Here is a 115,343-nt window from a genome sequence, read left to right as displayed (position 1 = left end):
CAGACAAATCAAAATTTAAGGTTTACATCATCCAAAGCGTTGATAGAAAAATGGATCTTGAAGACATTGCTGATGCAAAAGGCATGGAATTTTCTGATTTATTAAAAGAAATGGATGCCATTGTCTATTCGGGCACAAAACTCAACATCGATTATTATATCGACGAAACAATTGATGAAGACAGACAAGAAGAAGTAATGGAATACTTCAATGAAGCTGAAACCGACGATATAGAAGAAGCTCTTGAAGAATTGGGAGAAGAAGATTACTCAGAAGAAGACATACGTCTACTACGAATAAAGTTCCATACAGAACATGGACTATAAAAATAACCAAAGCCGTCTCGAAAGAGATGGCTTTTTTTTTAACAAAACCTTAGCTGATTACAACAAAGAATAGTCGATTAATTAATAATTGGAGAACGCTTAAAAACTTTACTATCATCAAAAAGTTTACGATAAGTGATGTGAGTTTTATAAATCGATGCACCAATATGATCCATCATATGCATCATTCGAGGATTAAAATCACCTATCCAATTCATCTCAAGTGTTTCAAAAGGAAATTCCGGATCAAAGCCCTCTTTTGAAAACTGATAAATCATAGCTGCATCAATCCCTTTAGACTGAAAAGCAGGCACAACTCCGAATATCAAACCGATTGCATTCTTATTCTTCTTAATATACTTGTAATGCAAGAATTTCAACCTACCTAACAAACCCAATTTTCCATCTCCCCCAACTAAAACCTCATTCATATCTGGAGTCATGATAAAAAATCCTATCGGTTCACCCTTATAATAAGCAAACCAAAGCAACCTTTCATGCAATATAGAACTTAGCGAACTGAAGGTCTCATTTGCATGCTCCGGTGTCATAAAATCAATCCCTGGAATAGTCGAAACCCAAGCTGCATTATAAATATGAACAAAGTCCCGAATAAACTTATCCTTATTTTTTTTATTAAAATGAACAACAGAATAATCGGAATTACGCTCAATTCGTTTCGCTTTCCATTCAATTATCTCACTTAAACTATCGGTAGAAAAAAGGGTCTTATAAGTATATTGCTTGAAGTAAGTTTTAAAACCATATAATTCAAAAAGGTTTTGATAGTAGGGTAACGAATATGGCATATTGTACAATGGTCTATGAAAGCCATCAACTAACAAGCCCCACCATTGATGACGCTCCCCAAAATTTATAGGTCCATCCATAGCTTCAATACCCTGATTCTTCAGCCAATCAACACAGTGATCGAAAAGAATATAAGCTGCATCTTTATCATCAATACATTCAAAAAAGCCCATCCCTCCTGTAGGCTGATCGCTTAAATTTCGTGTTTTATTATCAATAAAAGCAGCAACGCGACCTACGGTAATTCCATTTGAGTTTTTCAAAATCCAACGACAACAGCTGCCACGTTGAAACATCTTATTTTTCTCAGGATCAAAAACATCCTCAATATCTCTATCCAGAGGTCGAACCCAATTCGGTTCGTTTTTATATAGACGTACAGGTAATTCCAAAAAATTTCGCTTCGATAGCTGATCAACTACCTCTTCTATTTGAAACTGCACGCACATATGAATTTATTTATGAATTTTGATTTAAGCTTTTACTACGATTAACAAAAGGTAAAGCAATTACTGAAAGTGCTCCAACAATAATAATCATAGCCGTTTGAGAACCGTGAACAACTAAAGCAAAACTTCTAGATAGTTTCTCAATATCAGGCGTATTAGGTAAGTAAATTAACAGTGTACCGATAACCATGAAATGCCAAGCTCCAATACCACCCTGAACAGGAGCAACCATACCAAAACTCCCCATCACAAAAACTGTAAGCCCTGCTAATGCAGGCAAATTCGAGGTGAATCCAAAACTAAAGAAACAAATATAAGTCATTAAATAATACATCACCCATATAAAGACAGTATGTAATATAAAGGGGAGTTTATTATCCAGCTTACGAATAGCTTTAAACCCATCCATAAAGTTGCCAAGAGTGAACAATATCTTCTTATAAAATGTGGTGTGCTTAAACTTCTTTCTGAAGATAAATACAAGCAATGCTAAAGCAAGCATAACATACATTGTAATTGAAGAGGCAAAAACAGCAGATAACTTAGAACTCACCTGTGGGTTACGTGTCATGAAATTAGACAATACTTCAAATTGGGTAAACATGGTCAGAAGTAAGAGCAGCAAAAGCATAACAATATCGAGAGCTCTTTCCAAAACCACAGTTCCTATTAGCTTTGAAAACGAAACATCTTCATATTTACTAATGACACCACAACGAGATATCTCTCCCATTCGGGGTAAGGCTAAATTAGCAAAATAGCCAACCATTACAGCCAGGAAAGTATTGGTAAACCGTGGTTTTCTACCCAATGATTCAATCAACATATTCCATCGAATAGTTCGACTAACATGACTCAAAAGTCCAAAGAGAAGAGAAACCAGAATCCATAAATAATTGACCTCATTTTTCAACACCTCAAAGATCTCAGATGTATCTTGACCTCTATAAATTATCCAAAATAAAAAGGCGCTTATAGAAAAGAAAATTAGGAATTTTATGCTTTGACTTAATGTTTTCTTCAATGTGTTCGGTTTTTGTACATGGTTATTTTCCCATAACTCAAGCTTGCTTCATCAGTTTTCGAGCAATAAATTTCCTAATCTGAACAAATTATCAATCAGATTGAATTTTACAACAGGAATCTTGCTGAAACAAACAAATCTAGATTTTCTTGTCAATGAATTTTAAAATTTCAACAAGTAAACCCTGTTCTTATGGTATTTAGTTCTAAATTTGCCGTAATTTACGACAGGTGAATCGCAAAAATAACGAAATGTTTGTAAAATACTTTGGTTTTTTAGCCTAAGAATAAATCTCCTGTTAAAAAAGTATTGAAGACCGGAATATGGGGAACGTTAGAGCAAAGAAAAATTTAGGGCAACATTTCTTGAAAGATTTAAATATTGCCAAGAAAATTGTTGATAGCTTACAGGCTAACCAAATAAATAAAGTATTGGAGATAGGCCCAGGAATGGGTGTTCTAACTCAATATCTTTTACCAAATAAGAGTTTTGAAACTCATGTTGTAGAAATTGATACCGAATCGGTAGCCTATCTAAAAGAGAAATATCCTGAACTAGATGGTCGAATAATAGGAGAAGATTTTCTTCGCTACGATTTATCAAAATTATTCGATGAGCCTTTTGTCATCATTGGAAATTTCCCTTATAATATTTCTTCTCAGATTTTCTTTAGGGTCCTTGATTATCGTGATCAAATTCCCGAAGTTGTTTGTATGATTCAAAAAGAAGTAGCGGAACGCATGAGTGCAAAGCCCAACTGCAAAGCTTATGGTATTTTAAGTGTATTGATGCAGGCCTTCTACAATATTGATTATCTTTTCACGGTTGGACCAGAAGTATTCAATCCACCACCAAAGGTTAACTCCGGCGTCATTCGCATGAGTCGCAACACCACTACGCATTTAGAATGTAATGAACCTTTATTTATCCGAGTTGTTAAAACGGGCTTTAATCAACGACGAAAAACACTCCGAAATTCACTTAAAAGCTTACTCGGCGACCTTAAACTTGACGACGAAGTCATGGGACAAAGACCTGAGCAACTTTCGGTTCAGGAATTTGTAGAGTTAACTAATAAAATTGACGCACTTCTAGCAAAATAGATTTATGACTCTAGCTTCGAAGATGTTTATCAAAGTTTAAGTTTCTATTACTTTATCAACTATTTAATTATATTAGATGCTGAAGTAAATAGTTCTCTGATCTAAATTTTAAATAGAAGCCTATTTTCATATAATCGATACAGACTTTTGCATCACATTTAGAATGCAGAATACTCTTCAATATGTCAATAATAAGATCAATGGCCTAAGGAAATTCGTCACACATTAAAAAAATAAGATGTTATGCAATTTGAATTAACTCGCGAATACATCGATGATCTAAAAAAATTAATAGATCAGAAAAATGAGACTGAAGCAAAAGCTAAAGTCGAACATCTGCACGCAGCAGATATTGCAGATATTTTAGACGAATTAAATACAGAAGAAGCCAAATATATATTTCTACTTCTTGATGCCGATACGGGTGCCGATGTTCTTTCAGAAATTGAAGAGGATGATCGTAAACGTTTCATCAAAGTTCTTCCTATTGAGGTTATTGCTAAAAAATTCATCGATCACATGGATTCGGATGATGCCGCCGACCTTATCGGTGGTCTCTCTGATGAAAAACAAGAAGAACTTCTTTCTCATATAGAAGATGTTGAAACTGCTGGTGACATTGTAGACCTTCTACATTACGACGAAGACACCGCCGGTGGTTTGATGGGAAAGGAATTGGTTATCGTCAATGAGAATTGGACGGTTCTTACCTGCCTACGTGAACTTAGCCGTCAAGCTGAAGATATTGACGAAATTTATTACGTATATGTTGTTAATGATGACGGAAAACTAATAGGAACACTATCTCTTAAAAAGATGATTCTGAGTCCTACATCTGCCAAAATCGGTAACATCTATGAACCTGATGTCATGTCAGTCCATACCGACGAATCTGACGAGGAAGTTGCTCTTATCATGGAGAAATATGACTTGGTAGCCCTCCCTGTAGTCGACAGTATTGGGCGCCTAATGGGACGAATCACTATTGATGATGTGGTAGATGTTATTCGTGATGAAGCTGAGAAAGATTATCAGATGGCATCGGGTATTTACGAAGATATTGAATCGAATGACTCCATTTGGTTACAAACCAGAGCGCGTCTACCTTGGCTACTGATAGGATTAGTTGGGGGGATTTTTGCAGCAATGGTTATTGCGACACATGAAACCGGATTATCAGCAACTCCTGCTCTAGCTTTCTTTATTCCATTAATCACTGCGATGGCAGGTAATGTTGGTGTTCAGTCATCAGCAATCATTGTACAAGGTATCGCAAGTAATTCTTTAGGTATTGAAAGTACATTCAGTCGTTTAATGCGCGAATTGGGAGGAGCACTTATCAACGGCTTAACCTGTTCTTCTTTATTATTCTTATCCAATTATTTCTACAGTGATTCATTCGCATTAACCATATCTGTATCTGTAGCACTATTTGCCGTTATGATTTTTGCTGCTATAGCAGGCACCATTATTCCTTTGATGCTCCATAGAGCAAAGGTGGATCCCGCTTTGGCAACTGGTCCATTTATTACAACATTAAATGATATTGTTGGCTTATTCATCTATCTTTCGATTGGAGCCTATTTCTACAGCATGATTTAGATATCAAACAAATCATCCTAACTCATCAAAATTGACTTTAAACTGTTAGGATGATTTACTTTCAATTCGAACCTCAACTCGTCTTTTTCATATTCAAATTTGAAACAAATAAAACTAAAATCATAAGTAAATTACTACTTATGCTCACCATTTAGTAAAGCAAAACACAAACCCATACCTCAAAGCGATTCCCCTAAAAACAAGAGGAAATATTTTTCTCAAAATTTTGACTAAAAAAGCTCAACTTATAAGTCTTAAATTTTAGGCTTTTTCTTAACTTTGCGTGAAACTAATCGCAATTACGTAAAGCGCTATCCTTTAGTAAATTACATAACTGCTCCAGTTTGAATTTTTTTTTGCTGAAAAGTTAATTTTCGACTCATATAAATTACCCCAAAAAAAGAATCATGAAAAGAGCTCTAATCAGTGTTTTTGATAAGACAAATATTGTTGAATTTGCAAGAGAACTAGACCAACTAGGATGGGAAATAATTTCCACTGGAGGTACTTCAGCTAAATTTAAAGCCGAGGGAATTCCTGTAATGGATATTTCAGATCTGACACAATTCCCAGAATGTTTTGATGGCCGAGTAAAAACACTTCATCCTAATGTTGAGGGGGGAATCTTAGCTATTCGCGATAACGAAATGCATCAGAAGCAGATGAAAGAATTAGGCATAGAGGCAATAGATATTGTCGTTTGTAACCTATACCCTTTCAAACAAACTGTTTTAAATCCTGAAGCTGGGCACGAAGAGATTATCGAAAATATCGATATAGGTGGTCCAACCATGCTTAGAGCTGCAGCAAAAAACTACAAATTCGTTTCAGTTATTACAGATCCGAAGGATTATGATCTTGTTATTGCAGAACTTAAAGAAAATGGTTCAACAAGTTTCGAAACCAAAGAGCTACTTGCAGCTAAAGTGTTTCAACACACTGCACATTACGATGCTTTAATTTCGAACTATTTTAATGCAAAGCTGGATATCCAATCTCCAGATACGATCACTTTAACTTACGAGAAGAAGCAAGATCTTAGATATGGTGAAAATCCTCATCAAAAAGCCAGTTTCTATGCTCAGATTAAAGAGACTGAAGGAACACTTACTGCGGCCAATAAAATTCATGGTAAGGAACTTTCGTATAATAATATTGGTGATACCGATGGGGCTTTAGAAACCTTAAAGGAATATTCAGAACCAACGATTGTTGCAGCAAAACATGCTAATCCTTGTGGAATAGGTAGTGCACCAACAATTGCTGAAGCTTTCAAGAAAGCTTACGAGGCAGATCCAGTTTCTATCTTTGGAGGTATTGTGGCTTCAAACCGTGAAATTGATGCAGCTACAGCTGAAATCATGAACTCAATTTTCCTTGAAGTTATTGTTGCTCCATCCTATAGTGCTGAAGCGCTAGAAATATTAACTAAGAAAAAGAATTTAAGATTGTTGGAACTTCCAGAAATCTTAAAAACCGGATATTCAACCTTTAAAGCACGTACTGTTTTAGGAGGATTATTAATTCAGGAACAAGATCAGAAATTATTTAACGATCAGTTGAAAGTTGTAAGTGAGCGTCAGCCATCTGAAAGTGAAATGGAGGATCTAATTTTCGCATGGAAAGCAGTTAAACACGCCAAATCGAATGGTATTGCTATTGCCAAAGACAAAACGACAACGGGCGTAGGTCCAGGACAAGTTAGTCGTATTTGGGCTTTAGAAAATGCAATCCGTCAGGGTGGTGAAAACATCAAAGGAAGTGCAATGGCATCGGATGCTTTTTTCCCATTCGGCGATTGTGTTGAAGCTGCGAACGAAGCTGGAATTACTGCAATTATCCAACCTGGTGGCTCAATTCGTGATCAAGAATCAATCGATTTAGCTAATAAGTTTGGTATTGCTATGGTATTTACAGGCATGCGTCACTTTAAACATTAAAATTATAATCAGATTCTTTGTTTCGAGCTGTGTATTAATCCTAATAAACTTGCTACCTTAGGATGCTTCTAAACTTAGAGGACAAAGTTCTGAAAATATAAAAAAGATAAAACCGAGATACACACGACTATATGGGATTTTTTTCATTCATGACACAGGAAATTGCCATCGACCTGGGAACGGCAAACACAATCATCATTTGTGATGATAAGATTGTGGTTGACGAACCTTCGATTGTGGCACTTGACCGACGCACCGAGAAAATGGTGGCTATTGGCGAGAAGGCACGCCAAATGCAAGGTAAAACTCACGACAATCTTCGAACAATCCGTCCCTTGCGCGACGGTGTAATTGCAGATTTTAATGCTGCCGAACAAATGATTCGTGGGATGATCAAAATGATCAATAAAAAGCCACGTCTATTTCCTCCATCATTAAGAATGGTTATTTGTATCCCATCGGGTAGTACCGAGGTTGAAATGCGTGCTGTTCGTGATTCCTCTGAGCATGCTGGAGGTAGAGATGTCTACATGATTTATGAACCAATGGCAGCAGCTATCGGTATCGGAATTGATGTTGAAGCTCCTGAAGGAAACATGGTCGTAGATATAGGAGGTGGAACAACTGAAATTGCAGTAATTTCTCTTGGAGGTATTGTTACCAATAAATCAATTCGAATTGCTGGTGACGATTTAACTGCGGATATTCAGGAATACATGCGTCACCAACACAATATCAAAATTGGTGAGCGTACTGCTGAAGACATCAAAATTCATGTTGGATCTGCTCTGTCTGAACTAGAAGAACCACCAGCTGATTTCCGTGTTCAAGGGCCAAATCAAATGACAGCTCTTCCAATTGAAATACCAGTTTCATATCAGGAAATTGCACATTGTCTTGAAAAATCAATCTCTAAAATCGAGATTGCAATCTTAAGTGCATTGGAGCAAACACCTCCTGAATTGTATGCTGATATTGTGAACCGTGGAATTTATCTTGCTGGAGGTGGCGCACTACTTCGTGGTCTTGATAAACGTTTAATGAATAAATTAAACATTCCATTCCATATTGCTGAAGATCCATTGAGAGCTGTAGCAAGAGGGACAGGTGTCGCACTTAAAAATGTCAAAAACTTCTCATTCTTAATGAGATAATCAGATAGCAAATGGTATAATTCGATATCATTTGCGGGTTATAGCTTATTGGTTAGTTCATAAATCAACTAACCAATAAGCATAAAAACATAAATGCTTACCTCTTTATAATTGAATGAAGAATCTACTCCAAGTCATTGTCAGATTTCATTTCACAATTCTATTTTTAATAATAGAGTTGGTTTGTTTTTTACTCATCGTAAACAATAATAACTATCACAAAACGGTTTTCCTAAACTCTAACAATGCCATAAGTGGAGGCATTTACAATAAAGTAAATTCTTTTAGTGATTACGTTAGACTGACTAAAATTAACGATAAGTTAAGTAACGAAAACACCTTACTCCATAATTTACTTTCAGAAAACTACAAGCTTTCTGCAGATTCCTTTTTCTTTTATCAGGACACCCTCTTCAAGCAGCAGTATGTTTATCGCTCGGCAAAAGTGATTAACAACTCAATAAATAAACAACGAAATTACATTACCCTCAATAAAGGGAGAAATCAAGGAATACAAACAGAAATGGGAGTTGTAACCAATAATGGCGTTATTGGTATCGTAAAATCAGTTTCAGACAACTACTCAACGGTTCTTTCCCTGCTGAATAGCAGACTGAAAATATCAGCTAAGATTAAGAAGAACAATCACCATGGCTCATTCTATTGGGACGGTAAAGATTACCGTAAAGCCCGATTAATTGAAATCCCATCTCATGTTGACATCAAAATTGGTGACACAATAACGACAAGTAGTTTTTCTTCTGTTTTCCCAGAAGGCATACTTCTTGGAACCGCTGACGAAGTATTACCGTCTTCTGGTGGTAACTTCCGCGAAATTATTGTCTTACTAAGTAACGATTTTAATCAAATATCATATGTTGATGTGATAGGAGATTTATTGAAAGACGAACGATTAGAATTAGAAAACGAAGTTGAAAAATGAATTTTATAGTTAAAAATATTATCCGATTTATAATACTAATCTTACTTCAGGTTACTATTTTTAATAACATTCAGCTAAGTGGTTTCATCAACCCTTACCTATATGTTTTATTCATTTTATTACTTCCTTTTAACACACCACCTTGGCTATTATTAGTTTTTTCATTCTTTATGGGACTCAGTATAGATGTTTTCTCAAATACTATTGGCATTCACGCTTCGGCTTGTGTTTTCATGGGCTTTCTAAGACCATATATATTAAATTACATTTCTGTTCGAGATAATTATGAATGTAATATTGAACAAGGTCTATATGTATACGGATTTTCGTGGTTTTTTAAATACGCTCTTATTCTAATTCTTGCTCATCATAGCTTCCTGTTTATTGTTGAGGTTTTTTCTTTTAACAACTTTGGCGATACATTAATCAGAATCATATTAAGTAGTATTTTTACTTTAATACTTGTCATCACAAGTCAATTTATCATTTCAAAAAAATAAAATTGCCTGAACAGATATGAATAACTATTCAAACCGAAGATTTACTATTGGAGGCATCTTTGCCTTTGTTATTCTCATATTCCTAATCAGACTCTTCAACCTTCAAATTGTTAACGATGAATATAAGCTATCGGCCGAGAGTAATTCTCAACGCAGAGTAACTCAATATGCCGCACGAGGTTTAATCTACGACAGAAACGGTGACCTTTTAGTTTACAATCAAGCAGCCTACGATTTAATGATTATACCTCGTCAGGTTAAAACATTCGATACTCTAGACTTCTGCAACCTTATTGGTATTAATAAAGAAGATGTTATTCATCGAATTAAAAAAGCAAAAAAACACTCCAGATACCGTTCCTCTATTTTTATCAAACAACTATCATCAGAGTGCTATGCTGTTCTTCAGGAAAAACTATATAAATTTCCTGGTTTTTTTGTTCAAACCCGTACACTTAGAAAATACCCTCATCACAATGCAGCACATACTTTAGGTTATTTGGGTGAAGTAAATGACAGACACATTGAAAAAGATAAATATTACACTCAAGGTGATTATATTGGCAAAAGTGGACTTGAAAGCACATACGAAGAAGTACTGCGAGGCGTAAAAGGACTGAAAGTCTATTGGGTAGATGTTTACAACCGAATCAAAGGATCATTCCACAATGGAGATCTAGATAAAAATGCGATTGAGGGCCAAGATATAACAACTACTTTGGATATTAAACTGCAAGAGTATGCTGAAGAACTCATGCAAAACAAAAAAGGAAGTATTGTTGCTATTGACCCCAAAACAGGTGAAATCTTAGTTAAACTATCAAGCCCCAGTTACGATCCAGAGATGTTTGTGGGTAGAGCTATGTCGAAAAACTACCGTGAACTTGCCAATAATGATTCACTAAGACCCTTATTTGATCGATCTATGATAGCCACCTACCCTCCTGGCTCAATTTTTAAACTTATAAATGCCCTTATTGGCCTTCAGGAAGGAATTATAACACCCAACACACGAATCAAATGCCATGATGGCTATCACGCTGGCCGTTTTACTATGGGGTGTCACCATCATAAATCTCCTCTCGATTTAAAAGAATCAATACAACACTCCTGCAATGCCTACTATGCTCAGACATTCCGAGAGATTCTGGATGCACCTCGCTTTGGATCAACCAGTAATGGATACACAAACTGGAAAAAGCATGTTAATTCTTTCGGTTTTGGGACTAAGCTAGGCACAGATTTACCCAGTGAATTAACAGGATTTATTCCCCAAGCGACTTATCACGCTAAAAGAAACAAAACTAAAAATTGGAAGTCTCTTAATATTGTTTCAATGGCCATTGGTCAAGGCGAACTTTCAATTACACCTTTACAAATGGCAAATATGGTTTCTTGTATTGCCAACCGAGGCTATTATTACACACCTCATATCGTGAAATCAATAGGATCTGATGGGAAAATTGATTCAAAATTTCTAATAAAGAACCAAACAACAATTGAGCCCAAGTATTTCGAACCTGTTATAGAGGGAATGGACTTAGTGGTTCATGGCGGTGAAGGTAGTACAGGTCGATCGTCAGCTATAAAAGACATACGTGTTTGTGGTAAAACAGGAACAGTTCAAAATCCGGGTATTGATCATTCAGTATACGTGGCCTTTGCACCCAAAGACGATCCTAAGATTGCACTTGTTGTTTACGTAGAAAATGGCGTATGGGGTTCAAGATATGCAGCACCAATTTCTGGTTTGATAATCGAAAAATATCTGAAAGGTGAGATTTCTGAAAACAAGAAGTATTTAGAGAAAAGAATGCTTGAAGCAGATTTGATCAACACCAAAGAAGACAAGCAAGACGAATAAAAAAAAAGAAGAGTCGTTATGAATAGAAGAGTAAGCCTAATTAAAAACCTAGATTGGATAACCATTTTGCTTTATGCTATATTGGTATTTTTGGGCTGGATAAATATATATGCTGCTGTCTACAACGAAGATCATCAAAGCATTCTTGATGCCACTCAACGCTACGGGAAACAGCTAATCTGGATTGGCGCTGCAATTTTCATCGCCATTATCATACTTACGATTGAAAGTAAGTTCTATTCTGCATTTGCCTACCCCACACTTATAGTCATGATTCTACTACTCTTAGCCGTTTTAGTATTTGGAGTTAAAGTAAATGGGGCACGGTCATGGTTTCAACTTGGCTCTATTCGTTTTCAGCCCGCTGAATTCGCCAAGTTTGCAACTAATCTAGCAATAGCAAGATATCTCAGCCAGTACAATTTTAAGATTCATAAAATTAAATCCCTGTTTATTACAGGACTTATACTCTTTACTCCAGCAGTTCTCATATTAATGCAAAATGATACAGGTTCTGCCCTAGTCTATTCTGTCTTCATTCTCGTTCTTTATAGAGAAGGCCTATCAGGATTTGTTTTATTACTAGCCTTATTAGCTGCCATTTTCTTTGTCTTTACGCTTATATATTCAAGTTTCACCGTAGCTATACTGATCGTTATTATAGCAGCTATAAGTTTAAAAATGATTGGTATTCAGATAAAACAAATTGCAATAGCATTTGCCTTACTTGCTGGTAGTTTTGGAACTTTGTGGCTAATTAATAAAGGCACAGGCTTACAACTTGGAAATTTCTCTTTGCTTGTAATTTCGATTCTTCTAAATGGGATTCCTTTTCTTGTGTATATTTATCGCAATAAAATTAAAAATGCAGCACTTGTTCTTTTATTAGTCATCGGAAGTTTACTTTATACCTTTTCGGTTAGTTATATTTTTGAACAAGTATTGGAGCCTCACCAACAGCAAAGAATTAATGAATTACTAGGCATTCAATCCGATCCATATGGAGCAGGATACAACGTTAATCAATCGAAAATTGCTATTGGTTCTGGTGGATTCAATGGTAAAGGCTTTTTAAATGGGACTCAAACAAAATTCAACTTTGTTCCTGAACAAAGTACCGATTTTATTTTCTGTACCGTAGGTGAAGAATGGGGATTCTTAGGATCTGCTCTTGTCCTTATATTGCACTTAAGCCTCATCTTACGTCTTATTTTCTTATCAGAAAGACAACGTTCGAGCTTTAGTCGAATATATGGCTATGGTGTTGCGGCCATCCTATTTTTCCATATTGCAGTAAATGTAGGTATGACAATTGGATTGGCACCTGTTATTGGGATACCTCTGCCATTTTTTAGCTATGGAGGCTCATCTCTATGGTCTTTTACTATTCTACTCTTTATCTTCCTTAGATTGGATGCTAATAGACTAGAACTACTAAGATAGACAACGTATACTTGTTCACTTATCTTAAAGTGATGAGAATAGATACAAGACTTACGGCTTTATTCTTTACGCTTCTAATAACTCTATAGACACTTATTTTATATTAGTAAATCAGCGAAAAACTTAAAAGATAATTCCAGAATATAATCAATACTCTTAGACCTAACTTTTGTAACTGCCCCTACCTATAAAGCTGTAGCCTTAAAAACAACACACCTCAGCTAAAACTTGAATAATTATGGATCAATCATCTTAAACAAAAATGTATTTACACACAAAAAGCCTACTAATAAATTAGTAGGCTTCTGTATAAGAGTTTATTGAGTCTTACAACGAGTTAACGTGTAATGCTAATTTTGATTTCAAATTAGCAGCTTTGTTATTATGAATAACGTTGATCTTAGCCAACTTATCTAACATAGCTGTAACCTTAGGTAGCAACTCAGAAGCAGCTTCCTTATCAGTAGTCGCACGTAAATTTCTTACGGCATTCCTGGCAGTCTTAGCGTAGTACTTGTTGTGTACTCTTTTAACCTCAGACTGACGAATTCTTTTAATTGCGGATTGATGATTTGCCATCTCTTTATTGTATCAAATTATTTAAAACTGTAGTCCGTACGGGAATCGAACCCGTGTTACTAGAATGAAAATCTAGCGTCCTAACCCCTAGACGAACGGACCAAAAAAAATCTCCAAAAAGCAATTAAAGAATTGCAAAACTATGTAGTCCGTACGGGAATCGAACCCGTGTTACTAGAATGAAAATCTAGCGTCCTAACCCCTAGACGAACGGACCATCAAATTTGGAGCTGCAAAGATAATTGAAGTTTTGAATAACACAAACACTTTGCAGTTTTTTTTTGCTAGAGAAAGAAGCAGAAAACAAGTCTCTTTTTTCTCTCTTTTGCGATGCAAAGTAAATTATAATTCTTCAATCACACAAGAGGGAAATGCAAAAAAAATCAAGTTTTGTGCAACAAAAAAGCTAACCCCTTATTCCTGAGGAACATTTTTTTTCAATTCCACTCAACAATTGTTCCTCTTTCCTTGTTCAGATAGGCTACAGGCATCATTTCACGTATGTGTTGCCCCAATAAATTCAATAATTTATTCTTTGAATAATGTCGAGAATAAACTAAACTGACCTCTCTAAGGGGGTGTAAATTTGTAAATGACTTCACTTGTTTCAATTTTTCTGCCGACATGTACTGTGTAGCCAACTCCGGAATAAGTGTAAAACCACCTTCACGATCGATAATTTTCATCAGAGTTTCCAAAGAATTACTCTCAAATTCAAAAGGCAGTTCCTGATGTTGCATGCTATGCATCTCACAAAGATTGATAACTTGATTACGGAAACAGTGTCCATCACCCAACATCCAAATTTCAGATGTAGCGATATCCTTGACTTCAACAATTTCTTTTTTTAATATATCATGATCCTTATGAGCATATATCATCATCTCTTCAAAAAACAGAGGCTGTTCTTTTATCTTATCATCTCTCAATGGAGTCACAAAAATACCAACATCTAAAAGGTCTTTTTTCAAAGCTTTTACAATATCATCCGATACCATCTCTTCAACTTCAACCTTTACATCTGGATAATTTCTAATATAATCTCCAATAAACATAGGGAGTAAAAATGGTGCTAAGGTTGGGATAATACCAATCTTTAAACTCCCCTCAACTGTATTTCTATGATTCTTGACAATCTCATTAATCTTTTTTGATTCTCCTAATATAATTCTAGCTTGTTCAATAATAGGAATACCGACATCAGTTGGAATAATAGGTTGCTTACTCCTATCAAATATGGTAACATCTAAAAATTCTTCAAGTTTTTTGATTTGCATGCTTAATGTAGGCTGCGTAATAAAACAGCTATCTGCTGCAGTTGCAAAATGGCGATGCGTATCTACAGCAACAACATATTCTAGTTGAGTTAATGTAACCATATCAGTTTGTTTTTTAGTTTTTTTGATTTTGAATTACAAATATAAACAATATCTATTGCTTTATATACAATATTGATTTGATTGATACTTAGAACTATTCTATATTTGTATTAAACTATTGTTTTAAGCTTAATCAACATATACAACAGTTTGACTTTTAAGCTAATTAATTGACAATACCTATTTCTGTAAAAAATTATATAACTAAACTGTGTTTATGATTTTAGGATCAGAGTAGAGATAAAGTTAGCTGTAATAGCTGCTATACTATTACAACAATTAAAACAATATAATAGTTTGATAGTTTTTTTTGTTATTTAAGTTTTATTAGATGTTTGGGTTAAAACAGTCAGGAGTTGGGTCTTCTGGCTGTTTTTTTATTAAAAAAAATTAAAACACACGCTTTCAATATGTTGTTGAGCAATCATGCTAAAGAGCAGTTTTAAGGCTTAAAAAATATACTACTTTAGCGTGCGAATTTGAAATTTATAAGCTCAATATAAACTGAATAACAATGCAACACGGTATCAAAACAGTATCATTCGAAGAAGCTGCAAAGGTGATTAAGTCAGGTGACAGAGTACACCTTCACTCAGTTGCTCTAGCGCCACACAAGTTCATTAATGCTATGTGTGACCGAGGTCGTAATGGTGAAATTTACGATGTAACTATTCAACACATTCATACTGAAGGACCAGCTCCATATGCAGCAACAGAGTTTGAAGGTATTTTCAACCTAGAATCTTTGTTTGTTGGGGCTAACGTTCGTAAACAAACTCAAGCTGGATATGCTGACTACATTCCTGTTTTCCTTAGTGAAACTCAGCAATTAATTCGCGAAGGCTATCTAAATGTAAATGTAACTGTTGTACAAGTAAGCCCTCCAGACAAACATGGCTATGTATCTCTAGGAACTTCAGTAGATTGTTCTCGTGCAGCTGTTGAAATGGCTGATACAGTTGTGGCAATTATCAATCCAAATGTACCTCGTGCTTTTGGTGATGCTATGATGCCATTAAGCTCTTTCGATGTTTTCTGTGAAGATGATTCTCCACTTATCGAACATCACAATGCGCCATTATCAGAAATTGATATCGCTATTGGTAAAAATGTAGCTAACCTTATCCCTGACGGAGCTTGTCTTCAAATGGGTATTGGTGGTATTCCTAATGCTGTATTAGCTCAGCTTGGTAACCACAAAAATCTAGGTGTTCACACTGAGATGTTTGCTGACGGACTTCTTCCATTAGTTGAGAGCGGTGTTGTTAACGGAATGAATAAGAAACTTGACAAGGGTAAAATCGTTGCTGGTTTCCTTATGGGAACAAAAGAACTTTACGATTTCGTTGATGATAACCCAGGAGTATTAATGATGGATGTTGCTTACACCAATGGTGTACACATTATCAAGCAAAACCCTAAGGTTTGTGCAATCAACTCGGCTCTTTCTATCGACCTTACTGGTCAGGTTTGTGCTGACTCTATCGGAACAACTCACTACTCTGGTGTAGGTGGACAGATTGACTTTACTCGTGGTGCTGCGGCTTCTGAAGGTGGAGTTCCAATTATCGCTATGCCTTCGGTAACTGGTAGAGGTGTTTCTAAGATTACACCAACTCTATTACAAGGATCGGGTGTTGTAACAACTCGTAACAACATGCGTTGGTTTGCAACGGAGCATGGATGTGTCAACCTATTTGGTAAAACACTTCAGCAAAGAGCAAGAGCAATTATCTCTGTGGCTCATCCTGATTTTAGAGAAGAACTTGATAGAGCTGCTTTCGAAAGATTCGGTTCTCACTACCACTTCGTAAACAATTTAGTGAAGTAATCATTCACCGATTTCAAAATACAAAAGCTGCTCAAATTGAGCAGCTTTTTTTATGCATTATATAATACGTAGAATCTATTATCTAGATCTCAATACGTCAACTTTCTCCATAAAGACCGATAATCGCTCATCTGAAATTGGATTCATCCAATAACCTGATTCTTTAAAATGAGAGCCCACAATAAAGGCATTCGCATAATCCCAGTACTCTGAAATATTATCTGCCGTAATACCTGAACCTATCAATATGGGTTTACGAACCGTATCTTTTAAGGCATCCAATTCTCGAATATCTACAGCCTTTCCTGTTGATGAACCGGTAACAATAATCCCATCGCTAAGAAAAAATTCAGCGGCATGTGCAGTCTCTACAATATCCACATCAGATGTAATAGCATGAGAACTGTGTTTCTTTTTAATATCGGTAAAAACCTTCACCTTATCAGCTGAAATCATTTTTCGGTATCGCATTAATCCTGCTGCACAAGAATCGATATACCCCTCATCAGCCACATGACCAAAAACAAATCCTTCAGCACGAATAAAATCAAGATTAGCCGATTTTGCAACCGCCAATGCTTCTTTATTAGCTCCAGCCAGAATTTGAATGCCTAGGGGTAAATTCACCGCATCACGAATCGCCTTAGCCACAAGAGTCATGGCGGCCGTAATTTCTGGACCAACCTGCCCTTTCAGATACGGTACATCGTGCATATTTTCTATAATAAGAGCATCGAGTTTAGCATTTTCATACTGCCTGGCTTCCTTCACTGCCAATTCCGAAATCTCCTCCAAATTCATTTTATGATTTGGTGTCCCGGGCAATGCCTGAACATGAATCATTCCTATAATTAATTTCTTATCTGAAAACTGCATCATCCTTTCTTTATATTTTAATAAGGCCCATAATGTAAAAACCCTTATTAATGAGACCTAATCAATCATATTATGTAACGAAAAATCCCTATCATCTTCGAATTATCACACGAACACTTTATCACATCATAAGATTATCACTGTCCCAATATTTGGAAAAGCTCATCTAGTTTAGGTGTCAATATAATCTCAGTACGACGGTTTTTGCTTCTTCCTTCGACACTAGCATTGGTTACAATTGGTAAATATTTGCTCCTACCTGCTACAGTCATTCTCTGTGGGTCAATTCCCTTATTCATAATTAAGATCCTAACAATTGAAGTCGCTCGCTTCACACTCAAGTCCCAATTATCCTTCAAGTCACCACTCCCTTTATAAGGTACGTTGTCTGTATGTCCCTCAATTACGATATTAATATCTTTATTTGTAGACAATACCTGAGCCAATTGTTTCAAGGCTTGTGCTCCTCTAACATCAACGGTATAACTTCCAGATTTGAAAAGTAATTTTTCATCCATAGACACATAAACCTTTCCATTTCGATTAGAGATACTCAGTCCCTTATTATCGAAACCAGTTAAAGCATTCATCACCTTATTCTTCAAGTCAATAACAGCTTTATCTTTCTTTGCCAGAGCACTTTCTAATTCCAACAAGCGTTTATCACGACGATTGATTTCATTCTGTAAATCATCTAACTTTATTATTCTACGTTTCAAATCCTGTTCTAAACTCATTATCTCATCTTCACGTAAATTCAAATTATCCTGAGTTTTATGAATTAGATCTAATAGAGCCTTCGCTTCCTTCGCACTACCTTTTTGTTGTTTAGCCAACTGTGCAAGCAAATCCTCTTGATTTACTTCGCAGCGTTTTAATTGTTCTTTACTCTTAAACAAACGCTCTGAACTTTCTTTATATTCTTCATCAGCTCGTTTGTATTTATCTTCTAAAACTTCAAGTTGCCCCTCCAATTCAGTATTATTTTCAATCAATAGGCGATTAGCATCCTTTAGCTCTTCATATTTCTTTTGATTTTCATTAGCCCAGGATTCTAAATTCTGATATTGACGAGCTGGTACACAGGAGAAAAGGACACTTCCTGTAGCAAGAACAACCAAAAACTGTTTAATTCTTTTCATATCTTAATTATCAATTAATTACCTAATCCATTTTCTCAAATTACAACTTTAAGAAATTTCAAAACAAATATAAAAAGTCTAAGTTTAGCGCACAATACAAATCGACTTTTCGCTTAAGTATCTTATGTCATATACGTCACTCGTGCATCAAGCAATAACTTGACTATTTATACCCTATCCAGAAATAGCTGTGCTTTGGGATTGCTCAATTTTTCCTATCTTCGTCCCCTAGACCATTTTTAAAAATCGGACAAAATCCGTACAGCAATATACCATAAACTGATTAACAAATGACAAAGTCTGAAAAACCATTATTGGATCAAATCAACTTCCCATCCGACCTAAAAAAGGTATCGGAAGATGATCTAATTCAAGTTTGTACAGAACTGCGTCAGGAAATTATCGAACAAGTTTCCTGTAATCCAGGTCATTTTGGAGCTAGTCTAGGTGTCGTAGAGCTTAGTGTTGCATTACATTACGTTTTGAATACGCCCTACGATAATCTGATCTGGGATGTTGGCCATCAGGCCTATGGACACAAGATTTTGACTGGTCGAAAAGATCTTTTTCACACCAACAGAAAATATAAGGGAATAAGTGGATTCCCTAATCGTGGGGAAAGCGAATACGATGCTTTTACGGTTGGACATTCCTCTACTTCAATTTCTGCAGCATTAGGAATGGCTGTTTCGGCACAATTAAGTGACGAAAAAGACAGAAAAACAGTCGCTGTAATTGGTGATGGATCGATGACTGCAGGATTAGCCTTTGAAGGCTTAAACAATGCAGCAACAAATAATGCTGACATATTAGTTATTTTGAATGATAACAATATGGCTATCGACCCTAATGTGGGTGGGATGAGTGAATATTTGTTAGATATTACCACCTCGCAAACATACAATAAAGTAAAGAATGATGTTTGGCGTTTTCTTGGAAAATTTAACCGAGTGAACCCTAACACTCAAAAATTATTTCAGAAGGTTGAACATGGTATTAAAACCATTCTATTAAAACAAAGTAATTTATTTGAGGCCTTAAATTTCAGATATTTTGGACCTGTAGATGGACACAATGTCAATCATATGGTTAAAGTTCTGAGTGATTTGCAAAAGATTCCAGGACCAAAAATACTACACTGCATCACTAAAAAAGGGAAAGGCTTTGAACCTGCCGAGTTAAATCAAACATACTGGCACGCACCAGCTGAATTTAATGCTCAAACTGGTGAAATTCTTAAAAAGAAATCAGATAGTCCGCAAATCCCTAAATTTCAGGATGTATTTGGTCACACTCTAGTTGAATTGGCCGAAAAAAATGAAAAAATTGTTGGAATTACACCTGCAATGCCTACTGGTTCATCATTAAATATTATGATGGAAAAAATGCCAGATAGAGCTTTTGATGTGGGAATTGCCGAGCAACATGCCGTTACTTTCTCTGGAGGATTGGCTGCTAAAGGTAAAATACCTTTTTGTGCCATCTACTCATCATTTATGCAACGTGCCTTTGATCAGGTTATTCATGATGTTGCTTTGCAAAATGTTGATGTGGTATTTTGTTTAGACAGAGGAGGCTTGGTTGGCGCTGATGGTGCAACACATCATGGCGTATACGATTTAGCTTTCTTCCGTTGTATCCCAAACATGACCATATCATCTCCGTTGAATGAGGAAGAATTACGAAACCTAATGTACACCGCTCAGTTGGGTGGCAAAGGGGCTTTCTCTATTCGATACCCAAGAGGTACAGGTCGTGAGTTGAATTGGAGGACTCCTTTTAAAGAAATAGAGATTGGTAAAGGACAAAAATTGAGAGTTGGAAAAGATTTAGCGATCCTATCTATTGGCCCAGTTGGCATGCAAGCTTCTGATGCAATTGATGAATTAGAAAAAGAAGGGCACTCAATTGCACATTACGATATGCGATTCCTTAAACCTATCGACAAAGATTTACTTCACGAAGTATTCAAAAATCATCAAAATATCATCACAATTGAAGATGGATCTATAATTGGTGGATTAGGTTCTGCTGTTCTGGAATTTATGAGTGATAATGACTATTCTTCCAGGATTAAACGCCTAGGTGTACCTGACAGATGGGTTGAACATGGTACCCAAGAAGAATTGTATCGAGAATGCGGGTTTGACAAAGAAGGAATTAAAGTAGCAAGTCAAGAACTTCTTATCTAAAGTCAAACTCATGGCAAAATATAAAAAGCACCACAAGTATATATGTGGTGCTTTTGTTTTATCTCTTCAAAAGAGGTTTATATTAACGTAAGTATGAGTTCAACATCCAGAGTGTTTTTTCTGTCTGAGAAATGTAATCGCTCATAAGACTAACCGTACCCTCATCCTCTGCATCACCTGCAAGACTTAGAATTTCTCGCTCTTTTAAAATTAGCAAGGAGAAATTTTTAACGACAATCTCAACTCCTTCTACTCCATTCGTAATGCCTTTGGCTTCTTTCAATTCTGACACTTTAAGGTAGTCTGAAAAGGTATGTAAAGGTTCTGCTTCAAGGGTCAAAATTCTTTCAGCAATCTCATCAACTTTAATAACCGCATCATTATATAACTCTTCAAACTTTAGGTGTAATTCAAAAAACTCACGTCCTTTTATATTCCAATGAAATCCTCTCAAATTCTGGTAAAACATTTGATAATTTGCCAATAAGTCGTTTAATTTTGCACTTAATACGCTCGCTTTTTCCTGATCTATTCCTATTAAATTTTTCATCTTATTTCATTTTTATTTGTAACAGGCAAAAGCCCAATTCAATTTATTTTATAAATGTTGATTCAACATTTACAACACATCAAAATCAACACTGCAAATATGCGCACAAAATACATATAGATCAAATCGATTGTTTTTATATCTTAATAGATGGGCATTATATACCTTACTAATTCAGTACAAATAGGACGTTTATTCTATTATTCCAGAAAAAATAAATTTTTACTGTAATTCATTGGTTCACGAAAATCGATCATATATGACTTGCCACGACATCGATTCCGCTCAAAATTTATTCATTTAAGTCAGAGTGGATCACGACGATAGAATTTAATTCACTACTTTTGCGCCCTTGTAAACAAAATTTTTGACGAGATAAAGTATGGTAGAGTTTTTTAAGCGGAAAGCCGCAAATTCAAAAGATGATATTCTTTCAGGTTTTACAGTGGCCTTAGCACTGGTTCCAGAAGCTGTAGCATTTGCCTTTGTGGCAGGTGTTGACCCATTAGTTGGTCTATACGCCGCTTTCATGATTGGTTTAATTACATCTATTTTTGGTGGCCGTCCAGGTATGATTTCAGGAGCAACTGGAGCCTTAGCAGTCGTAATGGTAAGTCTTGTAAAAGATGGTAACCAAATGGGACTCGATATGATCGAGCCTATTCAAAATATGGGTTTAAATTATTTATTCGCAACCGTTGTTCTGGCTGGAGTTTTTCAGTTTTTAGCAGGTGTTTTCAAATTTGGTAAATTCGTTAGACTCATTCCTCATCCAGTAATGATGGGTTTTGTGAATGGTTTGGCTATTGTAATTTTCATGTCACAACTAGGCATGTTTACTCAGAAAATAGATGGAGAATCTGTTTGGTTGATAGGCAGTGCTTTATATACAATGATCGGATTAGTGGTATTAACCATGGGTATCATGTACCTATTACCTAAGATCACAACTAAAGTCCCTGCAGCTCTGGCTGCGATCTTAACTGTTTCAGCACTTGCCATTTTTGGTGGATTAGATGTGAGTACAGTAGGTTCATTTATCCGTGATGGTGGTGGCTCAGGACTAAAAGGTGGTTTACCTACTTTCCAGTCTCAGCTTTTCACAATGGTTCCTCTGAATTTAGAGACCATCAAATTCATCTTACCATATGCATCTATCATTGCTGCTATCGGATTGATTGAATCCCTAATGACTCTTAACCTACTTGATGAGATTACTGAAACTCGTGGAAATGGTAACCGCGAATGTATGGCTCAGGGTGCTGCAAATATCGTCACTGGTTTCTTTGGTGGTATGGGTGGATGTGCCATGATTGGTCAATCACTTATCAACGTTAAGTCTGGTGGTCGTGGTCGTTTGTCTGGTATTATTGCTGCACTAACGCTATTAGCATTTATTCTTTTTGCTTCTCCACTTATCGAGCAGGTACCTATTGCTGCTTTGGTTGGTGTGATGTTTATGGTTGTCATCGGAACATTTGCCTGGGCTACCTTTGGCATCATGAATAAGATTCCTCGTACCGATGCCTTTGTTATTATACTTGTAACAGGATTAACAGTCATGTTCGACCTTGCAATTGCCGTATTGGCTGGTGTTATTGTATCTGCTCTGGTATTCGCATGGCAGGATGCAAAACGTATTCGTGCCCGAAAATCGGTAAGAGAAGATGGCACGAAGGTTTATGAAATTTGGGGACCACTATTCTTCGGATCAATCAGCACATTTAATTCAAAATTCGATGTTCATGGCGATCCTCAGGAGGTTGAAATTGATTTCATCGAATCGAGAGTAGCTGACCATTCAGGAATTGAAGCGATCAGTAATTTAGTAGATAAGTATGAAAATGCTGGGAAAAGTATTAAATTGAAGCATCTAAGTGCTGACTGTATCACATTATTGCAACGTGCTGATTCTCGTTTCAATGCTGTTATTATTCGCGATATTGACGATCCTCGTTACTATGTTGTTACTGATAAAGTAAAGATAGGATAAAGACTTTTTTTTTCTCTGGGGTGAAAGTCGCAGAGTTTTTTTCACCTCTCCAACGCCTGTTGGAGAGGTGTTTTTTTTTGATCTAATCTGATTTAGATCTTAAGCATTTCCTGAACAATTGGGCGTAAGCCACTAAAGAAGAATTCTACTGCGATTACCATCACAATTAATCCCATCAAGCGCATGAGAATTTTATTACCAGTATCTCCTAAGAATTTTATAATTCGGGATGAACTCCAAAGAATAATATAAGTCAAAAGACATGTCAGAAAAATCGCACTAACTAAAATTATCTTCGATTCAAGACTCCCCGCTTCTTCCATTAAAACGATTCCATTCGTAATAGCTCCCGGTCCACAAATCATAGGAATAGCAAGAGGTGTGATAGAAACATCGTTTACATATTCGGTAATTTCACTATCACTTACCTTAATTTTACTCAATCGTGCCTGAAGCATATCTTGCCCCATAATAAAGAAAATAACCCCTCCAACAATCTTCAGGCTGTTAACCGATATTCCAAAGAACTGAAACAAGAGTTGCCCTGAAAAGGCAAATGCAACAAGGGTAAAAAACGAAACAATAGTCGCTTTTCTTGCTGTTTTCTTTCTTTGATCGGCATTCAAATCACCTGTAATCGTCATAAAAATTGGCATCACGCCAAGAGGATTAATCAGTGTAAAAAACGAGGTGACTGCCAAGAGTCCAAAAGTCCAATATTCATTCATTTTTTAAAATTCAATTTATTTTAAGCCTAGTTTCTTCGCTATATCTAAAGGGATAGCATCTTTGTGCATTAATACTGAAACGCTTTTGTATTCTACGAATGCTTTCGATGCATAGAAATAGCCTTCATGTGAATTCAAATCGGTTCCCCATGAATTTTTCACCAAGTAATACTTGCTCCCATTCTGATCTTTCGCTGTTCCAACAATATGCATCATATGGTCCTCTGTAGACTCGTAGTTATCGAATGCTATTTGACGCATCTCTTGAGTAATTTCTTTTTCCTTTACAGGATATTCGGTTCCATAAGACGACTTCTGATCTTTACTTATATTCTGCCACTTTGAAATCTCAGAATCAGCCATATTTTTTAATTCCGTTTCTGGTACAACTGCAACCCCTTTTCTAAATGCGAACCCTTTTTCACTCACATCGCTTCCCCAAGCAATACTGTAGCCCTTCTCAATTGCATAATCAACAACTTGCATCATCTCATTCATTGGGACATTCAAAACTTCACCCAAAGACCAGTTGTCAGCACCTTCGAAAATAAAACTCTCGTAAAATGGGTGATGCGTATATGAAGTAATGGTAACATAGTCATCCATATTTAATCCTAGGTCTGAGGTGAATGATTCTGTCGTGTATTCTTTTCCATCATAATTGAATGATTCTGGAATTTCACCCAAGTAAGCATCGAGAACGCCATCAAAACCTTTCATCCAAATAGGTGTAATTTTTTTATTTTTATTCTTCACAACAGCGTCAACATAGGCACTTAATATAGCATCCATCTCACCATGTACAGGAAGTATTTCATCAAAAGTATTCCCCGTATAGGCCTCCTGAGGAAGTATCCCGAATTGCTTAATCACATTTAAAGCATCCCATCCCTCAGCTCCAGCCGAGAAACTCTTCATCCCATGAAAACGCACATAATCCTTAGCTCTCAGGTGATAATTTCTGTTCACAATAAACATTTCAGAAAGATCGAACTCTCCTTTTCCCATTCGAATTAGTTCTGACTCTAGAAAAGAACTCATGGCATAAGCCCAACAGGTTCCAGATCTATGCTGATCTTTTACTTCCGTGGCTTTCAGCTGCTTTTCAATAGTAAATTGATAGCTTTTCTTTTCTTCTTTTTTCTTGGCAAATGATGATGAGAGAGATCCCAAAATCAAAACTGCAGCAACTATTATTCTTGTGTTCATCTTAAAGAAAAATTTAGGTTGTTTTTATTAGACTTAAGTATTGGTATTACAATTCTTTGCTTGTATTTTTGAAGATCAAAATACAAAACTAATGATTATTGACATCATAGTTTCATATTAAAGCAGAAGGAAAAAAGTAAACATCAATAAACTAATAAGACAAACAAATGAACAAACTAGCATCTCTGGCCTTAATCGCCATTTTTAGTTTAGGATTTACATCTTGCAAAGAGAAGCAATGTTGTAAAAAAGAAACCGTATCTCCTCTTCAGGAAAAAGTAAACCAATATGCCGAAGTTGAATTGAAAACTGACGTTTCTTTGCTTACTGAAAAGGAAAAGCAAATGCTTCCTATTCTGATTGAAGTGTCAGAAATTATGGAAGAAATTTTCTGGAAAGATGCTATTGGTGACAAAACAGAATTCCTTTCAAAATTGAAAGATCCTGCTGCTGTTGCTTATGCAAAAATCAATTATGGCCCTTGGGACAGACTTGATAACCAAGCTTCTTTTATTGACACCTATGGCAAAAAACCGGCTGGAGCCAACTTTTATCCAGCTGATATGACAAAAGAAGAGTTTGATGCTATTCAGGATGATTTAAAGAGCAGTACTTATTCGGTTGTTCGCCGCGACGAAAACGGAAAACTAGTTGTTCTTCCATATCACGTTGCTTATAAGACAGAAACTGAAAAAGCATCTGCTTTATTATTAAAAGCTGCTGAACTAGCTGAAGATGCTGGTTTGAAAAAATATTTAGAATTGCGTGCTGAAGCCTTATTGACTGATGACTATTTAGCTTCGGATATGGCTTGGATGGATATGCAAGACAACACAATTGATTTTGTTGTTGGGCCTATTGAAACATACGAAGATGCACTTTACGGTTACAAGGCTTCCCATTCTGCTCAAATCCTGGTTAAGGATAAAGTTTGGTCTAAGACACTATCTCGTTTTGGAGCTCTTCTTCCTCGTTTACAAGAGAGTCTTCCTGTTCCTGCAGAATATAAAGCTGAAAAAGCGAATGCGAATGCAGATATGAATGCATATGACGTTATTTATTATGGTGGAGACTGTAATGCAGGCAGCAAAAACATTGCGATTAACCTACCAAACGACCCAAGAGTACATCTTGCTAAAGGTAGCCGTAAACTGCAGTTGAAAAATGCAATGCAGGCTAAATTCGATAAGATTCTAGTTCCTATCTCAAACCTTTTGATTGACGAAAGCCAACGTAAGAACGTTAAATTCGACGCTTTCTTCGAGAACACGATGTTTCACGAAGTGGCTCACGGTTTAGGCATCAAATACACACTTGCCGATCAAACATTAACCGTTCGTAAAGCCCTTAAGGATGCTTATACTTCTATCGAAGAAGGAAAAGCTGATATTTTAGGTCTTTATATGGTGACTAAATTATCTGAGTGGGGCGAGATTAAAGACAAAGACCTAATGGATAACTACGTTACCTTTATGGCTAGTACATTCCGCTCAGTTCGTTTTGGTGCTTCGAGTGCTCACGGTAAAGCTAACATGATTCGTTTCTACCACTTTGAAGAGACTGGTGCTTTCACTCGTGACGAGGCAACTGGAACGTACAAAGTAGATTTCGAGAAGATGAAAGCTGCAATGATCTCTATGGGTGAAATGTTGATGGTTCTTCAAGGTGATGCAAACTACGAAGGCGCTAAGAAATTAATCGCCGAAAAAGGAAACATTAGTGAAGGTCTTCAAGCAGACCTAGATCGTGTAAACAATGCTGGTATTCCTAAGGATATCGTTTACAAGCAAGGTATGAAAGTACTGGGATTGTAAAAACTTAAATATTAAGATACAGAAAGCGACTATTTCTTATGAAATAGCCGCTTTTTTTTATCGTCTATATTCAAAACATTAAGCTTTTGTATTCACCATCCAAATTGAAAAAACATTCAAATAGTTCCAGAATGACACCACTAATTCTTCTGGAGCGTCAAGTTTGGGAAGAATTTCTTGATAAGCATTCAACCATACAACTCGTGCTTGAGGTGTAATTTTAAAATGAGCATGACGACTTACCAACATTGGGCTTCCCTGATTTTGATTGAAATAATCAGGACCACCTAAAGCTTGAATAAAAAAATCTGATGAGCGCAGCTTAGCTGCCTCAAATTCCTTATCCCAACGAGGAAACATTTCTCCAATTTCACCATTGCGTAAAATATCATAATGATCGCTCACCATCTTTCTCACGCCTTCTTCTCCAATACAATCTAATAATCGGACATCGGGACGAGTTACTTGAGGCCGTCCTCCACCCTCAGGAACAGGTGTAATTTCTAATTTCATACCTAACATTTTCATCTAACAGCCACAATTAATTCAGAATTTTCTTCTGAAAAGGGTTCATTTAATATTTATTCTCCAAATTCTACACAAATTAAAGACTTTCAAGTCTTAAATTAGCATTTTGAGCGAAGATTTTTAATCTGATATATTTTTTATAGATTTATAAGATCAAAACCTTACAACGTAAACAAGTTTTCTTGTTTTAAAATGACACAATATGGATACAAGCAAAGTTGATTTATTCCTAATGACTAATGCTAAATATTTTGAAAGTTATCAGATTCCTGCAATCAAAAATATGATTCAGGATCTTGATGATGATAAATTTATAGTATTACAAACTTTGAATCTTAAAGATCCAACAGTAGCACTTATTCTATCACTTTTGAATATCGTAGCTCCATTTTCTTTTGATCGTTTTTTTATTGGTGATATAGGTTTAGGTATCATCAAATTACTGACCTGTGGTGGTCTTTTTATTTGGATTATAGTTGATTGGTTTATTATTATGGAACGAACTCGTCAGGTTAACTACGAAAAGCTTCAACAAGCATTAATGTATAATGCCTAAGAAACAATTATACCAGCTCGTTACTCTACTTTCAGTTTTAGCTTACGGCTGGCTTATCTACAATTCCTTCTTTACTAACACAAGTGGAGAAGGAATTACTGTTTGTTGGTTTAAGACCGTAAGTGGTCTGCCCTGCCCTGCCTGTGGTTCCACCTCTGGTATTGTCGAAATTTTTAAGGGGAATTTCTACAAAGCTTTCCAATATAACCCATTCGCCTACAGCTCACTTTTCATCCTAATAGCATCTTCTTTCTGGGTAACATATGATATTTCTACCAAAAAGGATGGCTTCTATAGATTTTACCTGACCGTCAACAACAAGCTAAAAAAAAAGAGAATAATCATACCGATTATCCTCCTGTTTCTTATTATATGGATGTGGAATATCTATAAAGCTATTCACTAGGTTTATTCTCAAATTAATTCATAATATTTCGAGGATTTCCCTCAAGCCAAAGCTTAATATTATCCATCACAATATCGATACGCTTATCGAATGATTCGTGACTGGCAAATGCCAAGTGCGGCAACATGATTAGGTTTGGTGCCGTGAATAAAATATGTTCTTTTTCCAAAGGTGGTTCCTTTTCATAAACATCAATGGCTGCACCTGCAATTTCACCATCTTCTAAAGCTTTACAAAGCGCCTCACTATCGACAACTGGACCTCTAGCCGTATTAATAAGAATAGCCGATTCTTTCATCGCTTTGAATTCATCAGCTCCTATCATCCCCTTTGTTTCTTCAGTCAAAGGTGTATGCAAAGAGATAATATCTGCTTCTTTCAATAGTGTTGATAGGCTTACAAATTCAAGGCCATCAATCTTTTTTTCTGTTCGGCTATAAGCCAATACTCTACAATTAAACACTCTGGCTATTTCTGCAACTCTTAATCCTATAGCACCTGCACCAATAATTCCAATACATTTCCCATTAAGTTCAGTGCCTAAAAAAGTGCCACGATTACCTCCAAAACGTGTAATCGCATCTCCCCCTACAATTTTTCTATACAAAGATAAAATCATTCCAAGAGTCAATTCTGCCACTGATTCTGTTGAAAATCCTGCTGCATTACTTACCAATATATCTCTATCCTTACAAGCCTGCATATCGATATGATCAACACCTGTAAAAGCAACAGAAATCATCGACAAATTAGGGCAGTTAGCTATGAAATTAGCCGAAATTGGAATATTACTCACAACAATAGCATCAGCAGACTCCGCTCGTTTGATCAATTCATTCTCGTTTTCATTTCGATCAGAAAAGAAAATAAGCTCATGTCCTAAGGCTTCAAAATCATGTTTGAGTTGATTGAATTTGCAAGCACTAATTCCAATAGGTTCTAAAATAGAGATCTTCATTTTGTAATAGATATAGGAATGGTAAAAGTCCGTTAGTTGTTATTCATCACATTAAAAGTGATTTATCCTCAATATTTCTTAAATTTAGTATGACTAAAGCAAAGTAACATGTCTTCAAAAATAGAAATTATAAAGGAACTGCTAAACAATTTCGGCAACGAAGTCTTAAAAAGTAAGGAATATGCTGAAATTTGCTTGAAAATATTGAGTAAACTGGAGAAGCATCCTGATAAGCCAATGCTTAGCGGTCAAGAAAATATTTGGGCTGCCAGCATAGTTCATGCTGTTGGGTCTATTAACTTCCTATTTCACTCTAAATCAACCCCCAGCATCAGCAAAACTGAATTCAATCAGCACTTTGGGACAAGCTCAAAGGTCATAGAGGTCAAATCAATACAAATACAAGACTTATTACATTTAAGCTCTTACAACACACAATACTTGATTAAAGCCTCACAACATGATAATCCTATAGATAAAATAAAAGAGGTCATTATTAAGAAATTTGGCGTTTCAGAGGCTGAGGTTGAAGAAATACTAAAGCATGCAGGCCACCCTGATTGCCCGATTATCCCTAAATCTGATTATAGTGCCCTTACGATTATTCCTAAACAAAAGTTCTGGGATTGGGTCGCCACACAAACCAATATAGATGATTTATCCCATGAAATGAAAACAGATTTTAATATTTATCTGATTCCGGATATCGAATTGGAATCATCATTAGAGGAAGAGCTACACGAAAATTTCGAAGAAATATTTAAAATTGAACTGGCTAGATATATCAAGATCGATTCCAAATTCCCTGAGGTAAATTTCATGGAATTTTTACAATGGTTCGACGTAAAAAGTTCGTCTCATGTGATGGATCTTACTGGGGAATTGCTGGATGATTTTGATGATGAGGATTTCTTTGATGATGATCTTGGGCCTAAAGACAAGAACAAGCCACCTGACTTCTCCCAAAATTAACTTTTCTCTTCATATCAAAACACTCTATTTCTTAGTTAATCAAAATCCTAAAGCAATAAAAGAATACACACGCATATATATAATGATGAATTACATGATTAAAATATAGACCCTATATTTAGGAATGAGTATAAAACCTTTCTACTTTTGCAGCCAAATCAAAAAAAACAAATTTTATTATGGCAGATTACACGCAAATGTGGACTGAACTTGGTTTAAACCATGACAATCACAATGCTCTATTGGACAATTTAGGACATGCATATCAGTCTATTTTCATGGCACAAGAGAAACGACCTGAAGGCATGTCGTACTTCGATTTTGTAATGAGCGAGGCTCATGGTCTGAGAATTCAGGAATTGCGTGAAGAGCAAGAAGCTGGTCGCAAAATTATTGGATCTTTTTGCGTTTTTGTTCCTGAAGAGATTGTCTTAGCTGCAGGTTGTACTGCTGTTGGTTTATGTGCTGGAGCTGATTTTGCTCAGGAAGAAGTTGAAAAAGTACTGCCTCGTAACACCTGTTCTCTTATTAAATCCTTTTTTGGATTCAAGCTTGGAAAAGTTTGTCCTTATATGGAAGTATCTGATATGATTGTTGGTGAAAATACTTGTGATGGTAAGAAAAAGTCATTTGAGATTTTCAAGGATATGGTTCCTAACTTCTATCAAATGGACCTACCTCAAACCAAAACACCTATGGCTAGGCATATGCTTAAGCAGGAGTTTAAAAGCTTTATTGAAAAGCTTGAAGAAATGACTGGTAAAAGCATTAGCCTTGAATCTTTAAAGCAAGGTATAGCAACTGTGAATGCAAAACGACAGGCTTTACGTCGTCTATCAATGCTTCGTGCAGCAGATCCTGCACCAATTTCAGGTTTAGATGCCTTATTAATTAATCAAATTGCATTTCTAGATAACCCAATTCGATTCACTGAAAAAGTGAATGCTATCTGTGATGAACTTGAATTGAAAGTCAAAGAAAATGAAGGAGTAAAAACAGCTAAAGCTCCTCGTGTTCTAATATCAGGATGCCCTATGGCAATTCCAAATTGGAAGCTGCCTTCAATTATCGAATCAACTGGAGCTGTTATTGTTGGGGAAGAGTCTTGTATTGGAGAACGCGGTCAACGCAACCTAACAGACGATACTGCTGATAATTTAGATGGTTTAATTGATGCTATTGTCGATCGTTATCTTAAGATAGATTGCGCGGTATTCACTCCTAACCAGGAGCGTGTTAATCATATTAAGGAAATGAGCCAGCAGTACAATGCTGATGGTGTTATTCATTACGGTCTTCAGTTCTGCCAACCTTATATTATGGAATCTTTCTCTGTAGAAAAAGAGTTGGAGAAACAAAACATCTCGGTTTTACGACTTGAAACGGATTACAGTCAAGAAGATATGGGGCAATTATCAACCCGTGTGGAAGCTTTTGTTGAAATCATTAAATAAATAGAGCTTATTAATATTTCAAGAGTGAGAAACAAATTCTGTTTCTCACTCTTCATGTTTCGATCCTAATAAGAAATTAAACTAAAACCATGAAACGTCCATTCATAAAACTTTCTGCACACAGGGAAATGATTATATGGTAAGTTACATATGGCAAAAATTATAAAGTTAAAAACATATGAAACTAGCAGGTATTGATATTGGCTCTAGAAGCATCGAACTCATTGTGTTAAAAGATGGTCATGTTATTCATAGTAAGCAAGCAGATTCGGGCTACAATCCTATAGAGAGAGTTAAAGAGTTAACTTCAGGTATTTCTTTTGACAAGATAATGGCAACCGGTTATGGACGAAGCATTGTAGAGGTCGCTTTTGATTACCCAACCGTTACAGAAATAAAAGCCTATGGAGCTGGGGCAACTGCATTATTTCCCGGAGTTAGAAGTGTTTTGGATATTGGAGGACAAGACACCAAAGTCATTTCCATAAATGAAAATGGTAAAGTGGTTAAATTTGAGATGAATGATAAGTGTGCAGCAGGCACGGGTAAATTTCTTGAAATGATGGCCACAACTTTAGGCTTTGAGCTACCAAGTCTGGGAGCAGCAGCTTTAGAAGGCACTGAAGGTATCGAAATCAATAGCATGTGTGCTGTATTTGCAGAATCGGAAGTCACATCATTATTAGCAAAAGGCTGTCAAAGAAGTGATATTGCTTTGGCTATTCATCAATCAGTGTGTAGACGTGCGGTGGGCATGCTTCGCCGTCAAAATATAAGCACTCCTCTAATGTTTGCTGGTGGTGTTGCTAATAACAGTTGTATGATTCAACTTTTACAAGAAGCTTTGGGTCAAAATATTATTATCCCAACAAACCCCCAATTTGTAGGTGCGCATGGAGCCGCAATTCTGGCTGGGCTATCCTAATGTCCATCATCAGAAAACACCTTTTTAACTGAAAAAAAAAGAAAACTTGAATCAAGATTAACGATGCAAGTTTTCAATTGACTGTGATGTCCTTATTTTTTTGTTCTGATATACACGTGTTTTATTGTGGCCCTATCTGTCTCACGCTCATCGATATCAAAATGCTTTTTAAGAGATTTGATTAATGGGGTTAGTTTTTCAAAACCATAATTTCGAGGATCAAAATCCGGCCTTTTCTTAATCAAGAGATTTCCTACGTCACCAAGAAATGCCCACCCATCCTCATCAGCGATATCATCAATACTGGAAGCGACCAGACTAATAATCTTTTTATCGAGCTTATAGATCGAGGACTTTTTCACCACTTCCTTCCTAGGTGTTTCATCAACGACTGAAGGTTCGGCAGGACTCGAACTTTTTAGAATTTCAAGGTAAATAAACTTATCACAAGCTACAATAAAAGGGTTTGGTGTTTTTTGTTCCCCAAAGCCAAACACCTTCATCCCCGATTCTCTTAACCTGATTGCCAATCTTGTGAAATCACTGTCGCTAGATACAATACAGAATCCATCCACTCTTTCGGTGTATAAAATATCCATAGCATCAATAATCATAGCTGAATCTGTCGCATTTTTTCCCGACGTATAACCATATTGCTGTATGGGTGTAATGGCATTCTCAAGAAGAACTGACTTCCAGCCAGCTAAATTAGGCTTTGTCCAATCTCCATAAATTCGTTTAAAGGTTGGAACGCCATATTTGGCAATTTCTTCCATCATACTTTTCACATTCCACGAAGGCACATTATCTGCATCAATTATAACAGCAAGTTTTAAATCTTCATTTGTTTTCATATAATCTATAATATAGGAATCATATCGCTTTGATAATTAATATTTCGCAAGCGACTACTCCCTTAAAGTTAAGTTTAATGGCTTCGATTTCATTATCTAGCCAACATTTTTTAGCACATCATCTTCTATTTCAAGATAATCATGCATATAGTAAGGATCTTTTATGAATTTATTCCAATCAGCATAAAAAACACTTATCATCTGATCAAGCAATTGAGTATCCACTCTCGCCTGGCTTTTCTTTAAATTCATGCAATATTTCAAAAGATTGTAACAAGCCGTAAATTGTCCACATGAAACCAGATTTTTAAGTCTGGAAACTTCTCTATCCTCTTCGGTAAACCAGAGTGTCGTGTCCATTTCACAAGCAATCTTGGCCGAATTATAAATCAATTCGCTTGGCTCATTTATCAGCTCTACTTTTATATCCATTTCCTTTTCATCAGAATCTCCCAATTGATACTGCTCTTTGGTCAATTCATAAATCAAAGTCGTAATTCGCCTATTTTTCAAACACTCATCCTTATAAAGTAAGTCATAATTCAATCGCCGGATTTGTTTCAAGAAGATATCACTAATCATGAGTAATGATGAAGTCCCTCTTTCTTCAATCATTCTTTGTATCAAGCGAAGTTTGAGATTCTGAAATCGATTTAACTTACCCTTCATGAATTTGGGAACCATACCCATCATCCAGGTCCACAATCGGATCGATTTCTCCTCCATTTTACCGATAAAATACTTAAGAGCAATTGCGAAAAGAGCGAACATAGCCATTGCACCTCCACCTATAAAAAGCCCAACCGATGGTCTATTCATAAAACCTGATAGTAATAAACCAAAACTGATGAGCAGCGGTAACCACAACCACCAACTTAGCTTCAATTTTTCCACGAGAAGACTAAATAACTGCTTAGGACTCTTAGACCAACCCATTCTAACCATTTCAATTTCTGAAGGTTCCCAAGCCTCCATAAAATAGCTCCCCACGTCGCAAACCATAATCAGATCATAAGATTCGCCCTCGTTCACGCGTCTAACCTCAGCATTTATAATACTACCTATTCCTTGATTATCGACAATTCCTCCATCCATAATACCAACCCCATTTTTGAATTCTGGCTGTGCCTTAAGAGCCTTATAGACTGCTGAGTTGTGATCACTCACATAATCATCGGGCATAAGTATGGGTTCAAAACCTATAGGAAAACATGAAGAAGAAGCAATAGCATCGGCAATCTTAATCTCATCGCTAATTTGATTTAAATGATGATTATAAAGACGGTAATTCCCAAAACGACCTGTGGTTTGAAATCGAAAAGCCAAGCCAAAAGAAAAATCAGTCGCATTAAAACAGATATCTTCAAGATGTGATTTATTTTGCTTTAGAAACTTAAAATCCTCATCAGTAAGTAAATCACTATAGGCTAAAGCAAAAGCATTAATTAGTGAACGTCTTTTGTGTGATATCTCCCACGTTTCATCAGAATCAAGCTTTTCGAGCGCAAGTCCCAAAAGCTTATCCTCATTAAGAACTTTGTAAAAATCACGATAAAATGTCTCGAATCTACTCCCTTTTGCCATATAATAAGCATAAGTGCCTCCCATTAGTGTTCCACCACTAACTGTACTTAATCCTTTTACATGCTCCAATAAAGTCTTATCCTTAAACTGAACCAGCTTTAAATAGGACAAAACACCTAATCCAAAAGCTGAAGCTCGATAACCTCCACCGCTAAAGGTAAGCGCTATATTTTCGAAAAGATTAATTTGAGGGCATGAATTCTTCTTTTCTTTTTCCATAGCAGTCTCTTTTATAAAGAATACGACATAAATCCAGGCTACGAGAGATGATAAACCCGCAGAATAAATTTAACAAGAAAAGAGGTGAGATCAATACCCTTTAAAAAAAATCTTAGGATTTATTCTTATCCAAATTGAATCTTAAAAGACAATTAAGAAGGAGAAAGATCTATTTTTTCTTACTGATAAGGTACACGCCAAGAAGAATAAAGAGCATGCAAACCAAATGAAGAAGTGTAATTTTCTCACCATCTACTAGCCCCCACATAATCGCAAAAATAGGAATGATATAGGTTACAGATGAAGCATAAATGGCTGAAGCATGGCGAATCAAGCTATTCATTAATACCAGAGCAATAGCTGTTCCTACTATACCTAAACCTGCCAAAGCCAGTAAATGAATTGGCCATGAAGGGTTCTCAAGAACTGGAGCAAAATTAGTCGTCAAGAGATAAATTAGAGCTGCTGGTCCAGTAAATAAAAAAGCAAGAGACGTAATTTGCATGCCAGAAAGATGAGACAACCTTGCTTTTATCTCGTTGATGTTAATGGCATAAAAACAGGTTGCAAGCACAATAAATAAAGCATATGAGTTAATGTGTCCAAACTCCAATCCATTACCTGAAGCAATTAAACCGATGGCTCCCAATAAGCCCACAAGCAAACCCAAAATATGAAATAATTGGAATTTTGTTCGATGAAAAAATACACCTACAACCAATGTAAACACAGGAGTCATGGAGTTCAACATACCTGCCAAAGCACTATCAATTTGAGTTTGAGCTTTCGTAAATAAAAAAGCTGGAATAAAACTGCCTATAAAACCTGCAATCAATAAACTCTTTACATCCTTCTTCTTTAGATGCTTCAGATTTTTTATTGAATATGGTAAGAGAACCATCGATGCCAACAACATTCTAATTCCTGCAGCCTGATCATTGGTAAAACTCTTCAAACCTATTTTCATCAGAATAAAAGAAGAGCCCCAAACAAAGGCAAGAATTAATAGAATGGTAAACTGAAACCAAGGCTTTTTCCAAATCATAAGGCAGAATTTTTTAGGTTCTGCAATATAGTTGGATTCTCAGTTCGTGATACAAGTCATTAAAAATAAATAGCGAATAAACCAGAATTGATTGCAATCAAACATTCTTTTCACAATATTTTACCAATCAATAAAATCTCTTTTCGATGATAAAACTTAAAACGAAGGTGAAGATTGCCAAATATAACAGTTTACCAGAGTCTCCATTTTCCTCGATACCCAATTGGGTGAGGTGCATTAGGATAACTCCAGCAATAATTCCCAACACCAAACCAGATCCCAGACATATCGTTCGAGGTATTAATCTCAAAACACTTACTATGATTTACATGACACCGACATCAATTTTTAGGTTGATGAAAAATTTGGATTAAAAACTCCCTTTTAGTTTTGTTTCACGCATAAAATTAACAAGAGAATAAGACTGACTTAACCTTTGAAATCCGATTGCTAGCTAGATTTGAATAAAAAACAAATGGAACTATTTATTCTATCATTCGGTGCTTTATTCTCAATTATGAACCCATTGGGTACTGTCCCTATTTTTGTAGGATTAACTCAAAACAACAGCAAAAAGGAAAGAGCCGGCATCGCTTTCTGGACATCATTTAATGTCCTAATTATTCTTCTATTCTCATTCTTTACAGGGAAATATCTACTCAGTTTCTTTGGGATAAGTCTAAACTCACTAAAGATTGCAGGAGGTTTAATTATTGCAACATCAGGTTTTGCCTTACTTACAGGTAAATTTACCGAACACAAGGGAATGAAAAAATCACGTGTGAAAGATGATATTCATACTCGATCGGAGATTTCATTAACTCCTTTAGCTATTCCCATGTTAGCTGGACCAGGAACCATATCTTTGCTAATAGCCTACAATCAAGAGTACACAAGCATGATTGATTGCATAAGCATTTTAGGATCTGTTGTGGTCAGCAGTTTTAGTATTTACCTCAGCCTTAAATCGTCGCACTATATTGTAAAAATGCTGGGAGCTTCAGGTATAAATGCCCTATCGAGAATTATCGGTTTTATTGTGATTGCCATTGGTATTGAGCTAATCGTTGTTGCCGTACTTAGTATTTTAAAATTGGCTGGCTTTTAAACGACCAATAAGCCATTCTCTCTTAAAAACAAAATTGACTTGGAGTACCAGAACAATTCGAAGTTCTCAAACTCCGACTCAAAGCTTACCTTAAGTGTTGCAAAGGTGAATGTTTCTTCTTCATTTATCGAAAGACGATCAAGAATATCAAGAAACCATTCGCCATACTTCTTTTCCATGCTCACATTAACAACCCCCGTTTTATTATGGAAACTCATTTCGAAGATTTCAAGAGTTTGTCCCTTTTTCTTTTTAGTATAGGATGAAACCAAAGGCAAGCCTCCCAACCAAATAATTTTAGCAGAAGCCTTACTCATAAATGGTTCTTCAGCCTGCAAGCAATTTTGAATAAAACCACGCTTGATTGTTGTTCTGGGAATTTTAAAATCAAACCAGTCCTGTAATGGCATATCAAAACCAATATCGTGCATGTAGTTGTACAGAGATTTTTTCAATCCGAAACTGAACTTATCATGCTTAATTCCCGTCTTATCCTTAAACTGAACATCATTATTGGCGAAACTGATTATCTCATATAATGGTTTCAAACCATAGCCTTCCGGATTAAGACCTATAGGACTATGAACTGTAAGGGCAAACTGATGCCAAAAGCCAGACTGGACAATACCAGCTTCAAACAACTGTCGAACCATCTCTAGACTATCAACCGTTTCCTGGACCGTTTCAGTTGGAAAACCATACATCAAATAAGCATGAACCATAATCCCCGATTCAGTCAGGTTATTGGCAACACGAGCAACTTGCTCTACGGTTGTTCCCTTGTTGATTAAAGCCAGCATTCGATCCGAAGCCACTTCCAATCCGCCTGATACGGCAATACAACCCGACGCCTTTAAAAGGGCACACATATCTTTAGTAAAACCTTTCTCAAAACGAATATTGGTCCACCAGGTCAGACTTAGTTTTCTCTTAATAATCTCAATAGCCACTGCCTTCATCAAAGCGGGTGGTGCAGCCTCATCCACAAAATGAAAGCCCGTCTCACCCGTTTGAGCAATCAGTTCTTCCATCCTATCAACCAAACTTATCGCACTTAACGGTTCAAACCGTTTGATATAATCTAAGGAGCCATCGCAGAATGTGCATTTTCCCCAGTAGCAACCATGAGCCATGGTCAATTTATTCCAGCGTCCATCACTCCAAAGGCTGTGCATAGGATTGGTAATCTCAATAACAGAGATGTACTGATCCAGTAATAAATCTGAGTAGTCAGGAGTTCCTATATCCTCTTGTTTATAATCTTTTAAAGGTGAATCGTTCTTGTAAATTACTTCTCCATTTTCACAGATAAAAGTCCGTTTCAGTTCACCCTTTCCTGATGGATTTGATATAGATTGCCAAAGCAGATCCAATGGTAATTCTCCATCATCCAAAGTGATAAAATCGACGAATTCAAAAACACGAACGTCGCTTAAACTTCTCAACTCGGTATTCGGGAAACCACCTCCCATTACAATTTTAATCTCAGGATAGTTTGCCTTAACAAACTTAGCACATCGAAAGGCAGAGTATAAATTTCCTGGAAATGGTACAGACAAACAAAACAGCTTAGGTTGCTCCTCTTTCAATCGTTCATCAAGTAAACTTAGACTAAGCTCATCAATATAAGTTGCCTGCTCTTTTAAACTATCATATATCTCATCGAAACTCGAAGCCGATCGCCCCAAACGTTCAGCATAACGACTGAATCCAAAATTTTCATCGATACATTCGATAATAAAGTCAGATATATCTTCCAGATAGAGAGTCGAAATATGTTTCGCCTTATCCTGAAAGCCCATCATCCCAAAGGCCGTATCCAACTCATTAACTTGTTCGAATCGTGAAGCTTGTGGTAAATAATTATCTGTACAAATCTGACGTGCTAAATTCTGATTCTTGCCTTGAACAAATGTAATAACAGCATCAATCGTTCTCAAATAATCTGCCTTTAGAGCATAAATACGTTGTGCATTTTCCGACTCTACCGTTTCATTAGTGTAGGCAATATCGAACAGTTCCTCTAAGCTATCGCGTGTAAAAAGAGCTAGAATAACTTCTATACCTAAGTCCATCTGATATGATGAAACCCCTTTTGTATTAAAGAACCCTTTTAAATAAGCCGTTGCCGGATAAGGAGTATTTAGTTGAGTAAAGGGGGGAGTAACAAGAAAAATATCTTTCACGATAGAGATAATTAAATAAATGTGTTCTGTGTAAGTATAAATGTCATATCAGACTTTCGCATACAAAATTACTAGGATCTGTATAAAACTTATTGTTTTAAGCTTATTTATTATTTCGAAAAAAGTAATCGGGAATCTCCTTGAGAACTTGACCTCTTAATTTTCAAAACCAGACGACACATTTTCTATATTTACTTCAAAGCTGCAGGTAAGTTGAAAATAAACTGGCTCCCCTTACCAACTTCACTTTCTATCCATATTTCACCACCTTGCTTTTCCACAAACTCTTTACAAAGAATTAAGCCCAAACCTGTCCCTTTTTCTTTCTCTGTTCCGAGCCTCGAAACATTTTTATTCATCATAAATAAATCGGCAATTAAATCTTTAGGGATACCAACACCTGTATCACTTACCGATATTTCAATAAACCCCTCTTTTTCTGATTTTTTAGCTGAAACAATAAGAGACCCTTTATTCTCGGTGAATTTTACACCATTTGAAATTAAGTTTTGTAAAACAGTATGCAACATATTTTTATCTGCTAATACAATCAAACTGTCTTCTACATTCTCAATTAATTGTATGTTTTTGTTAGAGGCTGCTGTTTGGCACAACAAAATGATTTCTGAAATAAATGATTTTATTTGTATTTCTTCTTGCACCAATACAATTATTCCTCTTTGCGAACGAGACCATGTTAGTAAATTCTCTAATAATTGATACGTATTTTTTGAACTCGTATTTAATGTTTCAATAATAGATTTTCGTTCTTCATCATCGAATGTATCGTAATTTTCAACAAGCATATCTGTAAAACCAAGTAAGGAATTGAATGGGCTTTTTAGGTCGTGAGATATAATTGAAAAAAACTTGTCTTTAGTTTCATTGCTGATTTTCAATGACTGCAATGCTATCGATCTATAATACTGAGCCTTAGACAACCTCCAGGATATTATCAACAAGCTCGTTGATAAAAACAACAATATGATGCTTAAATATCTGCGACGCTCGTTACGTTTTGCATATAACACTTCTGAAGATATATATGACACAATTATCCAGTTATACTTTGTTTTGGATTCTGATTCTCCTGATAAAATAGCTTTCCCCGAACCCATGCTCGATTTCTGGCCTTCAAGAAATGGATAAAGCCTTTTAAACGTATATAAGCCTTTTTTTGTTTCAAACTGAGCAGCTTCTTCATTTTTAATTCTAGTCCATGCTTCAGCATATTGATTTGAAAAAGTCAAGTCAATTTTATCTTCATACATAAAGCCCCACTCTTCTGCAGGAGTTGAACCTTTAAGCCAAAAGCCGTCAGAATTTAATAACATCATCTGACTATCAATGGCTGGATTCGAGTGAATTTGGATCTGATCAAGAATAGTTTGTCCAAAATAATTAAACAATAGAATTCCACGCTTCTTACCAAGCCGATCAAAAATAGGTGTTCCAAATCGAATCATAGGCTTAATCGGTTGTTCTATTTCACCATTTTCGATATTCAAATCAATTGGTGATACAAAAACTTCATTTTTACTTAAACTAAAGGTCTTAGTAAAATAATAACGATCCCTTTTGTTTTGAAGATCTTGCAGTGGAACCACCATCGGATAGCCATTATTGAAATTAACTCGTATGACTTCCATACCATCTTCATCAATTAATCGCACTTGATCATAAATTCTGTGGTAAACCACAACATTCAAAAGTTCCTTAGTGAGTACTTCAACAACATCAGAGTTTCTACTCTTATCCCAAATCTGTTCCTCTCCCACATTTAAGCTTAGAATTAACAAATCATCTATAACGTGGTTGATCTCATTTTCAATATTTTCTAACTTGGTATTGACAATGCTTTCCTCAGTACTCTTGTACACTTTCATCTCTAAGTTCTCCTGAGTAATCAGAATTAGAAGACTTGCCGAAAATATCAAGACGAAAATGGGTAGAAAAACGATAAGAGTTCGTATTATAATACTACGATTCGTTTTTTTAATACGGTTAAAAACTTTTTTTTTGTTGGGAATCTTCGTTCTTTGCCTCATTCAAATTGGAATTTGTTCCTTCTTCACATTGCTACCAACAAATGGGGAACCTATTACTCCAAGTTATACCGCCTATTTGTTCATTGGGATTATTCTTCAATATTTTTAAAAAAATAGTTGTCTATAGATCACTTAAAAAAACTACCTTTTTAAAAATTTCGATGGCTAATATATTAAAAGGTTGCCCGTAAACAAAATAAAAACATCAGGTAAACACATGTCAGATAGTAGAATAGAACCTTTCTATTTATGAATCAAACTGTTTCATAACGATCTGTCTTTCTTTCTAAAAGGCCTAGATCCATTGTCGTTTTCGGAATACAATAACCCCTATAATGGATAAAAATAATGAGCTAACGATAATTGATGGCATAGCCCAAGACGAATTTTCGAATGAGTTAGGCACATTCATACCAAATATACTGGCGATTAAGGTCGGAATCATAAGAATGATCGAGATCAGAGTCAATTGTTTCATTACCACATTCAGGTTATTCGATATAACCGAGGCAAAAGCATCCATCATGCCACTCTGTATATCAGAATAAATTTGTGACATCTCTAAGGCCTGCCTGTTTTCGATTATGGCATCGTCAAGTAAATCCTGATTAATCTCACTGTTGATTTTCTTAGAGTTTCGAAGCTTAGCCAATACAATTTCATTAGCCTTAATCGACGTGATAAAGTAAACCAAACACTTCTCCATTTTCAGAAGTTTATTTAGTTCTCTATTCTTAATCGACTTCTCTAAATCTTGCTCTATAAGGGCGGTTTGCTGATTGATTTGTTTTAGATATTTCAAGTAGACATTCCCTGAACGCAAAAAGAGTCTTAGTATAAAATTGTACACATCAGAAACACCGCGATACTGTTCTCTAAAAGGTGAAGATTGCTCAATTGGCAAAACCTCATTATTCTGCAAACACAATGTCAGTGTAAAATTTTCGGATACATAAATACCCAATGGAATGGTTTGAAATGGTGTTCCCTTATTGGAACTTTCAACTGGTACACGCATAATCACCAAAGACCAATCGTCGTCGAATTCCACACGCGATCGTTCGTCGGTATCTAAAATATCTTGAATAATATCTGCAGGTAATTGAAATTCATGGTGAAGTCGCTGAACTTCTTCGGCAGTAGGTTGAGTAACGTTTATCCAACAGCCTTTTTCAGCTTTAGGGATCTCAATATATCCCCCAAATGTCTTAAAAATTTTAATCATCTTATTTCCCTATAATACGAACCATAGGGAAGCAAGACTTGCCCCTTACAGATCAGTTAATACACTTATTCTACTATGATACGGGCCTTCGTCCATGACATTAATTGTTTTAAATCGTGCGCAAAAGTAATCGAATTATTCAATTCATGATTCTTATAAGTCCTCTTTTTATTTATAATCTATTAGATATTGGCAAGTCTCTTACCGAGTATATGCTTAGTAAAATGGCGTATTATTTCAACTTCCATCTCTCCAACTTCGGAATCCCTTTTGTAAAGAAACCAGCAATAAAACCAGGGAATCCCATTTCCTTAAGTTTCACCTTACAAAAAACTTGCATTTTTTCTGCCGTATCAATTTCCGGGCTGGTAAATTCACCTTCCACAAAACAATAGGAACAATACATGGAATTTTGACTTCCATCCTTATTGGTTCCCCCTCCAGAAGGGTCTTTCTTTATTGGCATACCACAACTCTGACAATTTTTATAGGTCTTTTCCATCACACTATAATTTAAAATGAATACAGCTTCAAGTTAAAAAAAATCGAGGAGCTTTTCATTCCTTTCTATTGTATCTAACCATAGCTTAAAAAGGAATTAACTGAAAATTTACCAAAATGACATCATTTCTATAATAGACCTATTCTAAGTCATCATTCTGTGGATTATAAAGATTCTGGAATTATGTGCATTTCCCAATAAAAAAAGTCTAAAAAGCGTAATTTATAATTCACAATTACAAATCATAGCCAATCTTATCCGAAGACGAAATCACAAAGGTGCTATTAAAGCGGGTTAGGTATTCGAATTTCGAAAGTTTCTCTTGAATAAAATGCTGAAAGGCGTTCATATCCTTCACCATGATTTTCACCATCGCATCAAAATTTCCAGAGGTAATATAAAACTCCATCACCTCAGGTAAAGCCAAGACTTCGCTTTCAAATTTCTCTACCACATCACGCGTGTGCTTCGTCAGCGAAATAGAGATAAAAACGACCAGGTTTCTATCGATTTGCTCTGGATCAAGTACCGCCACATAATTTTTAATAATACCACTACGCTCCAACTTTTTCACACGTTCGTAAACAGGAGTATTAGTTAAGTGAAGTTTTTCGGATAACTCCTTGATGGTGATACGACAATCCCGCTGAAGCAGCTGTAAAATTTTTCTATCAATACGATCGAGATTTTCCATAAAAGAATATTTTTCTATTAGATATACTGTTTTGAAGCCCTGTAAAGATATTAATTCTTTACAACTAATAGTTTACTAGAATAGTTTTCTGTATTCAAGCCATATGCTAGTAAATAATTGGCCATTAGAGTAGATTTACAAGAGTTTTTAACCTGAATATCAGGATGAAAATTAAAATCTAAACAACAACAAACAAAATTATAAAACATGAAAGAAATTAGATGGCACGGAAGAGGAGGACAAGGTGGTTTTACTGCTTCTCGTCTTTTAGGTATTGCAGCTAGTGTTCACGGAGGTAAGCATGCGTTAGCATTTCCGTCATTTGGCCCTGAACGAAGAGGTGCACCCGTGTTGGCATTTACCAAAATTGATGACAGCAAAATTCACGATCGTAGCGAAGTTCAGGAAAGTGACTACGTGGTGGTAATGGATGAGACTCTAATTACTCCTGGTTTTGAAAAAGGAGTCAGACCAGGTGCTACAATTCTTGTTAATACCGAGAAGGTTGAGAAATATCAAGACGCATTGAAAGGCTTTCAAGTGATCGGCATAGATGCGACTTCATTAGCCATGGAGGTTTTAGGTCGACCAATAACAAACACCGCTATGTACGGCGCATTAGCTGCTGCATCAGGCTTAGTAAGCTTAGAAGCTGCTCTTGCTAGTATCAGAACTGAGATGAAGCCTAAGTTGGCAGAATTGAATGTTAAGATTGTGGAGAAAGCCTTCGAACTAATTAATAATTAACAATTGGTAATTAATAATTACTAATCATTCATTACTAATTGAATAAAAATGAACAGACCTAAACATACGGAATTTAAATTCCCAACACATATAGACGACTACCCTACTGGCCCACAATACACGGCTGGTTACCTTCCTGAAACCAATGCAGGTTGGAGAACATTCCGCCCAGTTGTCGATCACGATGCCTGTGTCTATTGCCTACGTTGCTACCTGCTTTGTCCGGATGGAACGATCATTAAAGACAATGGTGTGATTAAAATCGACATGGATTATTGCAAAGGCTGTGGCGTATGTGCCCACGAATGCCCTAAGGATGCAATTGAGATGGTGAAGGAGTAAATAAGGTTAAAGGATTAAAGTAGAAAGGTTAAAAGAATAATCACCCCATCGCCTACCGGCACTTCCCCTAGAAGGGGAAGGATTAAAAATAAAACTCTCCCTTTTTAGGGGAGATGTCCGAAAAACAAAGGGGTGTTTTTATAACCAATCTACCAGTGACAAGTCAACTAATGACTAAATAACAAAACAATGAAAACAAATAAAATATTCATATCAGGTGATGAGGCAGTTGCTCAGGGCGTGAGATTATCTCGTCCACATGTGATCGCAGCCTACCCAATCACTCCCCAAACCATCACCGTTGAGCGTTTATCAGAAATGGTAGAAGCTGGCGAAATGGATGGCGAATACATGCACGTAGAGTCAGAGCACTCTGCAATTTCAGCTACAATGGGTGCCAGCGCAGTGGGTGCCAGAACATTTACAGCATCATCTTCTCAAGGCTTATTGTATATGGCCGAAGGTCTACATTATTGCAGTGGTGGTCGTTGGCCAGTGGTGATGATGAATGCCAACCGTTCGGTTGCTTTGCCATGGAGTATCTATGGCGATCATCGCGATTCATTATCCCTATTGGATTGTGGATGGATTCAGGTTTATGTGGAAGATGCACAGGAAGCTTTGGACATGATTATCCAAGCTTATAAAATTGCAGAACACAAGGATGTCTTGACTCCAATGATGGTGAACCTGGATGGTTTCATCCTAACTCACACTTACGAGTTGGTTGATATCCCAGAACAAAAAATGGTAGATGAATTTTTGCCAGCTTTTGAGACACCAAACAAAATGTCATTCGAGGAGCCTAAGAACTTAGGTTTTAGCTCTAAGCCAGATGACAATACTGAATTTAAATATCAGCAAAACGAGGCCATGTTCAATGCTATCGATGTGATTCGTGATGTCGATCAGGAATTTGCCGAGAAGTTTGGTCGCAAGTACCACGACATGGTTGAAGAATACCGTTGCGAAGATGCAGAGGTTGTTCTTGTTGCTTTGGGTAGTGTTTGTGGAACCATTCGTGTGGTGGTTGACAAAATGCGTGCTGAAGGTAAGAAAGTGGGTCTGTTGAAGATTCGTTATATGCGCCCTTTCCCAGAAGCTGAGGTTAAAGATTTGGCGCGCCGTGTAAATGCAATCGGTGTGATTGATAAGGATATTTCTTTCGGATACGAAGGAACCGTTTATACCAATGTGAACTCAGCCATTTCGAAAATTGACAAGTACGTTTACAAGAGCAATTTTGTAGGTGGCTTAGGTGGTCGTGATATCACAAAAGCTGATATCGAAGAAATGTTCAACAAGCTATTCAGCGGTGTTGAGAACAAGAGTGAAGAAAAAGTAGAATTTTTTAGCCTTAACGTAGAAACCAATGACTAATCTAGTAGATATCCCAAAAGTGAATGCGAAAAACATGACCGAAAAGGAATTTTTCTATGGTCATAAAGCTTGTGCCGGATGTGGCGGAAGTGTGGCAGTACGATTGGCACTTAAAGTTTTAGGTGAGCGCACCTATACAGCCTTACCAGCCGGTTGTATGTCGGCAGTTGGATTTATTTATCCACAAATGGCATTCAATACCAATGCTGTTATCACCACTTTCCCAGGATCAGCCAGTATGGCTTCAGGGATTGCTGCCGGAGCCAAGGCTTTGGGGCAGAAAGATGTGAAAACAGTTGTATTTGCTGGTGACGGTGGAACAGCCGATATCGGATTCCAGGCCCTATCAGGCATGATTGATCGTAACGATGATGTGTTGTACATCTGCTACGACAACGAAGCCTATATGAATACAGGTATTCAGAAAAGTGGTTTGACCCCTTACGGAACCAAAACCACCACTACACCTGCAGGTAAGAATATCCCGGGAACTGTAACTCATAAGAAAAACTTGTTCGAGATTATTGCAGCTCACGATATTGCTTATGCAGCAACGGCAAGTATCGGTTATCCTCAGGATTACTTAAACAAGGTGAATAAAGCTAAACATATTAAAGGGGCAACTTTTATTCATGTGTACGCTTCTTGTCCTACTGGATGGGGAACACCAACTGAAACTTCTATCGAGATTGCTAAAGATGCCGTTGACTGTGGTTTGATTTTCTTAGCAGAATTCGAGGATGGCGAGTACAAATTGAACCGTAATCCAAAGGAATTTGCTCCGGTAAAAGACTACTTGAAAAAACAAGGTCGATTCAAACATATGACTGATGAAGACATGGACGTTGTGATCGAAAATCGCGACAGAAAATGGTCTCGTATGCGTAAACAGTGGCTTTAATTAATTAAGAGTTATGAATTCAGAATTATAAATGATTGTTATTACAGTGGATTCTCAGAAATGGCAATTCATCATTCATCATTGATAATTCATAATTATAAAAATATGATCAGCGATTTAAAAGGAACCTTTTCCCAAATCAGCAATAACAACAAACGATCAGCGATTCGTGAAATTCTAAAATTGACACAGAACCCAGAAATTATTTCTTTTGCAGGTGGATTACCAGCTCCAGAATCATTTCCTGTAGATGCATTAGATAAGATTGTTTCGGATATGTTATGCGAAGAAGGTGCGGCCGTATTACAGTACGATGCAACCGAAGGCGTAACCGAGCTAAGAGAATTGCTTTTAAAAAAGTATCAGGATGAAGGCATTCAATGTTCTTTAGACAACATGATTATTACAACCGGATCGCAGCAAGGTTTAGATTTAGTTGGTAAAATATTTGTGAACCAAGGCGATGTAGTTATATGTGGTCTACCTTCTTACCTTGGTGGTATTGGTGCCTTCCAGGCTTATGGTGCAACAATGGCTGGTGTGCCAATGGATGAGCAGGGCATGAGTGCAGAACTTCTTGAAACCAAACTGGAAGAACTAAAGCAGCAAGGCATCAAACCTAAGTTCATTTATGTGATTCCTGATTTCCAAAACCCAACAGGTATTACCATGCCAGAATCTCGTCGTTTGGAGATTATCGCATTGGCACACAAATACGATGTATTGATTGTCGAAGACTGCCCTTACCGAGAAGTTCGATTCGAAGGCAAACCTCAGCGCATGATGTACGAGTTAGACAATAACGATCATGTCATCACATTGGGGACTTTCTCTAAGATATTTGCTCCTGGATTCCGTATTGGATGGGTTTTAGGACCTAAGGATGTGAATGAAAAAATTGTGATTGCCAAGCAATCGGCTGACTTGTGTACTCCAACTTTTGTACAGAAAATAGCCATTGGCTATATGAAATCAGGTTTGTTCGAAACCAACCTGCAAAAAACCATCGATTTGTATCACCAGCGTCGCGATGTGATGTTAGCAGAGATGGATAAACACATGCCTGACTGCGTAAAGTGGACTCGACCTGAAGGTGGTATGTTCTTATTCATCACCCTTCCTGAGCATATGGATGCCCTGGATCTTTTCCATAAAGCCATTGAGAAAAAGGTAGCCTTTGTAACGGGTAATGTTTTCTATTGCGATGGAAGCGGAACAAATACAATTCGATTGAACTTCTCATACGTGAACAACGAAAAAGCCATAGCAGGTATTCAACGTTTAGCTGATATCATTAAGGCGGAAATGCTAGTTGGAGAAACTTGCTAATCATCTTATGATTTAAAAATTTATTTTAAAAGCATATGAGCCCGGGGCTGAGCCTCGGGCTATTTTTTTGTCATATAAAATTAGACGATAGTCTATTTACATGCATCTGACTTAGCATTAATTATATAGTTTTACATTGAATGTATCTTTAAGACTCTTAAAAATATGAATACCATAAAATCACTTAAGGAAATGGTTTCACATCTGGAAAACTTGGGTGTGAACAAAAAAATAGCTGTAGCTGTTGCCGAAGATGACAACACCATAGGTGCACTTATAGCAGCTTCGAAAGCTGGCTTTGCAACACCGATATTAATTGGTAGCCAAGAGAAAATTCAAGACTTATTATCAGCGGAAAATGCCGATCCAAAAACATTCCATATCGTTGATCTTCCAGATCAGCAGGAAGCCGTTACCGAGGCCGTGCGTATGGTTAAGGAGGGTGAAGCAGACGTACTGATGAAAGGCTTGATTGGAACAGATAAATTCCTGAAAGCCGTCCTGAATAAGGAAAAAGGTCTCTTGCCTCCCAAAGCAATCATGTCTTACGTCTGTGCTTTGGATCTTCCAAAATACGATAAGCTCCTTTTTGTTTCGGACACAGCCGTATTGCCTTATCCCGATTTGAATCAGAAGATCGCCATGGTTAATTACAGTGTAGCAATGGCAAAACGATTTGGGATCGAAAAACCTAAAGTAGCCTTAATAAGCGCAACAGAAAAACCAAATCCAGCTTTCCCCTCATCCATCGATGATACACTAATTTGTAAAATGGCTGATCGTGGCCAGATTAAAAATTGTATTGTAGATGGACCTTTGGATGTTTTCCTAGCTTGTGATAAGGCGAGTATTGCCATTAAAGGGGTTGAAACTCCGATTAATGGTGAAGCCGACGCCCTTATTTTTCCATCACTGGAATCTGCCAATAGCTTTTACAAAGGTTTAATGTTATTTGGTGGTGGCGAACTAGCTGGTTTAATTCAAGGTACCATAAAACCTGTTGTTGTGATGTCACGAAGCGAGAGTCAGCAATCAAAATTCTACTGTATTGCACTTTCTTGTTTAATGGCTTAAAATTCTTGTGTAAATTGTCATCGAATATAAGATCCCAATTCCATGAAGCTAATCTCATCAGCATGCCCTCGAAATTGTTACAGCACTTGTAGCATAAAAGTGAGAGTGGAAAACAATATCGTAACGGGTATTGAGCCACATACCGAAAATCTCGCCACCCCCGAAGGTCCATGCATTAAAGGCTTGGCCTATGTGGAACGCGCCAATTCGAAAGATCGAATTTTGTATCCACAAAAGCGAATGGCAGACGGAAAGTATAAGCGTATTTCGTGGGATGAGGCTTTAGATACGATTACAGATCAGTTAAAGAATTGCAAAGATAAGTTCGGGCCTCATTCGGTCTTGTATTTCGCTTCGAGCGGAATGTCAGGATTGTTAAATGGGGTCAGTACCTCTTTCTGGAAAATGTTTGGTGGAGCCACAACAACCTATGGCAACCTATGCTGGCCTGCAGGCTTGGAGGCAGCTCGACTAACTATGGGTGCTAACAAGCATAATGCACCTTGGGATTTGGAACATGCTAAGCTGATTGTTTTGTGGGGAAAAAATCCTGCGGAAACAAACATTCAGGAGATGATGCCTATTGAAAAGGCTCAGGAAAAAGGCGCGCAATTTGTCGTTATCGACCCTAGAAGAACCCCATCAAGTGAACGTGCGAATAGCCTGTTTCAGGTGAAATCGGGAACCGATGCTGCTTTGGCTTTGGGGCTTGCCAGAGAAATCATCAAGAATGATTGGATCGATCATGACTTTATAGCAAAGAACGTTTTAGGATTCGAACAATTTAAGGAACGAGTAAAAGCTTATACAACTGAGAAGGTTTCGCAAATCTGTCGCGTATCCGAAGCATCCATTCGAGATTTAGCCAAGCAAATAGGAACAATAAAACCCATGACGCTTATTCCTGGCTATGGTATGCAACGCTACGAAAATGGAGGACAGACCACACGTTGCTTGCTGGCTCTTTCGGTGATAACAGGGAATATTGGCAAACAAGGTGCTTGCTGGCATTATGCCAATTTGCAAAGCTATGTTTTCGACGATTTGAAAGAACCCGAGTCTTATTTTCCGGGTTGTGAACATCCAAGTTTTCGTAGAAAAATATCGGTCGCCAAGCTGGGAGAAGATCTCCTGAATATTGTCGATCCAGAAATAAAAATGATTTGGGTAGAGCGTGGTAATCCACTTGCTCAAAATCCCGACACACTTGCCATTCGAAAGGCTTTTCGCAAAGCTGATTTTCGCGTGGTGGTGGAACAATTCATGACTGATACGGCTTACGAGGCCGATATTATTCTTCCAGCCAAAAATATGTTCGAGCAATCGGATATTATAGGTTCTTACTGGAACCCCTATGTGCAATTGAAACAAAAGGTGCTGGAACCTGCAGGCGAAGTAAAACCCGAAACAGAGATTTATTACCTACTGGCAAAACGTTTGGGTATGGATGAGGCTGAAATCAGCAAACAGATTCCAGAACCGACGGATCAAGCCATTGAAAAATACTTAGAGGCATTCCTCGATAAATTTCCTGAACTGAGCCTTGCAGACCTAAAAAAAGGACCGCAATTGGCCAATTCATTTGAAGAGATTCCCTTTGCCGATCACAAATTCCCCACAGCATCGGGAAAAATTGAATTGTATAGCGAGCAAGCCAACACACTTTGGGGGATCGATCCCCTGCCCGACTATGTGCCTTTGCCTGAACAAAAGGATTTTCCTTTGCAGCTGATCTCACCCAATTCCAAAAACAGAATTCATTCTCAGTTTGGAAATCTGGAGGTGATCAAACAATTCGAACCAGAGGCCTACCTGTTTGTGCACCCATTGGATGCTGAAGCAAAAGGCATAGCCAATATGGAGCCAGTGGAACTTTACAATCATAAAGGGCGAGCTGAAGTTAAAGTGCAATTCGATTTGGGTTTGCGACAGGGCAATGTGGTTCTCACCAACGGACACTGGGCCATAAATGGTGCGGCACCTAACCTTTTCACCGAAGGAAGAGAAACAGATATTGGGCATGGAACGGCCTTTCACAATACTTGGGTCGATATTAAAAAATTATGAATTAGAAATTATGAATTAAGAATTGATATAAAGTGTTTAAAATATCCCGAAGGGATTAAATATAAATAACCATGGATGAAGACCATGGCGTAAATGAAATAAATCACTCGTCGCAACTACCGCTCTTGATAAATGAGCTATTGCAACATGCGACGAAATATATAAAGTGAAAAAGGTATAACTGAAAGCATTCAAAACTCATAAATACTCTAAGTACTAAAACCTTAATAAAAAAAACAAAGCAATTAAAAAACCATATAATGCCAATAATATAACCATGAAGAAGAACTCATTCATATTTAACACAAACAAATGTGTTGGCTGTATGGCTTGTGTTGCTGGTTGCAGCATAGAAAATAGCACCAGCCTGGGCCTGAATTGGCGCGAGGTAAATTGCCACAACAAAATAAAGCACCCTAGCCTACCCGTCTTTCATTTTTCGCTGGCCTGCAACCATTGTGAGGATGCCCCTTGCATGAAGAATTGCCCAGCCTTGGCTTATACCCGCGATAAAGAAACGGGCGCCATCATTCATCATGCCGAGGCTTGTATTGGCTGTAAGTATTGTACCTGGGCATGCCCTTACGATGCACCGAAATTCAATCCGTCCACAAAAATTATAGAGAAATGTAATTTCTGCGTGGATAGAATATCAGACGGGAAACGCCCCGCTTGTGTTGAGGCTTGTCCGCTTGGGGCTTTGTCATTCGGACAAGAAGAGGTAAATGAAGAAAACCACCTAACACCCGGTTTTGTGAATAGGGGCATCAAACCATCTATTCAGCTGATTCCACTTCGTGAAGAACACGCAAAGCCACAAATTGAAAATACCGATGCGGTAGAAATTGATATCGAGAAACTGGAAAGCTATCTGCCCAAATTAAAATCAAAAATTGCCTTAGATAAGGAATGGACTTTAGTGCTTTTCACGCTTGCAGTGGCTGGATTAGTTAGCTGGCAAACCGCCTTCCTATTCGGGAAAATGGAAATGCCTTTGATTCCTTTTGCAATCATCTCCGTTTTGGCCATTGCCCTCACCTCTCTGCATATTGGTAAAAAGTTGCGTATGTGGCGATTCATTCTTAACCTGAAAGGCTCATGGTTGAGTCGTGAGATTTTTTCATTCTCAGCCTTCCTCGGACTAACAGGTCTGCAAATCATCAGCGAAAATCAGATGATAGGTTATGCCGCTATGGTCTTTGGCATATTCAGTCTGATATCGGTTGATCAGGTTTATAAATTCTTGAAACGAAAAGATCCTTTGCCACTGCATTCAGGAATGGTAAGCCTTACGGCCATTTTACTTTTTGCATGGATTGCCGATAGCACTCTACTTATCGAATTGATCGTTCTGACAAAAGCCAGTCTATATGTCTGGAGAAAACAATCTCTTCGAAAGCAAAAATTAAGCTATTTACCTTGGGTATCAGCACTGCGATTACTCGCTTTATTTGTGCCTTTTGCCCTGCATTATATACACCCTCAATTGGATTTAGGCATCGTAATAGCCATCCTATTTTTAGGGGAAATTATCGATCGATCAGAATTCTATCACGAATCGGATATTATTACCCCGGAAAAAGAATTACGAATTATAAATTGATTGTACAGACGCACGGCCGTGCGTCTCTAATGAAAAAAACAAACCCAATGCACATACAGACGCACATACAGACGCACATACAGACGCACATACAGACGCACATACAGACGCACGGCCGTGCGTCTCTACCAATAAATAAAATGACCATGAAAAAAATCAACGCTTCTCACATGCCGCTTTACCGTGAAGCTGGCTTTAATCTGCAAAACTCAAAGCGAACCAAAGAGGCCTTTGCGGCCGAACTGGATCATGCTCACGAACCCGATGATTACATCTATTCCAGATACCGTAACCCAACGGTTGTGGCAGTCGAAAAACAAATTATGGCTTTGGAAGATTGCAAGTGGGCTTTGCTTGTTGAAACTGGAATGGCAGCTATCGATGTGGCTGTCTCGGTTTTTCAGAAAGGGAAAGATACGCGTCCCTGGCTGTTTTTTCATGAGATTTATGGGGGAACGAATTCCTTTATCGATACCGTATTGATCAAGCGTCGTAATTTAGATGTGCATCGCTTTTATGCCAATGATGGGCTTTACGATTTTGTTGAACTGGAACGTCTGCTAAAGGAAATTCAACCTGAATTCCTCTACTTCGAAGCGGTATCAAACCCGATGCTGATTGTGGCCGATGTACAACGCATTATGGAGCTGGCGAAACAGTATCAAACCAAAATAATTGTAGACAATACCTTTGGAACCCCTTACCTTTGGAAACCCCTCATGGATGGTGCTGATTTGGTCATTCATTCGGCAACCAAATACCTAAGCGGACATGGCAATATTACCGCTGGTGTTATTTGTGGTAACAATGAGGAGCTAATGAAAGAAGCCATTGAGTATCGAAAATGGGCAGGGCATTTCTTAAGTCCAGACGATGCTTACCGATTGGGAACCCAGCTAAAAAGTTTCGAACTGCGATTCGACAAGCATTGCAAAAATGCCATGGAATTAGCAAGCTATTTGGAGAATCATCCTCAAATTGAAGCGGTTTTATATCCGGGATTAGAATCTCACCCAACCCGAAAGGAAGCCCTTGACTTATTTGGTGATAAAGGTTTTGGTGGCATGCTAACTTTCGATATTAAAGGAGATTCAGACGAAGACAAAAGAGAGAAATGCAACCGTTTTATCGCCGCCTTGGAAGACACCATTCCATTGGTGCCAACATTGGGCGAAGTGGATACCATTCTATTGCCTGTTGAGCCAGTTTGGGGAGCAAAATACCCACTACCTGGCGTGATCCGATTATCGGTGGGCATCGAAAAGATCGATAAATTGAAAAACCTAATTGGCGGGGCTTTAAACCAATTACGAATTATGATTTGATGCAATATCGTAAAACGCATAAGGTAGAGACGTGATTTATCACGTCTTTTTTTATATCGATTTGAAGGTATTCGTCATCCTGAACTTGTTTCAGGATCTCAGTATCGATGAGTGAAAGGTTCTGAACCCGATAAGTATTAGGACAGAATGACATTCTATATTTTGCTTATCGATAAGCAAAAAAAAATGAGAGCCTCACAGCAAGTGAAGCTCTCAATGTTTCTATATTAAATACTTACTCTTTTATTTCAACAAAATACCAATCTTAAGACCAGCCGATACCGTTAGTGGTGTATCCGAATTGCCTCCAGTGAAACCGTAATGATACCCCCTGTCTTCATAGTCATCATCTTTACTAAAGCCATAACCCAAGCCGAAGTACATATCTAAAAGAAAGATATCGTTAAAAACATACTGCTTACCCACAATAATATTAAGAGAAGCAGCCCAATTGTTCACTCTATCTTCATTATTAGAAGAAAATCCAGAACCATAAGAATAGTAGTAATAACTAGGCTCATAAGAATAGGTCGAGAAAGCAATCTCAGGTTTCACATAGGTGCCTTTTAAGATATGTGCATATCGCAGACCTTTTAAATAAAAGTCAGGACTCTTTATAAATTTCATCCCGAACTTGGCAAAAGCGCCACGCGGGTTCTCATCACTAACATCATCACCTAAACCAATAATACCCAAACTCACTTCCCAACTTCTCGATGGTCGAATGAGTCTCTCGTAAGAGAACGTCATGTTGCCGGTAAGTGGCGCCAAAAAGTCGACCTTAAGAGCATGCTTCTTCTGATCCTCATAGGTTTTCTCACCATAGAGAGAATGAGAGAAGGACAGCTCCTTGCCATTTTCCAGAATAATTTTAATAATGTCGTTCTTATCTATACCAAACACAATATCCATAGAGGTTTCGGGTAAGATATATTTCACCTCATCGGTCGAAATTTCTTTCACCTTACAGATGATGGTATCACGATCGGTTTTGATAATTCTATCCTGAGCACTAAGCTGAAAAGAAGAAAACAAGAGGATGATCAATAGGTATTTTAAATAGTTCATGCGTGGGTTTATTAATACGTTAAATCTGTTTTTATGCTGGCTTTGCGTTTTTTTAATTCGAATATCGGGATGACAGCTTGCCTCTATCAATCTCAATGCCAAATAAAAAAACAGTTCAACAAAGAAACATAAAAATAATCAAAACAGATATAGCAATGCATGCTTATGATCAAAAATTATTTTATAAACCTCAAAAAAAATCCTCATACTGCCAGAACTAACAATTTAAATAAGTCAGTTTGTAAATTTATAAATTAGCCTGAGTCGGATTAAAAAATTCTAAAATCGTGTATCATTTCTGTTCCTTCTTCCACTCCCTCAGCATCCAAAAAAGAGAAACCGACCCAAAACCCCTAAGAGATAGAGATTACCAAGTAATCATTTAAAGTTTAATATGAAAAGTCAAACAGACAGCATGCATGAACATTCAGCAAATCACTTTTTTTATGATATTTTATCTACTTTTACATAACCCAAAATAAACAATATAATTAATGCGCAACCCAAACTGGACAAGAGAACAATTGATCCTTGCCTTTAACCTCTACTGTAAGATAGACTTTGGAAAGATTTCCAAGACCAATCCACAGATTATTCAGTTGGCTGAATTGATCGGACGAACACCTAGCGCCCTTGGTTTAAAACTATCAAATCTGGCAAGTTTTGATCCTAACCTACAAGCCAGAGGGATAAAAGGAATGCAAAACGCAGGGAAAGGTGACCGTTTGATTTTTGAAGAATTCCAAAACAACAGAGAAGCCCTCGTATTTGAAAGTGAAAACATACTTGCCGACATGCAAGGCCTGAGTCTTGAAAATAAATACCAAGCTGAACTCCCCGACCTAAGCACAATGGCAGGCGAAACCCGCGAACGTTACGTAAAGACAAGAGTCAATCAAAACTTTTTCCGCCAGATGATTCTTTCCAACTACCACAGCAAATGTGCCGTAACGGGTATAGACATGCCAGCCTTGCTTATAGCTAGCCACATTATACCTTGGGCAGAAAACAAAGAAGAACGCCTCAACCCTGCCAATGGCATTTGCCTTTCGGCACTTTACGATAAAGCATTCGATAAACATCTCATCAGTTTCGATGAAGATTACCGCATGATTCTCACAACAAACCTTAAAGAACACTGCACCAAAGACTATTACCAAACTCACTTTGGCAAAATGGAAGGCCAAGAGATAATATTGCCTAGCAGAGGAATACCTAGTATGGAGTTTTTGGGTTACCATAGAGTAAAATGTGACTTATAGTCCGTGGACAAGCACAAATTCGTTTGTTAGTTTAGCATCAAAAACAATATGACTAACATTAAGTTTGAATACCTTTTTCGCGATGAAAACAACTATAAAGAATATGGGGAAGTTATTTTCAGTAATCCTAAGCATCTATCTTTAGAAATAATCAAAAAAAACATAACTGACAATCTCATAGAAGGATCTTGGTTTTATCCTGATTCATGGAGAATCCCAAAATTTAGTTTTCATAGCGTATCAATCTTTGGTTATAATGATTGCTTGTGGTATGAGTTCATTGATGTGTCAAAAACTAAAAAAGAGAAAAATAATATTACTCTAATTGATGAATTCCTTAAACGGATTGATAAAAACAAAACTTTAGGGTTCAGTGTTAAATCACAACTAGGAAGACCTTCTACTCTTCTTAATGCAAGTGGTGCAACTAATTTCACCTATTTAATAAAAGGCAAGCAATTATCTGAAGATCAAATTGAGGAAATACATAATTTAAAGAAGTATTCTGATAAAATTTCACGTATTAAGGAATTTGGATCATCTTTAATATTTGACAAAGTCGAACATCCCATTTTTGAATCAAATTTGCAGACTATCGATTTTAACTTTGATAAAATACTTGCTGAGATTCTATTATTATACTACACAAATGATATCAGTTCTGAAAACACAATACATAAATTCATTGAAAAAATAACCACTACAAACTCAATTGGTTATAACTTGGAAGTTAACTCAAGCATCTATGAGTTAATCATGAAAAAATTCCTCACTGATTACGCTTTAGGAATGAGAGCTGCTGAAGTATGGAAGAGAGATTATCAAGCCACTGGTGGATATCTAGTTGTTAGAAAAGATGGAGAATTAATTTGTTACCATTTTTATTTCGCAAAAAGCTTTGAGGAATATCTTTTCAGAAATACAAAACTCGAAACTCCAGATAGAAAAAAACATAGCTTTGGAAATATATATACAGAAAATGGTATACAGAAGATCAAACTTAACTTACAAATAAGATTTATAAAGTAATTTGTTTCATAATCCTCCCAACAACTCAGGAGGATTTTTCGTTTAGGCTTCTAAGCCCAACTCCCCCCCACGACCATAACAGTCGTGGTACTACGACTACAACAGTCGTGGGTGCACGACCACAACGGTCGTGGTACTACGACCGCAACAGTCGCCGAGGCACGACCGAAAGAGTCGTGGCGCACAAACAAGACAAATCAACAGCAATAGAAAAGCCGACTCTTACGAATCGGCTTAAAATTTATTCAGAATCAGGAATTTACTTTAATTAGCTTACAGGTGTCAAGTCGGTTAAGAATCGACCCACGCGCATGCTCTTGTAGTTTTTAAAAATGGTTCTTACTTCAATCTGGAAAGTACCTGTTGTCAGGCTTTCAGGCACGAAGAAAAGCAGTTCGGAAGGTTTGTTTTTTACCACATTACTAACGCGTGTTTCGGCGCCATCGGCTGCAATAAAAAAGACACCTTGGTTTATGTCTTCCTCATCGAACTTAAGCAAAGCCCCTTTTAGGGAAGCAATTTGCCCCGGGCTAAAGCTCTCGTTAATGGTTTTTGTTTTCAGATCGGTGAATCGCTGAATGACGGGCTGTGGCAAGGTCACCTCAACCTTACGCAACTCGATATTCGAAGCGGCTTCAGCCAATCGTTTACCTGCGTTTAAGTTTAAACGAATAGAGTGGCGTTTTTTATCGAAAACATCGTGCTCATTAACAAAAACACCCGACAAGCTTGGATAAACCTTAAACAGCTCGGTGTTTACATTATTCCCTTTGGCAATGGAATCAACCACGGCATAATTAAACTCTTCGATTACCGAAAGCGCTTCTGCCTTGGTTACTGTTGAACCCTTGCCAATCATTTGTTCAACAATTTGTTCTGTTGTAATGGTCTCGTTATCGGTAACAAGTCCCATATAGTCATCTGGATCATCAGTCAGATGATTTAAAATTAAACCGTATCTTAGGGCCATAATTTCAAATTTTGAAATGAATACTGGCAGGACCCTACGGCTGCATCCTCCGCCGTCCAAAGTAGATGATGTACAGCTGTGGGCCCTGTTTTTTAATTATATATCGATTCTGAATAAATTCGGTTCCAAGCCCCCAATCTCCTGCTTCCTATCCTCTCCTGTTCCATCTTATGAGGTTATTTTTTTTCTAAGGCAATATGAATTTACTAATTTATTGTAAACTACATTCGGTTCAGTTAGGAAATTTTACACATCATAGAATTTTAACAAAATAAATCATATTGAAATTCAAAAAAGAATAAACAGATACTTGCTAATAATTCCCCGGAAATCTATAATCCCTTACGGATAAGGCATAGCGATACCCAATCATATAATTCAAAAAATATATACAATACCTTACGGACACGACATGTCGTGTCCCAACTATAAGGATAGAAAATAAAAAACAATAATACCGTACGGTCACGCCATGGCCCAACACCAATATTTTCACAATACAATTTATTTTCGTAATTTCTTGTTTGTTAAACAGAAGAGAAATGAAAACGCGCAAACACATCCGTCTCCGCAACTTCGATTACAGCTCGCAAGCCTGGTATTTCATCACCATTTGCACAAAAAATAGAGACCATACATTGGGTAAAATTGAAGGTGGCCAAATGCATCTATCAGCAATAGGTAAGCAAGCCAATTTGTATTGGAGCAAAATTCCCCAGCATTTTCCACATATCGAATTAGGCGAATTCATAATTATGCCCAACCATATCCATGGCATCATCGGCATTGTACACCCGCACCATCACTCCGTACGGTCACGCCATGGCGTGACCTCAGAATACCAACCAGAATCTAATCAGAACAATACCAATCAATTTGGGAAAACCATAGCTGGATCAATCTCGGCAATAATAGGCCAATTTAAATCATCATTAACCCGCTGGAGCAGAAAAAATGGGCATGACTATTTCGCCTGGCAAGCACGATTTCACGATCATATTATACGAAACGAAGACGCTTTTAAGCGAATAGCCGATTACATTAAAAACAATCCCGCTAATTGGCAAAAGGATAAATCGAGAACCCAAAAACTATAAATAAACAATTAGTACGGACACGACATGTCGTGTCCCAACAGGAAGAAGAAATAAAAAATAGAACTGGCCTTGGCTTATCCCAACTAGAGAAATCCATCGCTGAATCCCTATCAGCAATAGAAAAAAAAAGCCTATTTATTTGGAACGAAATTGAATCGTACACAAATTCTCATCAAAGGATCTGCTTGGCTAAGTTTCCAATTCAAGCTTGTCTGTCAAAATAATTTTGATTTATTAATAGCAAGGAGGTAACTTCAGTATTCTTTCAAATCATATAAGTGAATAAGCTCTTATTTTCTAACTAAAGATACCACACATATGAAATCAAAGATTGCCTTATTGCTACCCTATTTCTTGCTTACGCTTATTTCTTGCGAAAACAACAGCTCCGACAAGCAAACCCCTATCGAAGCAGAACCCATATTCATGGATCTCTCTTCTTACTACTCTCAATCCAATCTTAAATCGACCAATGGAGAAGGCGTACCAGAAAACCTTCGCGTACTAAAAGCCGAATACTTTACGACAGGCGAATCTGGCAAAATTGGGCGCACAGTTTTCTTCATGAATGTTGGCAATAAGAAACTCGACGCCGATTTCGTTCCACATCTCGATTTCTCACTTGATGGTACCACCGATATTACTTATTATATCGACGAAAACAGACCTAGTTCTGATCTGGCATTAAGCGAAACCACAGCAGCCATCCAAAGAGCTATGGCAACCTGGGATGGGGTGACTTGCTCAAACCTGAATATGACACAACTTCCCTACTCTGGCAAACCAACAGGTTTTATAGCCGCATTGCTGGGCTTTGGCGGTAGCTTCAATTATTTTGGGGATGTGACACATTGTGGTTGGTTACCTACCAGTTTCTTCGATTTAATTGATGTTGATGGAGGTTCCTATATTTTGGGTGTGACCTTCACTATTATTTTTACTAACAGCGATTACGATAACAATAAAAAGGCAGATGTCGCCTGGCGCGAAATCTATTATAACGATGGCTTTAGTTGGAGAATTGGGGATCATTACGATTTAGAAACCATTGCACTACATGAGTCGGGTCATGGCTTAAGTCAGGGGCATTTTGGTAAAGCCTTTTTAGATGCAGGAACTGGAAAAGTCCATTTCAGTCCTCGCTCGGTTATGAATGCGGCCTACTCGGGCATACAAACCCATATCGAAAAAACAGACAATGCTGGTCATTGCAGCATTTGGGCCAACTGGCCAAACTAAATCATATTTTTCAACCGCGATAACAGCTCATCCACTGCCGGATGGCCTCATCAAAAAACAAAAAACCTCCTAAACTGATGTTTAAGAGGTTTTTTATAGTCTGGCACTTCCCAATGGACTTGCGAAACAATCAATTCATATTGAACTTATTCTTAAACACCTGTTGTTTAGCTTTCACCTTCCCCATAAGAGTCTGAATACCGCCCAATAGCCTCTGTGCCCTGCTCGGTTTTGGCGCGGCAATAAACCCATCAAGAATGTTTATAAACTCAGGAGCTTGCAGGTAGCCATAGGATTTATGGGGGTTTCTCACCCCATTCATCTCGTAGGTGTTGTTCACCAAAATATCGATGGGATGAATTCCCGTTTCGTTACAAAGAAAATCATCGGCCAGTTTGTGATGCAAAGCAACATGATCTGTAATGTCAGCCAAGTTATACCAATGACTGCTGATACCCGGAGGGCTCGATAAAACGGGCTTCCCATTTAATCGCACCTTCTGCTCGGCAGCAATTTTGCCAATCACTATAGGCAAGCCCAATGGAGAACCCATCGTAATTAAAGTATCAATCTTTATATCGGGCGTCAGGAAGTTTAAAACATCGTAGCTAATGATGGTGCCCATAGAGTGAGCCAGTATCATGATCTGCCGATCCTTGTATTTGTTGATAACCTGAACCAGCCTCTCCCTAATCTGATCGCGAACATGGCTAGACATCTCTTGCTCTGTCTCGTTTTTATAATAGGCATCCAAATCGGGGAAATGCCTTTTCAGAATATTATCGGTAATAAAGCTGTAATTGAGTGTTTTATCATCGTTAAGAAAAATATCGCTCAGCTTCTCGCTGATAAAACCGTTAAGTTTCTGTCGGATAGTGTGCTCTTCAATCACCTCGTGTTGCGGGGCTTTCTGAAAAGGTTCATTCAAATAGTAGGGGCTGTCTTCATCATCAGACCACCTGTCCAGAGGTTTATCGTACAGGATATCGGCCCAATAAACCATTTCGAATTCAGGCAGGCTCTTGTGGCATTTTGCTTGGAGCATACCCTCCTTCATAGAGTCTTTCCACCATTGTTCGAGAACAAATTTAGGGGCTTTATTACCCAAACCATGAATACCAATAATAACCTGCTGCATATAATTCCTGTTTGCTTTCTTTTATTGTGATGCAAAGCTATGATAAATTGGCTATATGCCTTAATTGAGAGCTGGAATTTTAAAAGTGTTTACTAATCTAACAACTGAAGATGATGTCACTTGATCAGATTATCATTGTGAATCAAAAAAACGCATCAACAAGTTTAGTCAGAGCATGACGAAACAAAGAACAATTAGTCCCTGGGGAAACAATCAATCACGATTATAGTTCATCCACGAACAGTTGCCTCACTAAAAAAAATCTTCTCTAAGGGCAGTTTCGGAGAGTTTATTATGTCTTCTACTCCATTGAAAAGATCTTTTATGAAAATATTAGTCAACAACACGGCTTGGCTACATTTCCAATTAAGGTCAATCTATCAAACATCTCTTGACATCTTATTTACAATTATGTAACTTCTTATCTCACATATGCAAATAGTTAACCTATATATATATCAATAATAATAATGGTCTCCTTTAATAATTGGGGCATTATTGAAAACAGGCCTTATTATTTAATAAATAAAAAATCCCTCTTGGTATAAAACCGATGAAGTGATTTGTAGCCCCATTATATCCAAAGTATAAAACAAGCTCTTTCTAATTCTTACAAAGGTTTAATTTAACGGTAAGAATAAACTCATCTGCGAAAGTCGATTACACTTATCCAACACGATAATGTAAGAAACAAACTGAAAACCAACTTATAATCAAAACAAGTTTAAACCATGAAAAAAATAAATTTCTTTAATCTACGTTTTGCCGCAACTGCAATTCTACTGCTCGTATTTGTTGCATGCGAAAAAACAGATCCAGATCAAATGATCGAGGGAGAAGCCATTTCTCAGGAGCGTTCTGTTAAAACTGGACAAACCGATCCTTGCGAAAAAGAACAATCCTTTCTCGAGCTATACACGAAAGATAATATTGATGTAGGCCATGTGAGTATTATGAATGATGGCACCAATATTTATGTTACCTACTTTGCTGATGAGGGCTGGTTTCTAAAGGAAACCAATCTATTCGTTGGAAAAAAAGAAGATATTCCATTAAAGAAAGATGGTGAGCCTGACAAAGACAAGTTCCCTTTTGTTGATAAATTTATCATGCCTATTACAAGCTACGAGTATGTTATTCCAATTGTCGAAGGTGAAGATTGTTATGTGGTTCTGGCACATGCCAAAGTAAATAATTGTGACGACGATGTGGATTGTGGAGAATGTGATGGTAAAGCAACTAATTTAACCTTAAGATATGATGGTGACACGGATGCCGTAATTACTGTGATACAGAAAAAAGATGCGGTTGTTGTCTTTGACGAAACTGTTGCTGCTGGCGAAGAGTTTTCTTTTGTTGGAACCGATAAAAAAGGCACACTAGGTACCGAAATCACCATTAAAGTCGATGGTGTTGTAAATACAAAAATTCACACCAGCTGTTCACAACCACTTTATATTGGCCTGGTCAAAGGCGACTTTACTATTGTTGACGGATATAGTCGAAATGGTGGTCAGTTTTGTACCTCCACCACTCCTCCTCCCAATAACGATGACGACTGTGATTGCGAGGGTAAAGTAACCAACCTAACAATGACCTATGATGGTGATACAGATGCTCTGATTACAGTAAAACAGAAGAAAGATGATGTGGTTATTTTTAACGAAAATGTTGATGCAGGCGAAGAGTTTTCATTTGTTGGAACTGATAAAGGGACTTTAGGTACTGAGATTTACCTAAGCATAAATGGAGACCAGAACACTGCTATTCATACCAGTTGCTCACAACCAATTTATATTGGCATGACGAGTGGCTCCTTCACCATTGTTGATGGATACAGTAAAAATGGAGGCCAGCTTTGCACAGGCGATAATTCAAATATTAGAGAAGAATATGATGATAGCGAAGAGGAAAAATGCAAAGACAAATCGGCTTGGGCTGATGGTGGTATCATCTTTAAAGAATATTTCGATACTGATAAGTGGGGATTAGTAGGCGAATATTGTCTGGAAGAATGTGAATTAGTAATTGCATTTAAAGCTTTTATGACAACTGATTTTGCGATTACCTCAGGAGGACCAGGAAATATTGATTTCTTAGCCTACTATAATTTTGCTCCTAATTATATGGGTCATAAAATATACCTGAATTCTGATTACCTGAATTCAAACACAGATAATCCAGTAGGAAACATTGTCGTATCTGACCTAGACAATGATGGCCTTTGGGAAGTTAAAGTTGATAATACAGATCGACCTGATTTAAAATTCTTAGGTGGTGCTTATCTATTTGTTGGTACTCTCGACGATTACAGTACATCAATCTTTCAATTCCCTTACATTTATCAACTAAATACCGAGAGGGATTTTATCATATTCCAATTAGATTTCTAGGAGTATTTAATTTTTAGATGAGGAATTTAAAACAAGAAATCCTCGTAAGCCTAAACTTACGAGGATTTTATATGCAGTCCCTACAGAATCTAAGCACAATCATATTGATTATTACTAATTCAAAGATTTGTGAGCCTTTTTAATATTAAGAATTTTCCTGTCCATCGCTTAAGTCTTTTTTGTAAACAATTGTTCTATAAGGAAATGGAATCTCAATACCTTCTCTGTCAAACCTCTCCTTCACCGATTTCAAAAGATCACACTTTAAAATAAAGGCATTATCGTTACCTGCCGTCCAAACATAAGCTTTTAAGTCTACAGAATAGTCTGATAGAGCTATAACTCGGATAATAACGCAAGGTTCGTTGTTCTCAATATCTTGTTGCGTTCGGTTATCAATTAGCAAGGGGTGCTTTTCTGCTTCATCACGCAGAATATCCATAGCTTTATCTATATTGGAATCATAGCTAATTGAGATTTCAATATGCTTTCTTATTTTTTCATCTTGTATATTACTATTGATGATGGTTTCCTCACTAATAACACTATTGGGAATTATAATTCTTCTATTCTCATAATCTTTAATCAAAGTGTGTCTAAGAGTTATCTCTTCAACCGTTCCTTTTTGTCCATCTTTAAATTCAATAATGTCAGATATTTTGAAGGGCTTAAAAATTAAGATGAAAATCCCACTGATGATATTTGCAAAGGCTTTTTGTGATGCAAAACCAATTACAACAGTCAGTATACCTGCACCAGCAAAAAGAGCGGTCCCAATAGATTTTAAATAAGGAATTTTGAGAAAAATAAAAATGACAGCTGTCGTATAAATAATAAAGCCAACTGAATTTTTAATGAATGAGAAATTAGTAGGATCAGTTCTCATCTTCTTCGCATATTTTGTAATAAATACGCTTAATATTTTTCTTAAAATCATTGATATCACAATAGCTATAGCTAATGTAATTGCCACTAATAAAAAATAATTTAACGTTTCTTTATTCATTATTTAATTGTTTAAAAAATAACCTATATAAATGCTTTAAGTAAAGCTATCAATTTTCAATTAAGATTCATATAAAGACCCAAAATTATAGTGTACTTGGGCACTAGGAACAAAAAAAGCTCCCAAACTTTTGTTTGGGAGCTTTTATCATGTAGCCCCAACAGGGCTATAACATATTAAATACTACACATCCTGAAAATCATTAATATTTGCATTTTACACTTACTTTCAATATCTTAGAGATCATCGACTTAACTAAATGAATCAACCAAACTCAATAGGAATCATATAAAAACAAAAATTATCGGGTATATATCGGGTAAATTAAAACTCTACAAGATATTTAAAATCAATAGATATGGCTAAGGTTAAATTATTAATTCGGGCAAATTCAATTAATAAAAATACACCTGTACTAATTTACGCACGTATATGGATTGGAACTGAGTTCGACCAAACAACACGAACCCAATTTCTCATTCATCCTGAACATTGGAGTCAAAACAAGCAATGTGCTAGGCAAAAGTCTGATCTGAAAAATAAGGATCAGTTCAACGCCAACCTCTTAAAGCTCAAACGACATATTGAGGATAGTTTCAATAATATTAGTGATCGAGCTAATTTGGATAAACATTGGTTGAAACGTGTCGTGGAGAACTTTCATAATCCAACGAAATCAGACAACTTACCCGATCTACCTTCATTCATTGAAAAATTCATCATTGATTGCCAAGCTACAAAAAGTATCCTCACCATTAAGAGTTACAAATCCACACTTGTTAGGTTAAATGAATTTTCATCATTTTGGGATCGAAAACTTCAATTTAAGAATATTGATCTGGACTTTCATAGATCGTTTTTGGAGTTCTGCTCAAATGAAAAGAACATGCAGGATACTACCATTGGCAAACACATTAAAAACATTAAATTATTCGTTTCAGAGGCAAAAGAATCGGGAATAGTAGTGAATGAGGCCTATAAGTCAAAACGCTTTTATAAGCCTTTAAACGAAGCTCAAACCATCTACCTTACCGACTATGAAATTGAGAGTATCTTCAAACTTGACCTTGCAAGCAACCCCACAATGGAAAAAACCCGAGATCTATTTATTCTAGGGTGTGCAACAGGTTTAAGGTTCTCAGATCTCTCTGGGATTAACGAAGAGAATATAAAGGACGATATCCTTGAAATAACGCCCGTAAAAACTGAAAAGAAGATATTTGTCCCACTGAGTGCGATGGCAATGCAAATCATCCATAAATACGACCACGTTTTACCAAAACCTATCAGTAATCAAAATTTTAACATCCTGCTTAAAGACATTGGAAAATTAGCCTTGATAAAGACATTAATTCCCGTTTTTAAGAAGGTTGGTAAACTGCGAACCGATTCAGCAATACCAAAATACAAGATGATCACTTCGCACACTGCCAGAAGATCCTTTGCCACGAATTGTTACATGGATAGAATTCCTAGTTATGAAATAATGAAGATGACTGGTCACAAAACTGAGGCTGCCTTCCTAAAATACATCCGCATAACCCAAGAACAAGCAGCAAAAAAATTATCCAAACATCCTCGTTTTTCAGGTAAGAAAAATAATCTTAAAATTATTTAGGCAACACAACTAACTATAAACAAACCTATGAATATACCCTTACAGACTGAAAGTCAAGAATTGAGATGGGAAACGAAACACCAAATGAAGCTTCAAATTATCGATGAAGTAGAAACATTTCTTCATCCTCCAACAATATTTTTAACGGGAATAATTCATAGCATTTTATCTTATAGCGAAAGTGATCTCACGTCCGTTCTGAGAAAAAATTATCTTAATGAAATAATAGCACGATTCTGTCTACTACCATCAAAGGAACGAACCGCTCTAATACCACTCTGTCAACTAACCCTCGAAAAAGATAATGGAGATAAGCTTTTATCAAATTACGACCTTAACAGCAGACAGTACAGTTTCATATCTAGCTTATTTGAGGAGATGCAAACAAACTTTGAAGCTCAAATAAACAGTTCTAGCTCCCCTCATATAGTTCCATTAGCCTTTATCACAGAATTAACTACAAAACAGCTTAAATTCCTTTATAAAGAGCTCCGCAAAGCGGACTATATAGATCATCGAACATCAGAAGAAACTTTTGTAATGGTATTTAGTGGAGTCCCTATTAGTGAGCTAAAAGGAGAAACAATAATTTGGACAAATAAAGGACGTACAACACACAAACCCAACGCAAAAACCTTATACGAACTTCTTTTTCTATTAAAAAAACATATGCCCCATGAAATCTTGACAGTTACAACCTCCAAGAGAATCTATGAAAGATTTGTGACTGAAAAGAAGGCAAACAATCTGTATTCAAAAATCAATAAATGTTTTTCAGGACTAAACGGAGTCAATGAAAAAAATCCCAACATAGAGTTTTCTGAACCACAAGGAGGCTCACCAGATAAAGACAAGCTAAAGGAAATCGTCACTGCAATGGAAAATATTTAAAACAAGAAAAAAGGGCCATTACAGGCCCCCTACTACAACACCAAAAATCAATTATAATTACATTAAAATGTCATAAGTCAGACTTACTATTAGAAGATTACGATTTCAGAGCATCCAGCTCATCCAAAAGTTTTGTACTGAGTTCTATACCTAGGTCTTCACTATCATTTAACGTATTACTCTTAAAAAAAGCGTTTGCTTTTCTGAGAGTATCCCTGCATCGACATGCAATTGTGGAACTAAATATTTTGCGAGTTTGCCATTCCCGAATCATATCGGACAACGTTTTTGATCCTACACTTTCAACACCCTTACACCTAAGTAGATTATTGAAATCTTTTAGGCTTTCTGGCGGTTTAAAACGAGGAAGATGGAGAATTTCTATTTTTTGAAATTCACTAATGGCTTTATCAACAATCAAACAATAGATTTGAGGATCAAATAAATCGTATGCTGTAAGTTTTCTTTTAGCAAGTATTTCAATCTCCTTAGCCGAAAGCATCATTTCATACCTCAACAACTTCGGATTCTTAAAATGAATTTTGGCAACTTTTCTAGCCTCATTTGCTTTGTCATAAAAGCGAAGGAGTTTGTGCTGATTCTTCCTCTTAGCATTAGGGAAATAGTATAATCCAGACGAGGCTTCATATCGAAAAAGTCTGGGATGCTCCCCTAAGACCTTATTGTATACAACAGGCGGATAATTTAATAAAACATTTACCCCTAATTCAAGTTTTAGAACTTCCGCAAGTTGAAACGACACTCCAAATTCCCTCTCAAATATACGGATAGATTGTTCGACTTCTTTAATTCCGATATTCCTAAGATTGTGTCCATTAAGAAATTTATTGAGGCTACCTTTTATCTTTAATCGCGTGCCATTTGTGCCAATGCGAAGGTTTTTCATCTCACCATGAAACCACTCAATCCCGTTAGGATAAATAGACTTTGTTAGTTTAGAACCTTTTTGTTCGACTATGGAATAAAAATCAAACTCATCAATTTGGAGGCTTAATTCGATATAATCCATTATTAATCCTCCTTTTGTGATGAAATAAGACACTTTTCAATATCGCTTCTTCGATATCGAATTTTATTTCCAATACGAATAGGAGTGAGAATTCCTCTCTTCTTCCAATACCAAAGGGTACTCAGCGAAATCTTTAAAATTATAGTAACTTCTTTCCTTGTAAGGTATTCTTCGTAAAAAGGAACAGGAAAATGATTTTTGAACTCTTGATAGGATTGATTAATTAAACTTTTACCAAATTCTAAAAGATCTCTTCCCTTAACTTCAATTTTGATATGATTAGCATCATGCTCATCACTCAAAAGACTCGTAATGTCTATCATTGTGTAATTTTTAAAATTAACAATGATCATAAGCTCATGACCTTAATTTTTCCTAAGGATATTTTAAAGCTTGGTAAAAGATTTTAAAGGTTAATGAGTCACAATCACATTTTGGTTTTAATTGTGATTGTGACTATACTCTGGTATTGGGCACACACAAACAGGCGGATTTTGGCTTTAAGATGAAATAAAAAAGTGGTATTTTTAATGTAACCAAACGAGGAAGGGAGCAATTTTGGATAAAGAAAAAAAGAGATATAAAAACAAACCTAGAAAATGTATTTTTTGTGGCTCAAAAAGAATCGCAACTTATATCTATGGCTATCCTTCATATGAAGCTTTTAAGGAAGAAGAAGCAGGCAAAATTGCGATTGGGGGATGTATTGTAGAAATGGATTCCCCTGTATGGAAATGCGCAGATTGCAATCATGATTTTTATCAAAAAAGCTTATTCCATTGGGATTAAATAATGTGGAAAACTCACACTTAATACTTTAGCCATCAATCAGATAATAGACTAAGATTTAAATACCTTACCTGTTACTATATTTTAATAGAAACAAGGGATGCTAAAACTTACTCCGAAACAAGAAAAAGCCTGCCATAAATATATTGAATTAGGGGATAAAAGTGCAGCTTACAGATCTGCATACAATTGTATGAGTATGAAACCCGAAAGCATCAACAGGAAGGCACACGAACTCTTTGAGAAGGTCAATATTAGGTCAAGAGTCGAAGAGCTTCAAAAGGAAATTGCATGGCGTAACGAGCTTACAATAGACTCCATTATTCAAGAACTAAAACGAATCATACTTTTCAATCCCAAAGATCTTTTTAACGAAGAGGGCAATCTGAAAAAGATATCAGACTTGCCATATGAAGTCTCAGCTGCAATTTCATCAGCAGATGTAAGTGAGGTCTATCAAGGAAGCACTCTTAAACGTTCCAACAAAATAAAGTTTTACAACAAGTTGGATGCCTTAGAAAAGCTAGCCAAGCATCTAGGGTTCTAGGAGAAGGATACAAAACAGCAAGATCAAGGCAGAACGGTAATTATTCTCCCTGATAATGGTCGTGATTAGAAACTTAAAAGCAACTAATCATGCAAATCCTCATAACCATTCGGATCTTCTTTGTATTGATCAAATTTACATTCTGGGTATCGAGGGTTAGCTCCTAATTATATATTTTAATGACAGTTCCTGTCATAAGAAACTTTGGACTTTTAAGTTCTTTAAATCCTTCCCCTAAGTATAGCATTTAAGCTGACTACACATACAACGCCTCTGTATGATCAAAGTCAAACAATTACAAATCTTTTTTTTCAAACCCTTATAATAGTAATTATTTGAATTTTGGATAATACGCTGAATGTGGCTACTTTCGCGTTCAACTAAAAGTGAAATAGATGGATCGTAAATCAACAATAAATACAACAAAAATAAAAGGGCTAAAAGCATTAAGTTTTTTTAGTGGAGCTATGGGGCTCGACATAGGGTTGCATAGGTCTGGTATAAATACTCTTTTGGCATGTGAAGTTGATAAGTCTTGCAGAGAAACAATTATCGCTAACAATCCAGATATAGGACTAATTGGTGATATTAGAAATTATTCGATCCAGGATATTTTAGATTTCGCAAATATTGAAAATAAAGAAGACGTAGACATTATCGTTGGTGGCCCACCATGCCAAGCATTCAGTACAGCTGGAAAAAGAATGGGATTAGCTGATGAAAGAGGAAATGTATTTTTAAAATACATCGATGTTATTGAACAAATTAAACCCAAATATGCAGTAATAGAAAACGTTCGGGGATTACTCTCATCTAATTTTTCAATCGAACTAGATAATTTTGATAGTCAGTTCCTATCATCAGAAGTGAAAGATATTAAAGGTTCAACTATGATATATATTTTGAATCGTTTAAAAGCGGCTGGCTACAAAGTAACATTCAATTTATATAATTCTGCTAATTATGGAACTCCTCAGTGTAGAGAAAGGGTTATCATAATTTGCACAAATAAAGATAAACCCATGCCTCACCTTCAACCAACTAATTCTGAAAAAGGTGATTTCGATCTACCAAAATGGAAAGTACTCAAAGAAGCTCTAAATAATTTCCCAACATCAACAACGCACCAATATATAAAATTCCCAGAAAAAAGATTAAAATATTATCGTCTACTCAAAGCTGGCCAGAATTGGAGAAATCTAAGCATTGAGTTACAGAAAGAGGCATTAGGTAAATCATACTATCTTGGTGGAGGGAAAACTGGTTTTTTACGTCGTCTATCATGGGAAAAGCCCTCGCCTACTCTTGTAACGCACCCTGCCATGCCCGCGACTGATCTAGGCCATCCAGATGAAGATAGACCATTGAGCATACAAGAATATAAACGAATTCAAGAATTCCCCGACAATTGGGAACTCAAGGGCAACTTAGTACAACAATACAAACAAATTGGAAATGCAGTTCCTATAAGTGTTGGTGCAGCAATAGGGAGAACAATTTTAAACCACAAAAATGACATATGCCAACAATCATTTGATGGCTTTAAATACTCTCGGTATAAACATACTAACGAAGTTGAGTTTGTCGTTGATTTTATAAAACGAAGCGAAAAGTCTTTAAAAACTATGGAATTAGATAATCAGACAACCATTTGGTAATAAATTAAGTCTAGTTAAACTAATTCTTTAAAATCAACTATAAAATACCATTAAAGGCAGCCAAATAAGCTGCCTTTAATGGTATTATTTCATCATCAATAATTTTTATTGCCAAACATTGTCACCTTCAATAAACAACGCATCAGGATTACTCACTAAAACCCTCTTTACGAATGCTTTATACTTAGCTTCGCTTAGAGTTTTATTTAGGTCAGTAATATTTAAAAGTGTATTTAAAGCATCCCAGTTGGTAGTTCCCTTTTTAGCATGACGTCTAAACCATTTCATAATAGCAGTTCCATTACGAACTGCTTGGCTTGAACTATTCTCACTATTATCACTATTTTTTATTTGTAATAATTTTCCATTTTCATTACAAAAATCAATACTCTTTAATGTTTCACCCCAACAGCAATGCCATTTATACTGAATCAACTCTTCTGAAAGGTACTCTTCTAACAAAGCCCCTCCAATATTTTCAGCAGACATCGATAATCTATGTGCAAATTTAATTTGTTCAATTTCACTACTGGTTAATTTAGAAATGCTTGAAATAATAATATCATCGAGAATATTGTCATGCTTTGTTCCAATTGGATTGCTAACTCTTTCAGAGCATCTATTTTGATACCCATTGATGTATTTAGTAGTCCATTTTGCAATGTAATCCGACCAGGTTTCATGTGAACTCATGCTAATAGCACATGAATAAGAAGGATTTTGACAAATACACTTCAAAGCAACATCTAATGATATTGAATATCCGCATCCAGCAATAGTTTGTGCATGATTTATTACATCATGTGGAGTACATGTGTAGTCCGAAAGTCTCTTGTATCTTGAATTCGCCATTATTAATTCTTTAATAATAATTATAAAACTTAAAAAACTTTACAAAAGAAATAAAATGTATAATACTTTCATATTTTTCAATCAAATAAAGGCAAACTGATTTGAGGTTGCATTTTTTTTATAGCCCATAAAAACAAAACTTCATTTATAAGCATCGAAAAAATATTCTCGGGTAAATATCGGGTCATTCACAAACAATAAAGCCATAATCAACTAAAAACTAGCTAATTACGGCTTTTCATGGTAGCCCCAACAGGACTCGAACCTGTATCTAGTGTTTAGGAAACACTTGTTCTATCCCTTGAACTATGGGGCCATTGCCCGACAAAAGTATTTAAATCTTATTAATTAACAAAACAAAAACAGCAGAGAGAAGAAGATGACGATGACTAAATACATCGAGAAGAATAAGTAGTACTTTTATTAATATCCATAATAAACTTGTATTATATTAAGCATATTTTGTAAATTTGATATAGTTTAATGAAACCAGCTGAATCGAGGAAAAAAAAAATCAAAAACTCAAACAAGAAACAACTTCCTAATCCTCAATAATATGAAGAAAATCATAATCATACTACTTGTTGCTTGCTGCCTGTCTAGCCAAGCACAAAACACAAAAACAGCAGTACTCAAACAATTTATTTCTGACATTTTCACTTTTGAAGATAGCAAGCTTAATCAGCAACAACCTATTATTAGTATTAATGAAATTGCACAGACTAAAGCAAGCAAAACCTTTGAGATCGATCGCGAAAGCATTAGCAAAGCATTAATTGAGGCTAAGAATTATAAACACTGCTTAATTATTGTGGACGGTCATACCCTCATCAGGGTAGTCAACTTTAAAGATAATAGTCCAAGTGGGGCTTGGCATACGGCCATGCCGTTGAGCAAGGCTTATATTCAGAAAGCTGGTGTTCTACATGAAAAAAAGGACTATCTGAAGAATTTAATTGGAAGACCAGATTCCCAGCAACGAATGATGTATTTATTCAACTAATATAGAACGCCTCGATCCATCAATCGAGGTTTTTTTTCCCTATATTTAAAATCTCAACATCTTTTATTTCTTCTATTCGGCTCAATCTTATTGAACTCATGAGCCCCCTTTTAATCGAGTTGTTTTCTACTTCCTACAAAGCCATTAGGAACTTCTTTAAACATGAATCGCAAACGACGCTTCACTTTTTAAATTTCATAGGGATAACTTTCGCCTTACTAGCAAAACAAATTTATGGAGAAGATTTCATTGTCAATTAGATTTAATCCTCGTAATAATCTAAATTTGCTCTCGGCTTTTCTACTTCTTGTTTTTTTATTTGATTTTTTCAGAGTCTGGCTTAACAAAGAATTGATAAGTTTTTTTGCCTCAACTATCGACTCGTTATAATCCCTAATCATTCAGACTATTACGATTCTTAATTTGTCACTTTAAGGTTTAAACCCGATATAATTCTCCCTGAAATGAAAAAATTCCTAATCATACTGATCATGGCCTGTACCCTATCGAGCCAAGCTCAAAATGCCAAAATAACAGTGCTCAAACAATTCCTGTCTGATCTTATCAATTTCGATAGTATAGCATTTAATGAGGAGCAACCCATCATTAGCATCAGTCAAATGGCTCATGACAATGCTGCAGAAATTATTAAAATTACTCGTGAAAACATAAAACTAGCCTTGATTGAAGCTAAAAGCTTTAAACATTGCCTCATCATTTGTGAACACCACACCTTAATTCGGATCGTTGACAATGAAGATTGCAACCTCAGCAACTTATGGGGGACTTGCATGCCCTTGAGCAGGGCTTATATTCAAAGAAAAGGTGCTCTAAGTGAGAAGAAAGATTATTTAAAAAACCTTATCGGTCGTCCTGATTCCAAAAAGAGGACAATGTATTTATTCAACTAAAAAAAAGAGCTTTGATCTATCGATCAAAGCTCTTTTTTTGTTTTATGATTTTAGACCAGCCTATTTGGAAGCATCCTTATTAATCAGAAAGCGATCGTAAAGGAATAGCGAAATCACTGCTATTAAACCAATCGAGAAGATAACATACCAAATTTGTGAAGGATGGTATTTTTCCCAAAGATGATGTGTCAGCTCAATGCTGTTCATATTCATTTTCTCTGCAACTGTATCAAAATAAGCATTATTCGAAAGACCTGTTGGAATCGATAAATTAAGACTTGCTGCCTCTACTTTTACAAACTCAACCTTATCAGAAATTTTCTGGTAAACATCACCCGAAATAAGACCAGCCAATACATTCCCAATAAATACAGGAATAAATGAGTAACCCATATAGATAGCTTTTTTATCAGATGGAGCAATACGACCAATATATTCGGTAATTTTTGGACTACCAGCCATTTCACCTACAGCGAAAATAAACATGGCTCCTATAGTGAACATGACATTTTGAGTCATCAGAGTAAGAGTCATACCAATAGCACAAACCAAGAAACCCACCATCATTGAACTCAGCGGTTTCATTCTCATCACAATGGAAGACACCACAATCTGGAAGATGATAATAAACATCGCATCGAAATTAGTGATAAACTCCGCCTCCATTTGTCCGTTTGCCATACCATAATTATCGCTAAAGAAAGGCATGTATTCGCTAAAAAAAGCATAAACACCTGAGGTATCAACCCATTGTGCAATAAACACCGGCAAGGTGAAAAACAGCTGCAAATACATGGTCCAAAAACCCGATACAATCACCAGAAAGGTGATAAACTTAGTATCCTTAAATATGCTTGTTGTGTTATTAAAAACAGATTTATTCGATTCTCCAATTGGCATCAAATTAACAAGTTTAGCCCATCGGAAAGCAACCTGCTCTCCATAAGGAAAAAATAAACGCACAATAAATAGTGGACGTTCGATCAACCAAATCAAAAGGAAGATGCCAAATAGCGACATAAATATCAGAGTTGATACGATCAGAGTCTGAATCAAGTTCCAAAAGCTATAAGTTGCTGCCTCTTTTTTCTCTTCAGTCGTTTTCGGCTCATCGAAAAATAACAAAAGAATAAAATTAACTAAGATCATGGCTGCCGATATATAAAAAATCAGCTGAGAACCTTTAAATAATAGAGTGACTAATGGCCCGAAAAAGGCTCCAATATTCACCATCATATAAAAGATACCAAAACCAATGGACGCATTCTCGTCGTTGGTTGTTTTAGCTACCGTCGCTGAAACAATAGGTTTAAAAAGTGCCGCACCCAAGGCTAAGTATAAATAGGCAATGAAAACTCCGGTAAATGTATCCAGTTGAGGTAAAAGTATAAAGGCCGAGATATAAATGATGAAGGATAGAAACAAGACCTTTTTATAACCATATTTATCGGCAATGGATCCTGTCACGACTGGTAAAAAGTAAAGAATTCCCGTACCAATACCCATAATCAATCCTTTCTCCGATTGGGTAAACTCAAGACCTCCTGCATCCGACGATCCAGTTAGGTAATTGGCAAAAAGCATAAAGAAACCATACCAGGCCCAACGCTCAAATAGTTCAATTGTATTCGCGACCCAAAACGTTTTTGGGAAACTTTTCAAAACTCTAGCTACACTCATGTTTATATATTTTCGGATTAAAATCGAATCAAACGGATGGGAATTTACACATTAGTTCCAACGTAGAACATGACATACAACATTAGAATTTAATCACAATGCCATTTCCATTGAATAGAACTTTTTGATTCTTCCTTTTGTGGAAGTAGAGTCCAGCAAAGTAACCTATCCCACCACCTAAAACCACATCGGAAAACCAATGACGATTTCGGTACACTCTGGCCAAACTAACACCAGCAGGAATCACATAGATCCACTTGCTGTATTCTTGCGCAAAAGGTGTGAACACAGACCATGCTACAAATGCATGTCCTGAAGGAAAAGATTTAGTATCGTTGCCCCTTCCATTAAAAGCATCGAAATGCATAGATCCTCTATTCATATCAGGACGTGAACGTCCAGCAATAAATTTGGTACTCTCAGTTAAAACTGCACCACAAATCAAAGCCTTTGCTGAATTCATAGCAGTTGTAGCCAGTCGTTCATCATCAATGGCTGTTGCAATAGCCCAAGTAGCGAGCGTGGCTGGTGCCATATATTTTTTCTCTCCAAACTCATTAGAGATGTCAGTAAAGCCATCAATAAAACCATTTTGATTATGAGTCATTCCATCTTTAACCAGCTCATCAAGTAAAAAGGCTGAACCTAAAAGTCCACCGAAAACCAGAAGATTTTTCTTTGAGAAAACTTCTTTTCCCAAACCGGGGTTTAAGCGTTCAAATTTCTTTTTTGAAGTTTTGCTTTGATAAGAATCGACAAATTGTGCCTGTGACTGGCTAACAGACAAAATAAGGAATAAACAAAAGAGACTCCAATGTTTTTTTTTCGAGAGATACATGTACTACTATTTTTATGCAACCCAACAAAAGTAGAAGAATTTTAACGGGCAGCATATGTAAAGTTCAAAAAAACTATTTTAAAAAATCAATTCTCAAACAAGGCAAATACCAACACCTTTAAAACAATATCTATTTAGATACACAAAATCACAACAAAGCCATCAAAAATGAGTCCCACGCATAAGACACAACAAATAGTAATACAACACTTAAGTTTAATCAAAGACTTTACAATTGTTAAAATAACTTAACAATACAAGACACAGTTAATAACATATTATTATTTAATTATCTTGGATACGTATTTCGATTATGTTTTTAATCGAATGCAACTAACTCAAAAAAATAACGAATAATTATGAATTTAATTGGTAAAATTTGCCTAGGTAGTGCATTAATACTGACAAGCACAAGTATGCTATCAGCACAAAAAGCACCAGCCTTAGACGGAAAAATCCCTATGGATCCCAACGTCAGAACTGGGAAATTAGCAAACGGTTTAACGTACTACGTTCGCCACAACGAAGAACCCAAAGAGCGGGCTAGCTTTTACATTGTTCAGAATGTAGGTGCAATCCTCGAAAACGACGAACAAAATGGTCTGGCTCACTTCCTGGAGCATATGGCCTTTAACGGAACAAAAAACTTCCCTGGCAAAGGGGTTCTTAATTATCTTGAAAAGTACGGTGTCGCTTTTGGAAGAAACATTAATGCATATACCAGTACAGATGAAACCGTTTACAACCTTAGCAATGTACCTACAACAAATGCTAATCTTTTAGACTCTGCACTACTCGTTCTTCACGATTGGTCGAACTACTTAAGCTTAGAAGGCAAGGAAATTAACGACGAGCGTGGCGTTATTCACGAAGAATGGAGAACTCGACGCTCAGGTAGCAGTCGTGTGAGACTTGAAAAAAATAAGTTGATTTATAAAGGCTCGAAATACGCAGAGCGTGATGTAATTGGTGACTTAGAAGTGATCGACAACTTTGATCACAAAGTGATTCGTGATTTTTACCATGACTGGTACCGCACCGACCTGCAAGCCATTGTTGTTGTAGGTGATTTTGATGCAACAGAGATTGAAGCAAAAATTCAAAAAATGTTTGCTCACATTCCTGCTGTTGAAAATCCAAAAACACGTCAATATTTTGAAGTTCCAACGAATAAGGAACCGATCGTAGGTATCATCACAGACCCTGAAGCAAGTAGCATCAATTTCGATATTATCTACAAGCATGCAGCAACTCCTTTTGCGGAAAAAAATATGTCATACTATCGCGAGCTGCTTATTTCAGATCTTCACTCAAGCATCTTAAGAAATCGTTACAACGAGCTCTTACAAAAAGGTAATGCTCCATTCATTAATGGTTTTGCGGCCTATTACAATCGTGAAATAAAAATGAATGTTTTCCATAACAGTGTGACTCTAAAAGAAGATAACATTCTGGGTGGTATTGAAACAATGCTAGGCGAAACAGAAAGAGCCAAGAGATTCGGTGTTGCAGCCTCTGAATTAGAGAGAGCTAAGAAAGCCATGCTAAGTAGAATGGAAAAGCAGTACAAAGAAAGAAACAAGCAAAACAACGACCGCTTGGCTAGAGAGTACCAAAGAAACTTTCTAAGCAATGAACCTGCTCCAGGTGTTGAGTTTGAATTCGAAGCGATGAAAAAATTATTCCCTGGAATCACTGCTGAGGAAGTTAATGCTATTGCTAAAACATGGATTACTGATGAAAATGTTGTTATTACACTTACTGCTCCTGAAAAAGAAAGTGTGAAGCTTCCTACTAAAGAAGACCTTCTTGCTGTAGTTGCAAAAGTGAAGCAAATGAAACTTGAGCCATATGTTGACAAGGTTATTACTGAGCCATTAATCGCAGAAATTCCAAAAGCGGGTAAGGTTGTGGAAGAAACTGAAATGAATGAGTATGGTGCAACTAAATGGACACTAGCCAACGGAATCAAAGTCATTGTTAAAACAACTGACTTTATGGAAAACCAAATCGTATTCCAAGCCTTTAGTAAAGGTGGCAAGTCACTTTATAATACAAACGAATTAGCTTCAGCTGAACTGACTAGTGGCTTTATATCAAACTTTGGCCTTGGTAATTTCGATCAAACTAGTTTAAAGAAACTTCTTACAGGTAAGGAAGTTAGAGTAACGTCTTACATCGGTGAACTTACAGAAGGATTAAGTGGTAATTCTTCAATCCAAGACTTTGAGACCTTATTGAAACTTGCTCATTTATATTTTGAGAAGCCTCGCTTCGATAAGGAAGCATTCGATGCCTTAAAAGGACGTTATATGGCTTTTGTGGCTAATATGGGAACTGATGTAAACAAAGCATTCCGCGATTCTGTATCGATGACGATAACAGATCACAATCCTCGTACTATTCTATTCACCACAGACATGATCAAAAGCTTAGACTTTGAGACTATGAAACGTGTGTACAACGAGCGTTTAGTTGATGCAAGTGACTTTACTTTCATTTTTGTTGGAAATATAGATGCTGCAAAAGCAAGACCTATGATTGAAACTTATTTAGGTAGCATTAAGGATATCGATAGAAAAGAGAGCTGGAAAGATAATGGAGTTAACTTCCCTAAGAAGGATACCTACAACCATTTTACCAGAGAAATGGAAACACCTAAGACTAGTATCAGAATCGATCTCCATGGTGACATTAAATACTCGACAGATAATTCAATCATGATGGATATGATCTCTAAATTACTTAGCAAACGCTACTTAGATGTAATTAGAGAAGAAGAAGGCGGATCGTATGGTGTAGGCGTTTGGGCAAACGTTGAAAAACTTCCTCGTGAAGAATACAATATATCAATCCAATTTGATACAGATCCCGCTAAAGCCGATAAATTAAAAGCTATTGTTTACGATGAAATCCAATCGCTTTTCACTAAAGGCATTAAGGAAGATGATCTAAACGAAGTAAAGAAAAACTTCATTAAAGAACGTCAAGAAAATCTTCGCAAAAACACTTACTGGGTTAATGCAATTAATGCACACTATATCTATAATAAAGATATGTTAACCCCTGAAGCTTACGATAAGCTGATCAATTCTATTAGTAAAGAAAAGCTTGAGAAATTTGCCAAGAAGTATTTTGCAAAACCAACAAAGACGGAGGTTGTTATGTCTCCTAAAGAAAAGGAAATCTAAATCACGATAGTGAAATTCTAAAAAAAGAGAGTATTCAAGATTTGAATACTCTCTTTTTTTTACCCTTTTTTATCTTATCCAAAAACATGAAATAACAGTCTTCCTTTCTGCTCTAGCATATTATCAATCGTTGAAAACTGCAGACTTCTTTGCTACATTTACAAAAAAAAAGTGATGATATACAAAATACTATCCGAAAGCAATGATCCTGATTTCAATGAGGCTCTATCAATCTACCATGAAGCTTTCCCTCCCGAAGAACAACAAAGCACCGAAAGCTTACTAGGCAGAATTGTATCCCCTCAAGGACAATTCATAGTAGCTAAAGAGAATGGGAACGTGTTAGCCATGGCTATTTTATGGAATCTATCGAATTCGACTTTTACCCTCTTAGAGTATTTTGCCGTACGACAAAGTTATCAAGGAAGTGGTTTGGGCACCAACTTTTTAAAACACTTAGTTGAGATTGTAGGTGTGCAAAAACAAGCATTGGTGGCTGAGTTAGAAAACCCCTTATTAGGAAGCAACACCACTCAGCGTCAGCAAAGAATGAAATTCTATATCAGAAATAAATTCAAACAAATTCAAGGACTTAAAAGCTACGTACCCTCGCTCAACGGAACAGAAACTACTGAGGTCATATTAATGGTAAATACACCACAAAAAATAGAATCCTATAAACATCAAGAAATAACGCAAATGATTCTTTCTATTTTTACAGAATTATATCGCGTACCAGAATCAGATCTGCTTTTACAACAAATCTTATCAGAGATACCTGAACAATGTTCTATTGATTGACTTTAAGATTAATTTGGAAAAACAGTATAATATAAAAAGCCGCTCGAAAAAATCGAACGGCTTCTGCTCCCTTTCCTGGACTCGAACCAGGGACCCTCTGATTAACAGTCAGATGCTCTAACCAACTGAGCTAAAAAGGAATATAACTGATGTTCTTTTTTAAAACCTCACAGTATCGGTTTTTGCTCCCTTTCCTGGACTCGAACCAGGGACCCTCTGATTAACAGTCAGATGCTCTAACCAACTGAGCTAAAAAGGAATACAACTGATATTTATTTTTAAAAACCTCACAGTATCGGTTTTTGCTCCCTTTCCTGGACTCGAACCAGGGACCCTCTGATTAACAGTCAGATGCTCTAACCAACTGAGCTAAAAAGGAATTTATTTACAAATTTTTCTTGTTTATAAAGACACGCTTTATTGACTAAATTTGCGATGCAAAACTAAGCGCTTTTCCCCAATTATACAAGAGTCTCCCCTTATTTTTTTCAAAAAAACGAATATTTTTTTTCCCAACAAATCAAAATTGCTTTTTATCAGGAAGATATGCTCAAAAAAAACATTCAAACAAATATCATTTTTTCGAATGACATTGAAAATAGGTACAGTCAAGCCTTAAATACATCTTAATGAAACAACAACTATTTCTTAAAAGAAAGATCATTTTATGAGCTTGTCAAATTTAATTATTTCACGGGAAAATAATTGAATAGCAAATAATCAGACTTACATGTCTTTATCTATTATTTAATCTTAGCTTTGCACTACAACTATTCTTATTTGTACTAATTTAAAATAAATAATAGATGATAAGTTCTAATATCGCGGAACATCTTCCTTTTTCAGAGTTCCTGAGCGCTATTAAAAAGACGATACAAAGTGCTTTTTACGAGAAAGATGATATCGCAAAGTTTATCCAGAAAAGAGGATTTCCAGCACTGGTACTAAGAGATATCATGGCAAAGAACCCTTTATCGGTAGCTATTCCTAAAGAATATGGTGGTCGTGGAGCTAAAGTGAAAGAATGCTTGGGCATTTTGGACACGGCTTCCTACGAATCGCTTCCATTAGCCTTAACCTTTGGTATTAATATTGCTTTATTCCTGGAGCCTGTTGCAAAGTACGCACAAGAAAATGTAAAAAAAGGCATTTTTGACCGTTTCCTTACTCAGCAGAACATGGGTGGTTTAATGATTACTGAACCCGATTTTGGTAGTGATGCATTAGGTATGCAGACTTCAAATGTCAAAATAGGTGAATCCTACCACATAAAAGGAACCAAGCATTGGCAAGGACTTACAGGTATGGCCGATTACTGGCTAATGACCTCACGCCCTCAAGATCAGAATGGGAAACTAGGTCGGGATATTGACTTTTTTATTTGTGACGTTCAACAGCCCCAACAAGTTATTAAGGTTGAAGAATATTACAATAACTTAGGCCTATACCCTATTCCATATGGCAAGAACTCAATAGATATACAGGTTCCTGAGCAGTATAAACTAGAGCCCGAAACAACTGGTTTAAAATTGATGATGGACCTCTTGCACCGTAGCCGTTTACAATTCCCCGGCATGGGAATGGGCTTTATTCGCCGCATGCTTGACGAATCAATCAAACACTGTTCCAATAGAATTGTTGGTGGCAAGCCATTAATTAATTTGGATCAAGTACGTCATCAAATTGGAAGAATTCAATCTGCTTTTACTATTTGTTCTGCTATGTGTTCTAGAAGTTCGCTAATTAGTGGCATAGAGAATAACTTAGCAACGGCCGCTATTGAAGCCAACAGCATGAAGGCATATATTACAGATATGATGCAAGAAGCTGCACAAACACTAACTCAATTGAGTGGAGCTAATGGCTACAAGGCTGAAAGTATAGGTTCAAGAGCCATTATTGACTCTCGCCCTTTTCAGATTTTTGAAGGCTCAAACGATATGCTTTACACGCAACTTTCTGAGATGGTGATGAAAATCATGACAAAAAAGAAGAATATGAATCTTTCAGATTTCTTCAAGAATCATGAACTGACCAAAAATGTCTCAGATTATTTCAAAAATTTGGTTGATTTCAACTTAGATACTAAAACACCACAAAGAAAAATTGTTGATCTAGGTAAAATCATTAGTAAGGTAGTCGCTGCCGATCATGTCGTTCAATTGGGGGCAAAAGGCTTTAGATCTGATTTAATTAACGACAGTTTAGAAACCATCAAACATGAAATTTCGATGCTGGTTAGTTCATATAAATTTCAAACTAATGTATCACCTACTGAAGAGTATAAGGATCAAAGCTCATGGCTTTCATTTTCCTAACAGTAAGTGACAACTGAATTATTAATAGCAATAGTATCCCCTTCTTTCTTATGAGGAAGTGGGATTTTTGTAAGATGAAAAAGGGGTGAGGATTTACCTGAAGTTCAAATAATTATACGCATTTATTCGCAAAAGCACAGAATTTCAAACTATTACCCTATCTTTGTCGCTTTTATAAATCATACATGACATTCAAAGACTTAGGAATTATTGATCCTATCCTGGAAGCTCTAGAGGCCAAAGGTTATACATATCCCTCACCTATTCAAGAACAATCTATTCCAATCCTTCTTAAAAGAAAGGACCTATTAGGTTGTGCACAAACGGGAACTGGAAAAACAGCAGCATTTGCTATTCCAATTCTTCAACACATTTACAATGACCAAATTAAGAATACCGGTCAACGTAAAATTAAGGCCCTAATCGTAACACCCACAAGAGAACTGGCTATTCAAATTGGTGATAGTTTTAGCGAATATGGTAAACATACTGGCATTGTAAACACCGTAATTTTTGGTGGGGTAAAACAGGGACCACAAACACAAGCACTCCGCAGAGGTGTTGATATTCTGGTTGCAACTCCAGGTCGACTTTTAGACTTAATGGATCAAGGTTACATCTCATTAAAGGATGTGAGATATTCTGTTCTTGATGAAGCTGACCACATGCTGGACATGGGCTTTGTTAACGATATTCGTAAAATTGTAGCCAAGTTACCGACCAAAAGACAATCACTTTTCTTTTCGGCAACTATGCCTCCTGCTATTGTGAAATTATCTCAAAAGATTCTGGGTAATCCTGAGAAGGTTACTATTGAGCCAAAGAAAACAACAGCAGAACGTGTTGAACAAGCCTTATACTACGTAAGTAAGAAGAATAAACCAAAGTTATTGATTCATCTTTTAACTCGTAACGCGGTTCAATCAACTCTTATCTTTACAAGAACAAAACATGGTGCTGATAAAATCACCAAGTTCTTAAAGAAGGTCGATATTCACTCTGAAGCTATTCATGGAAACAAGTCTCAGAATCAAAGACAAAATGCCTTGCTTAATTTTAAAGAAGGCAAAACTAATGTACTTGTTGCTACTGATATTGCTGCACGTGGCATCGATGTTTCAGATTTAGCTTTGGTTGTCAACTTCGACTTGCCAAATATTGCTGAAACATATGTGCATCGAATTGGACGTACAGGTAGAGCTGCGGCAAGTGGTATCGCTATATCATTCTGCGACATTGAAGAAAGAGCCTATTTGAAGGATATTCAAAAGTTAATTGCTCAACAAATTACAGTTATCGAAGAACATCCATTTTTAAATTCTGGCGATAACGAGCCTGTTGAGAAACCCCAAAGACCTCAGAGATCTCATAAACCTCGTCGTACTGATGACAGGTCAGATTCAAAGAAGAAAGTTGATCCTGAAAACAAACACAAAACAGATAGAAGACGTAAGCCTTTTACCAAAAGAAGAGACTAGAGTTTTCACAACTCATACAGCACAAAAAAACTCATGATTCTAAAATCATGAGTTTTTTTTATATCTGATTTAGGTTGAACCTAAAACTATTTTGTTTGTCTGATTTGCTTAAAACTAATATTTAATGCTTTTTGAAAATACCTGATACTCTTCAATTCCTTAGTTGTTACTAAAGATAGAGAAAGTCCTTCCTTACCTGCACGAGCGGTTCTACCGCTTCGGTGTGTGTAGTATTCTTCCTTATCCGGTAGTTGATAATGCACCACATAAGAAAGTCCCTCTACGTCTATCCCACGAGCTGCTAAGTCAGTCGCTACAATCATTTGCAAACTACCATTCTTAAATGCTCGCATTACCTTATCACGCTCCTTTTGTAAAAGATCACCATGTAGGCCATCAGCAGGAATATTTCTGGCAATAAGCTGCTTGGCTAAAGTTTGCGTTGCAACTTTTGTTTTACAGAAAATCAAGCCTCTATTACCACTTTGTGAGCTTAAAAATTGAAGTAGAATATTTAGTTTCTCTTTCTCATCACAAACCAAGAATTTATGCTCAATATTCTTATTCACAACATTTTTACCACTGACTTCAATTCTGTGAGCATTACTTGCCAAATGCTGATTCACCATCTGTCTTATTCCCTGAGGCATCGTTGCAGAAAACAACCATTTATTTTGAGCAGAAGCTGTGTAAGTCAGGATCTCATCAAGTTCCTTCTTGAAACCCATACTCAACATCTCATCTGCCTCATCTAAAACTACGGTACATACATGACTTAAATCCACTGCTTTTTTCTTTACCAGATCGATCAAGCGGCCAGGAGTCGCAACAATAATATGAGTAGGACGTCGCAAGGCAGCAATTTGCTTATCGATAGGCGCTCCTCCATATACTGCTTCTGTAAATATTTGCTCCGAAAACTTTGTAAATTTGAAGAGCTGCTTAGCAATTTGTTGTCCCAATTCTCTGGTAGGACACAAGATTAAGCCTTGCACAACTTTATGGTGTGTATTGATACGGTGAAGCATAGGCAAACCAAAAGCTGCAGTCTTTCCTGTTCCTGTCTGAGCCTGACCAATAAGATCAGCATCTCCACTTAGTAATATTGGAATTACTCTACTTTGTATTTCGGTAGGCTTCACAATATTCATATCGTCCAACCCCTTAAGAAAGTCTTTTCTTACTCCAAGTTCTTTAAAATTCTCCAAAACAGATATTTATTTAGTTTGGGCACAAAGATACTTATTAAATAAATGGAAGCAAATGAATAAAGCAATGGACATTAGCCAGAAGAGTTTCTATTTTTTAATGCAATCAACCCCAATAAAACCCTTCATATTTGCTAAGTTTGGGTTGAAAATATAATAATGAGGGAAATACACTAGAAATCCTCCATATTTCAACACTATAATCGAATTAGCATGCCCAAATATTCAGTCATTGTTCCCATTTATAACAGACCTAATGAAGCTGAAGAATTATTAGAAAGTTTAGCCAAACAGTCTTTTAAGAATTTCGATATCATTATAATTGAAGATGGTTCTTCGGAAGATTGTTCTACTATTATTAAGAATTATGCCAATAATCTTGATATTAAATATCATTTCAAAGCAAATTCAGGTCCTGGAGATAGTCGTAATGTGGGTATGAGCATGGCCACAGGAGACTATTTAATTTTCTTCGATTCCGATTGTATTATACCGCCTCAGTATTTCGAAGAGGTAGAAAAACATTTAGCCCAAACTCCTCTCGATGCTTTTGGAGGACCAGATAGTGCTCATGAATCCTTCAGTAAGGTTCAAAAAGCCATAAACTATGCTATGACCTCAATCATTACAACTGGTGGGGTAAGAGGTAAAAAGAATAAACTCGATCAATACCAACCTCGTAGTTTTAATATGGGGATTAGCCAAGCCGTTTATAAAAAAGTAGGTGGCTATACCGATGTAACCCCTGGCGAGGATCCTGATTTGAGTTATCGTATAATGAATGCCGGATTCCGAGTGGGATTGATTGAAGATGCCTATGTTTTTCATAAAAGGAGAATTGATTTCTCAAAATTCATAAAACAAGTCTATAAGTTTGGAGTAATGCGTCCGGTGTTGATTAAATGGTATCCTGATAAGTTTAAATTGACCTACACTTTCCCAACACTATTTCTACTATTTAGTTTATTATTGATAGTGCTCTCTATTGCTATTAATCCAATATTCTTAAGTCCTTTAGCTCTTATAGCAATCATTCTGTTTATGGAATCATTGATTAAAACAAAGAGTTTATCCATTTCCTTACTAGCCATTTTAGCCAGTTTTATTCAACTCTTTAGCTATGGATATGGCTTTCTAAAAAGTACAATCCTAATTCTGTTACTTAAGAAAGAAGAACGTATCGTATTCGACAATTTCTTCTTCGACAAATCGAAACGTCCTAAAAAACAATAAACTCATATCAATCCCAAGCCATTCGGTTTGGGATTTTTCTTGATTTCACGTCTAAACTATTAGTGTCGTCCTTTTTTATTAATTTAGGAAATAATCTCCTAAAATTTCTAAAATATGGCTCAGGTATTAATCAGTGGCGGATCAGGTGTTGTGGGTAAAGTTCTTTGTGAGAAACTGAGAATGAAAGGCTATCATGTTGCTATTTTGAGTCGAAGTATAAATAAAAGTAAGAAGCTCAAAACATATCTTTGGGATCCAACAAATAATCAAATCGATCCTGAAGCCATAAGCTCATCCGACTATATCATTCATTTAGCAGGTGCTAATATAGCTGAAAAGAGATGGACCGTTTCTAGGAAGAAACTTATTCTTGACAGTCGTGTTCAATCTGCCAATCTCATTTTTAACGAAGTCAAAAAACAGAAAAAAGAACTGAAGGCCTTTATTTCAGCATCAGCCATTGGGTATTACGGATCCATCACTTCTGACACAATATTTACTGAAGATAATCATGCTGCAAATGATTTTCTCGGTCAAACGTGCTTAGTTTGGGAACAAGCCGCAAGGCAATTTGAAACATTAGGAATTAGAACATCTATTCTAAGAACTGGCTTGGTATTAAATAAAGAAAAAGGAGGAGCTCTATCAAAGATGCTCATTCCTGTAAAAATGGGCTTTGCCTCATCTATGGGTAATGGTAAACAATACTTGCCATGGATACATATAGACGATCTTTGCGAGCTTTACATCAGAGCCATCGAAAACATTTCGATAGAAGGTGCCTTTAACGCTGTAGCGCCCGACTTTCAGACTAACAAAAGCTTTACACAGACTTTAGCTAAAACGCTGAACAAGCCCTTCTTCTTTCCCAATATTCCCGCATTTCTATTAAAGCTAGTATTGGGCGAAATGTCGGTTATTCTAATAAAAGGGAGTCGTGTATCTGCAAATAAACTCATCAAGAATGGATTTATTTTTAAGTTTTCAAAGCTGAATTCAGCCTTAAGAAATCTATTAAACTAAAAAGAGGCTATTTCAAATAAATGAAATAGCCTCTCAAAAAATTTAGCTTGAAATAGCTTATTGCTTCACACGCTCAACATATTCCTTATTACGTGTATCAATCTTAATCACATCACCCGTGTTGATAAATAGAGGCACCATAATAGTCGCTCCGGTTTCAACAGTAGCAGCCTTCAACGAATTGGTTGAAGTTGTATCACCACGAAGACCAGGCTCCGTGTAGGTCACTTCCATAACTACGTGAGTTGGTAATTCAACGTAAAGTGGGGTTTCTGTATCAGCATGAATAACCGCTTCAACACTATCACCTTCTTTCAAAAGATCAGGAGCATTAAATAACTCTTCTTCCAAAACAATCTGCTCGTAAGTCTCAGTATGCATTAAATTGTATCCCATATCATCCTTATAAAGGAATTGATAAGGACGACGTTCAATACGAGCAACATCGATTTTTAAACCAGCAGTGAAAGTATTATCAATCATCTTACCTGTTTTTACATTTCTCAATTTGGTTCTTACAAAAGCTGGACCTTTACCAGGCTTAACATGCTGGAATTGAACAATCGTATATAAACCAGTCTTAAAATGGATACACATACCATTCTTAAAATCTGCAGTACTTGCCATGTTGTTATATATTAATTAAAAATTATCCTTATAGATTTTCATCGCAAAAGTAAGGGAAAGTATCCTCTTTGAGAAATATTATACAGATATTGTGCGTTTTGTATCAAACCCATTTTATTTTCTAACTGATAAAAAGTTAAAGATCGCCAGGATCAACTGTTGTATGAGGGAAATTAACAAGATCACAACGCAAAGAACCTATAAACAAATCAAACTGAACTCGAACAGGAACCTTATTCTCATCGGCTGAAATCCAAATATGCATATCATCTTTATTTTTGAAGGCTCTTCCAGTTTCGACTACAGGAATAAACTTATAACACTTAATCTTTCCTATTTTACTATTGATTGTTTCGTAGCCCATGAATTTGAACTGCAACAGAAAAGGTTCGTCTGAAAAGTAAGTATCTATCTTTAAGTCCTGACCTTCAACTAAATCTGAATTAAACAACTTCATTCTTGCAAAATAAAAAGCTGATAATATATCATGCACCCCTTCTACAACGTCATGCTCTCCTGATCTTTTACTATAAACCTTATTATTTTCCCTATCAAAAATGAGCTCGTTATAGCGTTTATAGTTACCTTCTTTAATGTCTCTAATCGCCTTTATAGGCAATAAGCTTTCCCTATCAACAAAACTCTCGTAAGTATTTTTTACCCCAAATAACGAATTTGTAAGCCCAGTCGTATGTCCACTCAAAATCAGATGATGGACATCCTGTCCTTTATAACGTTCAGATTTAAGCTTCAAACTCGCCTTTCCTCCTCTAATAAATCCATAATGGATAACATACTTAAGATGTTCTGTTTTTTTCTTAAGTATGGTTCCTCCCTCAGCAAAAGCTGAAAAAGAAAATAAAAGAGTAAATAAAACTAAGAAGTATCTATTTCGCATCAGCTCACGCTTTAAAGAATATTAAGTCATTCAATATCGCGATTTCAATACAAAAAAACGAATGCTTTTAAAAGATATTTTTCTTTGGAGTTGTTGCGACAAAGTCTTTTAAATAAAATGGTTCGAAGTAAGCAACATCTTCAAACGCCCCATCGTTGAATTTTGCTTCAGATAATTGAATCATTCCTAAAGCCGTTGGCGTAATATCACTTACAAATATTGCATTCTGACTTTGCAGACTTGATTGGCATTTAGCAGAACCATCGCCAAAGAACACGATTTCACTTTTATCTAGGTCTGAAGCAAAGGATTCCCCATCTATAATTTCGGCTGTGGTCTCACGAATTTCTTCATTTTTATAGGAAAAAAATGCCGTATAGACTTCCATTCTTCTCGCATCAATCATCGGACAAAAAATACTGGACTCAGGATCTCCTAATTGGGAAATAACGGCTTCGTTTTTCAACAAAGGAGCAGTCATTGCTTGTAAAGTACTGATAGCGATCAGAGGGCGATTACTGCCATAACAAATCCCTTTTGCAGTAGAAACACCAATACGTAAACCTGTATAAGAACCAGGTCCCATACTTACGGCAATTGCATCAAGATCAACAGGCTTAAGCTGATTTTCTTTTAGAATACTATCGATAAATACGGTTAGATGAGTCGCATGATTCATTCCTTCTTTATTCTCTTTATAGGCAAGCAACTCGCCATCTTTCCCTAATGAAACAGAACAAACTGCAGTCGATGTTTCTATATTTAATATTAAAGCCATTGTCTTGATAATTACGTATGAATCTATTACAGAATCATCCTTTTTTTCTGTAAGGCGATTAGTATTTATATACACTTAATGTTCGCAAATTTAAACTATAAAAAGGGAATAAGAAAGAACCTTTACATTAGTTCATCGGATGCTACCAATAAAAACAAACTCCGATTCGAAATTCATCGAATCGGAGTAACTAAACTTACTTGAAAACTTGACTATAAACTGATTTCGACTCCATTGTAGAAGTCTATGATTTTTGTTCTAAAAATGTATTCGTACTTGGCTTGTAGCAAATTTGATTTCGCTTTTAGAAGATTATTCTTGCCCTGATTGTACTCAACCGAATTAACTAAACCTAAATTGAATTTCTCTTCGGTATAACGGAATGCCTCTTCAGTAGAAGAAACAGCCGTTTCACTTGAGAAATATTTTTTCATTGCAGCAAGGGCATTCGCATGAGCTTGTTGAATTTCTTTTCTTAAGATATTCTTAGTATTATCTAAATTCAATCTTGAACGGTCGATATTAATCTTCGCATTGCTAATATTTCTATTTACAACACCTCCATTAAAAATTGGAATATCCAATTGAAAACCAAATGCTTTTCGTTCACGACTTCTCAACTGATCTGAGAGTTTCATCTCATTTCGGACTAAATTAGGCTGTCCATTTAAAAACTCATATTCCGCAAAATCATTAGAATAATTTGAACCCCAAAAACCATACATGGATAAAGAAGGCGTACGATCTCCTTTTGCAATACTCAAACCTTTCATAGAACTCTCCAGTCTTAGGTTTGCAGCTTTAATACCAGGGCGAGATTTTAGCGAATTTTCGAATACAGATTCTGGATCAATCATAGACTGAATCGCATTTAAAACAGGTAATTTCGGAATAGAAATTTTAAAATCTGCTGTTTGTTCTAAATCTAACAACTGAGCTAAATCTAGTAAACTCAAATCCAGATTATTTTGCGAATTCACAACAGTTAATTCTTCCTGAGCTGCCTGAGCTTTCTGCTCCATTAAAGTTCCTTTAGGTAAAGTTCCGGCGTCAACCAGAACTGAGGTTCGTTCAATTTGTAATTGCGTAACTTTCAACTGGTCCTTAGCTACTTGCAACAACTCCTGCTTAAATAATATATCTAAATAATAAGACGTAATATTTAAGGCCAAATCCTCTTTTGCTTTCTCAACATCCTCAAGTGTTGCTTGTAGATCCAATTCATTCTGCTTAAGTTCATTTCTTTTCTTAAAACCATCAAACAGTGTCAAATTAGATGAAATAGATAACGAACCACTCTCATTATTTTGATCAGAATAGGTATTTGTACTATTTAGTGTACGTCCATAATTAAAACCATAATCTGTTCTGCCATTCAAACTAGGAAGAAGATTTAATTTTGACTGTTTTGTATTATTAGTTTGTACATCAGCTTCCAACTTTTTTAATTGTAAAGCTATATTATGCTCCTTGGCATAGTCAACACATTTCTTTAAATCCCATTTTTCCTGAGCTTGTACACCTAGGCATAAAGAGAATAAGAGAACGATTAAGAATATATTTTTCATGTGTTTATAATTTGTTTTTACATTGTCACATGAAAGTCGCCCCAATAGTCATTCCCTTAGGATTGGAAATTCCTGCTAATGGCTCGTTTCATATAATATTTAGTTTTTGCTTTCTGGACGAGAAGTATTTACTAATTAGCTTTTTTCTTATTTTTCTTTTCCTCCTCCTTCTTTCTCTTCATCTCTTTCATTCTCTCAATTTTAGACATTTTCTCACCTTTAATCTTATCTTCTTTCGTTACTCCATCAAGAATTTCGATATTGATTCCATCAGATAATCCTGTCTTTACAAATCGCTTTTCAAAAACCTGAGGCTCTGTCTCAATATTAATAAAACTAGAATCGTTACTAAACTCTAATAAGCTTTCATTTACAGCTAATACCTTCTCTCTTTTTTCAAGAACAATTTCAGCATTAGCACTATAACCTGAACGAATAAAGTGTTCCTTACTTAATTCCACAGAAGCTTTAATTTCAAACTGAATAGCACCATTTTCGGCAACACCTTTAGGTGAAATATATTCCAGGTGAGCATTAAACTTATAGTCTTCGATAGCACCAATGGTCAATTGAAGATTCATGCCTTGCTTTATTTTACCAACCTCAGTCTCATCAACTTTTCCCTGAAAAATCATCTCACCCATATCAGCAACAATAGCAATAGTCGTTCCTTCGTTAAAAGTATTACTCTGAATAACCGAGTAACCCTCTTTTACAGGTATATCAAGAATCATCCCTTCAATAGTTGAACGAATTATTGTATTGGTAGCAGCGCCAGATTTCGATGTCACACCTTCCTTAATTAACTGAAGGTTATCTTTGGCTGATTTCAACTCTTCTTGTGCACTACGGAAAGCTAAACTTGGCTTTTGGAAATCTGCTTCAGAAATCACTTTTTTCTCATAAAGTAACTTATCACGGTTGTAATTAATCTGAGCATCTTCAAAATTAATTTGAGCTCTTTCTACTCTCGATTCCGCTGCATTCAGGTTGATCATATCAGGAATAATCTTGATCTTGGCAATCTTATCACCTTTTTTTAGCATTTGTCCAGCCTCTACAAATAGAGTTTCAACAATACCAGATACACCTTGCGGTTTAATCTGAATCTCTTTACGAGGAATTACAGATCCTGTTGCAACAGTTTTCTTAATAATATCCGTGATCTCTGGAGATTTTGTATCATAAATCTCAGGTTTCTCTTGTGACTTATTGTAAAGGAAAGCAATGGTTCCTAAAAACAAGAAGATAAAAAATACGATCAATACAATTCTAAAAACTTTTTTCATATCAAATGTTATTTCAAGTGTTATATCAAGTGTTATTTATTCGTAACGTAAAGCATCAACGGGTTTTATTCTCATCGCTTTTTGTGCTGGTAATAATCCGGCAAAACAACCAAACACAACCAAAACTCCAAGCGCGATAAAGGCGACTTTTATGTCGACATATGGGTTTAAAATCATTTCATTAGAATCTCCAGCCATTTTACCAGCTCCTTCAACAATCAGAACGCCTATAACCAAGCCCCAAAAGCCAGCGAAGGTTGTTAAAAAAACAGCCTCAGTAACAATCTGACTAATAATGGATAAAGGACTGGCACCAAGAGCACGTTTCACGCCAATTTCTCGAGTTCGTTCCTTTACAACAACATGCATTATATTACTAACGCCGATAATACCGGTAATTAAAACGCCAAAACCAATCACCCAAAACAGGAAGCCAATACTATTAAACAAGCCAAATATTTTATTGAAAATTTTAGCCAGGTTAAAATGACCAAAAGCTTCTTTATCATCAGGGCTTATTTTGTGGCGACGAGCCAAAAGGCTTATAATCTTATCTTCTATATCTTCAACGGATTCGCCAACTTTTGCTGTTGCCATAAAAACATTGAACTTCTCTCCTCTGTTATAGATTTTCTGAAGCGTTGTGTATGGCATTTGAACAATATCATCACTCATGCCCATATTTCGGCTTAGAGGCTTAACAGTTCCAACAACTTGAAAGAAAATACCATTTATTTTCAGGTACTGTCCTATAGGTTCTTCATCATCCTCGAACATGAGTTCTATGACACGAGGTCCAATGGTGATGACTTTCCTCATTTCTATAAGGTCATTTTCATTGATGAAACGTCCTGTAAGAACATCAACTGGAACGACCTTATTCATCTCTGGTGAAGTCCCCTTGATTTTAAAATTTCCTTTCTTATCATTTCTGAAGGTATTATAAGGATCTCCACCACTCCAGGCATTAATTTCAGGAGCAACATCTTCAATCTCAGGAATAGATCGTTTCATCGCAATCAAATCGGAATTATCGAACTGAAATCTGCGATTTCTTGCCAAACCTTTATACGGTTTGGTCGTTTTTTCAGTCCAAAAAATAGTGGAATTGGTTGCTAAGTTACCCAGCGACGATTTCATTTTATTCTGAAACCCCATTCCAAGCCCCAAAAGAGTGACTAAGATCAGAATCCCAAACATCACACCTGAGCCTGTCAGAGCCGTTCTTAATTTATTTTTTTTGAGAGCAGAAGTAATTTCCTGCCATTTATCTAAATCGAACATTCTTTTGTTTTTTTTGATTTTGAATCGAATCTCTTTGACACCTTTGAGATAAGATTCCTTTCAATTACTTACTTAAAAAGAAACTATTCATCCCTCAATGCTTCAATGGGTCGAATAGAGGCAGCTCTACGAGCAGGAAAAAAACCTGCCAAAGCGCCTGTTATTACAAGAACAATTGTTGCACCTATAGCTATTCCCATATCAACTTGCGGATTTAAAAAATAAATTGCTGCTGGAGGATATAGTTTTTCAATAAGATTAAATTTTGAAATCGTTTCAAGTAGTCCGACTCCGGCGATCAAACCAACATAGCCCGAAGCAGCCGTAATAAAAATAGCTTCCATCAAAACAAGCGAAACAACAGAAATTGGAGATGCTCCAATAGCTTTTCGAATACCGATCTCTTTGGTTCGTTCTTTCACAACAATCATCATGATATTAAAGACACCAATGACGCCCAGTAGAATTGTAAAAACTCCAATGATCCAAACAAACTTTTCAATACCACTAAACAAGTCTGCAAATCCTTTAGATTGTTCGATACTATTCTGAATCCATAAGGCATTTTTATCTTCACGGCTGAAATTATGCCTCGCAGCCATTTGATATGTAATTTGCTTCTCTATCTCTTTACTTTCCTCTAAAGAAACGTCATTAAGAGTAAAAGAAATCCTTCGAACATGATCGTTGTTATTAAAAATCTTCTGAGCTACTGTAATTGGAATATAAATATCACGAGAATTCCCATCAAAATCCTTCTTAGAAAATACCCCAACCACTTTAAACTTAATCTTGTTGATATTAATGTATTTACCTATAGCAGCTTCTTTGGGAAACAAAACTTTTTCTACTTCATCCTGAATAATCACAACTTTTCGATAACCTTTGATGTCTTTCTTATTTAGAAAGCGCCCTTTTAGAATATCAAAATTCGTAATCTCTTGATACGTATCGTGAATTGGAGAAACATTAAAATTTCCAAAATTATCTTTATAGGATATAACCTCTGCACCTGGAATATAACTCATTGCTGAAATAGCATCCATCTTTTCTATGGACTTCTTTAGACTCAGCAAATCAGCATTCTTCATCTGAATCCTTTTACCTTCAGGCGTGCCTTTATATGCTTTGGTGGTTCGTCCACCATATATTTGCATACTGTTTGTTGCATCCTGAGCGAAAACATCTTTCATCCCATTACGCAAACCTCTACCAGCTCCCAAAAGGAAAATCAGCATAAAAATCCCTGTTGCGACAGAAAATCCAGTAAGAAAGGTGCGGGTTTTATTTTTTCGAATGGTACTGAAGATCTCGTTCCATTTATCTCTATCAAACATAGTCTGAAATTAAAATTCTCGTAAATTACTCCGTGATTTTTTCTTTTTTGATAATCGAAATGACCTCATTCAATGCGTGATTGTGTTCAACGATAGATTCAATAATCCCATCTTTTAAGTTGATCACTCTATCAGTCATCTCAGCAATATCTGTTTCGTGAGTAACAATTATCACAGTAATTCCAGTTCTATTAATCTCTCTAAGCAAATCCATTACTTCAAGCGAAGTTTGAGAATCTAAAGCTCCAGTAGGCTCATCGGCAAGAATAATTTTAGGATTGGTAATCATTGCTCTTGAAATAGCGACTCTCTGCTTCTGTCCACCCGACAATTCGTTTGGCATATGCTCAGCCCACTCTTTCAATCCCATTTTATCGAGATATTCAACAGCAAGTTTATTACGTTTTTTACGAGCTACTTTCTGATAATATAATGGAAGTGCCACATTCTCCATGGCATTCTTAAACGAAATCAGGTTGAATGATTGAAAAACAAAACCTAATAGGTTGTTTCTAAGCTTTGCAGCCTTAGTTTCACTCATTGCTTTTATTTCCTGATTATTCAGAATATAAGTTCCTTCATCGTGATTGTCAAGAAGTCCTAATATGTTTAGCAGTGTCGATTTACCTGAGCCTGAAGAACCCATAATAGAAACCAATTCGCCTTCTTTGATATGCAAATCAATTCCTTTAAGAACATGAAGCTTATTCGCACCTGTAATATAGGACTTGTGAATATTTTTTAATCGGATCATAATCGTTAGTATTTTTAATTGCTTCTCTGGTCGAATCGAAATTTGGTCAGTATTTCGATATCTAATATTAAAGATTTAAGGGTCATTATCAAATAATTTTAGATAAACGTCTGATTAACTCGGTGAACGTCATGCTAAAGTTAACTAAGTATATCGTCTATTTACGTTAAAATAGATTAAAATACATATTTTACGTGCCACAAGTCCAATAGTCGTGCCAGCAACCACAAACTAATAATAACTAAACAGATAAGTTATTTCACCCAAGTAAATCATCTGAATAATTTGTCCGATATTAACACGTCACCGTCCGATAATGAACACATTTTATGTACACAAGTTTAAATTCTAAAAAAACTGTGAATTCAACTTAAATGATTAAAAGAACATGGGGATTTAGTGTAATTTAGCTTCGATTAAATCACAAACTGATTTATGATGACGAATTTTAGTCAAAATTCAACAATATAAAATGAACTGGAACCAACTATTATCTGCCAAGCGCTTCGGTCAGGAAGATCGTGTAGCAATAAACGACCACGAAATTAGATCTCAATTTCAACGGGATTACGATCGTTTGATTTTCTCATCTCCTTTCAGAAGACTTCAAAATAAAACTCAAGTATTTCCTCTACCTGGCAGTATTTTTGTTCACAATAGACTAACTCATAGTCTGGAAGTTTCAAGCGTAGGACGCTCTTTAGGTAATCTACTGACTGAGAAATTATCCAATTCACAGAAATATAAAAATAACCCTTACTTGGATGGAATAGGCAATATTGTCGCAACTGCCTGCCTGGCTCATGATTTAGGTAATCCTCCCTTCGGGCATTCAGGAGAAGAGGCACTATCCTATTATTTCACTCATGGTGAAGGTAAAAAGCTTGAAGCAAAATTCTCGAAAGAACAATGGGCAGATCTTTGCAACTTTGAAGGAAATGCGAATGCTTTTCGCCTATTAACTCATGCGTTTAATGGTAGACGAAAAGGTGGTTTTGCTCTAACATATTCCAGCATAGCATCTATAATCAAATACCCATGGGAAGCCCATAAAATTCCAGAAGTAGGAAAACGGAAATACGGTTTTTTTAATACTGAAAAAGGGAACTATCTGAAAGTTTCAAAAGAACTTGGCATACCAGAAACGAAACCAGGTATTTTCGCACGCCACCCACTTGTATATCTAGTTGAAGCTGCCGATGATATTTGCTATCAGATCATGGATATTGAAGATGCTCACAAACTAAAAATCCTAAGCACAGAAGAAACCAAACATTTGTTATTGAATTTCTACGATAAAACTGAAGATATCAATTCAATTGACCGAATTGCCGAAACTTGCGAAGAAGTTAGTGATACCAATGAACAGATTGCATATATAAGAGCCGGGGTTATTGGGAAATTAATCAAGGAATGTGTCACCGTTTTTATTAACAATGAAGATCAGATAATGGCCGGTGAGTTTAAATCGACACTTATCAAAGAAGTTCCTGAAAGTTCAAAACTAGCTTATAAAAAATGTACCAAGCTTGCTGTTTCAAAAATATACAAACATCGATCAGTACTTGAAATTGAATTAGCTGGGTATAAAATTTTGGGAACTTTACTTAAAGACTTTGTAGAAGCTACCCTTAATCCGAATAGCTTTTATTCAGAAAAACTCTTATCACTGATTCCCGAACAGTACAGCCATAAAGGAAATGATGACTACTTAAAAATCATGTCTGTTTTGGATTTTGTTTCAGGAATGACCGATGTATTTGCCCTCGATTTATACAGAACAATAAAGGGTATTAAACTTCCAGACACCTACTAAAAATAATAGTAATGAGAAATATAAAATCTAAAATCCTAATCTTTTTTGTTCTTTTTAGCATTTGCTCTACCATTCAAGCTCAGATTAATTGGACAAGAACCCAATCGGAGACTTCGAAAATAAGTTTTGAACTCCCGGAGACGCCTTATATCAGAAATCAAGAACTTAATGGCATAAAATCCGAAGTTTTCTCACATCGTGATGCAGCAAATATATATGGCATTGTTGCATCTGATTTTTCGGGTATTGAGGTTGATTTTGATCATACAGATCCTTCTGAATATTACAGACAGATGAAAGAAGGTAGCTTACTGAGTAGTGATGCGATTTTAGTCTCGGAGCAAAGTGTGACTTATCAAAGGATGTTAGGTAAAGAGATTATTTACACCATGCTGGTTGGGAAACACGAATATACCTATATCAAACGATTCTTTTTTAGGGGGCATTTTATCTATCAGATTACTATTGGGGGGCCTACCAGGATGAAACAATTACTCCTTGATAAAAAGCAGATTTTCTTTAATTCTATCCAATTCGAATAGTTCAACTTAGCATTCTTAAAAAAATAGCTTTTCACAATTTGTTTAATCATATCATTCCGTAAATTTGTTCTTTCAAAACTAACATCTTCAAATGATGTCTTTTTGAAAACAAAATTCGAAATATAATCCATTCTATAAATTCATTGAAACGCCACCAGTTAATAGCTGGGAAGTCAAAATTTTGCACATGAAAGTACTTGTATTAGGATCAGGAGGAAGAGAACATGCTTTTGCATGGAAACTCACTCAAAGCAATAAGCTAGAAAAACTATATGTTGCTCCAGGAAATGCTGGAACTGGAGAGATTGCTGAAAATGTCAACATCAATCCCAACGATTTTGAAAAGGTGAAAACTTTTGTTCTTGATAAAGCAATCGATATGGTTATTGTTGGTCCTGAAGATCCTTTGGTAAATGGGATTCATGACTTTTTCTTAGCTGATGAAAAGCTAAAGCAAATTGCTATTATCGGCCCTGAAAAAGCTGCAGCACAAATGGAAGGCAGTAAGGATTTTGCAAAAGCATTCATGGCTCGACATAAGATTCCAACTTCTCAATACAGAAGTATTACATCTAAAAACCTAGAAGAAGGCTACCAATTTCTCGATAGCTTAAAAGCTCCTTACGTGTTAAAAGCGGATGGATTGGCTGCTGGGAAAGGTGTTTTGATTATCGATAATATTGAAGAAGCCAAAAATTCACTTAAAGAAATGATTGGTGGCATGTTTGGCTCAGCCAGTGCGACTGTTGTTATCGAAGAGTTTTTATCGGGAATAGAACTTTCTGTTTTTGTTTTGACAGATGGAAAGAATTATAAAGTTCTTGCTGAGGCAAAGGATTACAAAAGAATTGGTGAAGGCGACACTGGATTAAATACGGGTGGTATGGGAGCAATTTCCCCTGTTCATTTTGCCAATGAAGAGTTCATGAAGAAGGTTGAGAAACGCGTTATCAAACCAACCATTGATGGTTTCCAAAAAGACAAGACACCATTTGTAGGTTTCGTCTTTATTGGTCTGATGAAAGTTGAAAACGATCCTTTCGTTATAGAGTACAATGTGAGAATGGGTGATCCTGAAACTGAGGTTGTTTTACCTCGTATTAAATCAGATTTCCTTGATTTAATGACAGCTGTTGCAGACAAAAAACTTGATCAATTTGAATTGGAATTAGATGAAAGAACAGTAACAACTGTTATGCTTGTTTCTGGTGGTTATCCTGAAGCTTACAAAAAAGGTAAAGCTATCAGTGGACTTGATCAGGTTTCTGATAGTCTAGTTTTCCACGCAGGAACAACAAATGATAACAATGCCGTTGTTACCAATGGAGGACGTGTTATTGCATTGAGTTCTTACGGAGATAATCTGACTGATGCTCTTAAGAAATCATTTCTAAATGCTGAGAAGATCCAATTTGAAGGGAAATATTACAGAAAAGATATTGGTTTCGATTTACAATAGTCGAATGGCTTACAATTGAGTTTGCAAAGAAGTTAAATATTAAAAATTACAATAATGCTGTTAAAAGTTTTAAGAAGACGCTCACCTATTTATTTCATTCTTATTCCTATAATCGCTTTATTATTGTGGCTAAATGCATTTCAGAATCCTGTTTTACTAGCAGAATATTCCTCGCAAATGCCACTTTATCAGTCCATACTTTGCATACTCAATTGTAATCCTTTATATCTTAACATATTCGGGTACTTGCTTATTCTAATAATATCCTATAGCCTTATCCAACTCAATGAGCAGTTTATATTTATTAAACAACGCACCGATCTGCCCTCTGCTTTGTTCATACTACTTGCTTCATGTGCAACATTGGCTAATGGACTTCACCCTGCCCTAATAAGTGCTCTATTTTTACTTCTTTCACTTAATCGAGTCTTTAAAATTTATCATGGTAGCCAGAGTATCGCATCTTCATTTGATGTCGGCTTGCTCATTGGTTTGGCAAGCTTGTTTTATCTACCAACCAGCCTCGCCTTTATCTGGTTTGTTTGGTCATTAATTATACTTGGTTCTTTCCGTTTAAGAGAATTCCTAGGAGGTTTACTGGGTTTTATTACACCCCTGTTTTTTATCTGTTGTTGGTATTTTTGGCAAGGAAATTTAGAGGATTTTCTAGAGCATTCTAAAATGATTTTTTCTAGTCATGAGCATTTAGAAAGCTTCTCAATCACTCAAATTCTATTCTGGGGATTTCTAACTTTATTAAGTCTGATTTCTATTTTCTTTACCATATGGGGATTTGAAGAAAAACGAGTTCGTTCTCGAAAATACCTCATCATTATTGTTGCACTATTCATTACGAGTGTTGCTTCTTGTATTCTTTTTCCTTCTTCTATATTAGCTCAAACTCTTATCGCTGCAGTTCCACTTTCATATATTTTCAGCTACTTTTTTGTCATGAATCGTAATACTAAGATCTCTGAAATTCTATTCGCTATACTTGTCGCAGGCTGCATCATATTAACCATAATGAGATAATTTAAAATAGAGCAAACAATATAAATTGCTTGCTCTAAACTCAATATATCCTCCTTTGAAAAAGACCAAACTCAGGAGGCATGAGTCTTTCGTCTATCTCAATCGACAAGCCTTACAGGATTATCTGGCAGTATTAATGCCAGTATTAAATAGCCAATCAACAAAAATGGATTGAATAAGCACAACATCAGAAAAATAACTCTAACAATCACAGGATCGAGCTCAGGGTTTATATAGTGCGACAAGCCTCCACACACCCCGGCTACTTTTTTATCGCTTGATTTAAATAAACGTTGCATATCTTCAATTTTAAAGATTTACTTATCGAACTTATAACGCGAAAGTGATTTCAATTCATCTGTATGAAAATCACCAAAGAATGAAACTAATGAAGTACGGGTTCCATTACAATGTAAAAGGTGGAATTCACTAAAACGTTTCTTGTTACCCAAGGCAAAAAAGTAGACTTCATCAGAATCATCATCCTCCTCAACATCCTTTAAAACTTGTTTGTATTTACCCGATGTCAATTCAGAAATAACATGCTTTTTGAATTTAGTTCCTCTTCCATCCTCATGCTTATAACTTAATAGCTTAATACCATCACAATCACCCGTAATATTCTTTTCTACCTCATCTTCATCCACATCAAAATCCAGATTTTTCAGGAAATCTCCTGAGAAACCAAAACTGCTGAACTCATCTAGCTTTGAATATTTCTCATGGATTTTTTCTCCCTTTGTTTGTGCTTGAACAAGCACTGGAAAAAGGATGACCATTAATATAATTACTAATTGTTTCATCTGTTTAAATTTTAAAGTATTAATCAATTACAAACATCAGCCCCATTTGACCAAAACGAACTCATGCTTTGTCATCAACTAGATTAATATATATAAAGTCATGAACTTAATCACGAGATAATGTCAAGCCTTCTTTTTTCATGATCCATCTCTTCCCTCCCATATCTCGGTCGTAGGTATTCGTTACGTTTTTTACATCATCCAAAATATCATCAACTTCTTCATCAATAAACACAGCCTTACCTTCTGGAACTTTTAAGACGATATGCAACTTCTGATTTCTCCACTTATCGCCAACTGGCAAGGTGAAATACTCGTCAAGAATTAATAACGAATCAACCTGTTTCCATGAGTATTTAATTTCTTCAGCATTTTCGACTGCATCATCGTGAGTTCGCCCCCTTGAATTTTTCTTCATGATAATCTCGAAATTACCAGAATTACTTTTTTCAATATCAAGTGTAGGTTCACCCAAAACAAGTTTTTCGTTATCCTTTACAATGATTTTTACACCATCTAAATCGACATTGGCATCGTGCCAGTTGAAATCAATATTCTTCTCTGATCTTAAATAAAGGGTATTACCATCAAAGTTGTCAAGCACTTCAGTATCTGCATAAGTTGTACCACTGCTTAAGTATGATTTCGCCTGAGTAAGACCTACCGAAATCATCAGAATAATACCTCCCAACCACAGAGCTAAAGCAGAAAGACCAATCGCCTTATTATTTGTTTTAAATTTGACTAGTAATTTAATTCCTACAAAAATGAGTAGTATTAAAGGAATCCCTATAACAAGCATCAAACCAAGAGAAAACAATTTGATTCCCATACCTGTAAAGAACATATCAGGCATAAAGGCTCCCGGAAAATGCATCCCTGCAAATGGTCCAACAACTGTTGTTGTGAAAATAAGAGATCCTAAGAATGTAAGAAGTGAGATAATACCTGCGATAATTAATCCTAAGCCTAATATGATGAGCACAACTTTCAAGAAAAGACGTAGAGCTGAACCAGCAAAATCAACACCTTTATCGAAACCGTCTCTAACTTGAGGACCTCTTTTTGCACGCATATTATCAAAGTTCTCTTTCACTTCCTGATATTCATCTTTTATCGATTTCTCAATATTGGATATATTCACCCTTTCACCTTTCATCTCAAGCTTTTGAGCCGTTGTATTAGCCTTAGGCACAACTATCCAAAGAATAATATAAAGGATAAATGAAGCGCCTGCACCAAAGAACAATAGCAACACAAATATTAAGCGAATGACAACTACATCGATACCAAAATAGGCCGAAATACCACTTGCAACACCACCAAATACGCGATGATCAGGATCACGAAACAGTCTTCTTTTACGATAAGATTTTTTAGCTCCAACAACTTCTTCTTCCTCGTTATCTGTCTCAAAAATTTCCTCGGGTTTCCCCATAATTGAGATCACCTCATCGATCATTAGCTCAGTTACAACCTGATCCTTTGAGCTCAATTTCTCATTGAAAATTTCAGAGATACGTGACTCAATATCTGCAACGATTTCACGCCCCTCTTCACTCGCACCATAATGAGCATTAATGCTGCGTAGATAAACCTGGAGTTTTTCGTAAGCATCTTCGTCTATATGAAAGATACTACCACTTATGTTTATTGTGAATGTCTTTTTCATCTTTTTTATTTTAATATTTAAATACCTTTTAGAAATAAACTCTTAGACTTCTATAGGTATAACAAATAATTTCAAATACTCTTTTTTTAGTTTGATGCTTAAGCTTGAATGGTAGTAACAGCATCTACAAGTTCTTGCCATGAACTATCTAATTCTTCAAGAAAGACACGGCCTGTATCAGTAATCCCATAGTACTTACGAGGTGGTCCTTGAGTCGATTCTTCCCAGCGATAGCTGAGTAATCCGTCATTTTTAAGGCGAGTTAGTAAAGGATATAGCGTTCCTTCCACAACTATCATTTTCGCTTCTTTAAGCTTCTTAATAATATCTGAAGCGTAAGCGTCATTCTTAGAGACTATGGAAAGAATACAATATTCCAATACTCCTTTTCGCATCTGGGCTTTCGTATTTTCTATCTTCATTTGGAATATGTTTTAAATTCTTGTTTGAATTATTATTGGCTTATTTCTAAAATTATTCTTTTTAATTTTCAGGACTGGCCTTCGATTCAATTCTGGGATAAGAGAGTCTTTTGTACCCTTCCTATTAAATTTAATCTCAAGTTTGTTTTTCAAACTGTCTCCTTTAGATATTTCATTCTCATCTGATGACCAATCAGTTTTGAAAAAATATTCTAAACTAAACCATTTGCTATATGTGTATTGCGTTGATGACTCCAATAAAATGGAAATTGAATTATTAGCTTGAATCAATTGTGATTTCAAAATTGTTGGACTAATACAGAATCCGATCAGCATGCAAATAATCATGATTCTATTAATTTCCCTTTTCATTTCAGATACATTTTAATACAATACCATTCCAAACACACTTGCTTGTTATACAAATATACGTATTAAAAATAGTAATATGCAATACATAGTACCATTTACAAATACAACACCAACCTGAAAGCCCTATTTTAATTGAATTTTAGAAGCCCATTTTTTTTGAAAAAAAATAAAAAGATGGTCTTAAAGTCCTAATTTGATGATGAATTTAGAAAAAACAAATTCAAAAAAGCTTCAGTTAGATCAGATTTGAGCATAAAAAAAGACCTAAGCAATGCTCAGGTCTTCAATTCTATATTATATCAAAATTTACTCAACTTTGATATAAAATGTCTTTGTTGTTGGATTATCTGAATTGTCAATTACAGTACACGTCATTGTATACTCATTAGCTGGAGCACCCGCCAAAGTTTCAATTGTGAAATTAACAGCAGATTCTGACTTATCTAAAACAGATCCCGAAGAAGGTTTCTTACTATTTAGTTTTTCATTGAAATCTACAATAAAGTCATTAACCGACTTTGCTTTCTCTCCTAGATTTGTAAATGTAATTGATTCCAGCTTTTTATTATCACTTACAGTACCACTAAAAGTAAGAGTTTGACCAGCTGTAATCGTAGTCGGACTGTCAGGATTGGTGCTTGGGCTTGTGAAATTAACCGTTGGAGCTGTTTCATCAGAACCACCTCCGCCTCCACCGCAGCTTAACAAACCTAAAGCGAAAATCAGGATTAGGGTATAGTTTAAAATCTTCATAATTAATATTTATTAAGTCAGTTAATTAATATTTAGGGAAACATAAAATTACATCATATGTGTCATATTAACAAGCTACAATCAAGAAATAATTCTTTTTTCCTTTCTGCACTAATAAATATTTATCAGCAATGAGGTGTTCTTTAGTCACGATCAATTCTGCATTAGGCTCTTTTTCCTTATTTAGACTGATTGCATTTCCCTTAAACAGACGTCTTAATTCCCCTTTTGATGGGAAAACCTCAGCCTTAACAGCTAACAATTCTACCACATCAATACCATTTTCAAATTCTGATTTATCAACATTGAATTGAGGCACACCTTCAAACACTGAAAGAAAAGTATCTTCATCAAGCTTACGCAGAGCATCAGCTGTAGCACGTCCAAAAAGAATTTGAGATGCTTCAACAGCCATATTGTAATCCTCTTCAGAGTGAATCATAACTGTCACCTCTTTAGCTAAACGTTGTTGCAATTTACGCATATGTGGCGCCTCTTTGTGCTCTTCAACTAAAGCAGCTACTTCTTCGCGTGAAATAAGGGTGAAAATCTTAATATATTTCTCTGCATCAGCATCGGTTGTATTTAACCAAAACTGGTAAAATTTATATGGAGATGTATACTTTGGATCAAGCCAAATATTTCCTGATTCTGTTTTTCCAAATTTACCACCATCGGCTTTTGTAATCAACGGACAAGTAATTGCCCAAGCTTGGCCACCTTCTTTACGACGAATTAATTCAGTTCCAGTCGTAATATTACCCCACTGATCTGAACCACCCATCTGAAGCTTACAATTCTTTGATTTATATAATTCCAGGAAATCGGTTCCTTGAACCAACTGATAGGTAAACTCAGTAAAAGACATCCCTGCTTTTGAATCGGCACTTAAACGCTTCTTCACAGAATCCTTGCTCATCATATAATTCACAGGAATATGCTTTCCGATATCACGAATGAAATCTAAGAATGAAAAGTCCTTCATCCAATCGTAATTATTCACCATCTCAGCAGCATTATCAGCAACTGAATCGAAATCCAAGAAACCTGCTAGTTGCTTTCTTAAACATTCCTGATTATGACGCAATGTCTCCTCATCAAGTAAGTTTCTTTCTTGTGATTTTCCAGAAGGATCACCAATCATTCCTGTTGCACCACCAACCAAAACAATAGGCTTATGGCCTGCTACTTGAAAATGCTTCAACATCATCACCCCTACCAGGTGTCCGATATGTAAAGAATCAGCAGTAGGATCGATTCCCACGTATGCCGATGTCAATTCTTTCTCCAATTGTTCTTCTATACCCGGCATCATATCGTGAATCATGCCACGCCACTGTAATTCTTCTATAAAACTCATCTTTATCGTATTTTATGACCCCTCTGGGTTTCTATTATTCAATAATTATTTTCGGATGACAAAGATAAGAATTTTACCATTGTATCCTTATATCATCCACCTATTCAACTGCCAAGGAAATCAAACTATAGAAAATTCCTGTGACAAGTAAAATATTATAAAAAAAGGATAGCATTAAAAATTTTATAAATGTTTTAAACCAGGATTGTTTATAATAAAACTTCAAAGTTAAAAACAGCTGTAACGGGATTAGTAAATAGAGGTAAAAACCCAAGGTGTAAATCGCTTTAATCTCTGTCATAATGAGTAATTCACTCACAATAACGACCACAAAAATAAAAGAGTGAAAGTTTAAAGATATCAGTAAATGCTCTAACAAGTAATATTTGCGACGGATATAAAACAAGGCTAAAAACAAGGCAAAGATCGGCAAAACCAACAATAAGGTTTGAGACAATTTCTTAAAAGCATTATCAATCAATAGAGCGGGATTCAAACGCCACATGTCAAGTATCTTTTTTATAGCTTTATTTTGACTTAATAATTCATGGCCTCCGCTAATATCTATTGGAGGTGAAATTGTATCTGATTTCAATTTCGGCTCTAAACCTGGATCAATACGAATAAATTCATTTTTAAAACCAGATTTACCAACCAAACTATCTGCTTTTGATTTATCCTGATCTATCATATCTTCAAATAAGGATAAAACCTCTACATTTTCACCTTTACTGTTTTGGAAAGTCAAGTTTTTTTCAGAATCGGTTTCTGGTTTGTGATTGTGAGAAAGTAATAAAAAGGCAAAAAATGTTAGAAACAGATACAAGCGAAATGGCGGTGTATAGCGAGCTCTTCGCCCTCTCATAAATTCCTTAGTGAGGTATCCTGGCCTGGCAAAGAGGGGAACTATAGTATGAAAGAATTTATTGTCCAAAGATAATGCATCGCCTAAGGACTCAGAAACAACACTAAAAAATGGTCGGTGAAAATCTTTAGCTGATTGGCCACAATTGGTGCAAAATTTACCATCTACGGGATGATCGCAATTACTACAAAGGCCAGTAAAGTGAAACTTTTTTCGAACAGGAAGTTTTTTAATATACTTTTTAATCTTGGCTCCTTGAATTTTTATAAGGTTGGTTTGCATTGAGAATTCTATTTAGATATTTTTCAAACTATCTGTCCCCTTCTTAATTTTATCCTCAATTTTTTCTTTTGTAGATGAGAAATCTGAATCGAAGAAATCAAAAATCGAGTCAGATATAGTTGTCATGGGTTCATACAAAAGGCTTTCTTTTTTCTTTTCCTCAGAAATAAAATTAAACCTATCATTCACATAATTGATCAGATGAATAACAATACTTAAGATCAAAATTCCTTTCAATAAACCAAAAGCCAAACCTAAAAGTCGATTTACAAAACCTAAGGCAACGGCATCAACCACTTTATCCATCACCCTTCCTATCAGGTTGATTCCAATTACAATAACAATGAAAGTCACAATAAATGAAATATACTCCATGTATTGAGATTCATATTTAAAGGTATCTTGAATGACTTCAGCAGTAAAATCAGAAAAATGAATGGCTCCATAAACACCAAAAATAAGAGCCACTAGAGTTGCGACTTCATATATAAAACCTTTTGTGAATCCTTTATAGATGGCATAAATCAAAGGGATACCAATAATAATATCGAGTACATTCATTGATGTGAGTTTGAGAATAAATACTTTTGATCTTTTAAACAGATCAAATATATAGAAAAAGCAGACATAATGAACAGACTTTTAACTCTCAGAAAAAATAGAGAAATGAAATATTTTTAAAATTTCTTTTTGTGACTAAGGTTTCATAATTTTGCGTGATTAATTAATTTTCACAGCTCTTAGAAGAGCTATTAACTTAATATTAATATGAATACAGTAGTAAGTGGAATCCGATCAACAGGTAATTTGCACCTGGGGAACTATTTCGGTGCCATAAAGAACTTTGTGCAAATGCAGAATGATAACAATTGCTTCTTCTTTATTGCAGACTGGCATTCCCTGACTACTCATCCGAACCCTGCCGATCTTCACAATAATGTAAGAAACGTATTGGCCGAATATTTAGCTTGCGGTATCGATCCTGAAAAGGCTTGTATCTATGTTCAAAGCGATGTGCCTGAGATTACAGAATTGTACCTTTTGATGAATATGAATGCTTACCTTGGTGAATTGGAGCGGACAACATCGTTTAAAGACAAAGCTCGTAAGCATCCTGAAAATGTAAATGCTGGCTTGTTGACTTATCCTGTTTTGATGGCTGCTGATATTCTAATTCACAGAGCAAAACAAGTTCCTGTTGGAAAAGATCAAGAACAGAATCTTGAAATGGCTCGTAAATTCGCTAAGAGATTTAATAACACTTACGGTGAAGAATTATTCCCTATTCCACAACCTTATTCATTTACTGGAGAATTTATTAAAATTCCTGGACTTGATGGTTCAGGAAAAATGGGTAAATCAGAAGGTAATGCAATTGGTTTGATTGAAAATCCTAAAGATATTCGCAAAAAAGTAATGAAAGCTGTTTCGGACAGTGGTCCAACTGAAATGAACCAGGAAAAACCAGAAGCGATTCAGAACCTATTTACTTTGATGGATGTGGTATCAACTAAAGATACTTATGATTTCTTTAACGATAAATACAACAATTGTGAAATTCGCTATGGCGATTTGAAAAAGCAATTGGCTGAAGATATCATCAACTTTAACGCACCTATTCGTGAGAAGTTCCTTGAGATTTCTAAAGATGATGAGTACCTAAGAAGAGTTACTAGACTTGGTGCAGAACAAGCTCGCGAGAGTGCTGCCAAAACACTAGAAGCAGTTAGAAGATTAATGGGTTTCAGAAAATTCTAAATTGATTCTAAAATATAATTTTAAAGTGCTGTCCATCGGATAGCACTTTCTTTTTGCCTTTAATTGAAGGAAGGCCTAAAACAAAAAACCTCTGATACCATAGGCATCAGAGGTTTTTCATATTTAGATTCTCAATTAATCTTTAATCTCATGAATAGACTGAGAGATATTGATACAGTAGTCGCCAATCTTCTCACACTCTGAGAAGATATCATTGTAAATAATACCTGCTTTATATTCGTATTTCTTTGCCTTAACATCACTTAAATGTTGTTGTTTAAGAATTGTACGAAACTCGTCTATTTCTTTTTCAATCTCATAAGCTTTCTTAGTGACCACTTCCTCGAAATTTTTCTCGGTATTGTTGAACATCACAATTAAAGCCTCGTCAACCAATTCAAACATTTTATTCAAATTATCGCGCACCTCTTGAGGAAACCATGCTTTTTGCTCTCTTTTACGATGCAAAGCTTTCGTTATATTCCACATCGAGTCACCAATGCTTTCAATATCGTCAACCATTTTTAGAAATGCACGAACACGCTTCGAACTATTAGGACTCAAACGTGTTTCCGAAACAGTCGTTAGGTAATTTGCAATCTCAAGCTCCATATCATCACTTTCATCTTCCAACTTATCCACTTTTTCATACAATTTCAAAAAGCTTTTCTCATTGGTTTCATTGAAAGCATCTTTCACATAGCCAAACATCATCTTTGTATGTTTAGCATAAAGGCTAATTTCCTTCTTAGCTTGAAATAATGACGCTTCAGGAGTGGATAACATACCTGTAGTGATATGCTTCAATTTGAATACTTCATCTTCACTTTCGTTTGAAGGAACTAATTTTATCACAATCTTCACGATCAATTTAGTAAACCAAATCATGATCAGAACGTTCAACACATTGAAAATAGTGTGGAACAATGATAAAGATACTGGAACTGCTGCAATAGTAACTGCAGCAAGAGCTGGGTCAGTTTCTAAAGGATTTCCTCCCCCAAGCCACATATTAAGCGCTGCAATACCCTCAAGGAAGTATGGTAGAATCATTAACATCCAAAGTACACCAAAAGTATTGAATATTAAGTGAGCACGAGCTGCACGTTTGGCAGAGGTATTTGCAACCATTGCCGCAAGGTTAGCAGTAATTGTTGTTCCAATATTCTCTCCTAATACCATGGCAGCAGCCATATCAAAACTTATCCAGCCACTATTACACATCACAAGGGTAAGAGCCATAGTTGCCGATGAAGATTGAATCAAAATGGTTAGTAGTGTTCCAATTCCAGCAAATAAAAGGTAAGATCCAAAACCTAAATCGGTATAAGAGGCCAGGAAATTTAAGATTGCTGGGTTGTTCTTAATATCAGGCATAGATTCCTTCAAAAACTGAAGACCGATGAATAATAAGGCAAAACCAATTACCAATTCACCCCAATTTTTTCTTGAACGATTACCTGAGAATAATAGAGGTAAACTTAAACCAATTAAAGGCAAAGAGATAGCACTCATACTAACTTTAAATCCAAGTAGAGAAATTAACCAAGCTGTAACAGTAGTACCAATATTAGCACCCATAATTACACCGACTGACTCCACTAATGAAAGTAAACCTGCATTTACAAAACTTACTACCATTACAGTAGTAGCTGATGAAGACTGAATAAGTGCCGTAATTAATACACCAGTCATAACGCCCTTAACACGATTCGAAGTCATTGCTGACAAAATCGTTCTCATTTTATCTCCAGCTACTTTTTGTAAAGCCTCACTCATTAGTTTCATTCCATAAAGGAATAATCCTAAGGATCCTATGAGTGTCAGGAAATCACCTAAACCGTAATCCATAATTAGTCTAAATTTATTTGTTTTTCAATTGATTAGTTCTGTTTTTCAGGCTGGCAAAAATATAGGATATTTATAGACAAACTAATTTTAAAAGGCAAAAAACTTAAATGTTAACATTAACTTAACCTTGGCTTGAAACTCTGCTAATTTTAAAAACTAACCTTGTGAGTTTTCTGAAACATCAACTACCAATCTAAGCAAATAAATATCAACAACTTTCGTAGATTTAATGCAGAATATTGTTCCTTAAAATGTATATCATTGACACTTAGAAGTAAGAAATTTAGCTATTAGTCGATAAGCTGGATTAGCTTTTGAAATAAAGATATTAAGTCGTAATTTCGCCTTTCAAGTGTTTGCTCTTTCAACATGGCTAATATTGAACTAATAACCAGCCACATAAACAAACACAAACATCATTTAGAGTAAGATTCAAAGATAGGTTTTAGATATGTGGAATAGAATTGCGGGAGTTATCCTAAGAAATAGGATATTATTATTAGTACTTATTGGACTAATGACGGTCTTTATGGGCTATAAAGCTCAATTTGTAGAAATGTCGTATCAGCATGCAGCACTATTACCTTCCGACGATTCAGCATCCGTTGATTACGAAAACTTCCATACCACTTTCGGACAAGAAGGGAACGTCATGTTCTTTGCCATTCAAGATACTAACTTCTATGAATTAGATAAAATTAACGATTGGATTGCTCTGGGCAATGATCTAAAGAAATTAGATGGAATTGATGCCGTTGTATCCATTGCACACACCTATAATATTACCAAGAATAAGGACAAGAAGAGATTTGAATTTAAGTCTATTTTTCCTGAAAAATTAAACTCGCAAAAAGAACTAGATAGTATAGCAGCTATAGCAGAGTCTTTGCCCTTTTACAAAGGCAGTTTGGTCAACAACGATACTCACACCTATTTAATGGCAATTACAGTTAATGGGAGAGTTATGAATTCGAAGGCCAGAGAGCCTATGGTTAAGCAAGTACACAAGGCATCTGAAGATTTTGTGCAGAAACACAAGCTTAAAATGCACTACTCTGGTTTGCCATACATTAGGGTGGAAATGGCTCAGATGATAAAAAAAGAGATGAATATGTTTATTCTCTTGTCTTTATTGGTTACGGCTATTATTCTCTTCATGTTTTTCCGCTCGTTTAAAGTCGTTTTCTTTTGCATGCTGGTCGTAGGCTTAAGTGTTATATGGGCCGTAGGTTCCATGGTGCTTTTCGACTACAAGATTACTCTATTGACAGCCATGTTGCCCCCCCTTTTGGTGGTTATTGGAATACCCAATTCGGTATTCCTCATCAATAAATACCACGGCGAGTACATTCTACACCGTAATAAAATTAAAGCCCTGCAACGTGTCGTATCAAAAATTGGTAATGCAACATTCTTAACCAACTTAACAACGGCATCAGGATTTGCGACTTTTATTATTACATCAAGTCAAATTCTTAAGGAGTTTGGTGTGGTTGCAGCATTAAATATTATGGTGGTTTTCTTTTTATCACTGGTTTTGATTCCAATTATTTTCAGTTTTATAGCTCCTCCTACTAATAAAGCGACCCAACATCTCGAAAATAAATTTGTTAACAAATTTGTCAAAGCCCTCGAAAAAATCGTCTTAAATAATCGAAAAGCTGTTTATCTAATTACGGCCTCTCTATTGATTATTGGTGCCATCGGAATCAGTAAAATTAAGAGTACGGGGTATATGGTAGACGATCTTCCACATCACAATGTCATTTACCAGGACTTAAAATTCTTCGAAGAAAATCTTGACGGGATTATGCCACTTGAGATTGTGGTTGAGACCAATAAGAAAGGTGGAGCCCTAAAATTATCGACCCTCAAACGTATCGAAAAGTTAAACGATTCGCTCAAACAATATCCTGATGTTTCTGCCTCATTATCCTTGGTTGAAGGAGCTAAATTTGCCCACCAAGCCTATTATAATGGCAAAGAGAAATACTACAAGATGCCAAGTGATAATATCAAAAACATTCTTCTATCCTACCTCTCAAAAGCTGAAGTAAAAGGAGAAGT

At 36.2% G+C, this 115,343-nt stretch carries 99 protein-coding genes and 6 tRNA genes (2 of these 105 running past the window's edge); 52 read left to right on the top strand and 53 right to left on the bottom strand.

The genetic code is table 11. From position 1 onward, the window contains the following. Positions 1-326, top strand: the 3' end of a protein-coding gene (recQ, locus tag DWB61_RS01965; RefSeq protein ID WP_125029210.1) for a DNA helicase RecQ. The gene continues 1,852 nt to the left of window position 1, outside the view; the window shows 326 of its 2,178 coding nt (coding positions 1,853-2,178); its start codon lies off the left edge, out of view; it ends in the stop codon at positions 324-326. A 77-nt stretch (positions 327-403) separates the two neighbouring features. On the opposite strand, the gene DWB61_RS01960 is transcribed toward recQ, so the two are convergent. Together DWB61_RS01960 and DWB61_RS01955 are read right to left on the bottom strand one after the other, a co-directional pair. Then, complete coding sequence (locus DWB61_RS01960) at positions 404-1,579, bottom strand: hypothetical protein (protein WP_197091119.1); 1,176 nt, start codon at positions 1,577-1,579, stop codon at positions 404-406. 16 nt (positions 1,580-1,595) lie between these two features. After that, positions 1,596-2,609 carry a lysylphosphatidylglycerol synthase transmembrane domain-containing protein gene (locus DWB61_RS01955; RefSeq protein ID WP_125029208.1) on the bottom strand — a complete coding sequence of 338 codons (1,014 nt, stop codon included), beginning with the start codon at positions 2,607-2,609 and terminating at the stop codon, positions 1,596-1,598. A 323-nt stretch (positions 2,610-2,932) separates the two neighbouring features. Here DWB61_RS01955 and rsmA point away from each other — a divergent pair, with 323 nt between their 5' ends. The 8 genes from rsmA (at position 2,933) to rodA (ending at position 13,158) form a co-directional block, all read left to right on the top strand. Then, positions 2,933-3,712 (top strand): 16S rRNA (adenine(1518)-N(6)/adenine(1519)-N(6))-dimethyltransferase RsmA, encoded by a 780-nt coding sequence (rsmA, locus tag DWB61_RS01950; RefSeq protein ID WP_125029207.1) that lies wholly within the window; start codon positions 2,933-2,935, stop codon positions 3,710-3,712. Between the two features lie 243 nt (positions 3,713-3,955). Beyond that, positions 3,956-5,314 carry a magnesium transporter gene (mgtE, locus tag DWB61_RS01945; RefSeq protein WP_125029206.1) on the top strand — a complete coding sequence of 453 codons (1,359 nt, stop codon included), beginning with the start codon at positions 3,956-3,958 and terminating at the stop codon, positions 5,312-5,314. Between the two features lie 407 nt (positions 5,315-5,721). Further along, positions 5,722-7,254, top strand: coding sequence for a bifunctional phosphoribosylaminoimidazolecarboxamide formyltransferase/IMP cyclohydrolase (gene purH, locus DWB61_RS01940; RefSeq protein ID WP_156190142.1), 1,533 nt, complete (start codon positions 5,722-5,724; stop codon positions 7,252-7,254). A 131-nt stretch (positions 7,255-7,385) separates the two neighbouring features. After that, complete coding sequence (locus DWB61_RS01935; RefSeq protein ID WP_125029204.1) at positions 7,386-8,408, top strand: rod shape-determining protein; 1,023 nt, start codon at positions 7,386-7,388, stop codon at positions 8,406-8,408. Positions 8,409-8,523: 115 nt separating this feature from the next. Continuing rightward, positions 8,524-9,351 (top strand): rod shape-determining protein MreC, encoded by an 828-nt coding sequence (mreC, locus tag DWB61_RS01930; protein ID WP_125029203.1) that lies wholly within the window; start codon positions 8,524-8,526, stop codon positions 9,349-9,351. Continuing rightward, complete coding sequence (mreD, locus tag DWB61_RS01925) at positions 9,348-9,851, top strand: rod shape-determining protein MreD (protein ID WP_125029202.1); 504 nt, start codon at positions 9,348-9,350, stop codon at positions 9,849-9,851. Before mreC ends, mreD begins: the two co-directional genes overlap by 4 nt. A gap of 16 nt (positions 9,852-9,867) precedes the next feature. Next, positions 9,868-11,715 (top strand): penicillin-binding protein 2, encoded by a 1,848-nt coding sequence (gene mrdA / locus DWB61_RS01920; protein ID WP_125029201.1) that lies wholly within the window; start codon positions 9,868-9,870, stop codon positions 11,713-11,715. An 18-nt stretch (positions 11,716-11,733) separates the two neighbouring features. Then, positions 11,734-13,158 carry a rod shape-determining protein RodA gene (rodA, locus tag DWB61_RS01915; RefSeq protein WP_125029200.1) on the top strand — a complete coding sequence of 475 codons (1,425 nt, stop codon included), beginning with the start codon at positions 11,734-11,736 and terminating at the stop codon, positions 13,156-13,158. 327 nt (positions 13,159-13,485) lie between these two features. Here rodA and rpsT read toward each other — a convergent pair whose 3' ends face one another. From rpsT to DWB61_RS01895, 4 genes are all read right to left on the bottom strand, one after another. Further along, positions 13,486-13,737, bottom strand: coding sequence for a 30S ribosomal protein S20 (gene rpsT, locus DWB61_RS01910; protein ID WP_125029199.1), 252 nt, complete (start codon positions 13,735-13,737; stop codon positions 13,486-13,488). Between the two features lie 30 nt (positions 13,738-13,767). Further along, positions 13,768-13,839 (bottom strand) — tRNA-Glu (locus tag DWB61_RS01905). A 43-nt stretch (positions 13,840-13,882) separates the two neighbouring features. Next, positions 13,883-13,954 (bottom strand) — tRNA-Glu (locus tag DWB61_RS01900). Positions 13,955-14,174: 220 nt separating this feature from the next. Continuing rightward, positions 14,175-15,116 carry a hydrogen peroxide-inducible genes activator gene (locus DWB61_RS01895; protein WP_125029198.1) on the bottom strand — a complete coding sequence of 314 codons (942 nt, stop codon included), beginning with the start codon at positions 15,114-15,116 and terminating at the stop codon, positions 14,175-14,177. A 514-nt stretch (positions 15,117-15,630) separates the two neighbouring features. Here DWB61_RS01895 and DWB61_RS01890 point away from each other — a divergent pair. Beyond that, on the top strand, positions 15,631-16,947 hold the full coding sequence (locus DWB61_RS01890; protein WP_125029197.1) for an acetyl-CoA hydrolase/transferase family protein: 1,317 nt from the start codon (positions 15,631-15,633) through the stop codon (positions 16,945-16,947). Positions 16,948-17,025: 78 nt separating this feature from the next. On the opposite strand, the gene DWB61_RS01885 is transcribed toward DWB61_RS01890, so the two are convergent. Together DWB61_RS01885 and DWB61_RS01880 are read right to left on the bottom strand one after the other, a co-directional pair. Further along, the gene (locus tag DWB61_RS01885; RefSeq protein ID WP_125029196.1) at positions 17,026-17,826 is read right to left on the bottom strand and encodes a BtpA/SgcQ family protein; all 801 of its coding nucleotides are present in this window, start codon (positions 17,824-17,826) and stop codon (positions 17,026-17,028) included. 134 nt (positions 17,827-17,960) lie between these two features. Next, positions 17,961-18,965 carry an OmpA/MotB family protein gene (locus DWB61_RS01880; protein ID WP_125029195.1) on the bottom strand — a complete coding sequence of 335 codons (1,005 nt, stop codon included), beginning with the start codon at positions 18,963-18,965 and terminating at the stop codon, positions 17,961-17,963. 290 nt (positions 18,966-19,255) lie between these two features. Here DWB61_RS01880 and dxs point away from each other — a divergent pair, with 290 nt between their 5' ends. Next, positions 19,256-21,157 (top strand): 1-deoxy-D-xylulose-5-phosphate synthase, encoded by a 1,902-nt coding sequence (gene dxs, locus DWB61_RS01875; RefSeq protein ID WP_125029194.1) that lies wholly within the window; start codon positions 19,256-19,258, stop codon positions 21,155-21,157. A gap of 82 nt (positions 21,158-21,239) precedes the next feature. Here the strand turns inward: dxs and DWB61_RS01870 are convergent, their stop codons facing one another. Then, a complete protein-coding gene (locus DWB61_RS01870) occupies positions 21,240-21,707 on the bottom strand; it encodes a Dps family protein (RefSeq protein WP_125029193.1) in 468 nt (155 codons plus the stop codon). A gap of 382 nt (positions 21,708-22,089) precedes the next feature. Here DWB61_RS01870 and DWB61_RS01865 point away from each other — a divergent pair, with 382 nt between their 5' ends. Then, positions 22,090-23,700, top strand: a complete 1,611-nt coding sequence (locus DWB61_RS01865; RefSeq protein WP_125029192.1) for a SulP family inorganic anion transporter — start codon at positions 22,090-22,092, stop codon at positions 23,698-23,700. A 92-nt stretch (positions 23,701-23,792) separates the two neighbouring features. On the opposite strand, the gene DWB61_RS01860 is transcribed toward DWB61_RS01865, so the two are convergent. Together DWB61_RS01860 and DWB61_RS01855 are read right to left on the bottom strand one after the other, a co-directional pair. Then, positions 23,793-24,428 (bottom strand): MarC family protein, encoded by a 636-nt coding sequence (locus DWB61_RS01860; RefSeq protein ID WP_125029191.1) that lies wholly within the window; start codon positions 24,426-24,428, stop codon positions 23,793-23,795. 15 nt (positions 24,429-24,443) lie between these two features. Next, positions 24,444-25,637, bottom strand: a complete 1,194-nt coding sequence (locus DWB61_RS01855) for a C1 family peptidase (protein ID WP_125029190.1) — start codon at positions 25,635-25,637, stop codon at positions 24,444-24,446. A gap of 167 nt (positions 25,638-25,804) precedes the next feature. Here DWB61_RS01855 and DWB61_RS01850 point away from each other — a divergent pair, with 167 nt between their 5' ends. Then, positions 25,805-27,451, top strand: coding sequence for a dipeptidyl-peptidase 3 family protein (locus DWB61_RS01850; RefSeq protein WP_125029189.1), 1,647 nt, complete (start codon positions 25,805-25,807; stop codon positions 27,449-27,451). Positions 27,452-27,529: 78 nt separating this feature from the next. Here the strand turns inward: DWB61_RS01850 and DWB61_RS01845 are convergent, their stop codons facing one another. After that, positions 27,530-27,964, bottom strand: a complete 435-nt coding sequence (locus DWB61_RS01845) for a globin domain-containing protein (RefSeq protein WP_125029188.1) — start codon at positions 27,962-27,964, stop codon at positions 27,530-27,532. A gap of 217 nt (positions 27,965-28,181) precedes the next feature. On the opposite strand from DWB61_RS01845, the gene DWB61_RS01840 reads away from it, so the two are divergent. Together DWB61_RS01840 and DWB61_RS01835 are read left to right on the top strand one after the other, a co-directional pair. After that, positions 28,182-28,535: a TM2 domain-containing protein gene (locus DWB61_RS01840; RefSeq protein WP_125029187.1), complete on the top strand. Its 354-nt coding sequence runs from the start codon at positions 28,182-28,184 to the stop codon at positions 28,533-28,535. Then, the gene (locus DWB61_RS01835) at positions 28,528-28,941 is read left to right on the top strand and encodes a DUF2752 domain-containing protein (RefSeq protein WP_125029186.1); all 414 of its coding nucleotides are present in this window, start codon (positions 28,528-28,530) and stop codon (positions 28,939-28,941) included. The genes DWB61_RS01840 and DWB61_RS01835 overlap by 8 nt, the downstream gene beginning before the upstream one ends. Before the next feature lie 13 nt (positions 28,942-28,954). On the opposite strand, the gene DWB61_RS01830 is transcribed toward DWB61_RS01835, so the two are convergent. After that, positions 28,955-29,899, bottom strand: coding sequence for an NAD(P)-dependent oxidoreductase (locus DWB61_RS01830; protein WP_125029185.1), 945 nt, complete (start codon positions 29,897-29,899; stop codon positions 28,955-28,957). Positions 29,900-30,007: 108 nt separating this feature from the next. On the opposite strand from DWB61_RS01830, the gene DWB61_RS01825 reads away from it, so the two are divergent. From DWB61_RS01825 to DWB61_RS01815, 3 genes are all read left to right on the top strand, one after another. After that, complete coding sequence (locus DWB61_RS01825; RefSeq protein ID WP_125029184.1) at positions 30,008-30,871, top strand: DUF6398 domain-containing protein; 864 nt, start codon at positions 30,008-30,010, stop codon at positions 30,869-30,871. Between the two features lie 179 nt (positions 30,872-31,050). Further along, positions 31,051-32,325: a double-cubane-cluster-containing anaerobic reductase gene (locus DWB61_RS01820; protein WP_156190143.1), complete on the top strand. Its 1,275-nt coding sequence runs from the start codon at positions 31,051-31,053 to the stop codon at positions 32,323-32,325. 178 nt (positions 32,326-32,503) lie between these two features. Beyond that, the gene (locus DWB61_RS01815) at positions 32,504-33,250 is read left to right on the top strand and encodes an acyl-CoA dehydratase activase (RefSeq protein WP_125029182.1); all 747 of its coding nucleotides are present in this window, start codon (positions 32,504-32,506) and stop codon (positions 33,248-33,250) included. A gap of 92 nt (positions 33,251-33,342) precedes the next feature. Here the strand turns inward: DWB61_RS01815 and DWB61_RS01810 are convergent, their stop codons facing one another. The 3 genes from DWB61_RS01810 to DWB61_RS01800 all read right to left on the bottom strand — a co-directional run bounded on the left by DWB61_RS01810 (position 33,343) and on the right by DWB61_RS01800 (position 36,952). Next, complete coding sequence (locus DWB61_RS01810) at positions 33,343-34,104, bottom strand: NYN domain-containing protein (RefSeq protein WP_125029181.1); 762 nt, start codon at positions 34,102-34,104, stop codon at positions 33,343-33,345. Positions 34,105-34,200: 96 nt separating this feature from the next. Continuing rightward, positions 34,201-35,907 (bottom strand): patatin-like phospholipase family protein, encoded by a 1,707-nt coding sequence (locus DWB61_RS01805; RefSeq protein ID WP_125029180.1) that lies wholly within the window; start codon positions 35,905-35,907, stop codon positions 34,201-34,203. A 169-nt stretch (positions 35,908-36,076) separates the two neighbouring features. Beyond that, positions 36,077-36,952 (bottom strand): DMT family transporter, encoded by an 876-nt coding sequence (locus DWB61_RS01800; RefSeq protein WP_125029179.1) that lies wholly within the window; start codon positions 36,950-36,952, stop codon positions 36,077-36,079. A gap of 475 nt (positions 36,953-37,427) precedes the next feature. Here DWB61_RS01800 and DWB61_RS01795 point away from each other — a divergent pair, with 475 nt between their 5' ends. Then, on the top strand, positions 37,428-38,060 hold the full coding sequence (locus DWB61_RS01795) for a MarC family protein (RefSeq protein WP_125029178.1): 633 nt from the start codon (positions 37,428-37,430) through the stop codon (positions 38,058-38,060). On the opposite strand, the gene DWB61_RS01790 is transcribed toward DWB61_RS01795, so the two are convergent. The 5 genes from DWB61_RS01790 to DWB61_RS01770 form a co-directional block, all read right to left on the bottom strand. Further along, entirely contained in the window at positions 38,057-40,246 is a 2,190-nt protein-coding gene (locus tag DWB61_RS01790) for a B12-binding domain-containing radical SAM protein (RefSeq protein WP_125029177.1), read from the bottom strand. The genes DWB61_RS01795 and DWB61_RS01790 overlap by 4 nt on opposite strands. Before the next feature lie 191 nt (positions 40,247-40,437). Then, positions 40,438-42,294: a sensor histidine kinase gene (locus DWB61_RS01785; RefSeq protein ID WP_125029176.1), complete on the bottom strand. Its 1,857-nt coding sequence runs from the start codon at positions 42,292-42,294 to the stop codon at positions 40,438-40,440. A gap of 295 nt (positions 42,295-42,589) precedes the next feature. Then, on the bottom strand, positions 42,590-43,519 hold the full coding sequence (locus tag DWB61_RS01780; protein WP_125029175.1) for a magnesium transporter CorA family protein: 930 nt from the start codon (positions 43,517-43,519) through the stop codon (positions 42,590-42,592). Positions 43,520-43,751: 232 nt separating this feature from the next. Then, entirely contained in the window at positions 43,752-44,021 is a 270-nt protein-coding gene (locus DWB61_RS01775; RefSeq protein WP_125029174.1) for a zinc ribbon domain-containing protein, read from the bottom strand. A gap of 235 nt (positions 44,022-44,256) precedes the next feature. Next, a complete protein-coding gene (locus tag DWB61_RS01770) occupies positions 44,257-44,715 on the bottom strand; it encodes an Lrp/AsnC family transcriptional regulator (RefSeq protein WP_125029173.1) in 459 nt (152 codons plus the stop codon). Positions 44,716-44,922: 207 nt separating this feature from the next. Here DWB61_RS01770 and DWB61_RS01765 point away from each other — a divergent pair, with 207 nt between their 5' ends. The 9 genes from DWB61_RS01765 (at position 44,923) to DWB61_RS01725 (ending at position 55,483) form a co-directional block, all read left to right on the top strand. After that, entirely contained in the window at positions 44,923-45,462 is a 540-nt protein-coding gene (locus tag DWB61_RS01765; RefSeq protein ID WP_125029172.1) for a 2-oxoacid:acceptor oxidoreductase family protein, read from the top strand. Positions 45,463-45,510: 48 nt separating this feature from the next. Next, positions 45,511-45,804, top strand: coding sequence for a 4Fe-4S binding protein (locus tag DWB61_RS01760; protein ID WP_125029171.1), 294 nt, complete (start codon positions 45,511-45,513; stop codon positions 45,802-45,804). 189 nt (positions 45,805-45,993) lie between these two features. Further along, positions 45,994-47,184, top strand: coding sequence for a pyruvate ferredoxin oxidoreductase (locus tag DWB61_RS01755; RefSeq protein ID WP_125029170.1), 1,191 nt, complete (start codon positions 45,994-45,996; stop codon positions 47,182-47,184). Continuing rightward, positions 47,177-48,085: a thiamine pyrophosphate-dependent enzyme gene (locus DWB61_RS01750; protein WP_125029169.1), complete on the top strand. Its 909-nt coding sequence runs from the start codon at positions 47,177-47,179 to the stop codon at positions 48,083-48,085. Before DWB61_RS01755 ends, DWB61_RS01750 begins: the two co-directional genes overlap by 8 nt. Before the next feature lie 105 nt (positions 48,086-48,190). Then, a complete protein-coding gene (locus DWB61_RS01745) occupies positions 48,191-49,414 on the top strand; it encodes an aminotransferase-like domain-containing protein (RefSeq protein ID WP_125029168.1) in 1,224 nt (407 codons plus the stop codon). 165 nt (positions 49,415-49,579) lie between these two features. Next, positions 49,580-50,488: a phosphate acyltransferase gene (locus DWB61_RS01740; RefSeq protein ID WP_125029167.1), complete on the top strand. Its 909-nt coding sequence runs from the start codon at positions 49,580-49,582 to the stop codon at positions 50,486-50,488. A 42-nt stretch (positions 50,489-50,530) separates the two neighbouring features. After that, a complete protein-coding gene (locus DWB61_RS01735) occupies positions 50,531-52,555 on the top strand; it encodes a molybdopterin-containing oxidoreductase family protein (protein WP_125029166.1) in 2,025 nt (674 codons plus the stop codon). A 277-nt stretch (positions 52,556-52,832) separates the two neighbouring features. Further along, positions 52,833-54,158, top strand: a complete 1,326-nt coding sequence (locus DWB61_RS01730) for a 4Fe-4S dicluster domain-containing protein (protein ID WP_125029165.1) — start codon at positions 52,833-52,835, stop codon at positions 54,156-54,158. Positions 54,159-54,304: 146 nt separating this feature from the next. Continuing rightward, a complete protein-coding gene (locus DWB61_RS01725) occupies positions 54,305-55,483 on the top strand; it encodes a PLP-dependent transferase (protein ID WP_158614344.1) in 1,179 nt (392 codons plus the stop codon). Between the two features lie 243 nt (positions 55,484-55,726). On the opposite strand, the gene DWB61_RS01720 is transcribed toward DWB61_RS01725, so the two are convergent. Continuing rightward, entirely contained in the window at positions 55,727-56,551 is an 825-nt protein-coding gene (locus tag DWB61_RS01720; RefSeq protein WP_125029163.1) for a hypothetical protein, read from the bottom strand. Between the two features lie 494 nt (positions 56,552-57,045). Here DWB61_RS01720 and DWB61_RS01715 point away from each other — a divergent pair, with 494 nt between their 5' ends. Next, positions 57,046-57,813, top strand: a complete 768-nt coding sequence (locus DWB61_RS01715) for an HNH endonuclease (protein WP_125029162.1) — start codon at positions 57,046-57,048, stop codon at positions 57,811-57,813. Between the two features lie 48 nt (positions 57,814-57,861). Then, complete coding sequence (locus DWB61_RS01710) at positions 57,862-58,842, top strand: HpaII family restriction endonuclease (RefSeq protein WP_125029161.1); 981 nt, start codon at positions 57,862-57,864, stop codon at positions 58,840-58,842. A 268-nt stretch (positions 58,843-59,110) separates the two neighbouring features. On the opposite strand, the gene DWB61_RS01705 is transcribed toward DWB61_RS01710, so the two are convergent. Further along, positions 59,111-59,812 (bottom strand): DNA-binding domain-containing protein, encoded by a 702-nt coding sequence (locus DWB61_RS01705; RefSeq protein WP_125029160.1) that lies wholly within the window; start codon positions 59,810-59,812, stop codon positions 59,111-59,113. A gap of 662 nt (positions 59,813-60,474) precedes the next feature. On the opposite strand from DWB61_RS01705, the gene DWB61_RS01700 reads away from it, so the two are divergent. Together DWB61_RS01700 and DWB61_RS01695 are read left to right on the top strand one after the other, a co-directional pair. Next, positions 60,475-60,909: a transposase gene (locus DWB61_RS01700; RefSeq protein WP_148095931.1), complete on the top strand. Its 435-nt coding sequence runs from the start codon at positions 60,475-60,477 to the stop codon at positions 60,907-60,909. A gap of 318 nt (positions 60,910-61,227) precedes the next feature. Continuing rightward, on the top strand, positions 61,228-62,148 hold the full coding sequence (locus tag DWB61_RS01695) for a hypothetical protein (protein ID WP_125029158.1): 921 nt from the start codon (positions 61,228-61,230) through the stop codon (positions 62,146-62,148). Positions 62,149-62,278: 130 nt separating this feature from the next. On the opposite strand, the gene DWB61_RS01690 is transcribed toward DWB61_RS01695, so the two are convergent. Beyond that, on the bottom strand, positions 62,279-63,286 hold the full coding sequence (locus DWB61_RS01690) for an esterase/lipase family protein (RefSeq protein WP_125029157.1): 1,008 nt from the start codon (positions 63,284-63,286) through the stop codon (positions 62,279-62,281). A gap of 731 nt (positions 63,287-64,017) precedes the next feature. Between DWB61_RS01690 and DWB61_RS01685 the strand changes: the two genes are divergently transcribed. Continuing rightward, positions 64,018-65,679, top strand: coding sequence for a DUF7467 domain-containing protein (locus DWB61_RS01685; protein WP_125029156.1), 1,662 nt, complete (start codon positions 64,018-64,020; stop codon positions 65,677-65,679). 145 nt (positions 65,680-65,824) lie between these two features. Here DWB61_RS01685 and DWB61_RS01680 read toward each other — a convergent pair whose 3' ends face one another. Continuing rightward, positions 65,825-66,685: a mechanosensitive ion channel family protein gene (locus DWB61_RS01680; RefSeq protein WP_125029155.1), complete on the bottom strand. Its 861-nt coding sequence runs from the start codon at positions 66,683-66,685 to the stop codon at positions 65,825-65,827. Positions 66,686-67,043: 358 nt separating this feature from the next. On the opposite strand from DWB61_RS01680, the gene DWB61_RS01675 reads away from it, so the two are divergent. Continuing rightward, positions 67,044-68,303 carry a site-specific integrase gene (locus DWB61_RS01675; protein WP_125029154.1) on the top strand — a complete coding sequence of 420 codons (1,260 nt, stop codon included), beginning with the start codon at positions 67,044-67,046 and terminating at the stop codon, positions 68,301-68,303. Positions 68,304-68,330: 27 nt separating this feature from the next. Further along, on the top strand, positions 68,331-69,194 hold the full coding sequence (locus DWB61_RS01670) for a hypothetical protein (RefSeq protein ID WP_125029153.1): 864 nt from the start codon (positions 68,331-68,333) through the stop codon (positions 69,192-69,194). 97 nt (positions 69,195-69,291) lie between these two features. Here the strand turns inward: DWB61_RS01670 and DWB61_RS01665 are convergent, their stop codons facing one another. After that, positions 69,292-70,224, bottom strand: coding sequence for a phage/plasmid replication domain-containing protein (locus DWB61_RS01665; RefSeq protein ID WP_125029152.1), 933 nt, complete (start codon positions 70,222-70,224; stop codon positions 69,292-69,294). 2 nt (positions 70,225-70,226) lie between these two features. After that, complete coding sequence (locus tag DWB61_RS01660) at positions 70,227-70,547, bottom strand: helix-turn-helix transcriptional regulator (RefSeq protein ID WP_125029151.1); 321 nt, start codon at positions 70,545-70,547, stop codon at positions 70,227-70,229. A gap of 235 nt (positions 70,548-70,782) precedes the next feature. Between DWB61_RS01660 and DWB61_RS01655 the strand changes: the two genes are divergently transcribed. The 3 genes from DWB61_RS01655 (at position 70,783) to DWB61_RS01645 (ending at position 73,218) form a co-directional block, all read left to right on the top strand. Further along, entirely contained in the window at positions 70,783-71,013 is a 231-nt protein-coding gene (locus tag DWB61_RS01655) for a hypothetical protein (protein WP_156190144.1), read from the top strand. Between the two features lie 100 nt (positions 71,014-71,113). After that, complete coding sequence (locus DWB61_RS01650) at positions 71,114-71,560, top strand: terminase small subunit (protein ID WP_125029150.1); 447 nt, start codon at positions 71,114-71,116, stop codon at positions 71,558-71,560. A 395-nt stretch (positions 71,561-71,955) separates the two neighbouring features. Further along, positions 71,956-73,218, top strand: coding sequence for a DNA cytosine methyltransferase (locus DWB61_RS01645; protein ID WP_125029149.1), 1,263 nt, complete (start codon positions 71,956-71,958; stop codon positions 73,216-73,218). A gap of 105 nt (positions 73,219-73,323) precedes the next feature. On the opposite strand, the gene DWB61_RS01640 is transcribed toward DWB61_RS01645, so the two are convergent. Together DWB61_RS01640 and DWB61_RS01635 are read right to left on the bottom strand one after the other, a co-directional pair. Further along, positions 73,324-74,070 carry a SinI family restriction endonuclease gene (locus tag DWB61_RS01640; protein WP_197091120.1) on the bottom strand — a complete coding sequence of 249 codons (747 nt, stop codon included), beginning with the start codon at positions 74,068-74,070 and terminating at the stop codon, positions 73,324-73,326. A gap of 241 nt (positions 74,071-74,311) precedes the next feature. After that, positions 74,312-74,386, bottom strand: a tRNA-Arg gene (locus DWB61_RS01635). Between the two features lie 240 nt (positions 74,387-74,626). Between DWB61_RS01635 and DWB61_RS01630 the strand changes: the two genes are divergently transcribed. Together DWB61_RS01630 and DWB61_RS01625 are read left to right on the top strand one after the other, a co-directional pair. After that, positions 74,627-75,073: a hypothetical protein gene (locus DWB61_RS01630; protein ID WP_125029148.1), complete on the top strand. Its 447-nt coding sequence runs from the start codon at positions 74,627-74,629 to the stop codon at positions 75,071-75,073. A 464-nt stretch (positions 75,074-75,537) separates the two neighbouring features. Beyond that, positions 75,538-75,984, top strand: a complete 447-nt coding sequence (locus DWB61_RS01625; protein ID WP_125029147.1) for a hypothetical protein — start codon at positions 75,538-75,540, stop codon at positions 75,982-75,984. 60 nt (positions 75,985-76,044) lie between these two features. On the opposite strand, the gene DWB61_RS17725 is transcribed toward DWB61_RS01625, so the two are convergent. Together DWB61_RS17725 and DWB61_RS01615 are read right to left on the bottom strand one after the other, a co-directional pair. Continuing rightward, positions 76,045-77,664, bottom strand: coding sequence for an MFS transporter (locus tag DWB61_RS17725; protein WP_197091121.1), 1,620 nt, complete (start codon positions 77,662-77,664; stop codon positions 76,045-76,047). A gap of 82 nt (positions 77,665-77,746) precedes the next feature. Then, positions 77,747-78,502, bottom strand: a complete 756-nt coding sequence (locus DWB61_RS01615; protein ID WP_125029146.1) for a phosphatase PAP2 family protein — start codon at positions 78,500-78,502, stop codon at positions 77,747-77,749. A 359-nt stretch (positions 78,503-78,861) separates the two neighbouring features. On the opposite strand from DWB61_RS01615, the gene DWB61_RS01610 reads away from it, so the two are divergent. Together DWB61_RS01610 and DWB61_RS01605 are read left to right on the top strand one after the other, a co-directional pair. Beyond that, positions 78,862-81,693 (top strand): M16 family metallopeptidase, encoded by a 2,832-nt coding sequence (locus DWB61_RS01610; RefSeq protein ID WP_125029145.1) that lies wholly within the window; start codon positions 78,862-78,864, stop codon positions 81,691-81,693. 174 nt (positions 81,694-81,867) lie between these two features. After that, positions 81,868-82,494: a GNAT family N-acetyltransferase gene (locus DWB61_RS01605; RefSeq protein ID WP_125029144.1), complete on the top strand. Its 627-nt coding sequence runs from the start codon at positions 81,868-81,870 to the stop codon at positions 82,492-82,494. A 66-nt stretch (positions 82,495-82,560) separates the two neighbouring features. Here the strand turns inward: DWB61_RS01605 and DWB61_RS01600 are convergent. From DWB61_RS01600 to DWB61_RS01590, 3 genes are all read right to left on the bottom strand, one after another. Then, positions 82,561-82,634 (bottom strand) — tRNA-Asn (locus DWB61_RS01600). A 45-nt stretch (positions 82,635-82,679) separates the two neighbouring features. Further along, a tRNA-Asn gene (locus DWB61_RS01595) sits at positions 82,680-82,753 on the bottom strand. Positions 82,754-82,799: 46 nt separating this feature from the next. Continuing rightward, positions 82,800-82,873 (bottom strand) — tRNA-Asn (locus tag DWB61_RS01590). Between the two features lie 427 nt (positions 82,874-83,300). On the opposite strand from DWB61_RS01590, the gene DWB61_RS01585 reads away from it, so the two are divergent. Then, entirely contained in the window at positions 83,301-84,812 is a 1,512-nt protein-coding gene (locus DWB61_RS01585; RefSeq protein ID WP_125029143.1) for an acyl-CoA dehydrogenase family protein, read from the top strand. A 185-nt stretch (positions 84,813-84,997) separates the two neighbouring features. Continuing rightward, complete coding sequence (locus DWB61_RS01580) at positions 84,998-86,290, top strand: DEAD/DEAH box helicase (RefSeq protein ID WP_125029142.1); 1,293 nt, start codon at positions 84,998-85,000, stop codon at positions 86,288-86,290. 86 nt (positions 86,291-86,376) lie between these two features. Here the strand turns inward: DWB61_RS01580 and DWB61_RS01575 are convergent, their stop codons facing one another. After that, complete coding sequence (locus DWB61_RS01575) at positions 86,377-87,498, bottom strand: DEAD/DEAH box helicase (protein ID WP_125029141.1); 1,122 nt, start codon at positions 87,496-87,498, stop codon at positions 86,377-86,379. Between the two features lie 213 nt (positions 87,499-87,711). Between DWB61_RS01575 and DWB61_RS01570 the strand changes: the two genes are divergently transcribed. Then, complete coding sequence (locus DWB61_RS01570) at positions 87,712-88,731, top strand: glycosyltransferase family 2 protein (protein ID WP_125029140.1); 1,020 nt, start codon at positions 87,712-87,714, stop codon at positions 88,729-88,731. Between the two features lie 114 nt (positions 88,732-88,845). Continuing rightward, on the top strand, positions 88,846-89,754 hold the full coding sequence (locus DWB61_RS01565) for a TIGR01777 family oxidoreductase (RefSeq protein ID WP_125029139.1): 909 nt from the start codon (positions 88,846-88,848) through the stop codon (positions 89,752-89,754). Positions 89,755-89,811: 57 nt separating this feature from the next. Here the strand turns inward: DWB61_RS01565 and efp are convergent, their stop codons facing one another. From efp to DWB61_RS01525, 8 genes are all read right to left on the bottom strand, one after another. Next, on the bottom strand, positions 89,812-90,381 hold the full coding sequence (gene efp / locus DWB61_RS01560; protein ID WP_125029138.1) for an elongation factor P: 570 nt from the start codon (positions 90,379-90,381) through the stop codon (positions 89,812-89,814). A gap of 136 nt (positions 90,382-90,517) precedes the next feature. Next, positions 90,518-91,279, bottom strand: a complete 762-nt coding sequence (locus tag DWB61_RS01555) for a DUF3108 domain-containing protein (protein WP_125029137.1) — start codon at positions 91,277-91,279, stop codon at positions 90,518-90,520. Positions 91,280-91,346: 67 nt separating this feature from the next. Continuing rightward, entirely contained in the window at positions 91,347-92,057 is a 711-nt protein-coding gene (gene tsaB, locus DWB61_RS01550) for a tRNA (adenosine(37)-N6)-threonylcarbamoyltransferase complex dimerization subunit type 1 TsaB (RefSeq protein ID WP_125029136.1), read from the bottom strand. A gap of 212 nt (positions 92,058-92,269) precedes the next feature. Continuing rightward, a complete protein-coding gene (locus tag DWB61_RS01545) occupies positions 92,270-93,625 on the bottom strand; it encodes a TolC family protein (RefSeq protein ID WP_125029135.1) in 1,356 nt (451 codons plus the stop codon). Between the two features lie 131 nt (positions 93,626-93,756). Beyond that, complete coding sequence (locus DWB61_RS01540) at positions 93,757-94,914, bottom strand: efflux RND transporter periplasmic adaptor subunit (RefSeq protein ID WP_125029134.1); 1,158 nt, start codon at positions 94,912-94,914, stop codon at positions 93,757-93,759. Positions 94,915-94,950: 36 nt separating this feature from the next. Further along, positions 94,951-96,198, bottom strand: coding sequence for an ABC transporter permease (locus DWB61_RS01535; RefSeq protein ID WP_125029133.1), 1,248 nt, complete (start codon positions 96,196-96,198; stop codon positions 94,951-94,953). A gap of 83 nt (positions 96,199-96,281) precedes the next feature. Continuing rightward, positions 96,282-97,535, bottom strand: coding sequence for an ABC transporter permease (locus DWB61_RS01530; RefSeq protein ID WP_125029132.1), 1,254 nt, complete (start codon positions 97,533-97,535; stop codon positions 96,282-96,284). 25 nt (positions 97,536-97,560) lie between these two features. Continuing rightward, a complete protein-coding gene (locus DWB61_RS01525; RefSeq protein WP_125029131.1) occupies positions 97,561-98,289 on the bottom strand; it encodes an ABC transporter ATP-binding protein in 729 nt (242 codons plus the stop codon). 472 nt (positions 98,290-98,761) lie between these two features. Between DWB61_RS01525 and DWB61_RS01520 the strand changes: the two genes are divergently transcribed. The 4 genes from DWB61_RS01520 to DWB61_RS01505 all read left to right on the top strand — a co-directional run bounded on the left by DWB61_RS01520 (position 98,762) and on the right by DWB61_RS01505 (position 103,138). Continuing rightward, on the top strand, positions 98,762-100,105 hold the full coding sequence (locus DWB61_RS01520) for a deoxyguanosinetriphosphate triphosphohydrolase (RefSeq protein ID WP_125029130.1): 1,344 nt from the start codon (positions 98,762-98,764) through the stop codon (positions 100,103-100,105). Positions 100,106-100,116: 11 nt separating this feature from the next. Then, a complete protein-coding gene (locus tag DWB61_RS01515; RefSeq protein ID WP_125029129.1) occupies positions 100,117-100,647 on the top strand; it encodes a hypothetical protein in 531 nt (176 codons plus the stop codon). Between the two features lie 187 nt (positions 100,648-100,834). Then, a complete protein-coding gene (gene purD, locus DWB61_RS01510) occupies positions 100,835-102,106 on the top strand; it encodes a phosphoribosylamine--glycine ligase (protein WP_125029128.1) in 1,272 nt (423 codons plus the stop codon). A gap of 54 nt (positions 102,107-102,160) precedes the next feature. Further along, positions 102,161-103,138 carry a hypothetical protein gene (locus DWB61_RS01505; protein ID WP_125029127.1) on the top strand — a complete coding sequence of 326 codons (978 nt, stop codon included), beginning with the start codon at positions 102,161-102,163 and terminating at the stop codon, positions 103,136-103,138. A 98-nt stretch (positions 103,139-103,236) separates the two neighbouring features. On the opposite strand, the gene DWB61_RS01500 is transcribed toward DWB61_RS01505, so the two are convergent. From DWB61_RS01500 to DWB61_RS01460, 9 genes are all read right to left on the bottom strand, one after another. Next, positions 103,237-103,437 carry a PspC domain-containing protein gene (locus DWB61_RS01500; RefSeq protein ID WP_125029126.1) on the bottom strand — a complete coding sequence of 67 codons (201 nt, stop codon included), beginning with the start codon at positions 103,435-103,437 and terminating at the stop codon, positions 103,237-103,239. Positions 103,438-103,455: 18 nt separating this feature from the next. Beyond that, positions 103,456-103,941, bottom strand: a complete 486-nt coding sequence (locus DWB61_RS01495; RefSeq protein WP_125029125.1) for a DUF4252 domain-containing protein — start codon at positions 103,939-103,941, stop codon at positions 103,456-103,458. A gap of 106 nt (positions 103,942-104,047) precedes the next feature. After that, complete coding sequence (locus DWB61_RS01490) at positions 104,048-105,613, bottom strand: PspC domain-containing protein (protein WP_125029124.1); 1,566 nt, start codon at positions 105,611-105,613, stop codon at positions 104,048-104,050. A 98-nt stretch (positions 105,614-105,711) separates the two neighbouring features. After that, positions 105,712-106,008 (bottom strand): PadR family transcriptional regulator, encoded by a 297-nt coding sequence (locus DWB61_RS01485; protein ID WP_225423341.1) that lies wholly within the window; start codon positions 106,006-106,008, stop codon positions 105,712-105,714. 39 nt (positions 106,009-106,047) lie between these two features. Further along, complete coding sequence (locus tag DWB61_RS01480; RefSeq protein WP_125029122.1) at positions 106,048-106,407, bottom strand: hypothetical protein; 360 nt, start codon at positions 106,405-106,407, stop codon at positions 106,048-106,050. A gap of 306 nt (positions 106,408-106,713) precedes the next feature. After that, positions 106,714-107,160, bottom strand: coding sequence for a DUF4625 domain-containing protein (locus tag DWB61_RS01475; RefSeq protein WP_125029121.1), 447 nt, complete (start codon positions 107,158-107,160; stop codon positions 106,714-106,716). A 67-nt stretch (positions 107,161-107,227) separates the two neighbouring features. Then, complete coding sequence (gene tyrS / locus DWB61_RS01470) at positions 107,228-108,520, bottom strand: tyrosine--tRNA ligase (protein WP_125029120.1); 1,293 nt, start codon at positions 108,518-108,520, stop codon at positions 107,228-107,230. Between the two features lie 100 nt (positions 108,521-108,620). Next, on the bottom strand, positions 108,621-109,667 hold the full coding sequence (locus DWB61_RS01465) for a DUF3667 domain-containing protein (protein WP_125029119.1): 1,047 nt from the start codon (positions 109,665-109,667) through the stop codon (positions 108,621-108,623). Positions 109,668-109,679: 12 nt separating this feature from the next. Next, on the bottom strand, positions 109,680-110,228 hold the full coding sequence (locus tag DWB61_RS01460; protein WP_125029118.1) for a CvpA family protein: 549 nt from the start codon (positions 110,226-110,228) through the stop codon (positions 109,680-109,682). Positions 110,229-110,435: 207 nt separating this feature from the next. On the opposite strand from DWB61_RS01460, the gene trpS reads away from it, so the two are divergent. Beyond that, positions 110,436-111,425, top strand: a complete 990-nt coding sequence (gene trpS / locus DWB61_RS01455) for a tryptophan--tRNA ligase (protein ID WP_125029117.1) — start codon at positions 110,436-110,438, stop codon at positions 111,423-111,425. A 135-nt stretch (positions 111,426-111,560) separates the two neighbouring features. Here the strand turns inward: trpS and DWB61_RS01450 are convergent, their stop codons facing one another. Then, positions 111,561-113,276, bottom strand: a complete 1,716-nt coding sequence (locus DWB61_RS01450; RefSeq protein ID WP_125029116.1) for a Na/Pi cotransporter family protein — start codon at positions 113,274-113,276, stop codon at positions 111,561-111,563. A gap of 451 nt (positions 113,277-113,727) precedes the next feature. On the opposite strand from DWB61_RS01450, the gene DWB61_RS01445 reads away from it, so the two are divergent. After that, positions 113,728-115,343 carry the 5' portion of an efflux RND transporter permease subunit gene (locus tag DWB61_RS01445; RefSeq protein ID WP_125029115.1) on the top strand. The gene runs 808 nt beyond the window's last position, so 1,616 of the gene's 2,424 nt are visible here — the first part of the coding sequence; it begins with the start codon at positions 113,728-113,730; its stop codon lies beyond the right edge, outside the window.

Origin of the sequence: Ancylomarina euxina, assembly GCF_003863355.1 — a bacterium.
GTDB lineage: Bacteria > Bacteroidota > Bacteroidia > Bacteroidales > Marinifilaceae > Ancylomarina > Ancylomarina euxinus.
Note: the sequence above shows the minus strand (reverse complement) of the source record. Positions and strands in the feature narration are given on the sequence as shown.

Excerpts from the sequence above, each read along its gene's own strand:
- rsmA (WP_125029207.1), top strand. The coding sequence starts at position 2,933 with ATGGGGAACGTTAGAGCAAAGAAAAATTTAGGGCAACATTTCTTGAAA.
- mgtE (WP_125029206.1), top strand. The coding sequence starts at position 3,956 with ATGCAATTTGAATTAACTCGCGAATACATCGATGATCTAAAAAAATTA.
- purH (WP_156190142.1), top strand. The coding sequence starts at position 5,722 with ATGAAAAGAGCTCTAATCAGTGTTTTTGATAAGACAAATATTGTTGAA.
- DWB61_RS01935 (WP_125029204.1), top strand. The coding sequence starts at position 7,386 with ATGGGATTTTTTTCATTCATGACACAGGAAATTGCCATCGACCTGGGA.
- mreC (WP_125029203.1), top strand. The coding sequence starts at position 8,524 with ATGAAGAATCTACTCCAAGTCATTGTCAGATTTCATTTCACAATTCTA.
- mreD (WP_125029202.1), top strand. The coding sequence starts at position 9,348 with ATGAATTTTATAGTTAAAAATATTATCCGATTTATAATACTAATCTTA.
- mrdA (WP_125029201.1), top strand. The coding sequence starts at position 9,868 with ATGAATAACTATTCAAACCGAAGATTTACTATTGGAGGCATCTTTGCC.
- rodA (WP_125029200.1), top strand. The coding sequence starts at position 11,734 with ATGAATAGAAGAGTAAGCCTAATTAAAAACCTAGATTGGATAACCATT.
- rpsT (WP_125029199.1), bottom strand. The coding sequence starts at position 13,737 with ATGGCAAATCATCAATCCGCAATTAAAAGAATTCGTCAGTCTGAGGTT.
- DWB61_RS01895 (WP_125029198.1), bottom strand. The coding sequence starts at position 15,116 with ATGGTTACATTAACTCAACTAGAATATGTTGTTGCTGTAGATACGCAT.
- DWB61_RS01890 (WP_125029197.1), top strand. The coding sequence starts at position 15,631 with ATGCAACACGGTATCAAAACAGTATCATTCGAAGAAGCTGCAAAGGTG.
- DWB61_RS01885 (WP_125029196.1), bottom strand. The coding sequence starts at position 17,826 with ATGATGCAGTTTTCAGATAAGAAATTAATTATAGGAATGATTCATGTT.
- DWB61_RS01880 (WP_125029195.1), bottom strand. The coding sequence starts at position 18,965 with ATGAAAAGAATTAAACAGTTTTTGGTTGTTCTTGCTACAGGAAGTGTC.
- dxs (WP_125029194.1), top strand. The coding sequence starts at position 19,256 with ATGACAAAGTCTGAAAAACCATTATTGGATCAAATCAACTTCCCATCC.
- DWB61_RS01870 (WP_125029193.1), bottom strand. The coding sequence starts at position 21,707 with ATGAAAAATTTAATAGGAATAGATCAGGAAAAAGCGAGCGTATTAAGT.
- DWB61_RS01865 (WP_125029192.1), top strand. The coding sequence starts at position 22,090 with ATGGTAGAGTTTTTTAAGCGGAAAGCCGCAAATTCAAAAGATGATATT.
- DWB61_RS01860 (WP_125029191.1), bottom strand. The coding sequence starts at position 24,428 with ATGAATGAATATTGGACTTTTGGACTCTTGGCAGTCACCTCGTTTTTT.
- DWB61_RS01855 (WP_125029190.1), bottom strand. The coding sequence starts at position 25,637 with ATGAACACAAGAATAATAGTTGCTGCAGTTTTGATTTTGGGATCTCTC.
- DWB61_RS01850 (WP_125029189.1), top strand. The coding sequence starts at position 25,805 with ATGAACAAACTAGCATCTCTGGCCTTAATCGCCATTTTTAGTTTAGGA.
- DWB61_RS01845 (WP_125029188.1), bottom strand. The coding sequence starts at position 27,964 with ATGAAATTAGAAATTACACCTGTTCCTGAGGGTGGAGGACGGCCTCAA.
- DWB61_RS01840 (WP_125029187.1), top strand. The coding sequence starts at position 28,182 with ATGGATACAAGCAAAGTTGATTTATTCCTAATGACTAATGCTAAATAT.
- DWB61_RS01835 (WP_125029186.1), top strand. The coding sequence starts at position 28,528 with ATGCCTAAGAAACAATTATACCAGCTCGTTACTCTACTTTCAGTTTTA.
- DWB61_RS01830 (WP_125029185.1), bottom strand. The coding sequence starts at position 29,899 with ATGAAGATCTCTATTTTAGAACCTATTGGAATTAGTGCTTGCAAATTC.
- DWB61_RS01825 (WP_125029184.1), top strand. The coding sequence starts at position 30,008 with ATGTCTTCAAAAATAGAAATTATAAAGGAACTGCTAAACAATTTCGGC.
- DWB61_RS01820 (WP_156190143.1), top strand. The coding sequence starts at position 31,051 with ATGGCAGATTACACGCAAATGTGGACTGAACTTGGTTTAAACCATGAC.
- DWB61_RS01815 (WP_125029182.1), top strand. The coding sequence starts at position 32,504 with ATGAAACTAGCAGGTATTGATATTGGCTCTAGAAGCATCGAACTCATT.
- DWB61_RS01810 (WP_125029181.1), bottom strand. The coding sequence starts at position 34,104 with ATGAAAACAAATGAAGATTTAAAACTTGCTGTTATAATTGATGCAGAT.
- DWB61_RS01805 (WP_125029180.1), bottom strand. The coding sequence starts at position 35,907 with ATGGAAAAAGAAAAGAAGAATTCATGCCCTCAAATTAATCTTTTCGAA.
- DWB61_RS01800 (WP_125029179.1), bottom strand. The coding sequence starts at position 36,952 with ATGATTTGGAAAAAGCCTTGGTTTCAGTTTACCATTCTATTAATTCTT.
- DWB61_RS01795 (WP_125029178.1), top strand. The coding sequence starts at position 37,428 with ATGGAACTATTTATTCTATCATTCGGTGCTTTATTCTCAATTATGAAC.
- DWB61_RS01785 (WP_125029176.1), bottom strand. The coding sequence starts at position 42,294 with ATGAGGCAAAGAACGAAGATTCCCAACAAAAAAAAAGTTTTTAACCGT.
- DWB61_RS01780 (WP_125029175.1), bottom strand. The coding sequence starts at position 43,519 with ATGATTAAAATTTTTAAGACATTTGGGGGATATATTGAGATCCCTAAA.
- DWB61_RS01775 (WP_125029174.1), bottom strand. The coding sequence starts at position 44,021 with ATGGAAAAGACCTATAAAAATTGTCAGAGTTGTGGTATGCCAATAAAG.
- DWB61_RS01770 (WP_125029173.1), bottom strand. The coding sequence starts at position 44,715 with ATGGAAAATCTCGATCGTATTGATAGAAAAATTTTACAGCTGCTTCAG.
- DWB61_RS01765 (WP_125029172.1), top strand. The coding sequence starts at position 44,923 with ATGAAAGAAATTAGATGGCACGGAAGAGGAGGACAAGGTGGTTTTACT.
- DWB61_RS01760 (WP_125029171.1), top strand. The coding sequence starts at position 45,511 with ATGAACAGACCTAAACATACGGAATTTAAATTCCCAACACATATAGAC.
- DWB61_RS01755 (WP_125029170.1), top strand. The coding sequence starts at position 45,994 with ATGAAAACAAATAAAATATTCATATCAGGTGATGAGGCAGTTGCTCAG.
- DWB61_RS01750 (WP_125029169.1), top strand. The coding sequence starts at position 47,177 with ATGACTAATCTAGTAGATATCCCAAAAGTGAATGCGAAAAACATGACC.
- DWB61_RS01745 (WP_125029168.1), top strand. The coding sequence starts at position 48,191 with ATGATCAGCGATTTAAAAGGAACCTTTTCCCAAATCAGCAATAACAAC.
- DWB61_RS01740 (WP_125029167.1), top strand. The coding sequence starts at position 49,580 with ATGAATACCATAAAATCACTTAAGGAAATGGTTTCACATCTGGAAAAC.
- DWB61_RS01735 (WP_125029166.1), top strand. The coding sequence starts at position 50,531 with ATGAAGCTAATCTCATCAGCATGCCCTCGAAATTGTTACAGCACTTGT.
- DWB61_RS01730 (WP_125029165.1), top strand. The coding sequence starts at position 52,833 with ATGAAGAAGAACTCATTCATATTTAACACAAACAAATGTGTTGGCTGT.
- DWB61_RS01725 (WP_158614344.1), top strand. The coding sequence starts at position 54,305 with ATGAAAAAAATCAACGCTTCTCACATGCCGCTTTACCGTGAAGCTGGC.
- DWB61_RS01720 (WP_125029163.1), bottom strand. The coding sequence starts at position 56,551 with ATGAACTATTTAAAATACCTATTGATCATCCTCTTGTTTTCTTCTTTT.
- DWB61_RS01715 (WP_125029162.1), top strand. The coding sequence starts at position 57,046 with ATGCGCAACCCAAACTGGACAAGAGAACAATTGATCCTTGCCTTTAAC.
- DWB61_RS01710 (WP_125029161.1), top strand. The coding sequence starts at position 57,862 with ATGACTAACATTAAGTTTGAATACCTTTTTCGCGATGAAAACAACTAT.
- DWB61_RS01705 (WP_125029160.1), bottom strand. The coding sequence starts at position 59,812 with ATGGCCCTAAGATACGGTTTAATTTTAAATCATCTGACTGATGATCCA.
- DWB61_RS01700 (WP_148095931.1), top strand. The coding sequence starts at position 60,475 with ATGCATCTATCAGCAATAGGTAAGCAAGCCAATTTGTATTGGAGCAAA.
- DWB61_RS01695 (WP_125029158.1), top strand. The coding sequence starts at position 61,228 with ATGAAATCAAAGATTGCCTTATTGCTACCCTATTTCTTGCTTACGCTT.
- DWB61_RS01690 (WP_125029157.1), bottom strand. The coding sequence starts at position 63,286 with ATGCAGCAGGTTATTATTGGTATTCATGGTTTGGGTAATAAAGCCCCT.
- DWB61_RS01685 (WP_125029156.1), top strand. The coding sequence starts at position 64,018 with ATGAAAAAAATAAATTTCTTTAATCTACGTTTTGCCGCAACTGCAATT.
- DWB61_RS01680 (WP_125029155.1), bottom strand. The coding sequence starts at position 66,685 with ATGAATAAAGAAACGTTAAATTATTTTTTATTAGTGGCAATTACATTA.
- DWB61_RS01675 (WP_125029154.1), top strand. The coding sequence starts at position 67,044 with ATGGCTAAGGTTAAATTATTAATTCGGGCAAATTCAATTAATAAAAAT.
- DWB61_RS01670 (WP_125029153.1), top strand. The coding sequence starts at position 68,331 with ATGAATATACCCTTACAGACTGAAAGTCAAGAATTGAGATGGGAAACG.
- DWB61_RS01665 (WP_125029152.1), bottom strand. The coding sequence starts at position 70,224 with ATGGATTATATCGAATTAAGCCTCCAAATTGATGAGTTTGATTTTTAT.
- DWB61_RS01660 (WP_125029151.1), bottom strand. The coding sequence starts at position 70,547 with ATGATAGACATTACGAGTCTTTTGAGTGATGAGCATGATGCTAATCAT.
- DWB61_RS01650 (WP_125029150.1), top strand. The coding sequence starts at position 71,114 with ATGCTAAAACTTACTCCGAAACAAGAAAAAGCCTGCCATAAATATATT.
- DWB61_RS01645 (WP_125029149.1), top strand. The coding sequence starts at position 71,956 with ATGGATCGTAAATCAACAATAAATACAACAAAAATAAAAGGGCTAAAA.
- DWB61_RS01640 (WP_197091120.1), bottom strand. The coding sequence starts at position 74,070 with ATGGCGAATTCAAGATACAAGAGACTTTCGGACTACACATGTACTCCA.
- DWB61_RS01630 (WP_125029148.1), top strand. The coding sequence starts at position 74,627 with ATGAAGAAAATCATAATCATACTACTTGTTGCTTGCTGCCTGTCTAGC.
- DWB61_RS01625 (WP_125029147.1), top strand. The coding sequence starts at position 75,538 with ATGAAAAAATTCCTAATCATACTGATCATGGCCTGTACCCTATCGAGC.
- DWB61_RS17725 (WP_197091121.1), bottom strand. The coding sequence starts at position 77,664 with ATGAGTGTAGCTAGAGTTTTGAAAAGTTTCCCAAAAACGTTTTGGGTC.
- DWB61_RS01615 (WP_125029146.1), bottom strand. The coding sequence starts at position 78,502 with ATGTATCTCTCGAAAAAAAAACATTGGAGTCTCTTTTGTTTATTCCTT.
- DWB61_RS01610 (WP_125029145.1), top strand. The coding sequence starts at position 78,862 with ATGAATTTAATTGGTAAAATTTGCCTAGGTAGTGCATTAATACTGACA.
- DWB61_RS01605 (WP_125029144.1), top strand. The coding sequence starts at position 81,868 with ATGATATACAAAATACTATCCGAAAGCAATGATCCTGATTTCAATGAG.
- DWB61_RS01585 (WP_125029143.1), top strand. The coding sequence starts at position 83,301 with ATGATAAGTTCTAATATCGCGGAACATCTTCCTTTTTCAGAGTTCCTG.
- DWB61_RS01580 (WP_125029142.1), top strand. The coding sequence starts at position 84,998 with ATGACATTCAAAGACTTAGGAATTATTGATCCTATCCTGGAAGCTCTA.
- DWB61_RS01570 (WP_125029140.1), top strand. The coding sequence starts at position 87,712 with ATGCCCAAATATTCAGTCATTGTTCCCATTTATAACAGACCTAATGAA.
- DWB61_RS01565 (WP_125029139.1), top strand. The coding sequence starts at position 88,846 with ATGGCTCAGGTATTAATCAGTGGCGGATCAGGTGTTGTGGGTAAAGTT.
- efp (WP_125029138.1), bottom strand. The coding sequence starts at position 90,381 with ATGGCAAGTACTGCAGATTTTAAGAATGGTATGTGTATCCATTTTAAG.
- DWB61_RS01555 (WP_125029137.1), bottom strand. The coding sequence starts at position 91,279 with ATGCGAAATAGATACTTCTTAGTTTTATTTACTCTTTTATTTTCTTTT.
- tsaB (WP_125029136.1), bottom strand. The coding sequence starts at position 92,057 with ATGGCTTTAATATTAAATATAGAAACATCGACTGCAGTTTGTTCTGTT.
- DWB61_RS01545 (WP_125029135.1), bottom strand. The coding sequence starts at position 93,625 with ATGAAAAATATATTCTTAATCGTTCTCTTATTCTCTTTATGCCTAGGT.
- DWB61_RS01540 (WP_125029134.1), bottom strand. The coding sequence starts at position 94,914 with ATGAAAAAAGTTTTTAGAATTGTATTGATCGTATTTTTTATCTTCTTG.
- DWB61_RS01535 (WP_125029133.1), bottom strand. The coding sequence starts at position 96,198 with ATGTTCGATTTAGATAAATGGCAGGAAATTACTTCTGCTCTCAAAAAA.
- DWB61_RS01530 (WP_125029132.1), bottom strand. The coding sequence starts at position 97,535 with ATGTTTGATAGAGATAAATGGAACGAGATCTTCAGTACCATTCGAAAA.
- DWB61_RS01525 (WP_125029131.1), bottom strand. The coding sequence starts at position 98,289 with ATGATCCGATTAAAAAATATTCACAAGTCCTATATTACAGGTGCGAAT.
- DWB61_RS01520 (WP_125029130.1), top strand. The coding sequence starts at position 98,762 with ATGAACTGGAACCAACTATTATCTGCCAAGCGCTTCGGTCAGGAAGAT.
- DWB61_RS01515 (WP_125029129.1), top strand. The coding sequence starts at position 100,117 with ATGAGAAATATAAAATCTAAAATCCTAATCTTTTTTGTTCTTTTTAGC.
- purD (WP_125029128.1), top strand. The coding sequence starts at position 100,835 with ATGAAAGTACTTGTATTAGGATCAGGAGGAAGAGAACATGCTTTTGCA.
- DWB61_RS01505 (WP_125029127.1), top strand. The coding sequence starts at position 102,161 with ATGCTGTTAAAAGTTTTAAGAAGACGCTCACCTATTTATTTCATTCTT.
- DWB61_RS01500 (WP_125029126.1), bottom strand. The coding sequence starts at position 103,437 with ATGCAACGTTTATTTAAATCAAGCGATAAAAAAGTAGCCGGGGTGTGT.
- DWB61_RS01495 (WP_125029125.1), bottom strand. The coding sequence starts at position 103,941 with ATGAAACAATTAGTAATTATATTAATGGTCATCCTTTTTCCAGTGCTT.
- DWB61_RS01490 (WP_125029124.1), bottom strand. The coding sequence starts at position 105,613 with ATGAAAAAGACATTCACAATAAACATAAGTGGTAGTATCTTTCATATA.
- DWB61_RS01485 (WP_225423341.1), bottom strand. The coding sequence starts at position 106,008 with ATGCGAAAAGGAGTATTGGAATATTGTATTCTTTCCATAGTCTCTAAG.
- DWB61_RS01480 (WP_125029122.1), bottom strand. The coding sequence starts at position 106,407 with ATGAAAAGGGAAATTAATAGAATCATGATTATTTGCATGCTGATCGGA.
- DWB61_RS01475 (WP_125029121.1), bottom strand. The coding sequence starts at position 107,160 with ATGAAGATTTTAAACTATACCCTAATCCTGATTTTCGCTTTAGGTTTG.
- tyrS (WP_125029120.1), bottom strand. The coding sequence starts at position 108,520 with ATGAGTTTTATAGAAGAATTACAGTGGCGTGGCATGATTCACGATATG.
- DWB61_RS01465 (WP_125029119.1), bottom strand. The coding sequence starts at position 109,667 with ATGCAAACCAACCTTATAAAAATTCAAGGAGCCAAGATTAAAAAGTAT.
- DWB61_RS01460 (WP_125029118.1), bottom strand. The coding sequence starts at position 110,228 with ATGAATGTACTCGATATTATTATTGGTATCCCTTTGATTTATGCCATC.
- trpS (WP_125029117.1), top strand. The coding sequence starts at position 110,436 with ATGAATACAGTAGTAAGTGGAATCCGATCAACAGGTAATTTGCACCTG.
- DWB61_RS01450 (WP_125029116.1), bottom strand. The coding sequence starts at position 113,276 with ATGGATTACGGTTTAGGTGATTTCCTGACACTCATAGGATCCTTAGGA.